The organism is Sphingomonas faeni, assembly GCF_003053745.1.
In the GTDB taxonomy this organism is placed as follows: Bacteria; Pseudomonadota; Alphaproteobacteria; order Sphingomonadales; family Sphingomonadaceae; genus Sphingomonas; species Sphingomonas faeni.
The window spans coordinates 56,813-170,267 of sequence record NZ_QAYE01000006.1; the positions used below are offsets into that span (position 1 = coordinate 56,813).

A 113,455-nucleotide genomic window follows, 5' to 3' on the forward strand; every position below is an offset into this window, starting at 1 on the left:
AAGGTTCACGATCCCGCGCGCCGTCACGCTAGGCACCATCATCTGCAACGGCTTCGCAAGCCCCAGCAGCATCGGCCCCAGCGGCAGCGACTCGGTCGACGCCGACAGCAGCGACACCGCGATGTTCGCCGCATCGATGTTCGGCATCACCAGCAAATTCGCCGACCCGGTCAAAGGACTGTCCGCGACCAACCGCCGCCGCAGCGCCTCCGACAGTGCCGCATCGCCGTGCATCTCGCCATCGAACTCGAACTCCGGCGCGAACTCCTTCAGCAACGCATGCCCGGCGCGCATCTTCTGCGCCGAGGGCGACCGCGACGCACCGAAGCTCGAATGCGACAGCAACGCCGCCTTCGGCTCGATCGCGAACGCGCGCACCGCCTCGGCCGCCAGCAGCGTCATCTCGGCGATCTGCTCGGCGGTCGGATCGACCGTCACGTGCGTATCGCAGAAGAACAGGCTCCCGGTGCGCAGGATCACTGCCGACATCGCATACAGCCGCGAAACGCCCGGCATCCGCGGGATCAGCGGCATGACGTAGGTCATCTGCGTCCACCAGTCGCCGATCCCGCCACACAAGGCCGCATCGACGCGACCCTCGCGCAGCAGCATCGCCGCCGCCACGCTAGGCCGAGTCCGCAGCGCACGCTCCGCGCTGTCGGGCGGCGATCCGCGACGACCGACCAGCGCGTTATACCCGGCAAGCAGCGGATCGAACACTTCGCGGTCCGTACCCGGATCGAGCACCTCGACATCGGTGCCGATCGCCATCCGCAATCCGCTCGACTGGATCTTCTCCGCGATCACCTCGCGCCGTCCGATCAGCACCGGCCGCCCGATACCCTCGTCGATCACCGTCTGCACCGCGCGCAACGTGCGGTCGTCCTCGCCCTCGCCATACGCGATCGAGCGCCCCGCCTGCTTGGCGCGCGCGAAGATCGGCCGCATCAGCTGGCCCGAGCGGTACACGAACACTTCGAGGTCGCGCAGATACGCGTCGAAATCCTCGATCGGCCGCGTCGCCACGCCCGAGTCCATCGCCGCCTTCGCCACTGCCGGCGCGACGTGCAGGATCAGCCGCGGATCGAACGGCTTCGGGATGATGTAGGTCGGCCCGAACACCGGCGTCGCGCCACCGTAAGCGGTGACGACCACATCGGAAGCCGTAGCGCGCGCCAGGGCCGCAATCGCGTCGACCGCAGCGACCTTCATCGCCTCGTTGATCTCGGTCGCGCCGACGTCGAGCGCACCGCGGAAGATGAACGGGAAACAGAGCACGTTGTTGACCTGGTTCGGAAAATCCGAGCGACCAGTGGCAATGATCGCGTCGGGCCGCGTCGCATGGACCAGCGCCGGCTGGATCTCGGGCTCGGGGTTCGCCAGCGCCAGGATCAACGGATCGGGCGCGAGCAGGTGCAGCCATTCCTGCTTCAGCACGCGCGGCGCCGACAGCCCGAGGAAGATGTCCGCCCCCTCCAGCACGTCCGGCAGGGTCCGCGCATTGGTCGTCCGCGCGTAACGCGCCATGTTCGGCGGCATCACGTCGCCGCGATCCTTGTGCACGACGCCCGCGATATCGGTCAGCGTGACGTTCTCGGGGTTGAGCCCCATCGAAACCAGCAAATCGACCGTCGCGAGCGCCGCCGCGCCTGCGCCCGACGTCACCAGCTTCATCTGGTCGAGCCGCTTGCCGCGCAGTTCGAGCACGTTGCGGACCGCGGCCGCACACACGATCGCCGTGCCGTGCTGGTCGTCGTGGAACACCGGAATGTTCATGACCTCGCGCAGCTTCGTCTCGATCTCGAAGCATTCGGGCGCCTTGATGTCCTCGAGATTGATCCCGCCGAACGTCGGCTCGAGCACGCGCACCGCCTCGATGAACGCCTGTGGATCGAGCTGGTCGATCTCGATGTCGAAACAGTCGATCCCCGCGAACTTCTTGAAGAGCACCGCCTTGCCCTCCATCACCGGCTTCGACGCGAGCGCCCCGATCGCGCCGAGCCCGAGCACCGCGGTCCCGTTGGTGATGACCGCAACGAGATTTCCGCGAGCAGTATAATCCCGTGCCTTGTCCGGATCCGCGGCGATCTCCTCGCACGCGGCGGCGACGCCCGGCGAGTAAGCGAGCGCCAGATCGCGCTGCGTCGCCATCCGCTTGGTCGCCTCGACCGAGAGCTTACCGGGCTTGGGATAGCGGTGATAATCGAGCGCGGCTTTGCGGAAATCGTCTTCCATGGTCTTCCTAACCTGTCGGCCGCGGCGGCGACCGGGTGGATCCAGAGCGCACGGGCAGGACCCGCGGCGTCGAATGTTCAAGGGAGCGCATAGCCTTAGGGGCACCGATCCGCCAACCCCGCGCGGACGTAGCGTCGGTTTGGGTGGGGGTAGGGCGGCGGTCGCGACCCGGCACCCCACACCACAGCACTACCCCGCCATAGCACCACCCCGGCGAATGCCGGGGCCCAATTGGAACGTCCGACGTAACGAAGCGCCGCCCTCCGTTGTCAGCGTCCCCCAACTGGACCCCGGCCTCCGCCGGGGAGGTGCAATCTCATCGAATGGGCCGGGCTCCCTTTTCCGTTCTCCCGCGAAAGCGGGAGCCCAGGAATCACGAGCGGCGTCCGCCGTAACCCTGGCCCCCCGCCTCCGCGGGGGAACGGTAGAGAGCGGAAGTGAGGGAACGATGCAGGGCATGACCCCCAAATTCCCCTGTCCTACAGCGAACCAATATGGTTCGCTTCACCCCCAAACAGGGCGGGACCCACATCATGACCATCGACCACCTAATCGACGCCGTCATCGACCGCGAAGGCGGCTACTCCAACCACCCCGCGGACCGCGGCGGCCCCACCAAATACGGCATCACGCAACAAGTAGCCCGCACCAACGGCTACCCCGGAGACATGCGCAATTTCCCCCGCGACCAGGCCGAAACCATCTACCGCCGCCTCTACTGGACCCGCCCCGCCTTCGACCAGATCGCCACGCGAGCCCCGAAAATCGCCGAAGAACTCTTCGATACCGGCGTCAACATGGGCCCCGCGGTCGCCGCCACCTTCCTCCAACGCGCGCTCAACGCGCTCAACCGAGGCGCCACCGACTACCCCGACATGACCCTCGACGGCCGTATCGGCCCCGCCACGCTCACCGCGCTCGACGCCTTCCTATCCCGCCGAAAACCCGGCGGCGAAACCGTGCTCCTGAAAGCGATCGAGGCCCTCCAAGGCGAACGCTACGTCGCGCTAGCCGAGACCCGCCCCGCCAACGAAGCCTTCCTCTACGGCTGGCTCGCGAACCGCACCTGAGCCCCCTGCGAAAACGCTCCCAGCGTGTGAACTTTGTGCACTTCCAGATTCCCGGAGACAGCCAATGACCCCGCAACCCCTTGATCCAGCACCAGACCCCTGGATCACCCGAGCCCGCCCGACTTTCCTCTACGTGATGTACACATTGCTCCTCGGCGCGATCCCCGCAGGCCTGATCGCCGCCGTCCGCCCGCAGACGGCGCAGGCGATCGCGGCCGGCATGGCGGCGTATTTGAACGCGATCCCCGAACCGCTCTACGCGCTCTTCGGCACCGGCTATCTCGGCTACACCGTCGCGCGGGAATGGGGGAAGGGGCGATAGTCCCGCTCCGTCATCCCCGCCAGCTGTCATCCTCTCCTCCCGTCATCCTGACGAAAGTCAGGACCCAGAGCCACGGGCGGGCCGTCTGGAACCCTGGGTCCTGACTTTCGTCAGGATGACGGAGGCGGCAGAGGCGTTGCACCCCCAAAACCAAACCCTACATCGCTGCCATGAGCAACGACCCCCACGCCATGCCGACATGGCACGGCACCACGATCCTCTCGGTCCGCCGCGGCGGCAAGGTCGTCGTGATCGGCGACGGCCAGGTCTCGATGGGCCAGACCGTCATGAAACCCAATGCGCGCAAGGTCCGCCGCCTAGGTGACGGCAGCGTTATCGGCGGATTCGCCGGCGCCACCGCCGACGCCTTCACCTTGTTCGAACGCCTCGAGCGGAAACTCGAAGCACACCAGGGCCAGCTCCTCCGCGCCGCGGTCGAGCTCGCCAAGGACTGGCGCACCGACAAGTTCCTCCGCAATCTCGAGGCGATGATGATCGTCGCCGACAAGGACGTGACGCTGATCCTCACCGGCAACGGCGACGTCCTCGAACCCGAGAACGGCGTCGCCGCGATCGGCTCCGGCGGCAACTACGCGCTCGCCGCGGCCCGAGCGCTGGTAGAATACGAGACCGACGCCGAAGTCCTCTGCCGCAAGGCAATGGGCATTGCGTCCGAACTCTGCGTCTACACCAACGACCGCCTCACGGTCGAAACGATGGATTCGACTAGCTAATTCCCCTCCCGCTTGCGGGAGGGGTTAGGGGAGGGGCTGAAATACACCCCACCCACGCCTTCCGCTGCGGCCACGCCCTCCCCCGACCCCTCCCGAGCGGGAGGGGAGAAGGTAACAAAATGAACGACCAGCTCACCCCCAAGGCTATCGTCGCCGCGCTCGACGCCCACATCATCGGCCAGGCCGCCGCGAAACGCGCGGTCGCGGTCGCGATGCGCAACCGCTGGCGCCGCCAGCAGCTCAGCGAAGACCTCCGCGACGAGGTCACGCCCAAGAACATCCTGATGATCGGACCGACCGGCTGCGGCAAGACCGAGATCAGCCGACGTCTGGCCAAACTCGCCGACGCACCGTTCGTGAAGGTCGAGGCGACCAAGTTCACCGAGGTCGGCTATGTCGGCCGCGACGTCGAACAGATCGCCCGCGACCTGGTCGAGGAAGCCATCCGCCTCGAAAAGGAACGCCGTCGTATTGCGGTGAAGGACAAGGCGGAGGAGGCGGCGATGGGACGTCTGCTCGACGCGCTGGTCGGCAAGGATTCGAGCACCGCGACGCGCGAAAGCTTCAAGCAGCGCTTCCTCGACGGTCATCTGAACTCCGCCGAAGTCGAGATCGAGGTCGAGCAGGCGCCGACCACGCCGTTCGAGATCCCCGGCGGCGCGCCGCAGATGATCAATCTCGGCGAGATGATGAAGTCGTTCGGCGGCGGGCAGCAGCTCAAGCGCCGAAAGCTCACCGTCCACGCGGCGTGGGACAAGCTCGTCGAGGAAGAGGCCGACAAGCGCCTCGACCAGGACGAGGTCAGCCGCGCGGCGCTCGCCGATGCGGAGGCCAACGGCATCGTCTTCCTCGACGAGATCGACAAGATCGCGGTGTCGGACGGCCGCGGCGGTTCGATCAGCCGTGAAGGCGTCCAGCGCGACCTGTTGCCGCTGATCGAGGGCACCACCGTCGCGACCAAGTACGGCCCGATGAAGACCGACCACATCCTCTTCATCGCCAGCGGCGCGTTCCACGTCGCCAAGCCGAGCGATCTGCTTCCCGAACTCCAGGGCCGCCTGCCGATCCGCGTCGAACTAAAGGGCCTCACCGAAGCCGATTTCGTCGCGATCCTGTCGGACACCAAGGCGTCGCTGCCGCTGCAATACAAGGCGCTGATCGCCACCGAAGGCGTCGGCATCGAGTTCACCGAAGACGGCATCGCCGCAATCGCGCGCATCGCCGCGGAAGTGAACTCCGAGATCGAGAACATCGGCGCGCGGCGCTTGCAGACGGTGATGGAAAAGCTGCTCGAGGAGGTAAGCTACAACGCCGAAGACCGCGGCGGCTCGAACCTCGTCATCGACGGCGCGTACGTCGACAGCCAGCTGAAGGAAATCGCCCGCAACACCGACCTGAGCCGGTTCGTGCTGTAAGGGCCAAGCCTAACCGTTTTCCTGCGAACGCAGGGATCCAGGGTAACATGGCGAAACGCTCGCAACCTGGACTCCTGCGTTCGCAGGAGAACAAAATTGGAGAGGAGAAACCATGGACGTGACCGAAGCCATAGCCGCTCGCCGCTCCGTCCGAGGCTTCCTCGACACTCCGGTCGATCCCGCACTCCTCCGCGACCTCGCGATAAAAGCGTCCCGAGCAGCAACGGGCGGCAACCTCCAGCCCTGGCACATCGCCATAGTCCAAGGCGAACCCCTGGCCCGCCTCAAGGCGACGATGGCTGACAAGCTAGCCACCGGCGCAACCGAAACCCCAGCCTACGACGTCTACCCGCGCGACCTCGCCGCCCCCTACAGAGACCGCCGCTACGCCGTCGGCGAGGCGATGTACGCGCACCTCGGCATCCCCCGCGACGACAAGCCGGCGCGGCAGAAATGGTTCGCCCGAAACTTCGATTTCTTCGGCGCCCCCGCCGCGTATTTCTGCACGGTCGACAGGCGGATGGGTCCGCCGCAATGGTCGGACCTCGGCATGTACCTGCAAAACCTGATGCTGCTCGCGGTGGAAGCCGGCCTCGCCACCTGCCCGCAGGAATGCTGGGCGATGTATCCGGAAACGGTCGGGAGGGGCATGGATCTGCCCGAAGACCGCATGCTCTTCTGCGGCATGGCGATCGGCTACGAGGACAAGAGGGCACCTGCCAATGCGTTGCGCACGGAGCGCGCGGACGAAGCGGAATGGCTGACAACGATCCGCTGATTTAGGCTATCGACGCTAACTAAAACCACCCCCGCGAAGGCCGGGGCCCAATTGGGTGAGGATGGTAATGGAGCGATGCGCCTCGTCACGTCGGCCTTGCCAATTGGGCCCCGGCCTCCGCCGGGGTGGTGCACGCGGTCGGTGTCTTTGGTCGCAAAGCTTGTTCACCCGCGAAGGCGGGTGCCCAGACTGGGTCCCCGCCTTAGCGGGTGAACAAAAATTACAGGATTACCGTCTGAGGCTTGGCGCCCTTGATCCCCGCGAGGATCATCGCTTCCCAGACCGCAGGATCACCCGCCGCGGCCATCGCCTTGTCAGGCTCGCGCAGCGTCTTCAGCACCGCCAGCGCATCAGGCAGATAATCCGCCCACGCATCGTCGATCAACCGCGACGCCGACTCGGCATCGCCGCCGGCGTTCGCGCTGATCCGCTGTCCCGCCAGCACGCGTGCGACGCGTTCGGCGACAGGTGTAGTGGAAACGTCCATGAGCATTCTCCTCGCGGGACCGGTCTACACCAAACCCGCGAGGCGAACGAATGCTCCTTAGCGTGCCGAGCTCGGGCCCGCGCCGCGGCTCGGACCACGGCCACCACCGCCAGCCGGACGGCCACCGCCGCCCTGACCGCCGGGACGACCACCGCCCTGGGGACGACCGCCGCCGCCTTGGCCGCCGCCACCCTGGCCGCCACGGCTAGCACCCGCATAGTTACGACCAGTCGTCCCGGTCGCCCGCGGCGAATGCGTCGCGCGCGGCCGTGCCGGATCGCGCGGACGATCGATCCGGACCTCGGGATCGGCACCCATCGTCTTCACGCGCGTCTGCTTGATCTGGTTCGACAGGTTGACGAAATCGTCCGGCAGCGACCGGACCTGCACCTTCTGGCGGGTGATCCGCTCGATGTCGCGCAGGTAAGCCTTCTCGTCATCCGCGCAGAACGCGACGGCGATGCCGCTCGCGCCCGCACGCGCGGTACGGCCGATGCGGTGGACATACTGCTCGGCGACGTTCGGCAGCTCGAAGTTGATGACGTGCGAAACGCCCGAGACGTCGATACCGCGCGCGGCAATGTCGGTCGCGATCAGGACCTTGACCTTGCCCTGCTTGAACTCGCCGAGTGCCCGCTCGCGCTGGCCCTGGCTCTTGTTGCCGTGGATCGCGTTCGAGGCGATGCCGTTGCCCGCGAGCAGCTTCACGACACGGTCCGCGCCATGCTTGGTGCGCGTGAACACGAGCGCACGGTCGATCGCAGGATCGGCCAGCGTGATCGTCAGCAGCGCCTGCTTCTCCGACTGGTTGCAGAAGGTGACGTACTGGTCGACGCGCTCGGCCGTCGTCGCCGCCGGCTTCACCGACACCGTCTTCGGGTCGAGCAGGAACTGGCTGGCCAACTCGCGGATCGCGACCGGCATCGTCGCCGAGAAGAACAGCGTCTGGCGCTTCTTCGGCAGCATGCGGACGATCTTCTTCAGCGCGTGGATGAAGCCGAGGTCCATCATCTGGTCGGCTTCGTCGAGCACGAGGATCTCGATCATCGACAGGTTGCAGAAGCCCTGCTCGATCAGGTCGATCAGGCGGCCCGGCGTGGCGACGAGGATGTCGACGCCGCGGCTCAGGTCCTGGCGGTTCTTGTTGATGCTGGTGCCGCCGAACACGGTGGTCACCGACATCTTGCTGAACTGGCCGTAGGCGCGGGCGCTGTCGGCGATCTGGCTGGCGAGTTCGCGCGTCGGCGCGAGTACCAACATGCGGCAATGCGTCGGCAGGACGCGCTTCTGGGTTTCGGTCAGGCGCTGGATCGACGGCAGCACGAACGCCGCGGTCTTGCCGGTGCCGGTCTGCGCGATGCCGAGCAGATCGCCGCCCTCGAGGAGGATCGGGATCGACTGTGCCTGGATCGGCGTCGGCTCGGTATAGCCCTTGGCTTCGAGCGCACGGACGAGCGGCTCGGCAAGGCCGAGGTTTGCAAATGACATGAATAGTCTCTCAAATAGATGCCGGGCTCGCGAATCCACACAAGGACGCGCGAGGGGCGGTGGTGTTTTGACACCCCGCGTGAAAAGGGAAGCCCGTTGGAAACGACCGAGGCGGAGCTAAGACCGGCTAGGGTCCAATCACGCTGCATTACGCCTCGATAGCGGCCATCTGGCGTATCACGGTCGAAAAGTCAACCTTCGGCCCGTTTTTGCACCCATGGCTGGGTCAGCGGCGGATCTGGCCAAGGTGCAGATAGCGCTCGTTGAACTCGGCCGCATCGCGCAGGCGGGGCCAGTCGATCACGCTCACCTGGCGCTTCTTGCGCGCGATCAGGCCGTCGGTCTCAAGCGATTTCAACACGCGATTGACGTGGACGGGGGTGAGGCCGAGCGCATCGCCCAACTGCTCCTGCGTCATCGGCAACTCATACGCCATTGCATCGGCGAGCGTCGATTTTTGGAACCGCACCGAAAATTCACACAGCAGATGCGCCAGCCGGCTCCGCGCATTGCGTCGCCCGACATTCAACAGCCACTCGCGGTGGATCGACGACTCGACCAGCGCATCGATCCACAAGGCCTGGCCCGCCGCCGGGCACGCCTCGATGAAAAGGCGCAATGCCGCGATCGGCACTTCGGCGAGCGTTAGCCGGGTCAGCGCCTGGATGTCGTGGTCGGATTCATCGAGGAACAGGTTCTGCAGATCGACGAACTCGCCCGGCATCAGGATCGACACGATCTCGCGCTCGCCGTTCGGCGTCAGCTTCTGTCGATAGGCCAGGCCGTCGAGAATGAACGTGCAGCGCGTCGGACGCTGGCCTTCGCGCAGCATATAGGTCGACGCATCGATCGTCCGGACCTTGAACGGCAATGCCGCGATCTGCGCGCGATCGTCCGCACCCATCGCCATCCGCGATTCGAACTTCCGTAACACCTTCTCAGTCACGGTGGAGATATCCACGTGCACTCTCCGCATCCAGTGCAGGAGCACTCGTTTCTCGCTGTCACCCTCTCTGGAATAGCGCGTTGCGACAATACGCACCTTATCCCAGGATTGACCGGGCCGACAAAACCCATGTTATGACATTTATGCGCCCGATTGCCGGGACCGTGGCGAAAAACGAGGCCAGCCGTTCGGCTAGCTCGTTTCGTCGATCGTCACCGTGACCGTGAGCAGAACGCTGCCCGCCTCGTTCCGGACGGCTACGCTGAACCGAGCGCCGTCGCGTGCGATCCCCGGATGATCGCTGAGATAATCACCTGCGAAGATCACCGCCTGGACGCGTGCTTCCTCGTCGTCCGCGAGGTTGGTGCCGTCGTCGTCGTTGACGTGTTTATGGTTGTCGATATCGAAGAAGTATCTGGGCATGCTCACCTTCCTCGACCGTTACGCAAGTTCGAACCTATCAGGTCGACATTGGCTCCGCTCTTACCAAAATCAGGTTTGCTGCACGCTGGATGCTCGACTTGAACTCCGTCACGGGCGTAGGATGCGTACAAACATATAGAGGATCCGCCCCATGAAACTGGCCAGCCTGAAGCATCCCGACGCCACTCGAGGACGAGACGGCAAGCTTGTCGTAGTCTCCAACGACCTCGCCTGGTACGCCGATGCGAGCCACATCGCGCCGACGCTGCAGGCCGCGCTCGACGACTGGGATCGGCTTTCGATCGACCTCAAGAACCTGTCGACAGATCTCGAGCACGAGATGATCCCGATGCGCCGCTTCCACGAGCATGACGCCGAGTCGCCCTTGCCACGGGCGTATCAATGGGCGGATGGCTCGGCCTACGTGAATCATGTTGCGCTCGTGCGACAGGCGCGCGCGGCGGAAATGCCCGACAGCTTCTGGCACGATCCGTTGATGTACCAGGGCGGCTCGGATGGGTTCCTCGGGCCCCGCGATCCGATCCCGCTCGCCGACGAGTCCTGGGGTTGCGACATGGAGGCTGAGGTCGTCGTCGTGACCGGCGACGTCCCGCTCGGCGCGAGTCGCGATGAGGCGCTGGCAGCGATCCTGCTGGTCGGGCTCACCAACGACGTCTCGCTTCGCAACCTGATCCCCGGCGAGCTCGGCAAGGGCTTCGGCTTCTTCCAGTCGAAGCCGGCCAGCGCGTTCTCGCCCGTCTTCGTCACGCCCGACTCGCTCGGCGACTGGTGGAAGGACGGCAAGCTGCACCGCAAGCTGATGGTCGACCTCAACGGCCAGCCGCTCGGTCGCGCCGAGGCCGGCGAGGACATGACGTTCGATTTCGGTACGCTCGTCGCGCATGCCGCCAAGACCCGGAAGCTGGGCGCGGGAACGATCGTGGGCTCGGGCACCGTCTCGAACCGCGGCCCCGATGGCGGTCCGGGCAAGTCGGTTGCCGAGGGCGGCGTCGGCTATTCCTGCCTCGCCGAAGTGCGGACGATCGAAACCATCCAGGGCGGCAAGCCCGTCACGCCGTTCCTCAAACAGGGCGACGTCGTCCGCATCTGGGCTGAGGACGACAAGCGCCATCCGATCTTCGGCGTGATCGAACAGACCGTCGGCGGCTGAATTCCGCGGAGGGGGAGAAAAAATCCGCGCGGCACATCGTGAATGCGCAACTCCCCCTCGCAATCTGCGTTGAAATTTAATAACAAGCCTCGGTAAGAGTGTTCCGCGGTCACAGCGGCCTCATGGAGATGGAATGACGATGGCAAGCGAGCATCCGCGCGCCAATTTGCAGCCACTTACGCTGCATATCCCCGAGCCGAAGTTCCGCCCCGGCGACGCGGTGGACTTCGCCGAAGTCGACGTGCCGCCCGCCGGCGAAGCACGCCGTCCCGACACCGCTGACAAGGCGTCCGACTTCATCGATCTCGCCTACACATTGGTCCGCGTGCTCGACGACGACGGCAACGCGGTCGGCCCTTGGGATCCCAAGCTTTCGCCCGACGTGATGCGCCGCATGTTGCGCAGCATGGCGCTGCTCCGCGCTTTCGACGAACGCATGTTCCGCGCACAGCGGCAGGGCAAGACCAGCTTCTACATGAAGGCGCTCGGCGAGGAGGCGGTCGCAGTCGCGGCGGCCTACGCGCTCGATTATGAGGACATGTGCTTTCCCTCGTACCGCCAGCAGGGGCTGTTGATCGCACGGGGCTGGAGCCTCGTCGACATGATGAACCAGATCTATTCGAACACGGCCGATAGGCTCGGCGGCAAGCAGCTGCCGATCATGTATTCGGTCAAGGAGGCCGGGTTCTTCTCGATCTCGGGCAACCTAACGACCCAATATCCACAGGCGGTCGGCTGGGCGATGGCGTCCGCCGCCAAGGGCGACACGCGGATCGCCGCGACCTGGTGCGGCGAAGGCTCGACCGCAGAGGGCGACTTCCACTCCGCCTGCACGTTCGCCGCGGTCTACCGCGCGCCGGTGATCTTCAACGTCGTCAACAACCAGTGGGCAATCTCGAGCTTCTCCGGTTTCGCCGGCGCGGAGGCGACGACGTTCGCGGCGCGCGCGGTCGGCTACGGGATCGCCGGACTCCGCGTCGACGGCAACGACGCGCTGGCAGTCTATGCCGCGACCGAATGGGCTGCCGAGCGCGCGCGCACCAACCAGGGCCCGACGCTGATCGAGCACTTCACCTACCGCGCGGAAGGCCACTCGACCTCCGACGATCCCGGCCAGTACCGCAGCGAGGGCGAACCCAACGCCTGGCCTCTCGGCGACCCGATCAAGCGCCTCAAGGATCACCTCATTGCAATCGGCGAATGGGACGAGGAGCGCCACGCGGCACAGGACAAGGAACTCGCCGAGCAGGTCAAGGCCGCGCAGAAGGAAGCCGAGAAGAACGGTATCCTCGGCCACGGCCTGCACCAGCCGCTCGAGTCGCTGTTCGACGGCGTGTTCGAGGAACTGCCGTGGCATCTGAAGGAGCAGCGCCAGCAGATGCTCGACGAAGAAACGGCCAGCGGCCGTCCATGGGATCGCAAGGCATGAGCGACATGACGCAAGCACCCGAGTCCGAGGCAACGGACGCCGAGCCCACTACCCGCATGAACATGATCCAGGCGATCAACTCCGCCATGGACATCATGATGGAGCGCGACCCCGACGTGATCGTCATGGGCGAGGACGTCGGCTATTTCGGCGGCGTCTTCCGTGCGACCGCCGGGCTCCAGGCCAAGCACGGCAAGACCCGCGTGTTCGACACCCCGATCACCGAATGCGGGATCATCGGCGTCGCGGTGGGCATGGGCGCGTACGGCCTGCGCCCCGTCCCCGAGATCCAGTTCGCGGACTATATCTACCCTGCGCTCGACCAGCTCGTGTCCGAAGCCGCACGCCTACGCTACCGCTCCGCCGGCGAGTTCACCTCGCCGATCACGGTGCGCTCGCCCTTCGGCGGCGGCATCTTCGGCGGCCAGACGCACAGCCAGTCGCCGGAGGGGCTCTTTACCCATATGTCGGGTATCAAGACGGTCATTCCGTCGACGCCGTACGACGCGAAGGGCCTGCTGATCGCCGCGATCGAGGACAATGATCCGACGCTCTTCTTCGAGCCCAAGCGCATCTATAACGGCCCGTTCGACGGCTACTGGGATCGCCCGTCGCAGAACTGGTCGAAGCACCCGGCCGGCGAAGTCCCGACCGGCTATTACAAGATCGAGCTCGGCAAGGCGAAGATCGTCCGCGCGGGCGAGGCGCTCACCATCCTCGCCTACGGTACGATGGTCCATGTCTGCGCGGCCGTCGTCGCCGAAGCCAGGATCGACGCCGAGATCGTCGACCTGCGCACGCTCGTGCCGCTCGATATCGAGACGATCGAGGCGTCGGTAAAGAAGACCGGCCGCTGCATGATCGTCCACGAGGCGACTCGGACCAGCGGCTTCGGCGCGGAGCTGTCGGCGATCGTCCAGGAACGCTGTTTCTACCATCTCGAGGCGCCGATCGAGCGCGTGACCGGGTTCGACACGCCGTACCCGCACAGCCTCGAATGGGCGTATTTCCCGGGGCCGGTTCGCATCGGCGAAGCCCTGAAAAAGATCATGAAGGACGCATAATGGCCCGCTTCACCTTCAAGCTGCCGGACATCGGCGAAGGCATCTCCGAGGCCGAGATCGTCGCATGGCACGTCGCCATCGGCGACCGCGTCGAGGAGGATTCGCCGATCGCCGACATGATGACCGACAAGGCCACCGTCGAGATGGAGTCGCCGGTGACGGGTGTCGTCGTAGAACTCGCGGGCGAGGTCGGCGACCAGGTGTCGATCGGCGCCGCGCTGGTGGTGATCGAGACGGACGCGGTCGACGCCGCGGACGAAGTCGTCGCCGCGCCGCTCACCTCCGCCCAGGCCGAGACCGCCGAGCAATACGAAGCCGAAAACCCGGGCGTCGAAATCCTCCCCGAAACGGGGAGGGGGACCGCCGGCGAAGCCGGGGGTGGAGGGGGCGTGCCTCAAGCGACCCCGTCGGTGGAAGGTACTCCGCCCGTGGAGTTCGCCTCGCCAGTGAAGGCTGCCCCGCCCGTGGAAGCGCCCCTCCACCATCCTGCGGATGGTCCCCCTCCCCGTGCCGGGGAGGATAAGACCCACGCCCTCGCATCCCCCGCAGTCCGCGCCCGCGCACGCGATCTCGGCATCGACCTCGCCTCGGTAAAAACCGACTCCGACCGAGTCCGCCACGCCGACCTCGACGCCTACCTCCGCTACGGCTCAGGCGAAGGCTACCACCCCCCGCACGCGTCGCGCGCCCGCGAGGACCAGCCCATCAAGGTCATCGGCATGCGTCGCCGCATCGCCGAGAACATGGCCGCGTCGAAGCGCGCGATCCCGCACTTCACCTATGTCGACGAGATCGACGTCACCGCATTGGAAGCAATGCGCGCCGACCTCAACGCTAACCGCGGCGGCCGTCCCAAGCTGACGATGTTGCCGCTGATGATCGTCGCGATCTGCAAGACGATCCCCGACTTCCCGATGCTCAACGCGCGCTACGACGACGAGGCGGGCGTGGTCACGCGGCACGGCGCCATTCACCTCGGCATGGCCGCGCAGACCGACGCCGGGCTCACCGTCCCCGTGATCCGCGACGCGCAGGACCGCAACGTCTGGCAGCTCGCAACCGAGATCACGCGTCTCGCCGAAGCCGCGCGTGCGGGCAAGCTCGCCCCCAGCGAAATGGGCGGCGGCACGATCACCGTGACCTCGCTCGGCCCGCTCGGCGGCATCGCCACGACCCCGGTGATCAACCGCCCCGAAGTCGCGATCGTCGGCCCCAACAAGATCGTCGAGCGTCCAGTCTTCAAGGGTGACGAAGTAGTGCGCGCCAAGCTGATGAACCTGTCGATCAGCTGCGACCACCGCGTCGTCGACGGCTGGGACGCGGCAAGCTTCGTCCAGGGTCTCAAGAAGTACCTCGAAACCCCCGTCCTGCTCTTCGCCGACTGAACGCACGTGAAGGGCATGCACCGCGGAAGCCTGACGATCGAGGGTAAATTCGAGGGCATGCTCGACGGCACCGCGATCGTCCCGGCCGGCGCCACCGCCGAGATCGCCGGGATGATCGACGGTACGCTGATCGTCGAACCCGGCGCGACGGTGCTCGTCAGCGGCATGGTCGACGGCGAGATCGTCGATCGCGGCGGTCAGATAACCGTGACCGGCATGGTCAGCCGCTAACCGCCGCACGCCTACGCCGCAGACGTGAAGTACCCAGACAATCCTCCCCCGCCAGGGGGAGGTGGCAGGCAAAGCCTGACGGAGGGGGCGGCAAGCGGAGCCGCTGTTCAGGTCGCGCCTTACCCACGAGCCTTCTGCAAGGACCCCGCAATCCGCCGCGCAAGACTCCGCGGCGTAAACCGTATCCCCTCGGCCATCGCGAAGTTCAGCGCACCGGACACCTTCACCGCGCGGTTTGCGGCCAGCGCCGCCAACCCGTCACGCACGACCGCCGCCGGATCGCTCGCCAATCGCTCGAACAGCGCGGTATCGCCAAGCCCCGCCACATCGGCGAACTCGGTCCGCGTCGGCCCGGGGCACAGCGCCGCCACGCGCACGCCCTTGCCCTTCACCTCCTCGTGCAGCGCCTCGGAAAAGCTCAGCACGAACGCCTTGCTCGCATAATAGACCGCCATCCACGGCCCCGGCTGGAACGACGCGACCGAGGCGAGGTTGAGGATTCCGCCCGATCCACGCGCGATCATCTGCGGCAGCACGGCATGCGTCAGCGCCACCAATGCACGGCAATTCAGGTCGATCATGCCCAGTTGCAGCGCGCTGTCCAGCTCGGCGAAATCACCCCGCGCACCAAACCCGGCATTGTTGACGAGTATGTCGATCGGCAACGCGGCGGCGGCGATGGCAGCAATGAGCGTGTCCGGACCAGCCTGGTCCGCGAGATCGGCGGCAAACACATGCACCGCGACGCCGTGCGCCGCACGCAGTTCGGCCGCCAGCGCCTCCAACCGATCAACCCGACGCGCTGTCAGGATCAGCGCATTGCCCTCGGCCGCAAGCGCCCGCGCAAAGCCTTCGCCCAACCCCGCCGATGCGCCGGTGATCAATGCCGTCGTCATAGCCCGCATCCCTATCCGAGAAGCCACGAACCTGCGCCGCCGGCAAGGTCTTGGCAACAACCCCCTCTCCCATCGGGGAGAGGGAAGGGGCCCGCGGCGTCTCCGCCGTGGGAAGGGTGAGGGCACGCCCCAATCGGCGCCCGCGTCAAACGATCTCGAACAACCCCGCCGCGCCCATGCCCCCCGCGGTGCACATCGACACCACGACATAACGCACACCGCGCTTGCGTCCCTCGATCAGCGCATGCCCGACCAGCCGCGACCCGGTCATCCCGAACGGATGCCCGACCGCGATCGCGCCGCCGTTGACGTTGTATTTCTCCGGATCGATCCCGAGGAAATCGCGACAATACAGGCACTGCGACGCGAACGCCTCGTTCAGCTCCCAAAGCCCGATGTGACCAACCGACAACCCCGCCCGCTCGAGCAGTTTCGGAATCGCGAAGATCGGTCCGAGGCCCATTTCCGCCGGGCTGCAACCCGCCGCCTGGAACCCGCGATAGATGCCCAGGATATCCTTGCCCTCGGCCTCGGCCGTCCTGCGATCCATCAGCAACTGCGCCGACGCGCCATCGGAAAGCTGGCTAGCATTGCCCGCAGTCACGCTCGATCCCGGCCCCGAGAACTCGCCGCCCGGCCACACCGTCTTCAGCCCGCGCAGCCCCTCCAGCGTCGTGCCGGCGCGAATGCCCTCGTCCTGCGACAAGGTGACGCTCTCGATCCCGGCATGCGCGCCCTGCTTGTCGTACAGCGCCTTCTCGACGGTTATCGGCACGATTTCCTCAGCGAACGCACCGCTCGCCAGGCCGGCGGCGGCACGCTGCTGGCTTATCGCGGCGTATTCGTCCTGGGCCTCGCGACTGATCCCGTATTTCTCCGCGACGATCTCCGCGGTCTCGATCATCGGGATATACGCCGCCGGCTCCTTCGCCACGACGCTCGCGTTGACGAAGCGCGGCGCGTCCTTCGTCACGGTATAGCTGATCGACTCCATCCCGCCCGCCAGCGCCACGTCAGCCTCGTCGCACATGATCGTCCGCGCCGCGAGCGCCACCGCGGTCAGCCCCGATCCGCACTTCCGATCGAGCGTGAAGGCCGGCACCGACTCCGGCAGCCCACCCGCGAAGATCGCCATCCGCCCGGCATTGCCGCCCTGCGTGCCCCATTGATTGCCGACCCCCCAGAACACCTCGTCGATCCGCGCCGGATCTACCCCTGCGCGCTCGACGACGGCGTTCATCACATGCCCCGCCAGCACCGGCGCCTCGGTCGCGTTGAACGCGCCACGATACGCCTTGCCGATAGCGGTACGGGCAGTCGAGACGATGGCGGCTTCACGCATGCTGGAACCTTTCGAGGATCGGGTATGCACTCGACCTAGGCGTTCCGGCGCGGCGGCGAAACCCCTTAAGGAACGCGCGCGAGCCATCCCCCGCTAAATCCGGCGCGGTCCAGCCCGCGTCGGATATGCGGGTTTCGCCGCATCGTGTTCCACACCATGCCGGTTCGCCAGTTCTCGATCATCGCGACGATCGGCCCCTGGTCGATGCCGAGATAATCGACGTCGACCCAGCCAACTCCGGGCACGATCCGGCCATGCTTGAGCGGTTCGCCCACCTCCGTCAGCGTCGGGTTGAACGCGTCGAAGAACCCGTATTTGCCGTAGATCCCCTTGCCATAGCGATCGTGCATCGCAGTGATCGTGGGGATGACGAGATCCGGCGCAAACACGATCGATCCGACCGCGGCGGTAGGCGCCAGCGTACCGTCGTCGCGGGCGCCGGGCCCGCGTTCGGAGTAACTGAAGAACTCCCGCGTACGCCCGCCGATCGTCGCCTTGAAATCGCCCGGCCCGTCGCACGCGGTCAGTCCCCAGATGTCGGGGCCATAGCCGGCGACCCCCCCCGCATTGGCGATCGCATAGTCACGCTGCGCGATCGTCGCACGCTTGCTGTTCTCGAAATAATCGATGCCCTTGGTCGTGATATACGCGTCGCGGATGCCGCGGAAATCGACCCAGACGTGGCTGTACTGGTGCACGAACATCGGCGGATAATGGAGATGATCGCCGCGCCACGACGGTTCGAACTGCGCGGTCAGCGCGCCCCAGGTCGATGGCGGCAGCGGATGCGTCGGCGATCCCAGCGCGAGCAGATACATCAGCATCCCCTCGTTGTAGATATTCCAGTCGCTCGGGATGAAGCCGCTTTCGGGATGCCAGCCCATCGACAGGAACGGCGCACGCGGCGTGATCCACGTCCAGTCGACCGCGCCGTAGATCTGGTCGGCCAGCGCGCGGATCCGCTGTTCCTCGGGGTGATCGCCGTCGAACCAACTCTGCGCGAACAGCATCCCGCCCACCAGCAGCGCGGTATCGATCGTCGACAGTTCCGCGCGCGCGAACCGCTGGCCCTTGGTGATGCCGAGAAAGTGGTAGAAGAATCCCTTGTATCCGCTGTTGCCGGTCGGCTCGGGGCCCATCGGCGCGATCGCGAAGAACTCCATCGTCGCCAGCGTCCGCTTGCGCGCCTGTTCGCGCGTGATCCAGCCGTTGACGACGCCGATCGGATAGGCGGTCAACGCGAACCCGACCGCGGCGATCGACGAGAAGGACGGCGTCGGCCATCGATCGAGCGCCAGCCCGGTGACCGGGTCGGTCGTGTCCCAGAAATACAGGAAAGCGCGCTCCTGCAGATTGTCGATCAGCGGGTTGGCGGACGGCGGCGGTTCGGACGGCGCCGTGCCTGTAACGCTCTCGATCGCCTTGACCAGCGGCCGCCCGACCGATGTGCATCCCGCGGTAAGTCCACCGAGCGAGATCGCCCCGGTGCCGAGAAACTGCCGTCGATCGAGCATCCGAACTCCTGATCAGGGTACGCCACGACCATGAGGTCAGGCGGGCGACTGGAAGGGTCGCCCGTCCTTAACGCATCAGAACCTGTAACCAACCCTGAACTGGATCCGCCGCGGGAGGGTCAGCGTGCTCGTGCCGATCCGTGCGGGTTCGAGTGGATCGGTCGCCTGGCCGGTCGCGGGGTCGATCGTGTTATTGAACGACGCGTCGAACCCCTCGAAGTTCTTGTTGTTGAACGCGTTGAGCAGGTCGACCGCCGCCTCGAACTGATCCTCCTTGCCGAGCACGCTGAAGCGCTTGGCCAGCGTCAGGTTGACCTCGCAATAGGCGAACACGCCCTTGATGCAGTTCTTCCGCGGATACCGCGCGGTGAAGCGGTTGAAGCCCGAATCCGCGCCGTTGGTCGCATCGGTGACCTGGAACGCCTGGCCGCTGCCCAGCGTGTTCAGCATCGAGAACTGGAAGCCGAGCGGCAGGTCGACCATGCCCGAGATGACGACCCGATGACGCTCGTCGCCAGCACGCGGGCGCCAGCCATAGGCGTCCGGCGTGATCGCATCGAGGCTGAACAGATCGCCGCCGTTCTGCTCGCCCTTCGAGAAGGTGTAGGCGACGTTCAGGCCCCAGCCCGACGACTTGGTGTAGTTCTTGTCGAGCGTGAAATAGATCGCCTTGTACCGCGTATCGAGTCCGTCGAGGCCGACGATCGCGTTCGCATAGCCGAACGGTTGCAGCGGCGCGGTGTTGCAGCAGCCACCAAGCCCGTCCAGGGTCCGCGTCGCGAAGATGTTGGTATAGCCGTTGCGCCCGCGGATATAGGAGGCGGTCAACGCGGCCTGGAAGATCCCGACCTTCTGGCGAATACCGATGCTCGCCTGGTCGTTGACCGGTGGGCGCGCATCGTTCTTCACCGCGAACAGTTCCGGCAGCCCTTGCGTCGAGGTGGCGGCGAGCTGCAACAGCCCGTCGCGCGTCATATAGGCGGGGTTCCACTGGACGGTCGGCAGGCCCTCGCGCGGCGCGCCGTTTGGCGAGAAGCGGAACACGCCGATCGGGTTGATCGTGCGGCTGAGCTCGTCGACCGTGTTGTTGAAGTTATTGCGATCGTAATAGCGCCCGATCCCGCCGAAGATGACCGTCGTCTGGTCGTCCTTCAGATCGTACGAAAACCCGAATCGGGGGGCGATCGCGCCAGCGAACGGACTGCGGTTGCTGCCGTCGGTGATGTAGTTTTCCGGATCGAAATACGACGTCGTGGGCAGCGCGCGCAGCGCGGCGGCGGCGTTGGCGGGCGTACGATATTCGTTGTTGAAGCCGTTCGTTTCGTAATCCCAGCGGACGCCGACGTTGAGCTGGAGCTTGCTTGTGACGTCCCAGTCGTCCTGTACGTACAGGCCGATCTGCGTGTTCGAGGCGAGGATCTTGCCGCTGCCGAGGCCCAGTCGTGCTTCGGCCGGCGACGCGAAGGTCAGCCCGTTCTGCGGCTCGCGCCGATAGGTGTAGCGCGGCTGGATGAACGACTGGTTGTCGAACTCGATATCGGTGATCTCGACGCGGGCGCCCGCCTTGAACGAATGGTTCTGAAGGCCGGTGTAGGTGACGTCGTCGCGCAGCGTGTAGCCCTGCTGAACCTCGCGACGGGTCGAATCCTTGCCGCCGAAGATGATCACGCCGTCATAGTCGTAGGTCGGGAGATCAGGGTTGAGCGACGTCGGATTGAACGTGTAGCTCAGATAATTGGCGTTGAACTCGTTGATGAAGTTGCTGCCGGTATAGGTCCATTTGTACAAATACGTGTCGACGACGTTGATCTTGTTCTCGGCGTTTTCATACGAGACGTTGCCGCCGAAATTCTGGATGTCGGTTTCCTGGCGTCGGCTGAACGACAGGTCCATCACCTGGTTGCTGTCGGGCGTCAGGGTCAGCTTGCCGAAGTAAAAATCGCCGCGGAACGGACTGACGAACGCGCCTTCGAAGTCGCTCAGGCGACGCCCGGAATTGGCCTCGAAATCGGCGACCGCCGCGGTCGAACCGGTGCTGTCGACGTTGAACGCGCGATCCTGGTCGTTGCCTTCGTAGGTCGCGAAGAAGAACAGCTTGTCCTTGATGATAGGGCCGCCGAGCGACACGCCGTATTGCTTGCGCTTGAAGGCGGGTTCGGGGCGGTTGTTGGCCTTGTCGAGGTAGGATTTCTCGCTGAGGCTCTTGTCGGTATATTGGCCGAACGCCTCGCCGTGGAACTCGTTGGTGCCCGACTTGGTGACCGCGGTGATGATCGCGGCGCCGGCCTGCTCGTACTCGGCCTTGTAGTTCTGCGTCAGGACGCGGAATTCCTGCACCGCCAGCTGGCCGAACGGGTTGCCGCGGCTGTTCTGCTGGCCGGCGACGCCGCCCTCGCGCAGCTTGTTCTTCAGGCTGACGCCATCGATGAAAACGTTGACCTGGCTGGCGATCGACGCGCCTGACTGGAATCCCTTGTTGGTCTCGCTGTCGTTGTATTTCACGCCCGGCGCGAGGGCCGCGAACGACAGGAAATTGCGATCGGTCTGCGGCAGGTTGCGGATCTGCTGCTGGCTGACGTTGGTCGCGACTTCGCTGGTCCTGGTCTCGACCAGTCGCCCGCCGGTAACCACGATCTCCTGGCCGTGGCCGGAGCCGAGCCGCCGGTCGTGGCGCCGGTTGCGTCGGTGTTCGCAGCCAGCGCCGCCGCCGCTGGTGCGAGCGTCGCGTCGAGCGTCGCGGACTGGCCGATCGAGACGATGATGCGCTGTACCGAAACGTCGCCGTTCGTACCCGTGACGGTGATCGTGTACTGCGCCGGCCGCAGTCCGTTGAGGATGTAACTCCCGTTCGCTGCCGTCACCGTGCGGAAGCTCTGGTTGGTCCCCCCGTTCACCGCCACCACCGTCGCCCCGGCCACCGCCGCGCCCGCCGCATCGCGGACCTGTCCGCGGATCGCGGCGGTCGTCGTCTGCGCGGTCGCGGTGGTCGGTAGGGCGACTGCCGAACCGAGGATCGTCGTCGTCACCAGCGCAGCGCGCAGCGCCGCGACCATCATGGTCTTCATGTCGAATAGTCCCCTGTGCTGGACGGGATCGGCAAATGGCTGGGCACAATCGGGGCTGTCCTGCCGATGGCAGTGCCGAATGCTGCTGCTCGCGACGGTCGCGACCCCATGCCCTGGACCTCTCCGGTTGCCGCTCCCGATGAAGACGGCCCCGGCGCCATGATCTTTGTCGCGCTGCCGGGATCGAGGCTCTACGCTCGCTTCTCGAACTCTGCCAATGGCTGGATGACGTGGGGCGTGGATTCGGCGGTGGTCCGTGTCATAATCGCCACAATCCATGTTTGCCGCCCAGTGCGACAGTAATGAGGCTGAAGATGACCAATGATCCCTTGGGTTTTTCCGGCGTCGACGTCACCCGAGACGGGCATGTTGCGATCGTCACGTTCGTGCGGCCGCCGCACAACTTCGCCGATCTCGCGCTGATCGAAGCGATCGGGGCTGCGTTCGCCGCTGCGGATGCCGACCGCGAGGTGCGCGCGATCGTCCTGCAATCCGAGGGCAAGGTGTTCTGTGCGGGCGCGGACCTCGTCAACGCCAATCCGGTTGCCGCGGAGCGGACCGAGGGTGAGCGCAACCCGTTCTACGTTGCCGCCGCCAAGCTGTTCGCCGTCGAGACGCCGGTCGTCGCCGCGATCCAGGGTGCAGCGGTCGGGGCGGGGCTCGGCCTCGCGCTCGTCGCCGATTTTCGCGTGGCCTCGCCCGAGGCAAAGTTCGTCGCCAACTTCGTCCAGATCGGCTTCCACCCCGGCTTCGGTATCTCCGCGGTGCTGGAACGCGTGATCGGTCGCCAGCGCGCGCTGCTCATGACCCTGACCGCGCGTCGTATCCGCGCCGAGCAGGCGGAGTCCTGGGGGCTGGCGGACGCGGTGGTACGCGCGGACCAGTTGCGCGCGGAGGCGTTGTCGCTGGCAAGGGAGATCGCGGCAGGCGCGCCACTCGCGGTCGGCTCGACGCGAAAGACGATGCGCGGAGACCTGTTCGCGCTGGTCCAATCGCAAACCGATCACGAACTCGCCGAACAGGCCTGGTTGCAGAAGACCAACGACTTCGCCGAAGGTGTCCGCGCCGTCAGCGAACGCCGTCCCGGCATTTTTACCGCCACCTGATTGTTCACCCGCGAAGGCGGGGGCCCAGACTGGGCTACCGCCTTCGCGGTAGAACACGCTTGAAGCGCAACCTGCCCCTCACTTCATCAAGACAAGCTCTTCCGCCATCGTTGGATGCAGCGCGACCGTCGCATCGAAATCGGCCTTGGTGAGCCCCGCCTTCACCGCCACCGCAGCCGATTGCAGGATCTCCGGACAGTCCGGCCCGATCATGTGGATGCCAACCACCCGGTCGGTCTCGCCATCGCAGATCATCTTGTACAGCGACCGCTCGTTGCGGCCCGCGAGCACGTTCTTCATCGGCCGGAAGTCGCTCGAATACACCCTAACCGAGCCGAGTGCTTCCCGAGCCTGCGATTCGGTCATCCCGACGCCCGCCATCGGCGGATGGCTGAACACCGCGGCGGGCACGTTGGCGTAATCGACGCGTGTCGGCTTGCCACCGTAGAACGTGTCCGCGAACGCCTGCCCCTCGCGGATTGCGACCGGGGTCAGCTGGATGCGGTTGGTGACGTCGCCGACCGCAAAGATCGAGTCGCAGCTCGACTTGTTGTCTTCGTCGACGATCACCGCACCGGCGGCGTCCATCTCGACGCCCGCCGTTTCGAGCCCGAGGCCCTTGGTGTTCGGCAGGCGCCCGGTAGCGAACATAACAAGGTCGACGGTAATCGGCTCATGCCCGCTCATGCGAACGGTGAGACACCCATCCGAATCCTTCTCGATGCTCTCGAACGCAGCGTTGAAGCGGAAATCGATGCCCTTGCTCATCGAGATCTGGAGCAGCCGGTCGCGGATCGATTCGTCATAGCCGCGCAGGATGACGTCGGTGCGGTTCACGAGCGTCACGTGCGATCCGAACTGGTGGAAGATCCCCGCGAACTCGTTGGCGATATAGCCCGCGCCGGCAATCAGCACGCGCTTGGGCACGTCGTCGAGGTGGAAGACTTCGTTCGAGGTGATGCCGTGCTCGGCGCCGGGGAACTCGGGCACCAGCGGATGCGCACCGACCGCGATCAGGATCTTTGCGGCGGTCTTCGTGGTGCCATCGGCGAGCGTGACTTCATTCGGCCCGGAGACGACCGCACGCTGGTGGATGATGTCGACATGGTTGTTCTGCAGCGTGGTCGTATAGGCGCCGTTGATCCGGTCGACCTCCTCCATCACGTTGTCGCGCAACGTCGGCCAGCTGAACGCGCAGTTGTCGGGCACCTGCCACCCAAACCGCTTGGCGTCCTTCAGATCCTCGGCGAAATGCGCGCCGTAGATCAGCAGCTTCTTCGGCACGCAGCCACGAATGACGCAGGTCCCGCCGACCCGGTATTCTTCGGCGACGGCGACGCGCGCGCCATGCGCGGCGGCGACGCGCGATGCACGCGTCCCGCCCGAGCCTGCGCCGATGACGAACAGGTCATAGTCGAATTGGGTATCGGTCACGGATGTGGTGTCGGTCACGGGCAGTCCTCGTAGGTCGCGTGCCGCGGGGCGGCTTTGCATGCCATCTGGGGCAGGGGGCGCGAGGCGGCAACCCCGGCGCGGCGATCACGCTGATCGGCTCAGCCTATCGCTGCCCCGCCTTGCGCATCGGCATCGCGTCGATCGTCGCCTCCAGCGCGGCGGCAGGGAAGGGCTTGGCGCTACGCAGTTTTTCTCCCCCGTCCTTGCCGATGAGGATGGCGGTAAAGCTGGCGGGGAGGCGGTATTTGCGGCGGAGCGCTGCGGCTGGGTCACTCGCGCCTCGAACCGTGTCGCCAATGATTTCGACGATGGTGAGGTCCCGAGCGGCGGCGTTGGTTTTCCACCGGGCGAGGATGCGTTGTTGTTCGGTGAGTGATGCGTCATCGACGGCTGGGGCGGACACGATCAATATCCGCCGCTCCCACTTCATCTGCGCGACGGTGGGTGAGGCTGCGAGCGCGATGGCAAGGAGTAGAGGCATGAGGATGTAACGCCTCAGCCCCTCCAGTTCTCCCGCGCCCTCTAGTTCTCCCGCGAAGGCGGGAGCCCAGGATCAAAAGCGCTGTGGGTGGTATCCTGGGCCCCCTCCTCCGCGGGGGAACAAGAAAGAGGTTTCCCCTCGGAATTACCCAAAAGCGCGCTTGATCAGATCGTCCGTCGAAGGATCGAACGTCTGCCCGCCCTTCTCAGCAGCCTTCGCCATTTCCTTCCCCAGCTCCACCCCGAACTGGTCGAACGAGTTGATCCCCAGCAGCACGCCATTCACGAACACCCGGTGCTCGTAAAACGCGATCAGCGCCCCCAGCGTCCGCGCATCCAGATCGTCGAGCAGCAACGTCGAAGACGGCCGATCGCCCGAATAGCTCCGCGCCGGATCCTCGACCTGCTTGCCCGCCATCAACGCAGCACCCTGCGCGAACGCGTTGAGCAACAGCGCCCGGTGATGCTCCTCGGGCAGCGTGTCGCCGGGCTCGATCACCGCGATGAACTCGACCGGCACGAGATGCGTGCCCTGGTGGAGCAACTGGAACACCGCATGCTGCGCCTCCGTACCGACGCCACCCCAGGTGATCGCCGCCGAAGGCCGCCCAAGCGGCTGCCCGTCGACCGTCACAGACTTGCCGTTCGACTCCATCTCAAGCTGCTGGAGATAGCTCGGCAGCAACCGCAACCGCTCGTCATACGCGAACGGCGCGCGCGTCTCGGCATGGCGGATCTGCGTGTAATACAGGTCCGCGAACGCCGCCAACACAGGCGCATTCTCGTGGAGCGCCGAAAGCCGGAAATGCCGGTCCATCTCGGCCGCCCCCTCGAGCAGCTCCTCGAACCGGTCCCACCCCAGCGCGATCGCCGCCGGAAAACCGATCGTCGACCACAGCGAATACCGCCCACCGACGCTTTCGGCGAACGGCAGGATGCGCGTCTCGTCGACACCCCATTCCATCGCCTTCTCAGGGGACGCGGTCAGCGCGATCACGCGGCCATAGGGGTCCTCGACATTATGCTCGGTCATCCACTGCAGCACGCTTTCGGCGTTCATCAGCGTTTCGGTCGTGGTGAACGTCTTCGACGCGACCACCAGCAACGTCGCCGCCGGATCGAACTTCGCGAACACGTCCTCCAGCGCCACGCCGTCGACATTCGCGACGATCGCCACGTCGTAGCGCTTGTCGTCACGCCCCAGCGCATCGACCAGCAACTGCGGCCCCAGCGCCGACCCACCGATCCCGACGTGCAGGATATGCCGCACCGGACCCAGCGCCTCGGCCTCGATCGCGTCGATCAGCGTCCGCATCCGCTGGTGGCTCGCCTGCGCGATCGCGACGCTCTCGGGCTTGCCCTCGCCGCGCTCGGCAGTGTGCTCGACCGCGCGGCCTTCGGTGACGTTGACGACCTCGCCCGAGAACAGCGCCTGGCGCTTGCCCGCCAAATCCTGCGCCTTCGCCATCTCCTCGAACGCCGTCACCATGTCCGTCGTCAGGTGAGTCTTCGACCAGTCGAAGTGAATCCCCGCGACATCGAGGCTCAGCTTCGAGAGGCGCTCCGAGTCCGCTGCGAACAGGTCGGTCAGCTTGGTGGCGGGCAGGGCTTCGATCTTGGACCAGTCGGCGGTCATGCTACTTCTCCGAATAGACGTGCGCGCCGGTCATGCTGCAAGCGCGAGACCGCGACAACGCTCTTTCGGTGACACGTATCCCGCACACGCTTGACGATAGGCGCGGTCTGGGCAAACCCGCGCACATGGCAAATGACGTGAAGACGAAACCGCAGCGGTCCGAAACAAGCGAGACCTTCCGCTTCCTGCTGAAGCTCGCCGTGGTCGTGCTGATCCTGCGCAGCTTCATCTTCGCGCCGTTCAGCATCCCGTCCGAATCGATGCTGCCCCGGCTGCTGATCGGCGACTATCTCTTCGTCTCGAAGTGGAACTACGGCTATTCGCGCTGGTCGCTTCCCGCGGGCATCCCGCTGATCCCCGGCCGCATTTTCGGTAGCACGCCGACGCGCGGCGACGTCGTCGTCTTCCGCGCACCCGAAGTGCTCGATCACGACGTCATCAAGCGCGTCATCGGCCTGCCCGGCGAGACCATCCAGATGCGCCAGGGCACCGTCTACCTCAACGGCAAAGCGATCCCGAAGCTTCGCATCGCCGACTTCACGATCCCGCTGACCGAGAACTTCAACGCTGAGAAATGCGGCGCGCCGTACGTCGACGTCGTCGCGAACGTCCAGATCTGCCGCTACCCCCGCTTCCGCGAAACGCTTCCCGGCGGCCGCAGCTACGAAGTCCTCGACCAGGCCGAACTCCCCGACCGCGACGATACCGGGCTCTACACGATCCCCGCCGGCCACATCTTCGTAATGGGCGACAACCGCGACGACAGCGGCGACAGCCGCTTCCCCGCACCGCAGGGCATGGGTTACGTCCCGCTCGAGAACGTCGAGGGCAAGGCGGTCGTCAACTTCTTCTCGACCGACGGCGATGCCGAATGGCTGAAGCCCTGGACCTGGGTTAGTGCCGCGCGCTGGAGCCGTATCGGGGAAGGCTTTTGAGCGACCTCGCCGGCTGGCTGAAGACGCTCTTCGGCCGCGCACCGACCAACCTCGCCCCCTATGAGCGCGCGCTGACGCACGGCAGCCAGGCCGCGGCGAACTACGAACGACTCGAGTTCCTAGGCGACCGCGTCCTCGGCCTGATCATCGCCGAGTGGCTGTACGAACTGTTCGCCACAGACCCCGAGGGTTCGCTGTCGAAACGCCTCAACGCACTGGTCACCGGCCCGGTCTGCGCCGACGTCGCCCGAGAACTCGGCGTCCGCGCGCACCTCAAACTCGGCAAGCAGGCCCGCGACGACGGCGCGAGCGACAGCGACAACGTGCTCGGCGACGTGATGGAGGCGCTGATCGGCGCCTGGTATCAGGAAGCCGGCCTAGACGCCGCCCGCGCCTTCGTCCGCGGCGCCTGGGGCGACCGCGTCCAAGCCGGCGCAAAAGCCCCGCAACACCCCAAGTCCGCGCTCCAGGAATGGGCCGCCGCCCACAACCGCAAGCCCCCCGAATACACCATCGTCGAACGCACCGGCCCCGGCCACGCCCCTAAATTCACGATGCTGGTGTCAGTCGGCAAACTCGCCGAAGCGACCGCGACGGGCTCCAGCAAACAGGAAGCCGAAACAGCGGCGGCCAAGGCGCTGCTGGAGAAGCTCGGCTAAGAAGAATGGTTCACGCGGAGACGCGGAGCCGCGGAGGCGGTGCGATTGGAACTCCGGTCTTGCCCAAACGCCTCCGAGATAATCGGCGGCGCATGATCGCAGACGGCGCGAGCCCCATCCACACCATCTCCGCGCCTCCGCGCCTCCGCGTGAACCAATTCTCCTTCTTAAACTGTGGACCGCGCGACGACGGGCAGGGCCGCAGTTTGGCGGGAATGACGCGAGGGCGTTTTGTCTATATGACCGCCCCCGAATATCCCGATGCCGAAAAGAGCCTAAGTGACCGAACCTACCACGCCTGAAATCTCCGCCCCAAAGCATTGCGGCCTAGTCGCCATCGTCGGCGCGCCGAACGCGGGCAAGTCGACACTCGTCAACGCGCTCGTCGGCCAGAAGGTCGCGATCGTCAGCCCCAAGGCGCAGACGACGCGCGCCAAGCTCATGGGCGTCGCGATCGAGGGCGACACGCAGATCCTGCTCGTCGACACGCCCGGCATCTTCGAGCCCAAGCGCCGCTTCGACCGCGCGATGGTCGCGGCTGCCTGGGGTGGCGCGGAGGGCTCCGACATCATCGCGCTGGTGGTCGACGCGAAGGGCGGGATCGGCGGCAAGGTCACCACGATCGTCGAATCGCTGGTCGGCCGGACCGAGCCGATCTGGCTGATCCTCAACAAGGTCGACCTCGCCGACAAGACCAAGCTGCTGATCCACGCCGAGAAACTGAACGCGCTGCTGCCGTTCACCGAGACGTTCTTCATCAGCGCCGGCACCGGCGACGGCCTCGCCCATTTCAAGACGCAACTGGCGAAGGCGATGCCCGAAGGCCCGTGGCACTACCCCGAGGACCAGGTATCCGACTCGACCGAGCGCGCACTGGCGTCCGAAGTCACGCGCGAGCAGCTGTACCTCCAGCTACACGCCGAACTGCCCTATGCGAGCACGATCGAGACCGAACAGTATATCGAACGCCAGGACGGCTCGCTTGAGATCCACCAGCAGATCCTCGTCGAACGCCCGACCCAGCGCGCGATCGTGCTCGGCAAGGGCGGCGTCCGCATCAAGGAAATCGGTGCCCGCTCGCGCATCGAACTCGCCTCGATCACCGGCAAGCCCGTCCACTTGTACCTGCACGTAAAGGTCAAACCCGGCTGGGACGAAGACCGCGAAGTCTACCGCGACATGGGCCTAGACTGGGTCGACTGACCTCACCCAAGAGACTGTTCCCCCGCGAAGGCGGGGGCCCAGACTGGACTCCCGCCTTCGCGGGAGAACAATCTTTCCTACATCGGTCAGCACCAACCCGCGCCCACCCCACAACCACCCCGGCGAAGGCCGGGGGCCAGTTGGGGGACGGTCGTCACGACGGACGGCGCTCCGTTACTCAGGCCTTCCCAACTGGTCCAGGTAACGAGCCGAGCACCTCCTCAACCCAAGCCGGCACCAAGACCCCCGCCGCCCCGATCCGCGTCTCCTCGAAGAACACGCTCCCCATCGAAGGATCAAGGTTCAACTCCAGCGTCCGCGCCCCATGATACGCCGCGGTCTGCACGAACCCCGCCGCCGGATAAACCGCCCCAGAAGTCCCGATCGAAACGAACAGATCGGCCTTCGCCAACGCCGCCTCGATCCGCTCCATCTGGTACGGCATCTCCCCAAAGAACACGATGTCCGGCCGCAACGCCGCCGACCCGCACGCGCCGCATACCGACCCCTCCGGCAACGCCCCCGCCCGAGGCTCACGCGCGCCGCACACGGCACACAGCGCCGACAGCAACTCGCCATGCATATGCAGCATCCGCGTCGTCCCCGCCCGCTCGTGCAAATCGTCGACATTCTGCGTGACGATCAGCAACTCGCCGTCCCAACCCGCATCCAGCCGCGCCAGCGCGTGGTGTGCGGCGTTAGGCTCGACCCCCGCCAGAGCCGCGCGCCGTAGATCGTAGAACCGGTGCACCAGTTCCGGATCCGCCGCGAGAGCCTCGGGCGTGCACACGTCTTCGACCCTATAGCTTTTTGGAGCCAGATCTTTTTCGTAAACATCCCAATAGGTTACGCCGCCTTTAGAGCGAAAGGTCGGGACGCCGGACTCGGCGGAAACGCCCGCGCCCGTCAGGATTACAATGTTCTGGATATCGCGCATGGCGACAGAATACGCGAGTGACGGAATGTCGGAAAGTGGTGGAAAGCAGCCTTTCCGGTTTGGAGCGGGGCAATACCAAGTCTCGCCTACTCGGCGGCGGCAATAGCCAAGTATTGTCGATAGCTCGCAATCAGGATAAGCTTAACGTATAAAATGTTCAGGGGAGGAAGAAATGCGTATATTTCTGCTTGGTATGATTGTCTCAATCATAGCATCGGCGGCTGGAGTACAGGCTCAACAAGCGGGTGCGGGAGCGGGGCCGAACAACAGCGGTCCTGGAGACTTAAACCGTCAGCGGACTTTCGAAGAGTTCCAAGTCGGCGTTGCCGACTCCAATCGATTGACGACGCGGCCTGTTCCGACGCTGCCGGGAGAAATTAGGCAGGGGCTAGAAGTCCATGACTCAAAGGGATTGGTGATCGGCAAAGTCGAGTCCGTCGGTAAAAGCTTTGCGACGGTGTCGAGCGCGATCGGTAGCGTCGAGGTAGACTTCACCTCCTTTGCAAAAAACAAGAACGGGCTCTTGATCAATATGCCCAAGAGCAAGATCGACGTGCTGATGGCGCGGGGTCATCCGGCATCGTGAGGGGCCGATAGGCTCAGTCCCGGCCGTCGCCTCTTCACAGGGCGGAGTGTCCCCCGCCGCGCCCCGCCGCGCTGACGTCAGACTTTGAAAAAGCGGACGGGCCGCAATCGCGTGATCCGATCGGACCGATGCGTCCGGTTTCCCCCGTCGGACGTTGAGCAGCATCGACCACGCCACCATGGCCGTCCGCGACCCGTTCGCAGGTGCCATGTCGGCGTCTAGGCCGGTAGAACTGAAGGATCCGATGCGATGTTGACGAAAAAGCTGATGCTGCTGAGCGGCGTGGTCGCGGTCCTTGGCGGCTGTGGTCAGACGACTTCGACCGACTCGAACACCTCGACCGCGAACATTGCCATGGGCAACACCACCGCGAGTGCGACCCCGGCCGTAAACCGAGTCCGTGGCGTCATCACCGCGATCGGCACCGACGCGCTGACCGTCCAGACCTATGACGGCAAGTCGGCCACCGTGCCGCTCGACGCCAACACCAAGTTCGCCTGGGTGGTGAAGTCCGACCTGTCGACGCTCAAGGATGGCGACTTCATCGGTACCGCGACGACCGGTCCCGACAATGCGTTGCGCGCGGTCGAACTGGTCATCTTCCCCGAGGCGATGCGCGGCACCGGCGAGGGGCACTATCCCTGGGACGTGCCCGGCGCGGTCGCTGCTGCAGGCGGCGGTACGAGCGGCTCCAGCGCAATGACCAACGGCACCGTCGACGGGCAGAGCGCGATGACCAACGGTACGGTCGATGGCCAAAGCGCGATGACGAACGGCACGGTCGCGCAGCAGAGCGGCATGACCAATGGCACCGTTACCGGCGGGGCAGGCAAGCCCGGCGAGACCAAGCTGAGCATCTCGTACAAGGGCGGCAAGGCCCAGGTTGTTGTTCCCGTCGGCACGCCGATCGTCCGGTTCGAGCCGGCCGAGCGCACGGTCCTCGCCAAGGGCCAGAAGCTGTTCGCGATCGTTGCGACCGACTCCAAGGGCGCCAAGTCGGTCGCCGTTGGCAAGGACGGCCTGACACCGCCGATGTAATCGTACTAACATATTGAAATAACTAGAAAAAGTCGGGGTGGCGCTAAGGCCATCCCGGCCTTTTCCGTTTGGGGGCATCGGATACGCGAGGGCACGTTGGTGTGACCTTATCGTAACCTTTGGCCGATTGCGTCCCGATCACCGCAACGGCCCCATCTTCAAAAATCGCGCGATCGCCGCTATGACCCCAGCAAATCTGTATCCGTAAAGGCGCTGCATGACCGTCATCACCGAAGCCGACCTGATCGAAAGCGTCGCCGACGCACTCCAGTTCATCAGCTACTACCACCCGATGGATTACATCCGCGCACTGGGCGTCGCGTACGAGGCCGAGCAGAGCCCCGCCGCCAAGGATGCGATCGCGCAGATCCTCACCAACAGCCGGATGTGCGCCGAGGGCCACCGCCCGATCTGCCAGGACACCGGCATCGTCACGATTTTCGTCAAATGGGGCCAGGACTGCCGCCTCGACTCGACCCGCTCGCTGCAGGAAGTGATCGATGAGGGCGTGCGGAAAGCCTATCTCAACCCCGAGAACAAGCTGCGCGCGTCGATCCTCGCCGACCCCGCCTTCACGCGTCGCAACACCAAGGACAATACTCCGAGCGTGATGCATGTCGAGATGGTGCCCGGCAACACGGTCTCGATCGACGTCGCGGCGAAGGGCGGCGGCAGCGAGAACAAGTCGAAGTTCAAGATGATGAACCCATCCGACTCGATCGTCGACTGGGTGCTCGAGATGATCCCGCAGATGGGCGCCGGCTGGTGCCCGCCCGGTATGCTCGGGATCGGCATCGGCGGCACCGCCGAGAAATCGATGATCCTCGCCAAGCAGTCGCTGATGGGCTCGATCGACATGGCGCAGCTGAAGGCGCGGGGCCCCAAGAACGACATCGAGGCGCTGCGGATCGAGATCTACGACAAGGTCAATGCGCTCGGCATCGGAGCGCAGGGGCTGGGCGGGCTGTCCACCATCCTCGACGTGAAGATCTTCGACTGGCCGACGCACGCCGCGTCGAAGCCGGTGGCGATGATCCCCAACTGCGCCGCCACCCGCCACGCGCATTTCGTGCTCGATGGCTCGGGCCCGGTGTATCTGGAGGCGCCGAAGCTGGAGGAATGGCCCGACGTCAACTGGACGCCCGACAAGGCCGCGATCCGCGTCGATCTCGACACGCTGACGCCCGACGTCGTGCAGACTTGGAAGCATGGCGATCGCCTGCTGCTCAACGGCAAGATGCTGACCGGGCGCGACGCGGCGCACAAGCGGATCAAGGACATGCTCGATGCGGGCGAGCCGCTGCCGGTCGATTTCAAGGGTCGCGTGATTTATTACGTCGGCCCGGTCGATCCGGTCGGCGAGGAAGTCGTCGGACCTGCGGGCCCGACCACGGCGACGCGGATGGACAAGTTCACGCGGATGATGCTCGACCAGGGCCTGCTGGCGATGGTCGGCAAGGCGGAGCGCGGGGGCGATGCGACCAAGGCGATCGCCGAGGCCAAGTCGGCGTATCTGATGGCGGTCGGCGGCGCGGCGTATTTGGTCGCCCGCGCGATCAAGGAATCGAAGGTCGTCGGCTTCGCCGATCTCGGGATGGAAGCGATCTACGAGTTCGAAGTCAGCGACTTCCCGGTGACGGTCGCGGTCGATTCCGCGGGCGAGAACGTCCACCAGCTCGCGCCTTTGGTCTGGCGCGAGAAGATTGCGCGTGAAGGGTTGCTCACGCCGGCATGACGACCCGCGCACGCAGAAGGGGGCAGGGGCCCGTCCGGTGGGTCGTGGCCATCTTCCTTCTGCTTGCCGTCGCGGTCGTCCACGCGCCGCAGTTGCTCGCGTTTCCGTATAAACAGCACGTCGGCACCGTCACCTTCTATGCCGAGCGTCCGATCGATCCTCGGATCGCCAGCGAACTGGCGCGTGCCGAGGGCTTGTTGCGCACCAGTCCGCTCTACACCGGTCCGCTCGATCGCTCGCTGTTCCTGACGGAGGGTGGCTGGCGCTGGCGCCTTCTGGCGATCCAGTCGCCGGGTGCCTTTGCATTCCGCCGGCCCTTCAGTTCGGCGATCGTCTTCAACCGCAGCGACGTCGCCGCGGATCGCGTGACGAACGGTCGTGCGATCGGTGGTACCCGGACGCTGTCCGGCGTGATCGCGCACGAGACGACGCACATCATGATCGCCAACCATCTTGGCGAAGTGCGCAGTGCGATGCTCCCGACCTGGCAGCAGGAGGGGTATGCGGATCATGTCGCGCGCGAGAGCAGCCTGACGGACGCGGAGGCCGCACGCCTTCGACAGACCGATCCGGCCGCGCCGGCGCTGGTATATTACGATGCTCGCCGACGGGTGGCGGCGGCGTTGGGCGCCAAGCGCGGATCGGTCGACGCGTTCTTCACGGGCGGCTGAACGAGGCCGAGCTCGGAACGCACCCCGGCCCGTCCTGTTGGTAATACGACCTTATCGGAGCACGCTCATCATGCCCAAGACCGCAATCGCCCTCGTCGCAGCCTTCGCCCTCGCGACCACGGCCTCGGCCCAGACCACCGCCCCGCAATCGGCGTCGACTCAGAGTGGGCTGGGCAGCCTCGGGGGACTCGGCGGTCTGCTAGGTGGCGCGTTGCCGAACGTCGGATCGATCGGCGCGGGCAATGCTGCCGGGTTGCTCGGCTATTGCCTGAAGAACAATCTGCTCGGGCAAGGCGGTGCACTTGGCGCCTTAACCGGCGGGCGGAATGCAGCGTCGCGAGCGGGCAGCGCAAAGGCCCCGGCCACCGGCGCGCAGTCGATCCTCCAGCGACTGACCGGACGACAAGGCGTGCAGACGTCGCCGGGTTATGCCGCGGGACAGGAAGGTGAAGTGCAGGCGCCGAACGGCCAGGCGTTTTCGCTCGACGACCTCGGCGGGCAGGTGAAGACGCGGATGTGCAGCATCGTCCTCAATCGGGCGAAGTCGTTCCTGTAGAGGGGCGGTTTTGAGCAGTCGGCGCCTCTACTGGGCAAAGCGCCGCCTGTGTACCTGAACCAGCATGTTTCCCCGCGAAGGCGGGGATCCAGACTGGGCTCCCGCCTTCTCGGGAGAACAAGGACGTGCGCTGCCCCTTCGATCTGGTACGGACGGCGGCGTGCCAAACGTCCCGGAGTCTCTGGATAGTTTCGGCCACACAATCCCGCAAAACTTAACCGATCAAGTACGTAGCGCGGTGGGGTCTGTAATTGGCCTCACATTAGGCAGCGCGGGCCGGGCAATGGGTTTGCCCCCGAGCGCAGCATGCCACCACGCTCCGTAGTTTCCACAAACGAAAAGAGGCTGCCGGATCGTCTCCCGACGAACCGACAGCCTCCTGACATGGTCAGCGGCCGGAGAGCTCCAGCCCGGAGGACCATGCGTACCGCCTATCCTGTGACACACGCGTTGACTGGGAGAGGATACTCCCCACGCATGTCGGCGGCGTTAGCGGTGCGTCCCCCGAACGAACCGAACCGAACTCACTGCTGAACCATGAGACATCGGATCACCTCCTTTCGCTTGTTGAAACAACGCGGCCAAGCCTGACCGCAACGCCAATGTGTGCCGACCGCGCCTGCGATACAAGCCTTGTTTTACGGAAGTTTTCGGTCAATCCTGTGCGACTGCCGGTTCAACGAAATCAGCCGCGGCAATCCTCGGTGACGCGCTCAATCTCGGCCCAGGCGGGTACGACGAGCGGCGGTAGTCCGGCCTGCTGGACGACGAACCGCCCGCGACTGAACCCCATCGCCTCCAGCAACGAATCGTTCGGCATCAGCGCAGCCGCGACATAGGGCGGCGTGCCCCCGGTCGGTTGTACGGACACGGCGCGCGTCACACTCGACGTGCGGATCGTCAGCGGCGTCGCCGTGCTCCCCGCGCGCGACAGGTAGACCTGGCGCGCCGCGGTGTCGCATCGCACCGTCAGCGACGCGTCGGCATTGGCTGGCCCGAACAAAGCGATCGAACCGCGCGCATCCCGGCGATACACCCAAGTCCCCGGCGAATACGGCCAGTCGCGCCAGTCCGCCGCGATAGGTACCGGACGCGGCGCGGGAACAGGCGCCGGGGCCACGGTGCGCGGCGGGGGCGGCGCTTCGGCCCGCGGTGGCGGCACGCAGCCCGCGATCGACGCGAGCGTCGCCAGACCGGCAAGCTGCGCCAGGACGAGGGGGCTGGCAAGCGATCGCGAGCCGACGAGGTGAGGGGACGGAGTGCGCATCGCATCGCTATGCGGCACGCCCGGCGGTCGCTCAAGTACGACGAAGCGCGCCCGGCGGGAACCGCCGCACGGTGATACCGGTTCAACGACGGAAGAAATCAGGAGAACGTCCATGTCCGATACCGCCGCCCAGACGCCCACCCAGTTGCTCGTCCAGTCGAACATCTCCAGCACGATGAAGGTCGAGAGCCGCGACGGCGACAATGTCGGCTCGGTCCACGCGTTCATGGTCCACAAGGGCACCGGCCGCGTCACCCACGCCGTCCTCAGCCTCGGCGGCTTCCTCGGCATGGGCAAGAGCTTCTACCCGCTGCCATTCGCCCTCCTCCAGTTCGACGCGGTCCGCGACCTCTACGTCGTCACGATCGACAAGCGCGTTCTCGAAGGCGGCCCGAGCTGGGCGAACAACGCACCAGTGTTCGACCAAGCTTATGCCGATCGCGTTGCCAGCTATTACGGGTCGAGCAGCGAGGACCTTGTCGTCGGCTAAGCGACATTTCGACCGGTGCGGGTAAGCTGCCCGCACCGGTCACATCCGCGATTACCGCGACCGTGATCCCCCCATCCGCATCTTCTGGCTCTTGCCGTATCGCGTCTTCCGCGTGCCAGGCTTGCCCTCGTTCGAGCGCCCCATGACCGGCGCTTTCTGCTGGTCAACCGGCAGGCCCAGTTCCTCGTTCTCCAGTTGACGGATCTCGTCGCGAAGACGCCCGGCGGTCTCGAACTCGAGATCGCTCGCAGCCTTGCGCATCTGCTTCTCGAGATCCTCGATATACGCGCGCAGGTTGTGGCCGACCATGTGCGGCCGGTCCTCGTCGATCGGGATCGTCACCTGATCCTGGCTCGCCACATGCGCGATGATGTCGCCGATGTTGCGGCGGATCGTCGTCGGGGTGATGCCGTGTTCGGTGTTGTACGCGACCTGTTTCTCGCGACGGCGCGAGGTTTCGTTCATCGCGCGCTCCATCGATCCGGTGACGCGGTCGGCGTACAGGATCACGCGGCCGTCGACGTTGCGCGCGGCGCGGCCGATCGTCTGGATCAGCGAGGTCTCGGAGCGCAGGAAGCCCTCCTTGTCTGCATCGAGGATCGCCACCAGCCCGCATTCGGGAATGTCGAGCCCCTCGCGCAACAGGTTGATGCCGATCAGCACGTCGTACACGCCGAGCCGCAGGTCGCGGATCAGTTCGATGCGCTCCAGCGTCTCGACGTCGCTGTGCATGTAGCGGACCTTGATCCCCGCCTCGTGCATATACTCGGTCAAGTCCTCCGCCATCCGCTTGGTCAGCGTGGTGACCAGCGTGCGATACCCTAACGCCGTGGTCTTGCCGACCTCGACGATCAGGTCCTGGACCTGCTCCTCGACCGGCTTGATCTCGACGGGCGGATCGATCAGCCCGGTTGGACGGATGACCTGTTCGGCGAACACGCCGCCGGTCTGCTCCATCTCCCAGCTGCCCGGAGTCGCCGAGACATAGGTCGTCGGCGGGCGCATCGCGTCCCATTCGTTGAAGCGCAGCGGGCGGTTGTCGATCGCGCTCGGTAGGCGGAAGCCGTACTCCGCGAGCGTCAGTTTGCGACGGTGATCGCCGCGCGACATGCCGTTGATCTGGCCGATCGTGACGTGGCTCTCGTCGACGAACAGCAGCGCGTTGTCCGGGAGATATTCGAACAAAGTGGGTGGCGGCTCGCCCGGCATGCGGCCGGTCAGGAAGCGACTGTAATTCTCGATCCCCGCGCAGGAGCCGGTCGCCGCGATCATCTCCAGGTCGAAGTTGGTGCGCTGCTCCAGCCGCTGCGCCTCCAGCAGCTTGCCCTCCAGCACCAGTTCCTTCAGCCGCTCGGCCAGCTCGTGCTTGATCGCCTCGCCTGCCTGCTTGAGCGTCGGGCCGGGCGTCACGTAATGCGAGTTCGCATACACGCGCACCGAGTTCAGCGACGCGACCTTCTTGCCGGTCAGCGGATCGAACTCGATGATCTCCTCGATATCGTCGCCGAAGAACGAGATGCGCCATGCGCTGTCCTCGTAATGCGACGGGAAGATCTCGAGCGTATCGCCCTTCACGCGGAAATTGCCGCGCTGGAACGCTGCGTCGTTGCGCTTGTACTGGAGCGCGACGAGTTTCCGCACGATCTCGCGCTGGTCGACCGTCGTGCCTTTCTTGAGGTCGAAGATCATCGCCGAATAGGTCTCGACCGAGCCGATGCCGTACAGGCACGACACTGACGCGACGATGATGACGTCGTCGCGTTCGAGCAGCGCACGGGTGGCGGAATGCCGCATCCGGTCGATCGACTCGTTGGTGGACGATTCCTTCTCGATGTACGTGTCGGAGCGCGCGACATACGCTTCGGGCTGGTAATAATCGTAATAGCTGACGAAATATTCGACCGCGTTGTCGGGGAAGAACGACTTCATCTCGCCGTAGAGCTGCGCGGCCAGGATCTTGTTCGGCGCGAGGATCAGCGCGGGGCGCTGGACGCGGTTGATGACGCTGGCCATCGTGAAGGTCTTGCCTGAGCCGGTGACGCCGAGCAGCACCTGGTCCTTCTCGCCGTCGCCGATCGCGGAGACGAGTTCGGCGATCGCAGTGGGCTGGTCGCCCGCGGGTTCGTATTCGCTGACGAGGTTGAACCGCTTGCCGCCCTCGACCTTGTCGGGACGCGCGGTCGGGCGGTGCGGGACGAAGCTTTCGCCGGTTTCGGGCTCGGCTAGACTGGTGCGGATCTGAATGGCCATCGAGGGGGAATATGGGGAACATCGCTCGAGTCGGCAACGGCCACGGGACCTGTTTGGCCGATGCCAAGTTTAGCTGTTGTTGACCCGTCCGGCTCACGCCCATAATGCGACCGTTTCGCAAGCCATCGATCCGCCAGCGCCCGCGCGCAGGCCAAGGAATAGACGCATGACCGCCCCGACCGTCGAAGCAACCCGCGCGCCCGCGCTGATCCCCGAGACCCCCGCGTTCCTCAACGCCAAGGTGCTGTGGGTGCGTCACTGGAACGAACATCTGTTCAGCTTCGCGATCGAGCGCCCGTCGACTTTCCGTTTCCGCTCGGGCGAGTTCGTGATGATCGGTCTTCCCCAGGAAGGCGGCAAGCCGATCATGCGCGCCTATTCGATCGCGTCCCCGCATTATTCGGAGGAGCTCGAGTTCCTGTCGATCAAGGTCGAGGACGGCCCGCTGACCTCGAAGCTCCAGCTGATCCAGGCGGGCGACGAGGTGTATCTCGGCAAGAAGCCGACCGGCACGCTGGTGCTCGACGCGCTGTTGCCGGGGAAGCGGTTGTTCATGTTCTCGACCGGCACCGGCCTCGCGCCGTTCCTCAGCCTGATGCGCGATCCCGACGTCTATGCGGCGTATGAGCAGGTGATCGTCGTGCACAGCGTGCGCCGCGTGAGCGATCTCGCCTATCATGACGAGATGGTCGGGCTGCTCGCGGAGGATCCGCTGATCGCCGACGAAGCGCAGACGCAGTTCCACTACATCCCGACCGTGACGCGCGAGCCGTTCCGCACCACGCGGCGGATCGGTGCGCTGATCGAGGACGCGTCGCTGTTCGGCCATCCGGTCCGCGGCGAGCAGAAGCTCAACCCCGAGACGGATCGCGCGATGCTGTGCGGATCGACCGAGATGATCAAGGAATTCGCGGTGATGCTCGAGGCGCAGGGCTTCGAGGAGGGCGCGAATTCGAAGCCGGGTACGTTCGTGATCGAGCGCGCTTTCGTCGGGTAATCCACGACCTTAACGCTAGCTGTTCCCCCGCGAACGCGGGGGCCCAGGGATTACATGACCGTCGCATGCCGGGAGGGTTCGGGCTTGGACCCCGCCTTCGCGGTGGAACAGCAAGGTCAATTGCGTCCCTTGTCCAATCCGTCGATAGGCTTCTCCACCAAACAGGAGAGACACATGATCGGTTACGCGACGCTCGGCACCAACGAAATCGACTCGGCGCTGGCGTTTTACGACGCGCTGTTCGCGACGGTCGGCGGCAAGCGCCTCATGCAGATGCCCGACGCCCGCCAGTTGACCTTCTACGGCGCGGGCCCCGACAAGCCGATGCTCGTGATCGGCAAGCCCTATGACGGCGCAGCCGCGACCGCGGGCAATGGTACGATGGTCGCGCTGGCGGCGGATTCGCGCGAGCAGGTCGACCAGGTCTACGCCAAGGCGATCGAACTGGGTGCAGCGGACGAAGGCGCTGCCGGCACGCGCGGGCCTGAGGAGATGGGCTTCTACGGCGCGTATTTCCGCGATCCCGACGGCAACAAGCTCTGCGTGTTCAAGATGGGGTGAAGCGCGGGCTGTGTTCGGCGCCTATCGCATCCGACCGGGTACACCTCCCCGGCGAAGGCCGGGGCCCAGTTGGGGAACGTCGCTAACTTAACGCGGTCTTCCGTTACTGCGACCTTTCCAACTGGGCCCCGGCCTTCGCCGGGGGTGGTGGGATGTGGAGCCGGCGTCACCCTTCTCTCCCTTGTTCTCCCGCGAAGGCGGGAGCCCAGTCTGGGTCCCCGCCTTCGCGGGGAAACAGGCTTACTTGGTCGCAGGGGATACGCGCCGAACAACTCCGGGGTGACGGAAGAATTAACGGAGTGCGCGAACCTGCGGCGTATCGAGACACTGCAACAAAGCCGCCCGAGCCATCGGCTTTACCGTCACCGGCTTTACATACCTCGCAACCTCCACTGGCTGCCCGATCGCAACCGGCGCGAACCCAGTCTGCCCCGTGCACCGCATCGCCGCCGCCAGCAGTTTCGGCGGCGTATCATACCCCTCGAACGACAGCCGGAACGTCCCCCAGTGAATCGGGATCGCGTGCGCCGCGCCCAGTCGCCGGAAGACCTCGACCGCATCGACCGGCCCGATATGGCTCCCCGATTCCATCTGCCCGTCGACGAAACGGAACGCACCGATCGGGATCAGCGCCAGCCGGATCGGCCCCAGCGCCGCCGCTTCGACCGGCCACTGGCCGTTGCCCATCCCGGTATCGCCCGCGAAAAACACGTTCCCGCCCGGCAGCGTCACGACGAAGCTCGACCACAGGGCGCGGTTGCGATCGGTGAACCAGCGGCTGCCCCAATGATGGTTGCGCGTCACGGTGACCGCGACGCCCGGCTTGATCGCTACCCGCTGGCCCCAGTCGAGCGCGGTCGCCTGCGCGCCGGTCTGGCCGATCACGCTGTCATTGCCCAGACTGGTGATGATCCGCGGCCGATCGCGCTGCCACAGCCGCTTCAGCGTCGCCTTGTCGAGATGATCGTAATGATTGTGGCTGACCAGCACGAGGTCGATCCTGGGCAACGCCTCGAACGCGATCCCCGGCTCGGCGACACGGCGCGGTCCCGTCCCCAGCGGCCCCGCCTTTTCCGCCCAGACCGGATCGGTGAGGATGTTGAGACCCTGCGTCTGGATCAGTACGCTGGCATGGCCGACCCACGTCACGACCATCCGCTCGCCCTCGACGCGAGCAGGCGGCGCGACCCGGTTCACCGCGACCGACTTCGGCCACGCAGGCCGGCCATCGCTGCCGGTGAAATACTTCCAAAAGAAGCTCGCCCGGCCGCCACCACTGCCCTTGGGCTGGATCTGCCGCGTATCCGCGTCGCCATCGGGATTGAAGAACCGCGCACCGTCGAAATGGCGCGACACGGACCCGCGATAATAGATCCGGTCGAGGAATTGCGGCACGATCGTCACGATCAGCGCACCGACCAACACCAGCAACAGGATCGCACCGCCGACGATCTTCAATAGTCTCGTCACGGCGTTCCTGTCTGCATGGGATTGGATGTCGCCCTAACGCACGCTGGCGATCATCGTTCAGATCAAGCGCGCAACGCGTTCCGCCGCGCGAAATTCCGCCGTGCGAAATTCCATTGCCACAGCATCAGCAACGGCACGACGATCGTCTCCATCCCCAATCCGAGCACGTGACCCTGCGACGGTACGCCGACCGCAATCAACGATATCAGCCGCGACACGCCCCCGACGAAGATCAGCCCGCCGAGCAACCGGAACCGCGGTCCCTTGCGCTCGATATTCGGGATGCAACTCACGAACCCGAGACCAGTCGCGAAGAATATCCCCGAGATATACCGAAAATGGCTGTCGAGATCCTTTGGCACGTCGGCCAGATGCCCGAATGGCGCAGGGCCGTGCAGGATACCCTGACCGCCGACGATCAGCGGCAACAGGCACGCCACCGCAATCACGGCCTGCAACAGGCGCTTCTCGATCGAGCCGGTCATGGCAAGGGCCTCAGCAATTCGGGGCGGATACGAAATGCGCGGAGCGAAATCCGCACCTCGAAGATAAACGAGATCAGCGCCGCGATCAGCAGGATCATCGCCAGGATGAAGCACACCGCGACGTAGGTTCCGAAATGCAGCTTCGCGAGTTCGGCGATGAACAGCAGCGCGATCAGGATACACGTCATGATTGCGCTTGAGACCGCGAGGAACAGCGCAGCGTTGATGATCGTCATCCGGCGGTCGAGCAGGCGCAATTCCCAGACGAAGCGGACATGCTCCGGCCCGGTGCTGCTCGCGTGCAGATGTTCCAGTTTCCGCGCGCGGTCGATCACCCGCGACAGACGGCCGGCCAGCACGTTGAGCAACTGGCCGATACCCGCCAGCATGAACACGGGCGCTAGCGAAAGCTGGATCGTCTGGGCGATCGTCGAGACGGCGGGGATCGTCGGCATGCGGGCACCATGTGGTAAAACGCGCTCGATAGGAAGAACGCGCGTACCGCATGGCGCCGCAATTACAGCGGCTTGTCTACTGAAGGGGGCGATCCAGCCTCAACGCATCAGCAGGGGGCGGAATCGAGGCTCGATCAGAAGTCCTTGCGCAGCAGCAGCCCGGCATAGCGCTTGTCGTCGCGCGGCACGAACCGCACCGTGCCCGCAAACGTGCCCGCGGTGAGGAACGACGAATAGGAGGTGTTCGTCAGGTTCTTCACATACGCCCGCAGCTGCCAGCCCGACGTATCGCTCAGCACAGCGACGCTCGCGTTCCAGATCGCGTAGGATGGCTGGACCGTGCTCGGCGTCTCGGCGAGCGAATATTGCACCTTGCTGCTGAACGTCACGTCGGTCTGCAACTCGAGCGCCAGCGTGTCGGTCAGTCCGAACTTGTACGCCGCATTCTCGTACAGCTTGATCTTCGGCGCATAGGGGAGCGGCTGGCCGTTGATGTTGCAGCTCGTCGGCGCGCCGGTCGGGCAGAGAAAGTTGCGGACCGTCGCATCGGTATAGGCGGCGGAGATGTCGAGCGTCAGGCCCTTGGTCGGGCGCAAGGTCACATCCGCCTCGACCCCGCGCGAGCGGACCGACCCGGCGTTGATCAGCCGGCTGACTTGCGCGCCCGCGACGACGTCGTTGAAGCTCGCCTGATAGCCATCGAAGTTGGTCGTGAACGCGGCGAGGCTATAGCTCAGTGCACGGTTCGCGGTGCTGCCCTTCAGCCCGATTTCGTAGGAATTGGACGTCTCCGGACTCAGCGGGACTTCGTCGAGCGGGGTCGTCGCGTTGAGCGATCGCATGTTGAAATACACGTTGTACGCCGGGCCCTTATAGCCGTGCGAATAGGTGAAATAGGTCTGTGCGTGCTCGCTAATGTCGTATTGGAGGCCTAGGCGATAGCTGTCGCCGCGCTTGTCAATCCCGCCGGTCGCGTTGTGATAGGCGCGGACGCCGGGGCGATCGAGCGCCGCCGCGCCGGTGTTGAGCGGATCCGCGGTCGAAGTGCGGACGTGGTAGAAATCGAGGCTGTCCCAGGTCGAGCGATAGCCGGCGATACCGCGGAATTTGGGCGTGAAATTGACGTTAGCCTCACCGAACAGCGCGTAATTGTCGTTGGTGATGCCGTAGTTGGCGACGCCCGTCGTGGTGGACTGCGCGCCACCCGCCGCGAGCGAGGTCAGCGTGCGCTGGTATCGCTCGTCGGTCGTCGCGTGCAGGTAATAGGCGCCGACGACATAGTCGATGAGGCCACCCTTGGGGGACGTCAGCCGCAGTTCCTCGGAAAATTGCTTGGTGTTGACGCTGCCTGCGTCCTGTCCCGACGGGAACGCGGTCGAGAGCGCGGCGACGCTGTCGTAGTCCTGGCGCTGGTTGTTGAGCCATTGCCGCCAGCCGGTGATCGAGGTGATGTGGTAGTCGCCGAGCGCGAGTTCGCCGGTGAACGACCCGCCGTAATTCTCGTCCTTCACGTCGGTGATCGAATTGTTGTTGGTCCGGCGATTGCTCGGTCCCGCGACGATCCCGCTTGCGCCCAGCGCGGCGGCGAGGTCGGGCGAGTTGGTGACGACACCGGTCGGATACGCGGTGCGGCTGGTGGCGGCATAGACGCTGGTCGGCGTCGTATCGTGCGAGTTGAGATAGTCGCCGATGATCGTGAACTTCAGGTCGTCGGACGGCGTGACGACCAGCTTGCCGCGCGCGCCATAGCGCCGGTAGCCGTTGACGTCCTTGCCCTGCGCGACGTTGCGGACGTTGCCCTTATAGTCGTCGTACAGCCCGCCGATCAGCGCCTGCACCTTGCCGGGGACGAGCGCGCCCGAGATGCCGGCCTTGATCCGGTATTCCTCGTCGGAGGTGATGCCGGCCTCGCCGAACGCGCGGAGTTCGTCGGTCGGGTTGCGCGTGACGATGTTGACCACGCCCGCCGAGGCGTTCTTGCCGAACAACGTGCCCTGCGGTCCGCGCAAGACCTCGATCCGCTCGACTTCGCCGAGGTCGAGTGTCGACTGGCCGGGGCGGGTCAGGACGACGCCATCGAGCACGGTCGACACCGATGGCTCGACGCCGGGCGAGGTCGTGATCGTGCCGACGCCGCGGATGAAGATCGTGCGATCCTTGTTCGACGCACCGCTGCGGAAGCCGACCGAGGGAATCGTCGCGGCGATGTTCTCGACCGTGTTCAACTGGCGCTCGGCGAGCGACTGACCGCTGACTGCGGTGATCGCGATCGGCACTGACTGGAGCGTCTCGTTGCGATAGCGCGCGGTGACGATCACCTCGTCGCTCTGCGCAGCCGGGGCGGGCGCCGTTGTCGACGCCGTTGCCGGTGTCGTCGCGGGAATATCCTGCGCCGCAGCCGGAGTGGTGAGCGCGACGAGTGCGGTGCCGGCGAACAGCGCGACATGGCGCCGCTGGATGCGTGGGTCGATCATGGGTTCCCTCCCCGAAATTGATGCCGCCTTGTAAATCCCATTCGCGCGATGGGTATAAAGAACGATATGCAGGTGCGTCGTATCTGCTTTAGCGCGCCTCGATCGGACGCAGCCTCGGCAAGAGCAGCTGGATCCACCCGACCGCGAGCAGGTACGACACGCTCGCGAACAGGAATAACGGGAGATACCCGAGCCCTGCGGTGAGCACGAGCCCCGCGACCTTGGCGATCACCATCCCACCGACGTTGCCGCTGAACGATCCGAACGCCGTCACTCGGCCGAGCTTGTCCTGCGGCACGACGTCGGCGATCAGCGCGAAGAGATTGGTCGAAAATGCCTGATGTGCTGCCAGGGTCAGCGCCATGAGGCCGATCGTGACCGCATAATTGCCCGCGTAGAGCACCAGCGGGATCGGCAGCACGCACAGCGCGGCGACCAGCAAGATGCCTTTGCGGACAGCGTTGACGCTGTAGCCGAGGCTCAGAAGCCGCGTCGAAACCCCGCCGCCGAGCAGCGACCCGACCGCCGCGCCACCATAAGCAATGGCGAGCGGCACGCCGAGTGCGACGCCGGTCAGTCCGTATTGCCGGTGGAAGAAGTCGGGCAGCCAGAACAGCAGCAGCCACCAGGTCGCATCCGACAGGATCTTGGCGACCGCGATCGCCCAGGTCTGGCGGTTGCGCAGGATCGGACCGTACTCGGCGAGGGGAGCGGTATCCGTCTCGACCGGACGGGGCGGGGAGAAAGTCACGCGCCGTGTCGCGACCAGCCATACCGCAGCCCAGACGAGCCCTAGAGCGCCCGCCGCGACGAACGTCCCGCGCCACCCGACCAGCAGCGCTACGCCCGGGATCGCCAGCGGTGCCAGGATCGCGCCGATGCTGTTGGCGGCGTTGGTCGCGCCGAATCCGCTGGATCGCCAGTTCTTGGGCAGCACGGAGGCGATCGTCTTGATCCCGGTCGGCGTCCCCATCGCCTCTGTCGCGCCGAGGCTGACGCGGATCATCACGAACTCGGTCATCGACCGCGCCCAGCCATGCGCCATCGCCGCGATGCTCCACGCCGCGACGCCGATCGGGTTCGCCCATTTGACGCCGAGCTTGTCGACGATCCACCCGGTGAACAGGAATGCGAACGCCGCGCCCCCCTGGAACCAGGCGGCGAGCGTGCCGTAATCATCGTCGCTCCAGCCGAGGTCAGTGGCGATGATCGGCTTCAGGACGGAGATGATCTGGCGGTCGACGAGGTTGAGGATACCCGCGGTGACGACGAGCGCGAACAGCAGCGCGCGGGCGCGGGCGCCGAGTTGGGCTACGGTCTTGGTAGGCTTGGTCATACGCGCTTAGCATGGACGATAGGCGCGCGGTGGCCAGCCAGTTTCTCTTCGCGGAGCCGGTTTTTTGGTTGCAGCGGGGCGGACAGGCTGGCCCTCACTTCGCGGATTTGTTCGGGGATTATCTGATCAATCAAGCACGCTTGTTTCCCCGCGAAGGCGGGGATCCAGACTGGGCTCCCGCCTTCGCAGGAGAACAAGGAGGGGAGGGCCACCGCCACCCCAATACCACCCCGGCGGAGGCCGGGGCCCAGTTGGAAAGGTCGCAGTAACGGAGCGGAGCGCTCAGTTAGCAACGTCCCCCAACTGGGCCCCGGCCTCCGCCGGGGTGGCGCTACCTACCGGGAAAGCCTGCGTTCAAATCACCAAAGGCCCGTGCTCGATCCGCGGCAATACATGCCGCGCGAACAGATCGGCCTCGGCCGCATGCGGATAGCCAGAGAGAATGAACGCATCGATCCCCTCCGCCCGGTAAGCATTCAGCTTAGCCAGTACCTGATCAGGATCGCCGACGATCGCCGCGCCGCAGCCCGAGCGGGCCCGACCTATCCCGGTCCACAGGTTCGCCTCGGCATACCCGTCGTCCGATCCTTCGCGCAGCTCGGCCTGACGCCGCACGCCGGCTGACTGCGAATCCAGCGAGCGCTCCCGGATCGCACGACCCTCGGCATCGTCGAGCTTCGAGAGTAGCCGGTCGGCGGCAGCGCGGGCCTCGGCCTCATTCTCGCGGACGACGACATGGACGCGGTAGCCGAACTTAAGCGTGCGGCCGTGCTTAGTCGCCCGCGACCGCAGATCCGCGACGATCGCCCGCACCGCATCCATCGTATCCGGCCACATCAAATACACGTCGGCATTGGTTGCCGCCGCATCGCGCGCCGCCTCCGACAGCCCTCCGAAATACAGCGCCGGGCATTTCCCCGAAACCGCCGTCACCCGCGGCGGATCGACCTTCAGCTTCCAGAACTCGCCATCATTATCGAGCGGCCTGCCGTCGAGCAACGTGCGCAGGATGTGCATCGCCTCGACCGTTCGCGCATACCGCGGCGCGCTCTCCAGCTTCTCGCCCGGCAGGTCGCTCGAGATGATGTTGATCGCCAGCCGTCCGCCCAACATCCGGTCGATCGTCGCGATCTGGCGCGCGAGTTGCGGCGGCCAACTCTCGCCGATCCGCACCGCCATCAGCAACCGCAGGCGCTTGAGCATCGGCGCGATCCCCGCCGCGAACGCGGTCGTGTCGATCCCCAGCGCATAGCCCGACGGCAGGAGAATATTGTCGTAGCCTGCGGTCTCCGCCTGCATCACGATGTCGCGGCAATGCTCCCAGCTCGATTTCAGCGCCGCATCGGGCACGCCGAGAAACTCGTAATCGTCGTCGCACAGCGCCGAGAACCAGCTGATTTCGCAGGGGGGCAGGACGGTCATGGCAGATTCTCACCCATCCCGGCCTGCAGCACTGCATACCATTCAGCCCGCGTCCACTCGACCTTGTAAGCATCCGCCGACGCAGCGACCCGCGCCGGATTCTGCGACCCGACGATCGGGATGATTCGCGCCGGATGCGCCATGATCCACGCCAGCGTCGCGGTCGCCGCATCGACGTCGTAGCGCGCGCCATGCTCGGCCAGCAGCTTGGCCGCCGGATGATCGCCCTGCGCCAGCCGCCCGCCACCGAGCGGCGACCACGCCATCACCGCGACACCGAGCCGCATTGCGTGATCGAGCGTCCCGTCGAACAGCGGCGCGGTTCGCAGCGGCGAGAACTCGGGCTGCGTGCTGACGATCGGTTGGCCGAGGAAAGCCTGCAACGCGTCGAACTCGTCCACGCTGTAGTTCGACACACCGATGCTGCGGATCTTGCCCGCCTCGACCATCCGGGTCAGCGTTTCGGCCACCTCGTGCGGATGAGTCAGAAAATCGCGACGGTGGATCTGGTACAGGTCGACCTGCTCGACGCCGATCCGCGTCAGCGACGCGTCGAGCGCATCGGCAAGATACGTCGCGCTCGAATTATACGGGATGCCGGGCCGAATGCCCGCCTTGGTCGCGATCACCATTTTCGCCCGCAATGACCGGTCTTGGGCCAGCGCGCGCCCGAACAGTTCCTCCGCCGAGCCAAACCCGGCGGGCACGTCGCAGCCATAGATGTCGGCGGTGTCGAAAAAGTTGATCCCGGCCGACAGCGCGGCCTCGATCATGGCATGGACAGGCGCGACCTCTCCGGCCAGCCGCCACATGCCCCAGGCTATCGGTGAAACAAGGATTTCGCTCTTGCCGAGCGGGCGGAGGTCGTTGGAAAGGCGGATCGTCGTCATGCAGGCGGCCATGGCATAGGGAATGACAGCTTGGTAGCCACGATCAGATACGGCGTCGTCGGAACGGGCATGATGGGCGTCGAACACCTTCGCAACCTGGCGATCCTGCCCGGTGCCGAGATCGTCGCGATCGCCGATCCGGTCGCGACCTCGATCGACTGGGCGACCGACGCGCTGGGCGAGGCGCTCGGCGACCGCGCCGCTGGCGTCGCCCGGTTCGACTCGGTCGAGGCGTTCGCAAAGGTCGCCGACGTTGACGCGATCGTCATCGCCTCGCCGAACAACACGCACCGCGACGTGCTCGATCGACTGTTCGACATGGACGCCGCGATCCTGTGCGAGAAGCCGCTGGCGACGACGATCGAAGACGCACGCTGGATCGTCGAGCGCGCTGCCACTCACGCAAAGCCGTTCTGGACCGGGATGGAATATCGCTTCATGCCCCCCGCCGCCGCGTTCATCGAACAGGTGAAGGGCGGGCGCGTCGGCCGTTTGCAGATGTTGTCGATCCGCGAACACCGCTTCCCGTTCCTGCCCAAGGTCGGCGACTGGAACCGCTTCTCCGCCAACACCGGCGGCACGATGGTCGAGAAATGCTGCCACTTCTTCGACCTGATGCGGCTTATCGTCGGCTCGGAAGCGGTCCGCGTATATTGCTCGGGCGCGATGGACGTGAACCATCTCGACGAACGCTATGACGGCCAGCGTCCCGACATCATCGACAACAGCTTCACAACGGTCGATTTTGCGAACGGCGTAAGGGCGATGCTCGACCTCAGCATGTTCGCCGACGGTGCCGAGAACCAGGAGGAAATGTCCGCCACCGGCGACGCCGCCCGCCTCGACGTGCTGATCCCCGCAGGCGAACTGGTCTATTCCCCCCGCGTCGGTTTCCTGAACCCGAAGCAGGTCGAGCGTGCCCACGTTGCCGTCGACCCCGCCGCCAAGGCCGCGGGCTCGCACGAAGGCGCCACCTATTACCAGCACGCCGCGTTCGCCGCAGCGGTTCGTGGTGAAGGGCCGGTCCAAGTCACCGCGGAGGATGGCCTGCGCGCCGTCGCGATCGGCACTGCCGCCGAGATCAGCGCACGCGAGCACCGCGTCGTGCAAATGACCGAACTGGGGCTATAGGATCTACTCCGACAGACCATCGCCACGCCGAGGAAGACCGTCATGAAATCGCTGGTTTGCGCCGCACCGGGATCGCTCATCGTCGCCGACCGGCCGATGCCCCATCGTAGGGAGGGCGACGTCCTGATCAGGATGCGCCGTGCCGGGCTCTGCGGAACGGACTATCACATCTATGCCGGGACGCAGCCTTATCTGTCCTATCCGCGCCTGATCGGCCACGAGCTGGCGGGCGAAGTCGTCGAAGCACCGACCGGCTCCTGCTTCACGCCCGGACAGATCGTCACGGTCAATCCGTACGGGGCCTGCGGTCACTGCATCGCCTGCCGCCGCAACCGACCGAATTGCTGCGTCAACATCGCGGTGCTCGGCGTCCATACCGATGGCGGCATGTGCGAATGGCTCGCCGTTCCCGAGGCATCGGTCGTCGATGCGCAGGGATTGTCGCTGGACCAGGCAGCGATGGTCGAGTTCCTGGCGATCGGCGCGCATGCGGTACAGCGCGCCAAGCCCACACCCGATGCGCGGATATTGGTCACGGGGGCAGGCCCGATCGGTGTCGCCACCGCGCTGTTCGCCCGGATCATGGGCGTCGCGTCGGTCACTTTCCTCGATACGCGCGCAACCCGGCTGGCGTTCGTTCGTGACCAACTGGGTTTCGAGACCATCGTGGTCGCCGACGACGGCGCGCCCGAGGCTCTCCGCGCAATGACCGGTGGCGACATGTTCGATGTCGTGTTCGACGCCACCGGCAACATCCACGCGATGCGCGGCGGCCTGATGCACGTGGCGCACGGCGGCACCTATGTTCTGGTCGGACTGTGCAAGGACGATCTGGTCTTTTCCGATCCGGAATTCCACAAGCGCGAGACGACGTTGCTCGCCAGCCGGAACGCGCTGTCGAGCGACTTCGACCACGTCATCGCGAGCATCCGCGACGGGTCGATCCCGACTTCGGTCCTGCAGACCCACGCGTTGACGCTGGAGGACGCACCACGGCGCGTTCCAGCCTTGATCGCCGAAGCGGACAGCGTGATGAAGGCGATCATCTCGATCTAGCCTGGCCATGCTTCGAGAGGCATGGTTTCGATCGATCCGGAGCGCGAGAGGAAGTGCCGATCTCCCCGAACATGTGCATCGCTTCTCGTCCCGTCGGCGGTACCGGGCTGTCCGTGGCCGAACTCGGGTTTGGTTCGGCAACGCTCGGTAATTTGTACGATCCGGTATCCGACGCCGACGCACAGGCCGCCATTGCCGCGGGGCTGGAGGCAGGTCTGCGCTATTTTGATACCGCGCCGCATTATGGTCGAGGCCTGTCCGAGCGGCGGCTTGGCGACGGATTGCGACAGCAGCGCGACGTCACCGTGTCGACCAAGGTTGGTAGGTTGATGATGCCGGACGCGAGCATCGGTGACGACTGCGAACGCGACGGGTTCCGATCGCCGATGCCGTTCCGCATGCACCATGACTATAGCCACGACGGCATCCTACGCAGCCACGACCACAGTCTCCAGCGCTTGGGCCTCGCAAGGATCGACCTGCTCTATGTCCACGACATCGGCCAACGGACCCACGGCGAAGCTGCGGCGCGCTATTGGGAACAACTGACCGCTGGCGGCGGCTTGCGGGCGCTCGATCGCTTGCGGACGGAAGGGCTAATCTCGGGCTTCGGCGTGGGCGTCAACGAGATCGCTATATGCCTCGATGTGATGCGCGAGATGCCGATCGATGTGATTTTGCTGGCCGGACGATACACGTTGCTGGAGCAGGATGCGCTGGACGCGCTTTTCCCGGCGTGCGCGGAAGCGGGAACGTCGATCGTGATCGGCGGGCCGTACAACAGCGGCATACTCGCGACCGGCACGAAGGCGGGCGGTCCGCTCCATCACGACTATGCCGCCGCACCCGACGGCGTGATTGCGAAAGTCCGCGCGATCGAGGCGGTCGCGGATCGGCATGCGGTTCGCTTGCCCGCCGCGGCGTTGCGCTTCTGCCTTGCCCACCCACGCGTCGCGAGCGTCATTCCCGGACTCGGAAGCGCGCAGCGGGTCGCCGAGACCCTCGACCTTTACCACGAAGTCATCCCCGACGATTTCTGGCTAGAGTTATGCCATCTGAACCTGCTGCGCGAGGATGCACCGGTGCCTGTCGCTGCAGCTTGAGATCAGGCGATCGTCGCGTCGCCAGCGCGCGAGCTTTGCCGACCCCGACCAAGGTCGGTGTCCCCGCAGGGAATGGTCATCACGGTGACATACGGGAAGAAAATGGTGCTGCCGGTGAGGATTGAACTCACGACCTCAGCCTTACCAAGGATGCGCTCTACCACTGAGCTACGGCAGCACTCGCTGGCATCGCTGCCGGCGGAGTGGGGCTAAGAGACGAGGGCGGGATGATTGTCAAGGCACCGCACCGCAATGTAGGGCATATTTATGGATGATCGGGATCGAAAGGCGGCGGAGAAGGCCGAGCGCATGGCCGCCGCGCTGCGCGAGAACCTACGGCGCAGGAAGGCGCAGGCGCGCGCCGTCGGGGCTGCGCCTGCGCCCAAGGATGATTCCTCTAGCTGACCGCCCTTAAGACAGTGGCGCGCATTTGGCGGTGAGCCAGGCACGATCCTCCACGTCGGTCATTTCCGGCGTCAGGACCGCCAGCACCTGCGCGTGATAGTCGTCGACCCATTGGCGCTCTTCAGCGGTCAGCAGCGTCGGCTCGATCAGCGTGCGCTCGATCGGGCAGAAGGTGAGCGTCTCGAAGCCCAGCATTTCGCGGTCGGCGCCGGGGATTGTGCGCGGCTCGATCAGGATCAGATTCTCGATGCGGATGCCGTATTCGCCCGCCTTGTAATAGCCGGGCTCGTTCGACAGCATCATGCCGGCGCGCAGGGGCTCCATCGCCGCGCCGCCGGGATAATTGGGCGAGGCAATCCGCTGCGGCCCCTCGTGCACCGCGAGATACGCGCCGATGCCGTGGCCAGTGCCGTGCGCGAAATCGAGGCCGGCTTCCCAGAGCGGACGGCGCGCGAATGCGTCGATCTGGCCACCCATCGTCCCGTCGGGGAAGACCGCCGTGGCGATGCCGATATGCCCCTTCAGGACGCGGGTGAAGCGGTCGCGCATCTCTTCGGTCGGTTCGCCGATCGGCATCACGCGCGTCACGTCGGTGGTGCCGTCCGCATATTGGCCGCCGGAGTCGATCAGGTAGAGCTGGCCGGGTTCGATCGGCGCGCTCGACTCCTCGGTGACGTGGTAGTGCGGGATCGCACCGTGCGGGCCGGTGGCGGAGATCGTGTCGAACGAGGTGTCCTTCAGGACGCCGGTCTGTTCGCGGAAGGCGAGCAGCTTGGCGGCGGCGCTGAGTTCGGTTTGCCCCCCCCTCACGCATTCGCTTTCGACCCAGCGCAGGAAGCGCGCGAGTGCGGCGCCGTCGCGGGCGGATGCGGCACGGTGGCCGCTTATCTCGACCGGGTTCTTGATAGCCTTGGCAAGAACGACGGGATCGCGCAGCGGCAGGACCTTAGCGCCGCTCGCCTGAAGCGCCTGCGTGATCGCGGCGACCGCGCGCTCGGGATCGGCGGCGACGTGCTTGCCGGCATAAGTGCCCAGCGCAGCGGCGAACGCGGTGCGGTCATGAAGGCGGACCGCGTTGCCCAGATGCTGGCGAACCGTATCGTCAAGCTTGTCGAGTGCGACGAACAGGTCGGTCGTGCCGTCAGAGCCTACGATCGCATAGGATAGCGCGACGGGCGTATGGTCGACGTCGCCGCCACGGACGTTGAGCGCCCATGCGATTGAATCGAGTGCGGTGAGGACCACCGCGTCGGCATTCTGCTCGGACAGCCAGTCGGCGATCTTCGCGCGCTTTTCGGCGGACGATGCACCGGTGAACTCGTCCGGCTGGACCGTCAGTTTTGCAGGCGAGGGGGCTGGACGATCGGTCCAGATCGCATCGATCGGGTTGATCTCGACCGCGATCAGCGTCGCGCGCCGGTCTGCAAGGGCGGTAGTGGCGTCGGCGACCCAGGTCCCGGTGTGCAGCCACGGGTCGTAACCGATCCGACCGCCTTCGGGAGCGTATTTGCCAAGCCACGCGGCGGGGCTGGTCTGCGGCACGGGCTCATAGTCCCACTGCGCACCATCGACCTGCTCACGGACCTGGATCGTGTAGCGCCCATCGGTAAAGATCGCCGCACGGTCGGCCAGCACGACCGCGGTGCCCGCAGATCCGCCGAACCCGGTAAGCCAACCGAGGCGCTGCGCGTAACCGCCGACATATTCGCTCATATGCTCGTCGGTGAGCGGGATGACGAAGCCGTCGAGGTTGGTGCTCGCGAGTTGGGTGCGGAGAGCGGTTAGGCGGTCGGTGTGGGTCGGCATTGTGTGGGTCTCTCGTCGGTCGAGGTCGGGTGATGCGGGGGTTCTGCCAGAAACGCGTTGCGGGGGACAGCGCGGGGAGTGGCGGTGGGTTTAAGATCGAACCGCGTGCCTCCTTGTTCTCCCGCGAAGGCGGGAGCCCAGACTAGGTCCCCGCCTTCGCGGGGAAACATTGGGGGTGGGAGTGGTGGGCGGTCTTTATCGATCGCTCCCCAACGCCGCAGGGTTTGGCATCCACACCCGGCGCGGCTAACACATCGGCATGACCACGCCCCCCATCGCCGAACAGCGGCCGCACAGCTTCACCACGCATGGCGTGACGATCGAGGATCCGTATGCGTGGCTGAAGGACCCGAACTATCCGGAGGTCGATGACGCCGACGTGCTCGCGTATCTCGCTGCCGAGAATGTGTATTTCGAAGCGCAGATGGCGCCGCACGAAGCGCTTACCGACACGATCTACGAAGAGATGAAGGCGCGCATCAAGGAGGACGAATCCTCGGTGCCGCAGAAGGATGGCGACTGGCTCTACTGGACCGCGTACGAGACCGGCGGGCAGTACAAGAAATGGTGGCGGAAACCTGTCGCCGGCGGTGACGACGAGCTGTTGCTCGACGAGCCGGCGCTGGCGGAGGGGCACGAGTATTTCCGGCTCGGGGCGTTCTCGGTCAGCAATGACGGGCGCTATCTCGCCTATGCGATCGACGATAACGGGAGCGAGCGGTTCGAGGTTCGGGTCAAGGACCTGGATACCGGCGAGCATCTGCCCGACGTGATCCCGGGGATGCTAAGCGAGATCGTCTGGACCGCGGACGACGCGGGCTTCCTGTACGGGCTGGCGAACGAACAGTGGCGGACGGACAATGCGCGGTTCCACCGGTTGGGGACGCCGATCTCCGAGGACGTCGTGCTGTTCCATGAGGAAGACGAGGGCTTTCGCGTCGGCGTCGGCGAGACGAGTTCGCGCAAGTGGATCGTGATCGCGACGAGCGACCATGTGACGAGCGAGCTGTATCTGCTGCCTGCGCACGAGCCTTTGGCGGTGCCGATCCTCGTTTCGGCGCGGAAGGTGGGCCGCGAATATGATGTGGACGAGCATGACGGGACGCTGTTCATCCATACCAACGACGTCGATCCGAATTTCCGGCTTTGCACCGCGCTGGTCGAGGAGCCGGATGCGTGGAGCGAGCTGATTCCGGCCTCGCCGCATTTCTACATGACCGGTGTCGAGTGCTATCAGGACTTCTTCGTCGTCGATGGGCGCGAGGACGGTCTCGATCAGATCGCGATCCATCGGTACGAGACGCCGACCGAGGGCAAGCGGATCGACTTCCCCGAGGCGAGCTATGTCGCTGGGCTGGGGGATAATCCCGAATACGACATGACGGTGTTGCGGCTTGGGTATGAGTCGATGGTCACGCCTGGGACGGTGTATGATTATGACGTCGATACCGGCGAGCGGACGATGCTCAAGGTACAGGAAATCCCGAGCGGCTATGACGCGGCGAAATACGCGACCGAGCGGCTGAAGATCACTGCTCGGGACGGGACCGAAATTCCGGTTTCGATCGTGTATCCGGCGGGGTTCGTTCGCGATGGGTCGGCGCCTTTGTTCCTCTATGCGTATGGCGCGTACGGTTATGCGATTCCGCCGGGCTTCTCGACGGGCCGCATGAGCCTGCTCGATCGCGGGTTTGCCTATGCGATCGCGCATATCCGCGGCGGCGACGATCTTGGCCAGCAATGGTATCTCGATGGCAAGCTCGAGAAGCGCGCGAACACGTTCAACGATTTCGTCGATGTGGCGAAGGCGCTGGTCGACGCGCAGTGGACGTCGGCGAGGAAGATCGCGATTGCCGGGCGGTCCGCGGGCGGCGAGCTGATGGGCGCGGTGGTCAATTCCGATCCCGAGCTGTGGGGCGCGGTGATCGCGGACGTGCCGTTCGTAGACGTGCTGAACACGATGCTCGACGAGAGCTTGCCGCTGACGCCGGGCGAGTGGCCGGAGTGGGGGAACCCGATCGAGGACGAGGCTGCGTTCGAGCTGATCCGGTCGTATTCGCCGTACGACAACGTCAAGGCGCAGTACTATCCGCCGATGTTCATTTCCGGTGGGCTCAACGATCCGCGCGTGACCTATTGGGAGCCGGCGAAGTGGGCGGCGAAGCTGCGGTTGATGAAGACCGACGACAATGTGTTGCTGCTCAAGACGAACATGGGTGCGGGGCATGGCGGCAAGTCGGGGCGGTTCGAATCGCTGCGTGAGGGTGCGGAGGAGCACGCGTTCGTGCTGTGGCAGCTGGGCGTCGCGGGGTGAGCCGGTTCACGCTCTCGATCACGGCGCAGGACGCGGATATCGACGAGCTTGGGCATGTGAACAATGCGGTCTGGGTGCAGTGGATCCAGGCCATCGCGACTGCGCATTGGGAGGCTGTGGCGCCGGCCGAGCATAAGCTGGCGTATGTGTGGGTCGTGACTCGGCATGAGATCGATTACCGTGGGAGTGTTGTCTCGGGGGAGACGGTCGTTGGCGAGACCTGGGTCGAGGGGGCGCCTAAGGGGGCTCGGTTCGATCGGCATGTGCGGTTTGTCGGGGATGATGGGCGGGTGAAGCTGGAGGCGGTTACGACCTGGGCTTTGCTGGATCAGGCGACCGGGCGGCTGATGCGGGTGCGCGAGGATGTCGCTGCGCCGTTTTATTCCTAGTCCCTCTCCCCTTCGGGGAGAGGGAGGGAGCGACGCAGGAGCGGAAGGGTGAGGGGCGTTGGGAATTGGCGTCCCGAGCCTCACGCCCCTCTCCCTTCCCACCGCAAGCGCGGCGGGCCCCTTCCCTCTCCCCGTAGGGGCGAGGGAGTTTTTAGCCGCTGTTTCGCAGGGCGGTGGCGATGGCGTTGATGGAGAGGAGGATGCCTTCGCCTATCCGCGGGTCGTCCTCGCCGGCGCGGCGGCGTTTGATCAGTTCGATCTGGAGAAGGTTGAGCGGCTCGATATACGGCAGGCGGAGGCGGATCGAGGCGTCTAGCGCGGGGTGCTTTTCCAAGAGGCGCGACTGGCCGGTGACTTGCAAAAGCCCGTCGTGGGTCTGGTGCCAGCCGTCGCGGATCGTGGTGAAGATTTCGCGGAGCTTGTCGTCCTCGACCAGCCCGGCATAGCGTTCGGCGATACCGATGTCGGACTTGGCGAGCACCATCTCGAGGTTCGCCAGCGCGGAGGCGAAGAGCGGCCAGCCTTGCGCCATGTCCTTCAACAGCGCCTTGTCCTCGAAATCGGCGATCGCGCGGCCGACGCCGTACCAGCCGGGGAGCATGACGCGCGCCTGCGCCCAGCTGAACACCCAGGGGATCGCGCGGAGGTCCTCGATGCGGTCGGACTTGGTGCGGCTGGCGGGGCGGCTGCCGATCTTGAGGCCGGCGATCTCGGCGATCGGCGTCATCTGGCGGAAGAAGGTGCGGAAGCCCTCCGTACCGTAGACGAGGTCGCGGTAACTGTGGAACGCAGTGTCGCTGAGCGTGTCCATTGCGGCGGAGAAGCTAGCGTTGTCTGCGTTGGAGAGGCGTTCGGGTTCGAGGCTCGCGAGCAACGTGGCGGAGGCGATCGCTTCGAGATTGGTCATCGCGGCGTCTCGCGTGCCGTATTTGGCGGCGATGACTTCGCCTTGCTCGGTTATGCGGATGCGGCCCTGGACGGTGCCCGAGGGCTGCGCGCGGATCGCGCGGAACGCCGAACCGCCGCCGCGCCCGACTGCGCCGCCGCGACCGTGGAACAGCTGCATGCCGACGCCCGCCGCGGCGAAGACGGGTTTGAGCGCGGTCGAGGCTTTCGAGAGCTGCCAGGTGGAGGTGAGATACCCGCCGTCCTTGTTGCTGTCCGAATAGCCGATCATCACTTCCTGATGGCCGCGCGCCGTGGAGATCGTCGCGATCTCGGGGAGTGCGAACCAGGCGGTCATGACGGCGGGGGCGGCTTCGAGATCGCCGATCGTCTCGAACAGCGGGACGGCCATGATCGCTGCCGTGGGGGTTTCGCCTGGGCGGTAGAGGCCGACTTCCTTGAGGAGCAGGTTCACTTCGAGCAGGTCGCTGACCGACTGCGCCATCGAGACGATGTAGTTGGTGATGCACGCCGGGCCGTACGCGGCGTGCGCGTCGGCGGCGGCCTGGACGATCGCGAGTTCGCCGGCAGTTTCCTCAGAATATTCGGCGAAGCGCGAGGTAAGCGGGCGGGCGTTGGCGAGTTCGCGGCGGAGCAGCGCGACGCGGGCGTCTTCGTCTAGCGCGAGGTAATCGTCTTCTACTCCAGCGACCTTGAGCAGTTCGGCGACGACGCGTTCGTGGACGGCGCTGTTCTGGCGGAGATCCAAGGTGGCGAGGTGGAAGCCAAACGTCTCGACTGCGCGGATCAGCCGGCCGAGCGCGCCGCCGGTCTTCAGCGCGATGCCCAGGCCGTGCGCGAGCGTGACGAGGTCGGCGCGGAAGTCGGCGGGGTTGGCATAGGGCTCGCCGGCGAGGCGACCGGGGCGGGGGGCGTGCTTGCCGGTGAGCGCATCGTGCGTCGCGGACAGGCGGGCGTAGATGCCGGAGAGCGCGCGACGATAGGGCTCGTCGCTGCGGCTGGCCGCGTCGTCGCCGCTGGCGTCTGCGAGCGCCTGCACCGCGGCATCGGCGGGGGCGTGCTCGGTCGAGATCGAGAGCTCGGCGCCGAGTGCGTGCACCGCGTCGCAATAATAGCCGAGCACGGCCTCGCTCGCCTTAGACAGCGCGGTCTTGAGCGAGTCGGCGGTGACATAAGGGTTGCCGTCGCGGTCGCCGCCGATCCAGCTGCCGGGGCGCAGGAAACTGGGCGTGCGTTCGCCGAGCGCGCGGTCCCAGCGCTGGTAGAGCGCGGGCAAGGCGGGGAGGAACACGTCGCGGAGATAGCTGAGCGCGGTGTCGACCTCGTCGGTGACGTAGAGGCGGTCGCGGCGCAGGACGCGGGTTTGCCAGAGCAAAGCGATCTGGCGGAGGATCGCGTCGTCGACGCTGTCGCCATCCGGCGTGGTGTCGCGGCCGAGATCGCGCAGGCCCATCAGCTCGGCGATGCGGTTGCGGTGGTCGATCATGCTTTTGCGGCGCACTTCGGTCGGGTGCGCGGTGAGCACGGGGGCGATCAGCGCGTGGTCGAGCAGCCTGCGGATCTGGGCTCGGTCGATGCCTTCGGATTCGAGTTGTGCGATCGCGGAGGCGAGGTCGGCGCCGTCTTCCGCGGCGATGCCCTGGCGGTCCTCGGCGAGATTGGCGAGCATCGAGAAGAGCATGAAGCCGCGGACGAAGTCGAGCGTCTCGTCGAGGCTGAGCTTTTCGAGGCTGAGATCGACCGCGCGGTCGTCGCCGGGCTTGCCTTCGGAGGCATCGCGGTGGCGCTCGACCGACGCTTTTCGGATCGTCTCGGTGGCTTCGAACAGGCGCTCGCCGCCATAGGCGCGGATGACGTCGCCGAGCAGTTTGCCAAGGAAGCGGATGTCGGAATTGTTCGCGATTGCGGGGAGGCTTGCCATGATTCCCTGCTGCGCTGCGGCAGGGATCAGGTCAACAACGAACACCGCGCGACACGCTTAAATAGCCGCTTGTTTAGTGCTTTGGGCGACAGATTATTGCACAGATCAGCGTTTGCGCGACTCCGCACGCTCTTCCGACGTCACCGTGCCGTCGTGGTTCAGGTCCATCCTGTCGAACCAGGCGAGCGTGCCTTCGCTCCACTCGATCGCGGTAATGACGCCGTCCTTGTTGCGGTCGAATGCCTTGATGCGCGTGTTGGGCGAGGGGAGTTCGTCCTTGGTGACCCGATCGTCGCCGTTGCGGTCGAGCGTGCGGAAGCGGCGTTCCATGCTGGCGCCGAAATCGAGCCGCGACGTCACCGAGGGCGGCACGAAGCCGACTGCGTTGGCGTCGGCCTGCGCGCGCTGCTCGTCCTTGTCGCCGCACGCGGACACCAGAATTCCCGTCGCGGCGAGTGCCGCTACCAGCTTTACCTGCATAAAATCTCCCGTCGTTTCGACGCCGTCAGGCCTCGAGCTCGGTGTCCCAATAGAGCCAGTCGTGCCATGTGTCGTGCAGGTAGTTGGGTGGGAAGCTGCGGCCGTGTTCTTGCAAGTGCCAGTTGGTCGGGCGGATCGCCTCGATATGCAGCGGCATCGCCGCCTGTTTGGGCGTGCGCCCGCCTTTCTTGAGGTTGCAGGGCGAGCAGGCGGTGACGACGTTCTCCCACGTGGTACGACCGCCTTGCGCGCGGGGGACGACATGGTCGAAGGTGAGATCGCGCAGCTTGCCGCAATATTGGCAGGTGAACTTGTCGCGCAGGAACAGGTTGAAGCGGGTGAAGGCGGGAAATTGCGACGGTCGAACGAACTGCTTGAGCGCGATCACCGAGGGCAGCTTCAGCGCGAAATTGGCGCTGCGGACTTCGCGTTCGTAGGTGGCGACGATGTCGACACGGTCGAGAAAGACAGCCTTGACCGCGGTTTGCCACGGCCAGACGCTGAGCGGATAGTAGGAAAGCGGCGTGTAATCGGCATTGAGCACGAGCGCCGGACAACCATCCGGATGACGCATCAGATCGGGGTGAAACACGGCTCCTCCCACTCAGGCTTCGCAGAGCGCCCTATGGACGACAGCGATGACACCGCCATGACAGCACGCCGCGTGGCGGTCGGTCAAGCATGCTGAGCGACGGACCGGTCGTAACGCGGTTCGCGCCGAGCCCGACGGGGCGGTTGCACCTGGGCCATGCGGTGTCGGCGATCCGCGCGCACGACTATGCGCGGGAGCGGGGCGGGCGGTTCCTGCTGCGGATCGAGGACATCGATGGGACGCGGAGTCGGCCTGAATTCGTCGCGGGGATTTTGGAGGACCTGGGGTGGCTTGGGTTGCGGTGGGACTCGTTGGTGTTCCAGTCGGAGCGGCTGGCTACGTATGATGTTGCGCTGGAGGCTTTGAAGGCGCGCGGGCTGGTTTACCCCTGTTTCTGTACGCGGGCGGAGATCGCGGCGAGCGCGTCGGCGCCGCAGGGGGATGTCGGGCCGGTCTATCCGGGGATTTGTCGCGGTCTGAGCGCGGAGGAGGTCGCTGCGCGGGAGGATGTGGCGCATTGCTGGCGGCTCGACATGGCGAAGGCTGTGGCGATTGCCGGCGTGCTTTCGTGGCATGACGCGATTGCCGGGACGGTTGTTGCCGATCCGCTGGCGCAGGGGGATGTCGTGCTGGCGCGGAAGGATGCGCCGGCTAGCTACCATCTGGCGGTGACGTTGGATGATGCTGCGCAGGGCGTGACGGACGTGGTGCGCGGGGTGGACCTGTTTGCGGCGACGGATGTGCACCGGGTGCTGCAGGCTTTGCTGGGGTTGGCGGTGCCGCGCTATCATCATCATCCACTGGTGGTGGATGCGGCGGGGCGGCGTTTGGCGAAGCGGGATGGGGCTTTGTCGCTGGCGGAGATGCGGGCGGCGGGGGAGGATGGGGTGGTGCTGGCGGCTCGGGTGCGGGGTGGGGGATGATCGGGTTCCAGCGGTAAGCGCTGGGATCAATTGATGCTCGCAACTTTCAGCGGCGGTGCCGTCGTAAAAGGTCGCAGTCTGCACTTCCTTGTTCTCCCGCGAAGGCGGGAGCCCAGACTGGGTCCCCGCCTTCGCGGGGAAACAAAGGGGACGGTGGTGCGCGCCTTAGTGCCACCACCCCGGCGAAGGCCGGGGCCCAATTGGGGGACGGTGATGATGACGCTTATCGCTTCGTTACCTTGGCTTTCCCAATTGGGCCCCGGCCTTCGCCGGGGTGGTGTTTTTGCTTGTATGGGCGCGCTACAGCTCGATCCCCAACCTCGGCGCGGCCCACGTCATCGCCGCATACAGCGCTATCGTCAGCACGCACCCCGCTACCAGCGACACCCAGAACGGCGCACCATGTCGCAGCAGCGCGGGGATCAGCAGGAACATCGGCAGCGACGGCAGCACGTACCAGAAGGTCGCGCCGGCGTGCGCGGCCATCGTTCGCGGGTCGGGCTTGTCGTGCCAGAGCCAGATCATGCCGAGCACCGACACCAGCGGCAGCGACGCCACGAGCGCGCCGAAGCCGGGATAGCGCTTGGCGATCTCCGACGCGGCGGCGATAAGAATGCCCGAGATCAGAGCTTTCAGCGTCAAGTATAACATGTAGCATTTGCGCGCATCACGGGGGGATCCGCAACACTGTTCCAGCCATTGCTAGCGACAGCCGGTGCGCTTACATTCCCTTCATGAACACATTCCTCGTCATCCTCCTGATCGCGGCGATGATCGCGACCGTCGTGGCTCTGGTGCGGGGCGTCGTGTCGTTCCTGCAGGAGGGCACGGCGCAGGTCCGCGACGGCAACGGCCCGAGCGCGGCGTCGCTGAAATCGAATCGGATGATGCAGCAGCGGATCTTCTTCCAGGCGCTGGCGATCCTGATCGTCGTCGTGATCCTGTTCGCGGCGGGGCGGAACTAGGGTCTAACGCGCTTTCCTAGTTACCGTCATTCCAGCGCAAGCTGGGATCTCGATGTCAGGTGGATGTCGCGAGCGACGAGGGATACCCCAGCTTTCGCTGGGGTGACGGACTTGTGGCACTGCATGGTCGGACAGAAGGAATCGACCGATGGTCAAGCTCAACAAGATCTACACGCGAACGGGTGACGACGGCACGACGGGGCTGGTCGACGGCTCGCGGGTGTCGAAGGCCAGCGCGCTGATGCAGGCGATCGGCGATGTCGACGAGGCGAACTCCGCGATCGGCGTGGCGGTGGTGGCGCTTGGCGACGATCCGCTCGCCGCTGCGCTGGAGCGAATCCAGAACGACCTGTTCGATCTTGGTGCGGACCTCGCGACGCCTGCAACCGATGACGGATTCGCTCCGTCGGAGATGGTGTTGCGGATCGTGCCGGCGCAGGTCGAGCGACTCGAGCGCGAGATCGATGCGATGAACGCGCACCTCGCGCCGTTGCGGAGCTTCATCCTGCCGGGCGGATCGCCGCAGGCCGCCGCGCTGCATCTGGCGCGCGCGATTTCGCGGCGGGCGGAGCGATCCGCGGTCGCGGCGACGCACGATATGCCGCTGAATCCGGCGGCATTAGCGTATGTTAACCGGCTATCGGATTTCCTGTTCGTGGCGTCGCGTGCAGTGAACCAAAACGGGGCCGGTGACGTTCTATGGCGACCGGGGGCTACGCGCGCGCAGGCGTGACCGGCGTTCGCGCGTTGCGGTACTGGGCGACGCATTGAAGGATAACCGATGCCGCAGCCTGTTCGTCCCGATCTCACCCCCGCTCCTTCGTCGGATCTGAGCGAGCGCTTCCAGACCGTACGCGCGCTGTCGCTGGCGCTCGCCGAGCCGCTGTCGGATGCGGACGCGACGGTGCAGTCGATGGACGACGCATCGCCGACCAAGTGGCATCTGGCGCATACGACGTGGTTTTTCGAGACCTTCGTATTGCGCGATCATGTCGATGGTTATGCGCTTCACGACGAGCGTTTCCCGTTTCTGTTCAACAGCTATTACGAGGCCGAGGGGCGGCGCCATGCGCGCGACCGGCGCGGGATGGTGACGCGGCCGTCGCTCGACGAGGTGCGGGCGTACCGCGCGCATGTCGATGCCGCGCTACTCGATGCGCTGCCTGGGTTGTCGGAGGATGCGCAGACGCTGGTCGCGCTTGGGTGTCATCACGAGGAGCAGCACCAGGAATTGCTGGTGACCGACATCCTCCACATGTTTTCCGAAAACCCGTTGGAGCCCGCGATGTGGCCGGCGCCGCGGAAAGTTCCGGTCGAGATGCCGGGGCCGATCGGCTGGATCGCGCGCGAGAGCGGGATCGTCGAGGTCGGACATGACGGCGACGGGTTCGCGTTCGATTGCGAGGGACCGCGTCACGCCGCCTTGCTGGTGCCGCATGCGATCGCGGACCGGACGGTGACGAACGGCGAATGGGCCGCGTTCATTGCCGACGGTGGTTACACCGAAGCGCGGCATTGGCTGGCGGATGGCTGGGCGTGGGTGAAGGCCGAGGGCATCGTCGCGCCGCTCTATTGGGAGCAGGGCGAGGCGGGGTGGACGCGGTTCGGTCTCGATGGCCGACGCGCGATCGACCCCGCGGCACCGGTGACGCATGTCAGCTTCTTCGAGGCGGATGCGTATGCGAGCTGGGCCGGTGCACGGTTGCCGACCGAGTTCGAATGGGAGGCGGCGGCGGCGTCGCATGATGCGGGCGGCGGCAACCAGATGGATGTCGCGGGACCGGTTGAGCCTCGGCCTGCGGCGAATGGCCCGGCGTTCTTCGGCGACGTATGGGAGTGGACCGGCAGCGCGTACCGTCCGTATCCCGGCTTCGTGACCGCGGCGGGCGCGGTCGGCGAGTATAACGGCAAGTTCATGAGCTCGCAGTTCATTCTGCGCGGTGGCAGCTGTGCGACGCCGCGCGGCCATGCACGTGCGAGCTACCGCAATTTCTTCTATCCGCATCAACGGTGGCAGTTCACCGGCGTGCGTCTCGCGAAAGATATCTGATGTTGAAGCCTGAGATCGAGGACGGCCAGCAGACGCTCGCCGACCCGCAATTCCGTGCGGACGTGCTGGACGGGCTCGCGCGGCGGCCGCGGGCGATCCCGGCACGGTGGTTCTACGACCGGCGCGGCTCGGAGTTGTTCGAGAAGATCACCGATCTACCTGAATATTATCCGACGCGGACCGAGCGTTCGATCCTGGAAACGGCGTGTCCCGAAGTGGCGACGCTTGCGGGCGAAGGTCGTGCGGTCGTTGAGTTCGGCTCAGGGTCGTCGACCAAGACGCCTATCCTGCTCAATGCCGTTGCACCGTCGGTATACGTGCCTATCGATATCTCGGGTGATTTCCTGCGTGAGTCGTCGAAGGTGCTGGGCAATCAGTTTCCGGATCTGCTGGTGCTGCCGTTCGAGGCGGACTTTATGCGGCCGTTGAGCTTGCCAAAGACGATCGCGGATACGCCCAAGCTCGGGTTCTTTCCGGGCTCGACGATCGGCAACATGATCCCGCTGATGGCGGTGGATCTGCTGCGCGCGATGCGGTCGTCGCTCGGCGTGGGGGCAATGCTGCTGATCGGGATGGACCGGATCAAAAGCGAGGACGTGCTGGTGCCGGCGTATGACGATGCGCAGGGCGTGACGGCGGCGTTCAACCTGAATTTGCTCGAGCGGATCAACCGCGAACTGGACGGCGACATCCCGGTCGACGCGTTCCGACACAAAGCCGTGTGGAACGACGATCGCGCTCGGATCGAGATGCACCTCGAGGCGACACGCGACGTCGCGTTCACCGTCGACGGGCGGTCGTTCGAGATGATCGCCGGTGAGACGATCCATACCGAGAACTCGCATAAATATGGCGCGCGGGATGCGCGGATACTGCTGCGGTCGGGCGGATGGACGCCGGTGGCGGCATGGACCGATCCCGAAGGTCTGTTCGGCGTGTATCTGGCGGAGGCTCAGGTGGAGCGGCCAGCGCCCTAAGGCCGGGCCTGTTCCGGACGAGTTGCCCGCAGCCTAGACTCAGCCGGGAATGCCCCAGTTCGCCTCATCGTCAGCCGATGCGGCGGTGCGGACAAGATGCTCGACATAATGCTGAAAAATCGGAACCGTGAAGGTGACCAGCGTGGGCTCGCCCCCCGGTTCCTTGAACGTCAGCAAGACGAAGCGCTGGCCGTCTTCGTCGAGAATCAGGCCGGCTTCCATCGCGCCGGGGCCGCTCGGGGTAATTACGGTCGTTGCCATGATCGTCTTTCGCTATCGGGTCTCCAGGCGCCCATAACGCTCCGCCGCACCAAGTCCATGACCAGCGGGATATCGACGCTGGTCAGTCCCCCGCGCTCTTGGCCTCGATACGCCGAAGGTCCCGGATTTCGCCCCAGGTGATCGGTCGGTCGCGGCCCGCGCACTGGATGATCAGGTCCGCCGCTTCGGCGTCGTCATACCCGTCGAATGCCCGGACCATCTCTTGCAAAGAGCCGCTGGCGACGGACTTGCCGATGTCCTCTTCGTTCGCCGCATGCTCGCGCACTACTTTTGCGGGCATATTCCACATGGTCTTCAACACGATCACTGACTCCGGCCCCCGGGGTGGATCACCGTCGTGCGGCGTGATGGAGCGTGCGTCCATAGTGTCGGCGGGTCGTATGCGATCGCTTCACGCGACGGCACGGTGAACCGATCTCGCGCTCCCGTTGCCCATCGACGAGGCCGGCGCGTTAATCCTTATCGGATGCGTTGAAGGCAGAAACTTTGGCCTATTGCGCGACCGTCCGTTACTTTCCGCCTTCCCGTCGTGTCAGCGCCGCTACGCAACTCGCACGGTCGATCGTGCTCCCGTCGGGTTCTCGCGCGTCGAGATACGTCACGCGGGGGGCGTCGGACCCCTTGGGGTACAGATACGCGTCGAGCACGCAGATGCCGCTCTGGAATTGCAGCTTTCGCGCGCTGCCCTCACGCACGTCGGCATCGGGTTGGCCGAACAGTCTGGTCAGGCCCGCGGCATCCTGGCCCAGCACGCGTTCAAGTCCGACGCTCGTGTACGGGATCGCTGGGCGTCCGACCGCGGGCTTGGCGACCGGTGCGGCGCAACCGGCCAAGCCGCTGCCGAGGGCCAGCGCGATGGCTATAGTGGTCAATCGCGTCATGGTCGGCCTTTGCGAGAATACTGGCTGTGGAAGTAATGTGTTGCCATCGCGGCCCCCAGCACTGGCGCGGCGATGTTGAGGACCGGAACCACGAACAGCCCGGTGTTCGCAAGCCCCAGCACGAACCGGCTCCCCTTCGTCGTCGCACGCCAGCCCCGCATCGCCGCCGCATCCATGTGCCGCGCCGCCACCATGTCCCCCAGATCGCGCCCGAGCAGCCAGCCATTGACGATGAAGAACGCAGCGGCGGTGCCGACACCGGTAACGAGCAACGCGATGTAGATGGGCAGCATCACGAGGTTGACGAGCACGACGCGCGCAGCGGAACGTAACCCCATCGCGAGGCTCCGTGCGAACGGCACCGGCCGGGCGGTGCGCTGCGCGTCGGGATAATGCCGCGCCTCGACCGCCGCCACGACTTCGTCCGCGAAGATTCCGACCACCGCGATAGCGACGGCGCGGAACAGCAGCCACAGCGCCAGGATCGTGACGAACAACGCGAACGCGGCCGCGAGTCCGCCGGAATGCCAGTCGAGCCACGCGGCCAGTGCGGCTTGCGTACCCCACCACGTGCCAACGCCGAGCAGCGCGAAGACAAGCAGCGTGACGACCATAGACTTCACGAACACGCGCAGGACCGGCGGATCGGTAAGCTGGCTGAGCGATAGGGCAATGGCGCGGAGCATTGGTTTGGGATGGCGCGGGGGCAGGGGAAGGTCAACGCGAGTTTCCCGACCCGTCTCCGTCGTTTCGACTTTTCGGCAGCCCGACTTTTCCCCGTTCCCCCGCGGACGCGGGGGCCCAGCTAAACCACGAACACCGCCCGACACCCTGGCCCCGCGTTCGCGAGGGAACAGCAGGGCGCGGCGTTATCACGGCTTATCCAAACTGCCGAACCGCCTAAGTTTTGCACCCAACCCAAAGCCACCACCCCGGCGCAGGCCGGGGTCCAATTGGAAAGGTCGTCGTAATAAGGCGCAGCCGTCGTTATCAACGTCCCCCAATTGAACCCCGGCCTCCACGGGGTGGTGGCCTTTACCGGCTATTAGTCGTCGCTTCGATCATTGCGTTCGTTGCGTCGACCTATCGCCCACCCCCCACACCAGTTGCACCAATCCCCCCCGCGATTTACGGCAGGGCTTTCCCGCACCCCCGGAGTTTCCCCTTGAGCACACCAACTTACGACGTCGTCGCGATCGGCAATGCGATCGTCGACATCCTCGCCACCGCCGACGACGCGTTCATCGCCGAGATCGGCGTCGCCAAGGGCTCGATGCAGCTCATGTTCTCGTCGGAGGAAGCCGACGCGCTCTACGCCAAGATGGGCCCGGGCATGGAAATCTCGGGTGGCTCGGCGGCAAACACCGTAGCCGGCATCGCCGCGCTCGGCGGCAAATGCGGGTTTATCGGCCAGGTCGCCGACGACCAGCTCGGCCAGGTCTTCGCGCATGACGTCCGCAGCATCGGCATCGAGTTCGCCACCCCCGTTCGCGCCGGCGACCCGACCACCGGCCGCTGCTTGATCTTCGTCACTCCCGACGGCCAGCGCACGATGAACACCTTCCTCGGCGCAGGCCAGTTCCTGCCCGCCGCCGCGATCGACACCGCGATGATCGCCGACAGCGCGATCCTGTATCTCGAAGGCTATCTCTGGGATCCCGAAGAGCCGCGCGCCGCGATGCGCGCCGCGATCGATTGCGCCCGCGATGCAGGCCGGAAGGTCGCGTTCACGCTCAGCGACGTGTTCTGCATCTCGCGCCACGGCGGCGATTTCCGCCAGCTCTTGTCGGACGGCCTGATCGACATCCTGTTCGCCAACGAGAGCGAACTCGCCGCGCTCGCCGAGACCGACGACTTCGACGCAGCGGTCGCCAAAATCTCCGCACAGGTCCCGACCCTGGTCGTCACCCGTGGCGAGCACGGCGCCTGCGCACTCCAGAACGGTACGCGGGCCGAGGTCAAGGCCGAGCCGATCGCCAAGGTCGTCGACACCACCGGCGCGGGCGACCTGTTCGCGGCGGGTTTCCTCCACGGCCAGGCGCAGGGCTACGACCTGCACGCGTCGCTTAAGCTTGGTGCGGTCTGCGCAGCCGAGATCATCAGCCATGTCGGCGCCCGCCCGATGGTCGACATGAAGGCGCTCGCCGCCAAGCATATCGGCTGAGGCATGCGTCCCCGCGAAGGCGGGGACCCAGACTGGGCCCCGCCTTCGCGGGAGAACAAGCTTGGGTGCGAAGACACAAAAAAAGGGCCGCGGGAGTTTCCTCCCGCGGCCCTTTTTTCTTGTCCTCGATCAGTGGCTGCCCGGAGGCGTCCGGTCATCCTCGGCTACACCATCGTCGAGACCCAGCCCGACATGGCTGCGCGAGCGGCTATAAAGGAAGTAGATCGCCAACCCGATCGCACCCCAGCCCGGCAGCACCAGCTTGGCGGTCAGCGGCAGCGACAGGTACAGCCCGACGCAACCGATGATCGCGAGCGGCGCGACGATGTACACTGCGGGCGTGCGGAACGGACGCTTGCGGCCGGGATCGGTCTTGCGCAGCACCATTACCGAGATCGCGACCATCATGAACGCGAACAGCGTGCCCGCGTTCGAGTAATCGGCGAGCTTGCCGACCGGCAGTACCGCCGCCGCGATCGCCGCGGCAATACCCGTCACGACCGTTACCACATGCGGCGTCCGGAACTTCGGGTGGATCGACGCGAGCTTTGCCGGAAGCAAACCATCACGCGCCATCGTGAAGAACACACGGGTCTGGCCGAACATCATCATCAGCACGACCGACGGCAGCGCCAGCACCGCGGCGAGACCGACCAGGCGACCCATGATCGGCCAGTTGATGACCTGGAGCACGTGGACGAGCGCTTCCTTCGAGCAGACCAATGGCTCCATCGCGCCGCCTGCAACGATCGCCGCGCAACGCCCGGCCATCTCGGCCGAGCCCGGTGCCAGGATACCGCCATCGGCGGTCGTCACCGGGTTCGCACCGATCGCACCGATCGCGCCCGACGCGACCAGCAGATAGAACAACGTACAGATGCCGAGGCTGGCAATGAGACCGATCGGCACGTTGCGCTGCGGATTCTTGGTCTCCTCGGCGGCGGTCGAAACCGCGTCGAAGCCGACATAGGCGAAGAAGATCGACGCCGCCGCACCCAGCACGCCGACGCCCGACGAACTCAGTGGGTTGCCGACGCCGTAGGGCAGGAACGGATGGAAATTGTCCGCCTTCAGGACCGGGATGGTGAGCGCGATGAACGCAGTCAGGGCGGCGATCTTGATCAGCACGAGCACCGCATTGACGCGTGCGCTCTCGGTCGTCCCGACCACCAGCAGCCACGTGACGAGCGCGATGACGATCACCGCGGGCAGGTTCATGAAGCCGCCAACGGTCATCGCGGTCTGCAGATCGGCATTGGGCGTCGCGCCGAACGCGACCTGGACGTTCGCCATCAGCGCGTCGGCGTTGCGCAACCCGTTGGGGATGTGGAACCCGATCCCGTCGAGCAGCCCGGCCAGATGGTTCGACCACCCCACCGCGACCGCGCTCGCGCCAACCGCATATTCCAGGATCAGCGCCCAGCCGACCATCCAGGCGAGCAGCTCACCGGTAACCGCATAGGTGTAGGTGTAGGCGGAGCCCGACACCGGCACCATCGACGCGAGTTCGGAATAACAGAGCGCCGCCACCGCGCAGACAAAGCCGGCGACGACGAAGCTCAGCAACATGCCCGGTCCGGCCTTCTGCGCGGCCTCGGAGGTCAGCACGAAGATACCCGTGCCGATCACCGCGCCGACGCCCAGCAGCGTCAGCTGGAACGCGCTGAGCGTTCGCGCCAGACCCTTTTTTTCTGCCGTCGCCAGAATGGCATCCAGCGATTTTACGCGACCAAAAATCAACGCGGTGTCCCCCGGGGATAGCGAGGGCCGGGTCAAATGGCCCCCTTTGCTCAAGCGCCCGAGCCTAATGGCAATTTTATTACGCGCAATCCTTTAGTGCGGTGAAGCTGGCCTATCGCGCCAGCATCGGCCCGAGCGGGCGCCCGCCGAAGACATGAACATGCAGATGCGGCACCTCCTGGTGTCCGTCCTGGCCGATGTTCGCGAGCAAGCGATAGCCGGGTTCGACAAGGCCGGCGGCGCGCGCGACGGTGCCCACCGCACGGATGAACCCGGCGATCTCGTCATCGGGTGCGCGCGCGGAGAAATCGTCCCACGACACGTACGCACCCTTGGGGATCACGAGCAGATGCGTCGGCGCCTGCGGGTTGATGTCGTGGAACGCGATCGCGAAGTCGTCGTCATAGACCCGCTTCGACGGAATCTCCCCGCGCAGGATCTTCGCGAAGATGTTCTGGTCGTCATAAGGCTGGGTGGCGTCGATCGGCATGGGCAAGCTCCTTTCGCGGGAACATACCCACTTTCGTCATCCTCGCGAAGGCGGGGATCCATATCCTCGAACGACCGCACACTCATCGTGGCGCCAGCCAGTATGGCTTCCCGCCTCCGCGGGAATGACGGATGTGGCGTTAGCTCGTCCGACCGGCCTTCTCGACCAGCCCGCCAACACCTTCGCGCCGTTCCAACTCCGCGCGCACGTCGGCGAGGCTAAGCCCAGCATCCGCCAGCAACACCGCTAGATGAAACATTAGGTCCGCCGCTTCCGGCACAATGCTCGCCTCGTTGCCCGAGCACGCGGCGATGACCGTTTCCACGGCTTCCTCGCCGAGCTTCTGCGCGATCTTGGGCCGGCCTCGTGCGAACAGGCTGGCGGTGTACGAGGTATCGGCGGTCGCATCGCGACGGGCGCGGATGGTCGCTTCGAGGCGGTCGAATACGGGGTCTGCCATGGCTCGCGTGCTGGCGCAGCCGGGCAGGCGGGTCAATCCTCCGCAGGGGGTTTCGTCCTTGCGAACCGTTTCCGCAACGCCCGCCGCACGAGCCACACGCCGATCGCCGCAAATACGAACAGCGCGATGTCCGACAGCTCGGGGCCCGTGCGCGGGTGGACGATGCCGCTATGCCCCGACTGCACCGCGAGGAAGGGCAGGGCGATCATCGGATCAGGCTAAACGCACCGGCGCCCGCACCGGTATCCCCGCTGCCGCCAGCGCCGCATGCGCCTCGCCGATCGACGCCTGCCCGAAATGGAAGATCGACGCCGCCAGCACCGCGCTAGCATGCCCATCACGGATGCCCGCGACTAGGTCGTCGAGCCCGCCGACCCCGCCGCTCGCCACCACCGGCACGCTCACCCGGTCCGAAATCGCCCGGATCAGCTCGAGGTCGTAGCCACTGCGCGTCCCGTCACGGTCCATCGACGTGACCAGCAACTCGCCCGCCCCCAGTTCGGCAAGCTTCAGCGCATGCGCGATCGCATCGATCCCGGTCGCGCGCCGGCCGCCATGCGTGAACACTTCCCAACCTTCGCCGGAACGCCGCGCATCGACGCTCGCCACGCAGCACTGGCTGCCGAACCGCTCGGCGATATCCGCGACCAGTTCCGGCCGCTCCACCGCCGCGGAGTTCACGGCCACCTTGTCCGCCCCCGCCAGCAACAGCGCCCGCGCATCATCCGCCGTCCGCACGCCGCCACCGACGGTCAACGGCATGAAGCACACCGCCGCCGTCCGTCGGACGACGTCGAGGATCGTCCCCCGGCCCTCATGGCTCGCGCCAATATCGAGGAAACACAGTTCATCCGCCCCGGCCGCATCATAGGCCCGCGCCTGCTCGACCGGATCGCCCGCATCGCGCAGTTCGACGAAGTTCACGCCCTTCACCACGCGCCCATCGGCAACGTCGAGACACGGAATAACGCGCGCGCGAACCGTCATGCGTTGCGCCATAGAATTGGTTTTTGCGGAGACGCGGAGACGCGGAGACGCGGCAAAGCCGCTAAGAAATTTTCGCGCAGAGGCGCTGAGGACGCAGAGAAGAAGGGGCGCGCTGGGGCGGGCGGGGTTCTATCGCCAGTGAGGAAGCAATGAAGGCGGCCGCGCACTACCTCCGCGCTCTCTGCGCCTCTGCGCGAAAAGCTCTCACTTCCTCCGCGTCTCCGCGTCTCCGCGTGAATCATCCTGCTGCCTTTGCCACGCTCATCGCCGCCGCGAGGTCGAGCCGCCCGTCGTACAACGCCCGCCCAGTGATCACGCCCTCGACCCCGTCCCGCACATGCAAAGCCAGCACGTGGATCTCGGCAATCCCCTTCACACCACCGCTGGCGATCACCGGAATGTCCACCGACCGCGCCAGATCGACCGTCGCGTCGACGTTGCACCCCTTGAGCATCCCGTCGCGCCCGACATCGGTGAACAGCAACGACGCCACTCCCGCATCCTCGAACCGCCGCGCCAGATCGACCGCGCTGGTGGTCGACACGTCCGCCCAGCCCTTGGTCGCGACCATGCCGTCCTTCGCGTCGACCGCGACGACGATCCCGCCGGGGAAATCCTTCGCCACGCCGCGCACGAACTCGGGGTCCTCCAGCGCCGCCGTCCCAATCACGACGCGAGACACGCCCAGATCGAACCAGCCCTCGACGCTCGCCCGCGTCCGGATCCCGCCGCCAAGCTGCACATGCCCCGGAAACTGCGCGACGATCGCCCGAACCGCATCGCCATTGACCGAAGCTCCCGCAAACGCGCCGTCGAGATCGACCACGTGCAGATGCTCCGCACCCGCCTCGGCGAACAGCATCGCCTGCGCCGCAGGATCGTCGCCATAGACGGTCGCGCGGTCCATATCGCCCTCGGCGAGACGCACCACCTGACCCGCCTTCAGGTCGATCGCGGGAAAGATAATCAGGCTCACGGCCGCCACTCCAGGAAACGTTCGAGCAAGGCCAGGCCATAGCGCTGGCTCTTCTCAGGATGAAACTGCACGCCGATCATGGTGTCGCGACCGATCGCCGCGGTGACCGCACCGGCATGGTCGGTGGTCGCGAGCACGTCAGCGCCTTCGAACGCGAAGCTATGCAGGAAATACGCCTCGCCCGGCTCGATCAGCGGATGCGCTAGGGAAGGAACGACATCGTTCCAGCCCATATGCGGCACCTTCGCCTCCATAGTCCCCGGCTCCAGTCGTCGCACGCGCCCGGCGACCCAGCCAAGCCCGGCATGAGTCCCCATCTCTTCCCCCGCATCGGCCATCAACTGCATGCCGACGCAGATCCCGAGAAACGGCGCACCCTCGTCGCGAACCCGCCGGTTCAGCGCCTCGACCATCCCCGGCACGGCACGCAAAGCCGCCGCGCAAGCGCCGTACGCGCCCACGCCCGGCAACACGATCCGCTCGGCCTTCGCAACGACGTCAGCGTCGGCAGTGACAACCAGATCGACACAACCCGCAGTTCGCAACGCGTTTTCGACCGAATGGAGATTGCCAGCGCCGTAATCGATCAGCGCTAGCGTCACAGGATTCCCTTGGTCGACGGAATCGCGTCAGCCTTGCGCGGATCGATCTCGATCGCGGTCCGCAGCGCTCGCGCGACACCCTTGAACGCCGCTTCGGCGATGTGGTGGTTGTTCGACCCGTACAGCGTCTCGACGTGCAGCGTGATCCCAGCCGCCTGCGCGAAGCTGTGAAAGAAATGCTCGAACATCTCGGTATCCATCCCGCCCAGCCGCTTCTGCGAGAACAGGTCCTTCCACACCAGCCAAGGCCGACCGGAAATATCCAGCGCCACCCGCGTCAGCGTCTCGTCCATCGGCGAAAGCGCATCGCCGTACCGCGCGATGCCGCGTTTATCGCCAAGCGCTTGCGCGAACGCCTGGCCGATCGCGATGCCGGTATCCTCGACGGTGTGATGCTCGTCGATATGCAGGTCGCCCTTGGTCCGCACGCGAAGATCGATCAGCGAGTGACGCGACAATTGTTCGAGCATGTGATCGAAGAAACCGACCCCGGTCTCGACGTCGTACACGCCAGTCCCATCGAGGTTCACGGTGACGTCGATCGCCGTCTCGGCGGTGGAGCGGGTGATCGTGGCGGTGCGCATGCCACCTCCCATAACGTGCGCCACGACGCATGCAATCTTGACCGGCATCCGAATGGCGCTACCCAAGGGATATGACCGATGGACTGCCCGATAGCCTGATTCCGTACGACGAGATCGTACAAGAAGCCCTGCGTGCCGTGGTCGGCCGCGTGCTCGGCTCCGTCGCGGAGGCTGGTGGGCTCCCCGGCGAGCATCATTTCTACATCACCTTCAAGACGCAGGCCCCCGGCGTCGACATCCCCAAGCGCCTAATCGAGCGTTTCCCGGACGAGATGACGATCGTCATGCAGAACCGCTACTGGGACCTCATCGTCGACGACGAGCGCTTTTCGATCGGGCTTTCGTTCAATCAGGTCCCGTCGAAACTCGTGATCCCATATTCGGCGATCACCGCGTTCCAGGACCCCGCGGTCAGCTTCGAACTCCGCTTCCAGGCGCAGGAGGGTGGGGAGGACGCGCTCGGCGACCACGACGAAGCCGAAAACGACGGCCCGACCGCGGTCCCGATAGAAGACGGCTCGAACGTCGTGGCGGTGGATTTCAAGCGGAAAAAGTGACCTAAACTCCCTCGCCCCTACGGGGAGAGGGAAGGGGCCCGCGGCACTTGCCGTGGGAAGGGAGAGGGGAGTGAGGCTAAGGCCGCTTCCTGCCAAAACCCCTCACTCTTCCGTCGCCTGCGGCTCCTCCCTCCCTCTCCCCGAAGGGGCGAGGGACCCACGCAAGCCCCGGAAGGTTCTTCCCCCATGACCACCCGCACAGAAACCGACACGATCGGCCCGATCGAAGTCCCCGCCGACGCCTATTGGGGCGCGCAGACCGAACGCTCGATCGAGAACTTCCCCTTCGCGTCGCGCGAACGCATGCCGATCGAGATCGTCCACGCGCTCGCCCTCGTCAAACAAGCCGCCGCCCGCGTAAACCGCTCGCACGGCCTCGACGCCAAGATCGCCGCCGCGATCGACTCCGCCGCGCAGGAAGTCATCGACGGCAAGCTCGACGACCAATTCCCGCTCGTCATCTGGCAGACCGGCAGCGGCACACAGTCGAACATGAACGCGAACGAGGTCATCGCCGGCCGCGCCAACGAAGTGCTCACCGGCACCCGCGGCGGCAAGTCCCCCGTCCACCCCAACGACCACGTCAACATGAGCCAGTCGTCGAACGACAGCTTCCCGACCGCACTCCACATCGCCGCCGCGATCGCGACGACCCACCGCCTGATCCCCGCCCTCGACAAATTGCACGCCGCGCTCGACGCGAAGGCCAACGCCTGGGACGACATCGTCAAGATCGGCCGGACGCACCTCCAGGACGCGACCCCGCTGACGCTCGGGCAGGAATTCTCCGGCTATGCGAACCAGCTCTACCGCTGTCGCCACCGCATCGAGCCTGCGATCAGCCACGGCATGGTCATCCTCGCGCAAGGCGGCACCGCGGTCGGCACCGGACTCAACGCCCCCGCCGGCTTCGGCGACGCGATCGCGCACGAACTAGCCGAGATCACCGGCCTGCCGTTCGTCAGCGCGCGCAACAAGTTCGAGGCGCTCGCGTCGAACGACCCGCTCGTCCACCTGTCGGGCACGCTCAACACGCTGGCGGTCGCGCTGACCAAGATCGCCAACGACATCCGCCTGCTCGGCTCGGGCCCCCGCTGCGGCTTTGGCGAGATCGACCTCCCCGCGAACGAGCCCGGCAGCTCGATCATGCCCGGCAAGGTCAACCCCACCCAGTGCGAAATGCTGACGATGGTTGCCGGCCAGGTGATGGGCAACCACGTCGCGGTTACCGTCGGCGGGATGCAGGGCCATCTTGAGCTGAACGTCTTCAAGCCGCTGATCGGCGCCAACGTGCTGCGCTCGATCGACCTGCTCGCGACCGCGATGGAAGGATTCGCGGAACGCTGCGTCGACGGCATCGAACCCAATCGCGGGCGGATCGCGGAATTGCTCGACCGCTCGCTGATGCTGGTAACGGCGCTAGCACCCGAGATCGGCTACGACGCCGCCGCAAAAATCGCTAAATATGCCCACGCCGAAGGCCTGACGCTGAAGGAAGCCGGGCTCGCGCTGGGCTTGGTCGACGCCGAAACCTTCGACCGCGTCGTCAAACCCGAATCGATGCTCGGCCGCTGACCTTCCGTTCTCCTGCGAACGCAGGAGCCCAGGGTACCGAGCGTGCCCCCCGCGACCTTGGACTCCTGCTTGCGTAGGAGAACGCGAGCGTGCGGGAACCCAATCCTCCGCCAAGCGCTAACCCGCCACACGGACAGGAGAAATTACGTGGGCGCAACGACCATAGGCGCGCTGATCGGCGCAGGCATCGAATCGCTCAGTGGCGACGACGGCAACGCGGACGGCGCGATCATCGGTGCGATCACCGCCAACGTACTCAAGGTCGTCGTGCCGCTAGCCGTGACCTACGCGATCGGCTGGGCAGTGCTGCGTGGTGCAGCGGAACTCAAGGACCAGGTTTTCGGGGAGTCAGAAGCATGATCGGACGTATTATCAGTGCATTGGTCGGCCGCGAAATGGGCCGTCGCGACGGTTCGGGCGGCGCCTCGGGCGCAGTAAAGGGCGTCGTGGCGATGGGCCTGATGCGCCGCATGGGGCCGCTCGGCATGATCCTCGGCGGCGGTTATGCAGCCAAGAAGGCCTATGACCGCAACAAGGCACGCAAGGCCGACTATTAATCCGCCTTCGTAATACCACGCGCGGGCCGCGCATGGGTTGACGCCCATGCGCAGTCCGCGGCAAGGGCGCGCATGCCCCACACACTTCCGTCCGACCCGCATGGTTTCCGTCGTCGCGGAGTCCTGTTCGTCCTGTCCTCGCCGTCCGGTGCCGGCAAGTCGACCATCGCGCGCAGATTGCTCGCGGACGAGCACGAACTCGAGATGTCGGTCTCGGTCACCACCCGATCGGTGCGACCCGGCGAAGTCGATGGGAAAGATTACCATTTCACCGATCTCGAAGGCTTTCGCGACATGGTCGCGAAGGACGAGTTCCTCGAATGGGCACACGTCTTCAATCACCGCTACGGCACCCCGCGCGCGCAGGTCGAGGAACTGCTCGCAGCCGGCAAGGATGTGCTGTTCGACATCGATTGGCAGGGCGCGCAGCAGCTGTTCCAGATCGCCGGCGGCGACGTCGTCCGCGTCTTCATCTTCCCGCCCTCGATGGAAGAGCTCCACCGCCGCCTCACCAGCCGCGGCACCGATTCGGAAGAAGTGATCGAAGCTCGCATGTCGCGCGCGGCGAACGAGGTCAGCCACTGGGACGGCTATGATTACGTGCTGGTCAACGACGACGTCGACAGCTGCATCCGCGGCGTGAAGACGATCCTCGCGGCGGAACGCCTGAAGCGCTCGCGCCAGACCGGCCTGATCGGCTTCATCCGCCGCCTGACGCGCTAACCTGCGAACCCGTTCTCCTGCGAACGCAGGAGTCCAGGGTTACAGGCCGTAGCGTTTGGTATCCTGGGCTCCTGCGTTCGCAGGAGAACGCTCAGAGCAGCCCCAAAAACTCTACCCCCAACCCAAACTCCTTGCGCTTCAGCTCGCGCAACTGAGTCGCCTGCCAGTCCTCGCCCCACATCTCGACCGACCAGTCCTCGTCGATCCCCGCCGCTGCCCAGGCCGCATCCGCATCGATCTCGCCCTCGATCAGCGCCAGCCCGATCACCAGCGACCCGGTCAGCGTCACCACCGGCGACAGCCCGGCGAGCCGGAAATCGTCATACGCCGCGACCGCCTCATGCAGCCGCGCGACCGTCGCGTCCGGTTGCGCGACGTGCATCACGCCGGTGGTGACTGCGAACGTCACGTCGTACCGACCCCGCGCCCACGCCAGCAGCGGATCCCAGGACGCCGCCTGTCGCTCGACCAGCAGCGGCGGCCCCTCCGCGCGGTAGCAGAGCAGGTCGCTCTCGCCATACGCCGCCAGCCGCGCGGCGAACTGCGCAGGGTCGTTCGCGATCGGATCGGTCGCCGCATTGGCGAGCCCCGTCAGCGGCATCGTCCGCGGGTCGATCGTCTCGCCGACCGCGCGCCATTCCGCCGCGACCGCCTCGGCCAGCGCATCGCTCGGCAACGCCAGCGGTCGCCGCCCGGGCGTCCGCACCGGCTTGCTGTCGAGCGTCACCACCCGATCCGCATCGATCGCGACGTCTTTCCAGAACCGCTTCACGCGTCAGGACTCCGCCAGCGATGCGCCAGACTGCGCGGCACGATCGCGATCATCGCCATCGCCGACAGCACGATCGCCGTCCCGAGGATCTTCGGCCCCAGATCATGCGCGCGCGCGATCAGGATCAGCCCGAGCAGCGCGCCCGCGACCCCCGCCAGCCGTACACCGACCAACACGAACCAGCGCCGCTGCGCCAGCTTGTCCACGTCGGTCATGGCCGCGCCACCATGTGCAGCAGGTCCGGCACCGCCGCCGCAACGACATCCGCCCCGGCATCGGAAAGCTCGTGCACGTCGTGATACCCCCACGCGACCCCGACGGCCCGCACCCTCGCCGCGCGCGCCATGGCCATGTCGTAGCTCGTATCGCCGATCATCGCGGTCGTCTCCAGGGACGCCCCAGCCTCCGCGATCGCCGCCAGCAGCATCGCCGGATCGGGCTTCGACGGATGCCGATCCGCGGTCTGCAACGTCACGAACCGATCGGTGATCCCGTGCGCGGCAAGAATATGCGCGAGCCCGCGATCGGATTTCCCCGTCGCCACGCCGAGCGCCCAGCCGTCTTCGGCGAGCGTCGCCAGCACCTCCGCAATCCCCTCGAACAGCGGCTCGTCGGCAAGCTCGCCACTCGCCCGCATCGCATGGAACGCATTCTTGTAGTCGGTGGCAAGCGACCGGTGCAGCGCCTCGTCCGCCTGAGGCAACAGTACCTGCATCGCCTCGACGAGACTGAGCCCGACGATCCGCCGAATGTCCGCGCGGGGCGGCGGGATCAGCCCGGCCCCCTCGAACGCGCGTTCGCACGCGACGCAGATATTCGCTTGGCTGTCGACGAGCGTCCCGTCGCAATCGAACACGGCAAGACGGATCATGAGATTTTCCAACGCATCGCCGCCTCGTAGATCACGCGTGCACGCGAGGGAACGCCAAACCGGAACGCGCGCGTCTGCGAACGGTTCGTGTCGGATAGCTCTGGAGACTCAACGATGGCGCACGCACAGACCGATACCCCGAACATCTGGGCCGCCGCCGCTGCGGGTCTGGTCGCCGGTCTCGCCGCCTCGTTCGTGATGGACCGCTTCCAGGCCGGCGTCGCCGCGCTGTCCTCGTCGGAGAGCGATGCCGAGCCTGCGACGGAGAAGGCGGCGGACAAGGTGTCGCAGGTCGTGGTCGGCCACGATATCCCCGACGATCGCAAGCCGCTCGCCGGGCAGGTCGTGCATTATGCGCTCGGGGCAGGGCTGGGGATCGCTTACGCGGTGGCGGCGGAATACCGGCCTTTGGTGACCGCGGGTTACGGCACCGCGTTCGCTGCGGCGACGACGGCGTTGCTCGATGAGGCGGCGGTACCGGCGGCGGGTCTCGGCGATGCGCCGTGGAACACCGCGCCGACGACGCATCTGTATAGCGCGGCGTCGCATATCGTGTTTGGGACGGTGACGGAGGGTGTGCGGCGGTTGCTGCTAGGGTGGCTGAAATAGGGTACGTTTCGTTCCCCCGCGAAGGCGGGGGCCCAGGAATCAAGCAGCGCCGCGATCGTGGCCCCTGGACCCACGCCTTCGCGGGAGAATGGACTGTGCGGATAAACCACCGCTAACCAACCACCCCGCCCCGGCGAAGGCCGGGGCCCAGTTGGAAAGGTGGCAATGACGGAGCCGCCCTTCGTTAGCAACGTCCCCCAACTGGGCCCCGGCCTCCGCCGGGGTGGGGCACCTATAAGATCAGCGCAAACGTACCCAATTTCCCTCTCCCTCGAGGGAGAGGGAAGGGGCCCGAGGCCGCTTGGCCGGGGGAAGGGTGAGGGCACCTTAAGCGGCAGTTACCAATTACCGAGTCCCAGGCCCACTCCGAGGCCCAGGCTTCCCAGCTCCCCCCGGACGACCACGCCCCGCCGGCCTGGCCCCCTCAACCCGAGGCCCGCTCCGAGGCGCTCCGAACTTCGACCCAGCCCCGGTCCGAGGCCCACCCGTCTTCGGCGCAGGCTTGCCCGTCGCCTTCTCCTCCACAACCCCGCGCCCACGCCGCTCACCCTTACGGTCTTTCCGCACCGACTTCGCATGCGCTCTCGCCCGCGACTTCATCTGCTCGCGCGTCGGCGCGGTCTTCTCGTCGAGCACCAGGTCGTCGCCCAGCTTCTCCTCGAAACCCAATTGCTTGAGGCTCTCGGCGAAATGCGTCGGTAGTTCGGCGGTCACGTCGATCGACCCACCATCCGGATGATCCACCTTGATCCGCCGCGCGTGCAGATGCATTTTCCGCGAGATTCCGCCGGTCAGAAACGCCGCTGCGCCGCCATACTTCCCATCACCGACGATCGGATGACCGATCGCCGCCATGTGCACGCGCAACTGGTGAGTCCGCCCCGTAAACGGCTGCAACTCGACCCACGCCGCACGGTTGCCCGCGCGCTCGATCACGCGGTACCGCGTCCGCGCCGGCGCGCCCTCGGCCTCGTCGACGTGCATCTTCTCGCCGCCGGTGCCCGGCTGCTTCGCGATCGGCAGCTCGATCATGCCGTCCTCGATCGACGGCACGTCGACCACCAGCGCCCAATAGACTTTTCGCGCAGTCCGCCCCGAAAACGCCTTCGCAAAGAACGCCGCCGCGCGCGACGTGCGCGCCACCAGCAGCGCGCCGGACGTGTCTTTGTCGAGCCGGTGGACCAGCTTCGGCCGACCCTCGTTATCGTACTGAAGCCCGTCGAGCAGCCCATCGACATGCTGCGTCGTCTTGGTCCCACCCTGCGTCGCCAGCCCCGGCGGCTTGTTCAGCACGAACGCCTGGAAATCCTTGTGGATGACCATGGACTGCGCGAGTTCGGTTTCCTCGTCCGACAGGATCACACGTTCGCGAACGCGCCTCGGCTTGTCGACGTCGGCAGCGGCCTTGTCGGCCTCGGGCGGCGGCACGCGGAGCATCTGCCCCGCCGCGATCCGGTCGCCCGGCGTCGCGCGCGCGCCATCGACGCGGAGCTGCCCGGTGCGCGCCCACATCGCCACCGTCGTGAAGCTCGTCTCGGGCAGATGTCGCTTGAACCACCGGTCGAGCCGGATGCCATCATCGTCGAACCCGACGTTGAATTCCCGAAAGCCGGAATCGCTATCGCTTTTGCCCGCAGTCATGCGACGGCCCTTACTGCGGAGAGACCCGCGAACAACGCGGCGACCGAACCGATCACCGACACCAAAACATACCCGAACGCGACGCCGATCGCGCCTCGTTCGATCATCGTGACGACGTCCAGCGAGAACGCCGAGAACGTCGTGAATCCCCCAAGCACGCCCACGCCGAGCAACAGCCGCCACGTTTCCGAAGCGGTATTGCGGGCGAGTACGCCGACCAGCACCCCCATCAGCAACCCACCGATCAAATTCACGGCGAGCGTACCGAAGGGATAGTCAGGCCCCAGCAACGACAGCATCGCGCGGCCGGTCAGATAGCGCGCGCCGGACCCGACCGCACCACCGACCATGACATAGAGAAGGGGAAGCATTCTCGCGCCCTAGCGTGAATCGGGCAAAACGGAAAGGTGGGGTTGGTGGAAGGCGCGCGTCTCCCCTTGGTCGGTTCGAGATCACCGTGCGAGCCCTGTCCCAAAATGTTTCCCCGCGAAGGCGGGGACCCAGACTGGACTCCCGCCTTCGCGGGAGAACAAGGGGGGAAGAGATGGCGCCACCCCAACACACCACCACCCCGGCGAAGGCCGGGGCCCAATTGGGGGACGTCGCTAACGGAGCACGGCGCTCAATTACGCCAGCCTTTCCAATTGGGCCCCGGCCTCCGCCGGGGTGATGCATCTCACGTGGAGCACCTCACCGCCCAGCGTTGGAAACCAGATCCACATCGCTCCCGCCACCAGCCCTTGCCGTCACATACACAACATAAGCGTCAGTCCCCCGAACCCCGCCCAGCACATGCTGCTTGCCGTCCGTGCTATGCCCCGCCGAATACCCGGCGGCGCTAGCCTTCGTAAAATACCAGTCGAGCATCTTCTGCATCGGCGCAGCGCTCGCAAAACTCACCACGCGCAACCGACACCCGTCCCGATCCGCCCCCGCAGCCTCGGTCAGCCGCGCCGCCGGATACAGCGGCAGGTCCGCCGGCAACCGGTTCGCCCACCCCGCCGAATAGCCGATCTTCTGCGCACAGACTCCCGCATCCGGCGTCGTCTGCCGCTCCGCCAATGCCCCCAGCGTCAGCGCACCATTCGCGGTCTTGCACTCCGGACAGTCGTTGGACGCTGCCGGCGCACGCTTGAGAGTCCGCGGATCGACCGGATCCGCCTTGAGTGGACCCTCCGGCGGCACCGCGCCGCTATCCGGCCGAGGCGGCGGCCGCACCGCGTCGGTATTAGACGACTGCGCCAGCCGGGGATCGACCATGATCTGCCCCTCCAGCGACGACGACAGCGCCGGATCGCGCACCGCGCCGTTGGTCAGTTCGGCGTCGAGGCTGTTGAGATCCTGCTGGTCGGTCGACGACCGTCCGCACGCGGCCAGCGCAAGCGGCAAAAGAATCAGGGCGGGGCGCAAGGGAAAACTCATCACCCGCATCCTATGCGCGAAAGGCAGTGAAGAAAGCGTTTTCCGCATGTCCCCAACCGAGCGCGTGACGCCGATCTTGCCCGACCCCCCGCGACTCGCCATGTTCACCCTATGCTGAACATCGTCTCAATCCTCATCGGCCTCGTCACCTTGGTTCTTGGCCTCGTCGCGTTCATCCCGTTGCTTGGCTGGATGAACTGGCTCGTCATTCCGATCGGCATCGTCGGAGCCGCGGTCGGCGCGCTGTCGTCGAGCAGCGGCGGCCGCAACCTCAACATCGTGCTGATCATCATCTTCGCGCTCCGCCTCAGCCTCGGCGGCGGGATCATCTGACGCAAGAAGGGCCGGGCGTTTCCACCGGGCCCTCCTGATTGCGAGACACGCAACCGCTTTATGCTGCGAGATTGTGCTCCAGCGTGATCTCGGCGTTGAGCACCTTCGACACCGGGCAGTTTGCCTTGGCGTCCGCGGCGATCGCCTCGAACTCGTCCTTCGAGATGCCGTCGACCTTCGCGTTCAGCGTCAGCGCCGACTTGGTGATCTTGAACCCGTCGCCATCCTTGTCGAGCGTTACCTTGGCGGACGTTTCGAGCGTACCCGCCTCATACCCCTTGCCGGCGAGCGCGAAGCTCAGCGCCATCGTGAAGCACGATGCATGCGCCGCCGCGATCAGCTCTTCGGGGTTGGTGCCGGGCTCGTTCTCGAACCGCGTGTTGAAGCCGTACGGGCTGTCGGACAGCACGCCCGACTGGGTCGAGACATGGCCCTTGCCGCTCTTGCCGAGGCCTTCGTACTTTGCCGAACCGCTGCGTGTGGTCATCGTTTTGATCCTTCATCGGACAAGAAAAAAGGCGCCGCGGTTTCCCACGACGCCCTTCCACAACGCGCAACTACCGAAATAGCGGCATTGATTTAGCCGATGAGTGTCAGCGGCAACGACGGTTGTTGTTGCTCGTGCCCTTGTCGATCGCGCGACCGGCGAGGCCACCGAGGACGGCGCCGCCCAGCGTGCCGACCGTGCGGTCGCCGCGGGTGTCGACCGTGCGGCCGAGCAATGCGCCACCGACGCCGCCGATGATCGTGCCGGTCGTGCCGTTGCTCTTCTTGCAATAGACGCGGCCGTCGCGACCACGCCATTCGCGACGATCGCGCGCATCGGCGGCCGACACGGGAACGAGGACGGTCGGCAGGACCATTGCGCTGAGGCCCATGGCCAGAACGAACTTACGCATGATGTAACTCCCTAGTGAATTGATCTGCTGGTATAACGAAGCCGCTATAGCGCCAGTTGCATGAACCAAAAACAACACCGCGTTCATGCTGGCGTTCATCTTCGCGACCGGCATCGGGGCGTTGCTCTTAACAGCCGGCGGGCATCATTCCGCGGTCCCGCTTTACGCTGGATGGCAGGCCGGTTACGCCGCGGCGATGTTGCCCGTGCCCTTGCCCGTCGAGATCCTGCCCGTCGCCGCGCCGTGGTTCGACTTGGCTGGGCTCGCCGTGTTCGCCGCGTCGGGGGCGCTCGCCGCGGCCAAGCGCGGCCAGACGTTCGTGACGCTGGTGTTCTTCGGGCTCATCACCGGCGTCGGCGGCGGCACCGTGCGCGACCTGCTGATCGGCGCGCCGGTGTTCTGGGTCCACGACGCGCGTGCCGCGAGCGTGTGCCTGGGCATGGCGCTGCTGATCTGGGTGACGCCCGAGCGGTGGTGGAAGGACGAAGCGCTCGGCTGGTTCGACGCGGTCGGGCTTGCGGCGTATGCGGTGTACGGCGCGGCGAAGGCGTTGGGGTACGGCGTGCCACCGGTACCCGCGGCGCTGATGGGGGTAATGACGGCGTGCGTCGGCGGTATCATCCGCGATGTGCTGGCGGGGGAACCGTCGATCCTGATGCGGCCGGAACTGTATGTGACCGCGGCAGCGCTGGCGGCGGCGAGTTACGTCGGGCTGGTGTTGGTGGGCGTGCCGCTAGCCTTGGCGGCGGTGATCGCGGCGAGTGCTGGGTTCACGCTCAGGGCGGCAGCTATCCGCTTTCATCTAGCGCTGCCAGCGTATGGTGGACGCCGCTAACTTCGCGCGCGCGCCATGTTTCCCCGCGAAGGCGGGGACCCAGTCTGGGCTCCCGCCTTCGCGGGAGAACAAGGAGGGGTGGGCCGGTGGTTGGACTTGAGCCGACAGTTACCACTCGTCGGCCTGATCTCTGCTCATTGGAGAAACCGCCTCCCAACACCGCCACCACCCCGGCGAAGGCCGGGGCCCAATTGGGGGACGTTGCTGACGACGGACTGCGCTTCGTTACTACAGCCTCACCAATTGGACCCCGGCCTCCGCCGGGGTGGTGGGTAGTTCGCACGAGTTTCGTCCAGATGCGAAGCGTCGCTCTACCCCCGCACCACACCCACATCCGCAAACCGCCGCGGCTCCACCGGCGGCACCGCAGGCTCGTTCAGCTCGCACTGCCAATGCCCGACATCGATCCATTGCCCGTTCTTGTACCCGACCTCGCGGTACACCCCCGCCCGGCGAAACCCGACCGCCTCATGCAGCTTGATCGACGAATCGTTCGGCAACGCAATCGCCCCGATCGCCTGCGTAAACCCCTGAGCCCGCAGCGTATCGATCAGCGCCTCGTACAACAGCCGCCCCGCACCCTGACGCTGCGCCGCATCCGCGACATACACCGTGGTCTCGCACGCGAACCGGTACGCCTCGCGCTTGTGGAACGCGGATGCATAGGCGTAGGCCAGCACGCCACCCTCGGAGCCGATCGTCGCGACCAGCCACGGGTACAGCCCGTCCGACGCCGCCATCCGCGCGCGCATCTGCCGCGCATCCGGCGCCTCGGTCTCGAACGACACCGTCCCGACCAGCACGTGCGGCGCATAGATCGCCGCAATCGACGCAGCGTCCTCGGGGACCGCCGCCCGGATGACGATCCCGCCGCCGTTGCCAGTTGCGGGGATCGCCATCAGAACCCGATCCGCGCCAGCAGCAGGTCGAGCAGCTTGGCATCGCCGATACCCGCGGTCGTCGGCCCCATCCCGCCGCACTCGAGGCAGCGCGCCTGGATCGAGCCCGACGTCGCCAGCCGCTTCATGTCGCCGACCGCCCGCGCGAGCATCTGGCGCCGATCCGCCGCGACATGCGTGAACGCATCGCCGCCGCCTGCATCATCGTCGCCATCATTGCCGAAACCCTGCGCGATCGTCGCGAGGAAGCCCGGCTTTTTCTCCAGATACTCGGCATGCACCTTGGCCGGATCGAGCTTGGCGCGCTTGGCGGCCTCGTCGATCGCGTCCTGCAACGTTCCGAACCGGTCGACCAGCCCGATCTGCCGCGCGGTGCCGCCATCCCAGACGCGGCCCTGGCCGATCTCGTCCACCCGCGCCGGCGTCATCTTCCGCGATGCCGCCACGCGCGAGATGAACTGGCGATAGCCGTTCTCGATCCCCGCCTGTGCGATCGCGTCGAACATCGGCGTGGTGCCGCCGGTGATATCGGGCTGGCCCGACAGCGGCGTGGTCTTCACGCCGTCGCTGGTCACGCCGATCTTGGCGAGCGCGTTCTCGAACGTCGGCACGACCCCGAAGATACCGATCGAGCCGGTGATCGTGCCGGGCTCGGCGAAGATCACGTCGGCGGGCGTCGACACCCAGTAGCCGCCGCTCGCGGCCAGCCCGCCCATCGACACGACCACGGGCAGTTTCTGACGCTTGGCCTCGAGGATCGCGAGCCGGATCTGCTCCGACGCCATCACCGAGCCACCCGGCGAGTCGACGCGCACGACGAGCGCCTTCAGCGTCTTCTTGGCAAGCCCGTCGAGTACCGCCTTCTCGATCGTCTTGCCCGCGGCCTTGCCGGGGCCGCTCTCGCCATCGACGATCTCCCCGGCAATCGTCAGCACGCCGATCGAATCGCCCGCGGTGGGGAGGGGGTTGGCCTTCACCCAGGCGTCGTATTTGATCGCGGTGTAGTTGCCCGCCGGCTTGTTGGCGTCGCTGCCCGCGATCTCCGCCACGCGCCGTCCGAAGCTGGTGCGATCGCCGAGCTTGTCGACGATGCCCGCGCGCAAATTCGCCTCGGCGATGTTGCCGTTCGCCGAGAGGATCACCTTGTCGGGCGCGGTCATGAACTGCGCGATCTGTGCCTTGGGGCGTGCTTTAGCGACGGCCTCACGCCACTGCGCGAACAACGTGCCGTACAGCGCGGTGCTCGCCGCCTTCGCGTCCTCGCTCTGGTCGGCACGCGTGTACGGCTCGACGAACGACTTGTAGCGGCCGACGCGGTAGACGTGCGCATTGACGCCGAGTTTGTCGATCAGGCCCTTGTAATAGAGTTGGTTGCCGCCCGGCCCCATGAAGATCGTGCCGCCCAGCGGGTTCACCCAGATCTCGCTCGCATTTGCCGCGAGGCGGTAGCCGCCATCGGTGTACGCGGTCGCATAGGCCAGCACCGGCTTGCCGCTCGCACGCACCCGCGCCAGTGCATCGCTGACCTCGCCGAGTGCTGCCGGATAGGCGCCGCCGAAGCTGTCGAGATCGAGCACGACCACTTTCACGCGCGCGTCGGTGCGTGCGGTATCGATCGAGCGGACCACGTCGCGCAGGCGAAACTGCCGCGTCCGGCTCTGCCCCGAGAGTGCTGCGAACGCGGCCTGCTCCTCGGGTTGCTCGACGATCGAGCCGTTCAGGTCGAGCACCAGCGCGCCGTCCTTGATCGCCGTCGTGCTCTGCCGTGCATTGAGCGCCGCGAAGATCAGCCCGAAGAACAGCAACATCGCGATCAGGACGAGCGCGTCCTTGATCGCCACGAGGAACTTCCACACGCCCCGCACGAGCCGCCATTTCTTCCGCGGCGGGCGGGCAGGGTCGACATAGGAGGGGGCGTAGGACGGCGCAGCGGTATCGGTCATGGGACGAGAGCTAGAGCAACGGCGCGCACAGGTAAATGCCCTGTATTACGCGTCCAACACAGGAAGCGTTCTAGCGCGCCTATCTACCCCAATCACCACGCAATCCCCCTCCCGCTTGCGGGAGGGGTTTCCCACAAGCACCCCGCCCGAGAAACCCCTCCCTCGACCCCTCCCGCAAGCGGAAGGGGAGCAGAAGGGAGAGTTTGCCCAGCCTTGTTCTCCTGCGAATGCAAGCGCCCAGACGCATCCCAATTCACCACCCCGGCGAAGGCCGGGGCCCAGTTGGGGAACGTCGCTGACGGAGCGGAGCGTTCTGTTACAACGACCTTGCCAACTGGGCCCCGGCCTTCGCCGGGGCGGTGTTTCGGGCAAACACGCGCAGGTGCCCGAATACCACGCCCGCCCGAAAAAATTTCACCCCCGGAACCTTTGACATGCCGCACCCCGAGGCACATATGCCGTCCGTTGGCACTCGATAACCTCGAGTGCCAGAAATCTGTCACAATCCAAAAGGACATGGACCCCATGAACTTTCGTCCGTTGCATGATCGCGTGCTGGTGAAGCGCCTCGAAGCCGAAGAGAAGACGGCTGGCGGCATCATCATCCCCGACACCGCCAAGGAAAAGCCGCAGGAAGGCGAAGTCGTCGCCATCGGCACCGGCACTCGCGCCGAGAACGGCACGATCACCCCGCTCGACGTCAAGACCGGCGACAAGATCCTGTTCGGCAAATGGTCGGGCACCGAGGTCAAGGTCGACGGCGAAGACCTTCTGATCATGAAGGAATCTGACATCCTCGGGATCGTCGGCTGACTTCTGCCGGGTTACCTTGGTGTAACCTTATCGTGACTTTTCAACTTATACGAAAGGGTAGCTGACATGGCTTCCAAGGACGTAAAATTCGGCCGCGACGCGCGTGAGCGCATCCTCCGCGGCGTCGACATCCTCGCCGACGCGGTCAAGGTGACCTTGGGCCCCAAGGGCCGCAACGTCGTCATCGACAAGAGCTTCGGCGCACCGCGCATCACCAAGGACGGCGTCACCGTCGCCAAGGAGATCGAGCTCAAGGACAAGTTCGAGAACATGGGTGCGCAGATGCTGCGCGAAGTGGCCTCGAAGACCAACGACATCGCCGGCGACGGCACCACCACCGCGACGGTTCTGGCGCAGGCCATCGTTCGCGAGGGCATGAAGTCGGTCGCAGCGGGCATGAACCCGATGGACCTGAAGCGCGGCATCGATCTCGCCGTCATCAAGGTCGTCGAGGACGTCAAGGCGCGTTCGAAGCCGGTTTCGGGTTCGAAGGAAGTGGCGCAGGTCGGTATCATCTCGGCCAATGGCGACCGTGAAGTCGGCGAGAAGATCGCCGAAGCCATGGAGAAGGTCGGCAAGGAAGGCGTGATCACCGTCGAGGAAGCGAAGGGTCTCGAATTCGAGCTCGACGTCGTCGAGGGCATGCAGTTCGACCGCGGCTATCTGTCGCCTTACTTCATCACCAACCCCGAGAAGATGACCGTCGAGCTTCAGGATCCCTACATCCTGATCCACGAGAAGAAGCTTTCGAACCTGCAGGCGATGCTCCCGATCCTGGAAGCCGTCGTCCAGTCGGGTCGTCCGCTCCTGATCATCGCCGAGGACATCGAGGGTGAGGCTCTGGCCACGCTCGTCGTCAACAAGCTGCGCGGCGGCCTGAAGGTCGCAGCGGTCAAGGCACCGGGCTTCGGCGATCGTCGCAAGGCGATGCTCGAAGACATCGCGATCCTGACCAAGGGCGAGATGATCTCGGAAGACCTCGGCATCAAGCTCGAGACCGTCACGCTCGGCATGCTCGGCACCGCCAAGCGCGTCACGATCGACAAGGACAACACCGTCATCGTCGACGGTGCCGGCGATCACGACACGATCAAGGGCCGCACCGAAGCGATCCGCCAGCAGATCGAGAACACGACCAGCGACTACGACAAGGAGAAGCTCCAGGAGCGTCTCGCCAAGCTTGCCGGTGGCGTTGCCGTGATCAAGGTCGGTGGCTCGTCCGAGGTTGAAGTCAAGGAGCGCAAGGACCGCGTCGACGACGCGCTGCACGCAACCCGCGCAGCCGTCGAAGAAGGCATCGTCCCCGGCGGCGGTACGGCTCTGCTGTACGCAACCAAGGCGCTTGATGGCCTCGAGGGTGCGAACGACGACCAGACCCGCGGTATCGACATCGTGCGGAAGTCGCTGACTGCTCTGGTTCGCCAGATCGCGCAGAACGCCGGTCATGACGGTGCGGTGGTTTCGGGCAAGCTGCTCGACGGCAACGACACGTCGATCGGCTTCAACGCCGCGACCGACACGTACGAGAACCTGGTGGAAGCTGGCGTGATCGATCCGACCAAGGTCGTCCGCACCGCGCTGCAGAACGCAGCATCGGTCGCAGGTCTCCTGATCACGACCGAAGCGGCCGTGAGCGAAATGGCCGAAGACAAGCCCGCCATGCCCATGGGCGGCGGCGGCATGGGCGGCATGGGCGGCATGGACTTCTGATCCGCAGGGCGGCCTGAGCCATGCTGGCTCAGGACTCGCCCGAGGACGGCCGGCGGGCTGGCGGCGCAAGCCACCAGTTCCGTCCGACGAAAGCAGCGGCTTTGCCGATGCTCGGTTCCAAGCCAAACACCGACCAAAGCAAAGGGTCGGGGAGCAATCCCCGGCCCTTTGTTTGTCTACCCAACCAGCGTATGTCCCCGACATGGCTAGCGACCCGCACTACCGGCTGCTGACAGCCGAGGAATTCCTCCAGATCGATTTCGGCGCCGACATGAAGGCCGAACTCGACAACGGCGTCATCCGCATGATGGCCGGCGGCACACGCGAGCATTCACGCGTACAGGTGAACCTGACGGCGTTCGTCCGTTCTGCCCTGCGCGGCTCAGACTGCACACCCTACGGCTCCGACATGGCGGTCCGCACGCAGGACCGGTCGGTGCGCTACCCCGATCTCACCATCGATTGCGGCGCACCCGGCGACCGGCCCGACGATCTGACCCTGTCCGATCCGCGCGTCATAATCGAGATACTATCCCCCTCAACCCGACACTTCGATCTGACCGTCAAGAGAGACGAATACCGCGCGATCGGTTCTGTCGACACACTTGCCTTCGTCGACGTTGATGCCGAGGCGTTGTCGGTTCACCAGCGGATCGAGGGCGGCTGGATCGAGACGTTGTTCTCGACCTCTCTGGACCTCGTCATTCCCTCGCTCGGCCTGACGATCCCACACACCGAGATTTTCGCGCGCGACTAAGTCCGCTACTTTGCTGCCGCTTCGTCCGCGGCAATCTGGTCCAGCGCACGCCACACCACCGGCGCGATGTGGCTCAAGTCGAAGCTGTGATACGCCTCGCCGTCGATCGGCACGACCAACGCCTTGCCACCAGCCGCCGCGCGCAACCGCTCCGCTGCGACGAAAGGCACGACCTCATCCTTGCGACCATGCATCAGCAGCACCGGCACAGTCACGCGACGAATAGCCGCAACATTGTCGAACGCCGCTGCATATAGGCCACGCTCCAGGCCGGGCACGAACCGCGCGAAGGAGTCGAACGCGCCGAGCGTCACGACTCCGTCGACGCCCGCTCCGGCCGATAGATCCGCGGCCACGTGCAACGCCACGGCGGCACCGAGTCCGTCGCCAAACAGGAAGTGATTGCCGTCTGGCACTAGCCGTTCCGCCCAATCCACGAACGCGCGGCCATCCTGGTAAAGTCCGCGTTCGTCCGGAACACCCGGATTATCGCCATAGCCGCGATACGACGCGACGAGCACGCCCCGGCCGTCACGGGCGAAGGCCTGCGCTGCCTTCGCCGCGATGTCGCGATTGCCCGCACGTCCTGGGACATAGATCAGCACCGCGCCGCCCGGTGTTTCCGGCGGCCAGAACCAGCCCTGAAAATGAACTCCGTCAGCCACGGTTGCTTCGACCAGCCTCGGCGTCCGTCCGGTCCATGTCGGGGTCGTTGCGAGCGGGGCAGGCTGGTACAGCGAACGGCCAACCGGATTGACGCAACCGGTGAGCATCGTGGACAGTATCGCCACCGCCATCAGTGGAAATCCGCCCCGCCTCAGGCGTTGCTTTTCCTCCACGCGCAGGCCCAGCCAGGCGTTTGCCGCAGCAACGATCATCGCACCCTCTCTATTTGTGCCGATACTAAGATCTGCCTGTTGATTGGGCTCCAGAAATTCTTTCCAATTCAGAGGTTTGTAATTCAGTTTCTTCCGCTCTCACGCGAGAGGTGCAACCGTCATGGGTTCACGCTACCATCACGCCATGACCGCAGGACGCATCGATCAGTTGACCGAAGCCCAACGCGCCTGTCTCCGGCTCGTACTGACCCATCACAACTCGAAGGAGATCGCGCTGATCGTCGGCGTATCGCCGTCTGCGATCGACAAGCGGATCGAGCGTGCGATCCAGATTCTCGGCGTCGGCACGCGGTTCGAGGCGGCCCGTCGGTTGCAGGACCACGAGCGCGGTGGGGCCGACGACGCCCTGCTCGTTCGCGACCGCCTTCCCTCCTACCCCGACGCCCGTGCCGAGCCAGCATCACCTTCCGACCCGGCCGCCGCATACGAACGGCTACCATCCGAACCACTCGACGTTCCCCCCGGCCCCTCCAAGCCTGCAAGCAGTGCTCAGAGCGAGCCGCGGGGGTTTGTTCGCCGCTTCCTCGGGTTATCCGGTGGCAGCGGATCGACGGGGGTGGCGCGCAACCGGTTTTCGATCGGCGACAGGATATTTCGACTGCTCGCACTTATGGGGCTGATTGCCGTCACGTCGATGGCGGTCGTCAACATGGCGATGACGTTGACGACGCTGTTACGATCGAACCGAGACCAGAGCGCTCCCGTACACGGCACCGCAACGTCGGTGCCAAGGGGAGGAATTTCGATGTTGAGAGAACGCCGCCGCGCTGCCGATAGGGTAGCCAATGACTTTCTCGAGGCAGAAGCCGCGGTCGACAAGGCCGCGATGCTCACCGCCTCGTGTATGGCGACGCTGATGCAGCAACGCGTCGCTGCGAACCTGCCGTTCGGCACGGGCGCCGCCGCGTTGCAGATGGTATCGCAGGCGTCGTTCGAGATGGTCGCCGTCCGGCAGCGCTTCATCGAAGCGCACCGTGCGCTGGTCGACGTCCGTACCGAGATCGGTCTCGGCCAGTTCTACGGCTACGGCGATACCGCGGAATGCCCGCCGAACGAAGGTGCGCTGCGGCTTGCAACCGACTTCGACGCCCCGGTCCATCTGGCCGCGGTCGCCTGAACGACCAACTACGGTCCTGCGGAGGTAAGAGTTGGATCGGGTCTGGGTGTTCTACGCGATACAGTTGACCGCGTCCGGCTATGCGCTCCTGCGGGGCGGGGCACCGGAGCGGTTGACGGGCCTGGCCCTGTTGCTGGCGGCGCTTTCCACCAGCGTGATCCAGCGCGACATCCCGGTATTGTTCGCCGGGATGGAGGTCGGTGTCATGGTCGTCGACCTGATCCTGCTCGTCGTGATGATCATGATCACGTTGCATGCCGATCGCTTCTGGCCAGCCTGGGTCACCGCGCTCCACGCATTGGGGACGGGGGCTCATCTGGCCAAGGCGATCAGCCCCGACGTCATCCGGCTCGTCTACGCCGTCCTCTCTGCCGTCTGGAGTTATCCCATCGTTCTGCTCCTCGTGATCGGGACGGTCAGGCATTCGCGGCGGATCCAGGCCCAGGGCTGGGATCTCGACTGGAGTCGCCAGGACCGCACGATCCGATAAGCGAATTCGGAAGACGTTTATGACTTACGCACTTGCCGTAACGCCGATTAACATCGCCAAGCGCTCTGCGTCGTTCGCCGTACCCGACACCGTTCTGGTCGATATGGCGCGGCGGCTGTACGAACTCCGCAAAGTCCGGGATGCGATGCTCGGCGACGCGCTGTTTTCGGAGCCTGCCTGGGACATCCTGCTCGACCTGTTCATCTCGGAACACGAGCAGCGACGACTGAGCGTCTCGGCAGTCTGCATCGGCGCACGCGCGCCGTCGGCCACCGCGCTACGCTATCTGACGATGTTGCAGGACGCCGACCTTGTCGAACGCATTCGCGATGCGCGTGACGGTCGTCGCTCGCACGTCCAGCTCACGGCGCTCGGTCGACTGCGCATGACGAACCTGCTGGGTCGCCTGATCGACGCGTAGCCGGGCAGGAAAACGCGAAGGGCAGGTCGCCTGTAAAGAGACCGAACCTGCCCTTCGTCGAGCCCTGACGTGCCGCCGCCGGCTGGCGTGGCGTCACGATCTGTGCGGTGCGCCCAGTTGGTCGCGGTTGACTTGGTGTCGGGGCTTTCGCCTGGGGTGCATCGGCCAGCGGGCGATCGAGCGAAATGGTGGTCCGGACGATGTTCGGCGCATACGGCTCGATCGTGACGAGGCTTCCGTTTGGGTCGAGCGTCGCGCGCGTATCGGCATTCGCCTGCATCGTGAGTGGCGACGTCAGGCACGTGCCCGTCATCAGGAAGCGCGGCAGAAGGGAGGGTCGGCATAGGATCGCATCTTGCGTCAGCGCCGGCCACGCAGGCGCCGTGCTCATGCGCAACCATGCTCAGCTTGCAGTCGGAATGCGAGATATCGCGTGGTGGTATATCGGCTCGGAATGCGCGAACCGGACAGAGAGCAATGTGACCGGTTGGAAGGCGGCGATGTAGCTCGGGGGGTAGGCTAGTCGCCGCCGATGAGGCATGGCGTCCAGCGGCTAACGAGGTGAGCGAACAGATGGACGACCGAGCGACGATGCCGCGGATTGCGGGGCCCGAGGATCATGTCGTTGTCGTCGGGGGCGGGTTTTCGGGTGCTCTATTCGCGGTCAATCTGATGCGGCACGAGGGGCCGCGCGTGACTCTAATCGAGCGGCGTGATCGGCAACTCGCGCGCGGTGTCGCGTATAGCGCGGCGCATCCCGATCACCTGCTCAACGTCCGCGCGGGGAACATGAGCGCGCTGCCCGACGATCCCGATCACTTCGTCCGCTGGCTGGAGGCGCACGGCAAGGGCGACCGCAAGACCTTCGTCCCGCGCACCACCTATGGCGCGTATCTGCGCGAACTGCTCGATGCAGCGATCGCGGAATCGGATGGCCGGCTGGTGCATGTCGAGGGCGAGGTCCGCGCGATCGATCCGGTCGAAGGCGACGGCGTGACGCTGACGATGGCGGATGGGCGCAAGATCGCGGCCGACACCGCAGTGCTCGCGCTCGGCAACCTGCCACCGCATACCCCGCCGGGGCTGAAGCCCGACGCGCTGCCGACCGGTGTCTATTACGCGGACCCGTGGGCGGCCAACCTCGCCGAGGGGCTGGGCGCGGACGACACCGTCGTGCTGGTCGGAACCGGGCTGACCGCGATCGACGCGGCGTTGCTGCTCGATGCGCAGGGGTTCGCCGGAAACATCCTGGCGATGTCGCGACGCGGATTGTCGCCGCGGCGGCATGTCGATGGCGCGCCGGCGCACCGCGGTGTCTCGGACAAACCGCAGGGCGGGCTGACCGACCTCGTCCGCCATGTTCGTGCACGCGCTGCGGAGGAAGGCTGGCGCTGCGCAGTCGACGAGCTTCGTCCGGTCACGCAGATGCTGTGGTCGGCGGCGTCGCAGGAGGTGCGCGGGCGCTTCCTTCGCCATCTACGCCCGTATTGGGACGTCCACCGCCACCGGCTCGCACCAGCCGTTGCTGACCGTGTCGAGGCGCTCGTCGCGACCGGGCGGCTCACCTTCGCGGCGGGCAAGATCGTGTCCGCCGGCGCCGACGGGACGCAGGCAAAGCTGACGTGGCGGCCACGTGGCGAAACCGACCCGGTCGTCACGCGCGCGGCGCGGATCGTCAACTGCACCGGGCCGCAGGGTGACCTGCTGCGCTCGGAAGAGCCGCTCGTGAAGCACCTGCTCGCGGCTGGCGCGATCCGACCCGATCCATTGCGGCTCGGCGTCGACGTCGATGCGCAGTCACGCGCGATCCGCGCCGATGGGACTCCCGACGACCGCATCCACTGCATCGGCCCCATGACCCGCGGGGGGCTGTGGGAGGTCGTCGCGGTGCCCGATATCCGCGTCCAGAGCTGGGATCTCGCGCGACGCCTGTCCAACGCGCAATGGGTTGGCGGCGAAGGGCTTTGACCGCGCTCCGCCGCTTTTTCTCGGGTGATGCGGCGGGCGCCATCGTGCTGCTCGCGGCGGCGATAGCGGCACTGATCGTCGCCAATTCACCGCTCGCGCCAACCTACTTCGCGACACTGCACCACGCAGTCGGCGGGATGAGCGTCCACCACTGGATCGACGACGGCGCGATGGCGCTGTTCTTCCTGCTGATCGGGTTGGAGGTGAAGAGCGAGTTCGTCTCGGGGCATCTCTCGACCTGGGGCGAGCGCATCATGCCCGGTGCGGCGGCGCTCGCGGGCATGGCGGTGCCGGCGGGCCTCTATGTGCTCGTCAACATGGGTACGCCCGCCAATCTGCGCGGCTGGGCGATCCCTGCGGCGACCGACATCGCGTTCGCGCTGGGCATCCTGGCTCTGCTGGGGTCGCGCGTGCCGACCTCGTTGAAGATACTGCTGACGGCGATCGCTGTGATCGACGACCTGCTCGCGATTCTCGTCATCGCGCTGTTCTACACCGGCCATATCGCGCTGCTCCCGTTGCTTGCGGCGGGCGCCGGGCTGGGCGTGCTCGTCATTCTGAACCTGTCGGGCGTGCGGTCGCTGGTGCCGTACCTGCTGATCGGCGTCGGGATTTGGTACGGTGTCTTGCTGTCGGGTGTGCATGCGACGCTCGCCGGCGTGGCGGTCGCGTTGACGATTCCGCTGCGCACGGGAGACGGTCAGCCGCCGCTGAAACGTCTTGAACACGCACTCCAGCCCTGGTCGAGTTTCCTGATCGTGCCGGCGTTCGGGTTCGCCAATGCGGGCATCGCGTTCGGCGGGATGGTGGCGGCGGACGTGATTGCGCCACTGCCGGTCGGGATCATGCTGGGGTTGTTCCTCGGCAAGCAGATCGGCATTTTCGCGACGATCCGCGGTCTCGTGACGTTCCGGCTGGCCGAGGCGCCCAGGAACGCGAGCTGGACGCAGGTCTACGGCATGGCGGTGTTGTGCGGGATCGGCTTCACGATGAGCCTGTTCATCGGCGGGCTCGCCTTCGCCGGCGCACCGCACGCGATGGACGCGGTAAAGGTCGGCGTGTTCGCGGGCTCGATCCTGTCGGGCGTCGCCGGCTGGCTGATCCTTCGCCGCACCGCACAATAATTCGACAATACTACGCGAAACATATGCTCCGGCCCGGCAATCGATCTCGAATTGCTATGTCGCCGGAGCCTAATTGCCAGTCCTCGCGAACCGCCATCCTTCCGGCGGCACGCGCATGGGGACCGCAATGCACATTCTTCGTTTCGCCGCCGCCGCCGGACTTCTCGCCGGTATCGCCACGCCCGCGTTCGCACAGGACACCGCGCCGCCGTCTCCGGTAACCGTCTCCGGTTCGGTGACGCTCGCGACCGACTACCGCCTGCGCGGCGTGTCGCAGTCGGACAAGGATGGCGCGATCCAGGGCGGGCTGACGATCGCGCACCAGAGCGGCGTGTATATCGGCGCATGGGGCTCGAACCTGTCGGGCTGGGGCACGTTCGGCGGCTCGAACATGGAGCTCGACCTGATCGGCGGCTACAAGCACAAGCTCGCGGACAACGCGACGATCGATGTCGGCCTGACCTGGTACATGTATCCGGGCGGCGCCTCGAAGACCGACTATGCCGAGCCCTATGTGAAGCTCAGCGGCACGACTGGCCCAGCGACGCTGACCGCGAGCGCCTTCTACGCGCCGAAGCAGCAGGCACTCGGCAAATGGTATCGCACCGGCTCCGATGTCGCGGCGGGCGTTTACACCGACGCAGGTGACAAGGAGGACAACCTCTACCTGACCGGCGACGGTGCGTTTGCGATTGCCGGCACGCCGATCACCGCCAAGGCGCATATCGGCCATAGCTGGGGCAATGACGGCCTTGGCCCGAACGCGACCAGCGCAGCGCCGACCGGCGACTATTGGGATTGGTCGCTCGGTGCGGACACTACGTATAAAAACCTGACGCTGAACGTGAGCTATGTCGACACCGACATCACGCGTCGGAGTGCTGCGTATCTCCAGCCCAGCTTCAGCCGCGGCCAGGACGGAACCGGATCGATCGCCGACGGCACCGTGGTTGCCTCGCTCACCGCAGCCTTCTGAAAGGAACCCAGCCATGCAGGACCTTCTCTGGATCGCCATCATGATCGGACTGGTGGCGGCGACGCTCGCCTATGTCCGCCTGTGCGACAACGCCTGAGCCCATGAGGACACAATCATGACCCTCGACCTCTGGCTCGCCGCGATCGTCGCGCTCGGGCTGCTGTTTTACCTCGTGGCGGTGCTCATCCGTCCCGAACGCTTTTAGGAGCGCGTCCTCATGACATTCGAAGGATGGATCCTTATCCTGGGCTTCGTCGGCATCCTGATGGCGTTGACCAAACCGGTCGGTATGTGGCTGTTCGCCTTGTACGAAGGCCGCCGCACGCCGATCTACGCGATCCTCGGCCCCGTCGAGACCGGCTTCTACAAGCTCAGCGGCATCGACCCGAAGGCGGAGCAGGGCTGGCGCCGTTACGCCGTCCACATGCTGATGTTCAATGTCGTGCTGATGGCGCTGACCTATGCAGTGCTGCGTCTGCAGGGCGTGTTGCCGGGTAATCCGCAGGGGCTCGCAGGGCTCAGCCCCCACCTCGCGTTCAATACCGCGATCAGCTTTACCGCGAACACCAACTGGCAGAGCTATGCCGGCGAGACGACCATGTCGAACTTCAGCCAGATGTTCGGCCTGACGATCCACAACTTCCTGTCGGCGGCGACCGGCATCGCGCTCGCGTTCGCGCTATTCCGTGGGTTCGCGCGGCGCTCGAGTGCGACGATCGGCAATTTCTGGGCCGATATGACGCGCGTCACGCTCTACGTGCTGCTGCCGATCTGCGTCGTCGTGACGCTCTTCTACATCGCCAGCGGCGTGCCGCAGACGATGGTCGGCACCGTCGATATCACGACGCTCGAAGGGCTCAAGCAGACGCTGACGCTCGGGCCGGTGGCGAGCCAGGAAGCGATCAAGATGCTCGGCACCAATGGTGGCGGCTTCTTCAACGCGAACTCGGCTCATCCGTTCGAAAACCCGACCGCGCTCGTCAACTTCGTGCAGATGCTGTCGATCTTCGTCATCGGCTTCGGCCTGACCTGGACGTTCGGCAAGGCGGTCGGCAACACCAGGCAGGGCTGGGCGATCCTCTCGGCGATGCTCGTGCTGTTCCTCGCCGGCGTCACCATCACCTATGCCCAGGAGGCCGCGGGCAACCCGATCCTCCACAGCATCGGCGTCGCGGGCGGTAACATGGAAGGCAAGGAGGTCCGCTTCGGGATCGCCGCGTCCGCCTTGTTCTCGGTCGTCACGACGGCGGCATCGTGCGGCGCGGTCAACGCCATGCACGACAGCTTCACCGCGCTCGGCGGCATGATCCCGTTGCTCAACATGCAACTCGGCGAAGTCGTCATCGGCGGCGTCGGCGCGGGCATCTACGGCTTCCTGCTGTTCGCCATTCTCGCCGTGTTCGTCGCAGGGCTGATGGTCGGCCGCACGCCCGAATATGTCGGCAAGAAAATCGAGGCGCGCGAAGTGAAGCTGGCGGTGCTGGCGATCGCCATCCTGCCGCTCGTCATCCTCGGCTTCACCGCGCTCAGCGCCGTGCTGCCGGACGGGCTCGCAGGGCCGCTCAACAAGGGGCCGCACGGGTTCAGCGAGATCCTCTACGCCTTCACCAGCGCGGTCGGGAACAACGGGTCGGCCTTTGCCGGTCTCACTGCCAACACGCCCTATTACAACGGCCTGCTGGGCGTCGCGATGTGGCTTGGCCGGTTCTTCATCATCGTGCCGATGCTCGCCATCGCCGGTGGTCTCGCGGCCAAGAAATACACGCCCGAAAGCGCTGGCTCGTTCCCGACGACGGGTGCGCTGTGGGTCGGCCTGCTGGTCGGGATCATCCTGATCGTCGGCGGCCTGACCTTCCTGCCGAGCCTCGCGCTCGGTCCCATCGCCGATCATCTCGCGATGATCAGCGGCAAAACCTTCTGACGGGACAAGCCAAAATGGCACGCACCCCTACCAAGTCGCTGTTTACGGCCGACTTGATCATCCCGGCGATCGGCGACGCTTTCCGGAAACTCGATCCGCGGCAGTTGATCCGCAACCCGGTGATGTTCGTCACCGCGGTCGTCGCCACGCTGTTGACGATCCTCGTCAATGTCGGCGGCGACGGGCTGTCGGTCGGCTTCAAGATCCAGCTGGTGATCTGGCTGTGGCTGACGGTGTTGTTCGGCACCTTCGCCGAAGCGCTCGCCGAAGGCCGCGGCAAGGCGCAGGCCGCGTCGTTGCGTGCGACCAAGGCCGAACTGACCGCCCGCCGCATGAAGGGGGATCAAGTCGAGTCCGTCCCCGCCAGCATGCTCCGCGCGGGCGACATCGTCTTGGTGACGATGGGCGATCTGATCCCGGCGGACGGCGAAGTTGTCTGGGGCGTCGCCTCGGTCAACGAGGCCGCGATCACCGGCGAGAGCGCGCCGGTGATCCGCGAGGCCGGCGGCGATCGCTCGGCGGTGACCGCGAGCACGCGCGTCATCTCCGACGAGATCCGCGTCAAGGTCACCGCCAATCCCGGGGAGGGCTTTCTCGACCGCATGATCGCACTCGTCGAGGGCGCTGAGCGGCAGAAAACGCCGAACGAGATCGCGCTGACGCTGCTGCTCGTCGGCCTGACGATCATCTTCCTGATCGCGGTCGGCACGATCCCCGGTTTCGCGAGCTATGCGGGCGGCCGCGTGCCGGTCGCGATCCTGGCGGCGCTGCTGATCACGCTGATCCCGACGACGATAGCGGCGTTGCTGTCGGCGATTGGGATCGCGGGGATGGATCGTCTGGTGCGCTTCAACGTGCTGGCGAAGTCGGGTCGTGCGGTCGAGGCGGCGGGCGATATCGACGTCCTGCTGCTCGACAAGACGGGCACGATCACGATCGGCGATCGTCAGGCGAGCGAGTTCCGCTCGGTCGGCGGCACGCGCGACGAGGATCTGGCCGAGGCGGCATTGCTCGCCAGCCTCGCCGACGAGACGCCTGAGGGCCGCTCGATCGTCGTGCTGGCGCGCGAGAAGTTCGGGGTTACGACCAGCGAACTGCCGAGCGATGCGGAGGTGATTCCGTTCACCGCGCAGACGCGCATCTCGGGCGTGATCGTCGGTGGTTCGCTGATCCAGAAGGGGGCCGTCGACTCGATCTTGAAGGCCAATCCGGGGGCAGGGGCAACCGCCGCGGCCACCGAACTGCGCCGGATCACCGACGAGATCGCCCGCGCCGGCGGCACGCCACTGGCAGTCGCCCGCGATGGCCGGTTGCTCGGCGCGATCTTCCTCAAGGACGTCGTGAAGGCCGGCATCCGCGAGCGTTTCGGCGAGCTGCGCGCAATGGGCATCCGCACGGTGATGATCACAGGCGACAACCCGCTCACCGCCGCCGCGATCGCCGCCGAGGCGGGCGTCGACGATTTCCTCGCGCAGGCGACACCGGAGGACAAGCTCGACCTGATCCGCAAGGAACAGCAGGGCGGCCGGCTGGTCGCGATGTGCGGCGACGGCACCAACGATGCGCCTGCGCTCGCCCAAGCCGACGTCGGCGTGGCGATGAACACCGGGACGCAGGCCGCGCGCGAGGCCGGCAACATGGTCGACCTCGACAGCGATCCGACCAAGCTGATTGAGATCGTGGGCTTGGGCAAACAGCTGCTGATGACCCGTGGTGCGCTGACGACCTTCTCGGTGGCGAACGACGTCGCGAAGTATTTCGCGATCATCCCGGCGATGTTCGTCGCGCTCTATCCGGGGCTGGGCGTGCTGAACGTGATGCGGCTGGGCTCGCCCGAAAGCGCGATCCTGTCGGCGATCATCTTCAACGCGATTATCATCCCGATGCTGGTGCCGCTCGCGCTCAAGGGCGTCGCGTACAAGCCGATGGCCGCTGGGCCGCTGCTCGCGCGCAATCTCGCGGTGTATGGGTTGGGTGGGCTGATCGCGCCGTTCGTGGGGATCAAGTTGATCGACCTTCTGGTCGGTGCGCTGGGGCTGGCATGATGACTGAGCCTAACCCGTGGCGTGCACATGCACCCTCGCACCGACCCCCAACACCACCCCGGCGAAGGCCGGGACCCAATTGGAAAGGTCGAGGTAACGAAGCGCAACTCCAGTGGGCGACGTCACCTAATTGGACCCCGGCTTTCGCCGGGGTGGTGCCAAGGGGATGGTCGTCCGGAGCAACCTCCGTCACCCTCATCCCAAAGCAATGTTCACCCGCGAAGGCGGGTGCCCAGACTGGGTCCCCGCCTTCGCGGGGACACATGGAGACGACAGAATGACCTCCGATTTCACCTCCGCCCTCCGCCCCGCGTTCGTCATGACGATCCTGTTCGCGCTGTTGCTCGGGATCGTCTATCCCCTCGCCATGACCGGGATCGGACAGGCCATTTTCCCCGCGCAAGCGAACGGCAGCCTCGTCATGGTCAACGGCAAGGCGATCGGCTCGACCGTCGTCGGGCAGGCCTTCACCACCGACCGCTATTTCCAGACGCGCCCCTCCGCCGCCGGCAAGGGTTATGACGGCTTGGCCTCGTCGGGCTCGAACTACGGCCCAACCAGCCAGGCGCTCGTCGATCGCACCAAGGCCGACGTCGCCAAGCGCCGCGCGGAAGGCGTGACCGGGCCACTCCCGGCCGATCTCGCGACCGCATCGGGTTCGGGTCTCGACCCCGATCTGTCGCCAGCCTCGGCCTATGCCCAGGTCACCCGCGTCGCCCGTACCCGCGGCCTCCCGGCCAACAAGGTCCGCGCGCTGGTCACCGCCAACGTCGATGGTCCGTTGCTTGGCATCCTCGGCGAGCCACGCGTGAACGTCTTTGCCCTTAACCGCGCCCTCGACGCCGCACGTTGAACGACGAAGGACGACCATCACCCGAGGCCCTTCTGCGACAGGCGTCGCAGGAGGGTCGCGGCCGTCTGAAGATCTTCCTTGGCGCCGCCCCCGGTGTCGGCAAAACCTACGAGATGCTCTCCGAAGGCGCGGAACGCCGTCGTGCGGGCGTCGATGTCGTCATCGGCGTGGTCGAGACGCACGGCCGCGTCGAAACCGAAGCGCTTACCAGAGGCCACGAGATCGTCGCGCGGAAAGCGATCCCGTACGAAGGCCGCACGCTCGACGAGATGGACCTCGACGCCATCCTCGAGCGCGCGCCCACTCTCGTCCTGGTCGACGAACTCGCGCATACCAACGCGCCCGGCAGCCGCCACCCGAAACGCTACCAGGACGTCGAGGAGCTGCTCGCCGCGGGCATCGACGTCTATTCGACGATTAACATCCAGCATATCGAGAGCCTCAACGACGTCGTCGCCTCGTTCACGCGAGTCCGCGTCCGCGAGACCGTCCCCGACAGCATCGTCGAGGCGGCCGAGATCGAAGTCGTCGACATTCCACCCGACGAACTGATCGAGCGGCTGAAGGCGGGCAAAGTCTACCTGCCCCAAGAGGCCACCCGCGCCCTCTCGCATTTTTTCTCGAAGTCCAACCTGTCGGCATTACGCGAACTCGCGCTCCGTCGCGCCGCCCAAGCCGTCGATGCGCAGATGCTCGAACACGTCCGCGCATTGGGCGTCGGCGGCACCTGGGCAGGCGGCGAGCGGATCGTCGTCGCGATTAGCGAACTGCCCGGCGCGCTCGGCCTCGTCCGCGCGACTAAGCGGATCGCCGACGCGATGCACGCGCCCTGGACCGCGGTGTATATCGAGACGCCCCGCGCGCAGTCGTTTGGCGAGCCCGAGCACCGCCAGCTCGCTGCGGTCTTCAATCTTGCGACGCAACTCGGCGGCGACGTCGCGACCGTCCCCGCGACGTCGGTGGTCGAAGGCCTGAAAACCTTCACGACCGAGGCGCGCGCCACGCAGCTCGTCGTCGGCAAGTCCACCCGCTCGCGCTGGTTCGAACTGCGTCACGGCTCGGTCGTAGACCAGATGGTCCGCGAGTCACCCGGGATCGCCGTCCACGTCCTGCCGATGGACCCGCCCACCGCGCCCCGAGGCACGCGCGTGCGGACCGGAGGATGGGGCAGCAAGGCGGGCTACGCGTGGACGACGGCGATGGTCGCGGGCGTCACCGGCGTCGCGAGCGCGCTGTTCCACATCCTTAACCTCGGCAACGTCGCGCTGCTGTATCTGCTGCCCGTAATGGCCGCGGCGAGCCTGTTCGGCCTGCGCACCGGGCTGTTCGCAGGCGTGGTTTCGTCGATCGCGTACAACTTCTTCTTCCTGCCGCCGACCGGCACGCTGACGATCAACAATCCCGAGAACGTGATCTCGATCCTCGTGCTGCTCGGCATCGCGTTCGTGACGAGCCAGCTCACGTCGCGGGTCCGTGCGCAGGCGGACATCGCCGCCGCCAGCGCCCGCACCAACGCCGCGCTCGCAGGATTCCTGCGCCAATTGACCTCGCTCAACGACCCGGTCGCGCTGGCCCGCGCGATCTGCGAGGAAATCGGGCGGTTGTTCGGCGTGCGCGCGGTGATCCTCGTCGCGGAAGATCCGGGCCTCGCGGTACAGGCGGCGAACGGGGCGGATTACCGGCTCGAGACGATGGAGATGGCGGCCGCGCAATGGGCGTATGATACGGGTGCGCCGGCGGGTCGCGGGTCGAGCACGCTGGCGGCGTCGGAGTGGTTCTTTCAGCCGTTGCGCTCGGGCGAGCGGACGCTGGCGGTGCTCGGCCTCGCGCGCGAGGCGGGTGGCGATCCGGTGCGATCGGACCAGTTGCCGCTGCTGATGAGCTTGGTCGATCAGGCGTCGCTGGTGCTCGAACGCGCGCGGCTCGAGGTCGAGATGCGCGATGTCGATGCGGTGCGCGAGCGCGATCGGTTGCGGCAGGCGTTGCTGTCGTCGGTCAGTCACGACCTGCGCACGCCGCTCACCTCGGTGATGGCGGCGGCGGCGGAATTGCACCGCGGCGTCACGCCCGAGCTGATCGACACGATCGAGACCGAGGCGGCGCGGCTCAACCGGTTCGTCGGCAATCTGCTCGATATGGCGCGCGTCGAGGCGGGGGCGCTTCGGTTGCGGCTCGAACCGACCGACCTCACCGATGCGGTGGCGGGCGCGGTGCACGACACGAAGCGTGTGCTCGAAGGCCATGCGATCGAGCTCGACGTCGCGCCGAACCTGCCGCTGGTCCGCGTCGATCCGCAACTGCTCCACCATTGCCTGCTCAACCTGCTCGACAATGCCGGCCGCTATGCCGATCCGGGGACGCCGATCGTGGTACGCGCGGAACACCGCTTCGGGATGCTCCGGCTGTCGGTGATCGACCAGGGGCCGGGCTTGCCACCCGGCCGCGAGAAGGAGGTGTTCGAGACGTTCCGCCGCCTCGAAGGCTCCGACCGCGCGATCGGTGGCACCGGGCTCGGGCTTGCGATCGTCAAGGCGTTCGCCGAAGCGATGGGGATGACCGTCGAAGCCAGCAACCGCGAGGACCTGACCGGCGCACGGTTCAGCCTGTGTTTCCCCGTGGCCCTGCTCGTCCGCGACACCGATGGAGCTAACCTATGAGCGCGCAGACGGTCCTGATCGTCGACGACGAACTGCACATCCGGCGGTTGTTGAAGAACACGCTGGAGCGGGCGGGGTACGGCGTCGAGGAGGCGGTCGATGCGCGCGAGGCGCTGCGGATTGCGGGTAGCCGGCCGTTGACCGCGGTACTGCTCGACCTGGGGTTGCCTGATCGCGACGGGCTGGAACTGGTGCCGCTGCTGAAGAAGCTCGGCGATCCGATCATCCTCGTCGTCTCCGCGCGCGAGGCGACCGACCAGAAGGTCGCTGCGCTCGATCTGGGGGCTGAGGATTATGTGACGAAGCCGTTCGATACCGAAGAGTTGCTTGCGCGGTTGCGGGTGGCGTTGCGCGGACGAGGGGAGGCGACGTCTCGGCCGACGGTCCTGCGTGCGCACGGGGTCGAGATCGATTTCGAGCACCGCCTCGTCCGGTGCGGCAACGAGGAGGCGCATCTGACGCGTAAGGAGTTCGACGTGCTGTCGGCGCTTGCGGCACATCCGGGGCGGGTCGTGACGCATCAGCGGATACTTGAGGCAGCTTGGCCGACCGATCACGACCGGCGGATCGAATATCTCCGCATCGTCGTGCGTAACTTGCGGCAGAAGCTGGAGGGCACTGGGGGCGTTGGCACGGTGATCGCGAACGAACTCGGGATCGGGTACAGGCTGTTGGTCGACGCCTGAACCGGGAATATTAGTGCGTTTCCCCGCAGCAGGTCGCCCCTGCCGCGCGAGGTCCCGGCTTTCGCCGGGATGACGGGGTTGCGCACTACGCAAACACTATGGCTCCCCCTCAAAACCAATCTCGAACGCTTATGTGGTCGGCGATAGCTGAAGTGTCGCATGACCGACGCTCGCCGCCTCCGTACCGATCTCAGCCTCCGCGCGAGCGGTGTCTTGTCGCTCGCGATTGCCGTCACCGGGATCTACACCCTCGTTCGTCTCCACCCGGCAGCCGGCCTGCTTGCGTTCCTGCTCGCGACGATCGGTTTCCTTTGCGCCACCGCCGGCGCGATGCTGTTGGTTGTCGGCGGCCATATCCACGACCCGGTCAGGATCAGCGCCCACTGGCAACGCGCGGGATAGGCCGCGCCCGCGGCGGGACCTGTCGACGCGCGCGCGCGACGTTACTATGCTACCGCACTGCAGCATGATGACGAGGGAGCGCTCTGCATGATCGGTCGACGTGAAGTAGTGACAGCGCTAAGTCTGTTGGGTGTCCTCCCACAGGCCGCCGCTGCGATGCGTGCAGCGCCCGGCAAGGCCGAGCCGTTCTCTTGGAACGCGCTCCAGCAGCGCGCCGCGACGCTCGCGACCAAGCCATACAGTGCCCCTACCAAGGTCGGTGCCGCCGCTGCGATTGATTACGACAAGGTGGGCAGCATCCGGTTCCGCGCCGACAAGACGCTTGCCGGTGGCATCCGCCTGTTCCCGCTCGGCCGCTATGCGCCGATGCCGGTCGCGATCAACGTCGTCGAAAACGGGCAGGCGCGCCGCATCGAGTTCTCGCGCGACCTGTTCGAGGCCGAAGAGGGCCACGCCGCCGCGCTGGGCATCGCCGGGTTCCGTGCGATGGCGCCGGGCGGTAACAGCGACTGGATGGCGTTCCAGGGCGCATCCTATTTCCGCACCGCCGGCGCGCAGGACCAATATGGCCTGTCCGCGCGCGGGCTCGCGATCAACACCGGCCTGCCGGGCCGCGAGGAATTCCCCGACTTCACCGAATTCTGGATCGAGCGGACCGGCGCCGACGCGTACACGATCTACGCGCTGATGGACGGCGCCAGCGTCACCGGCGCGTACCGCATCCAGTCGCGGCACGTCGCCGGCGCTGGCGTCGAGCAGCAGGTCTCGTCCGTGCTCAACGTGCGCCGCGACATCGAACGGCTCGGCATCGCGCCGGCGACCAGCATGTTCTGGTACGGCGAAGGCAATCGCGCCGCTGCGGTCGACTGGCGTCCCGAGATCCACGATTCGGACGGCCTGGCGCTGCTCACCGGCGCCGGCGAACGCATCTGGCGTCCGCTCAACAACCCGCCGCATGATACGCTCGACAGTTTCGCGGACCAGGCACCCAAGGGGTTCGGCCTGATCCAGCGCGACCGGAACTTCGATCATTACCAGGACGACGGGGCGTTCTACGATCGTCGCCCGAACCTGTGGATTCAGCCGCGGGGTGATTGGGGCAAGGGCGCAGTGATGCTCTATGCGTTCCCGACCAGCAGCGAAACGGTCGACAATATCGTCTCGTTCTGGACCCCGGCCGCGCCGGCTAAGGCGGGCCAGCGGTTGCAGTTCGATTACTCGCTGTCGTGGAAATCGACCGATCCGACCGCCGTCGCCGCGACCGCGCACGTCGTCGATTGCTGGCAGGGCGTCGCTGGCCGACCGGGCGCCGAGCCGGTGAAGGGCGCGCGAAAGCTCGTGGTCGATTTCATCGGTGACGGTCTTGCCGGCCTCGACCGGCAGAGCGGGGTGACCGCCAAGATCGACGTCGTCCGCGGCAAGGTACTCGCCAACGCCGCCTATCCGGTCGTCGGCCAGAAGAACCGCTGGCGCGTCACCGCCGATGTGGCCCCCGATGCGCAAGGGCCCGCCGACGTCAGGCTGTTCCTCACGCGTGGCGGCCGTGCGCTCAGCGAAACCGTCCTGACCCCGATCTTCTGATGCCCGCGCTTCCCGCAATGATGCCGGGCGAAACGCCGATCGAGATGCCCCCGCAGCGTTTCGACGGCCCGCCGCCGCCCTGGTCCGCACCCGAGCCCGGCGCCGGCATGGTCGTGTCGTCCGACGACATGCTCGCGCGCCGCATCATCCTCGTGCTGATGACCGGGCTGCTCGCAACCGCTGCGTCATCGGCGGTGCAGGAATCGCTGCTCGCGGACGGACTGAGCTTCTGGGATGCGGCGTTGCTCGCGCTGTTCTTCCCGCTGTTCGCGTGGATCGCGTTCGGATTCATGAATGCCGCGATCGGCTTCGTGCTGTTGATGACCGGCGGGCATCCGGGGTTCGTCCCGACGCCGCGCCAGTCCGAGCCGCTCGAGGGCCGCACGGCGATCCTGATGCCGGTCCACAACGAGGACATCGATGCGGTGTTCGAGCGGATCGCGTGGATGGCGCGCGCGATCGCCGCGGGCGGTGTCGCCGACCGGTTCGACATCTTCATCCTGAGCGATTCGGGCGAAGCGGCGGAGGCGGCCGAGGTCGCGGCGTGGCAGCGCCTCGCGCCGACGCTCGACTGCGCGCTCTATTACCGTCGTCGGACCGTGAACGTGGGGCGAAAACCCGGCAACGTCGCGGAGTGGATCCGGCGGTTCGGCGGCGGCTATCGCTATATGCTGATGCTCGACGCGGACAGCCTGATGGGCGGCAACACGATCATCGGCATGGCGCAGGTGCTCGAACGCCGGCCTGCGGTGGCGCTGCTCCAGACCGTGCCCGCGGTGATCAACGGCGTGACGTTCTTCCAGCGCTGGATGCAGTTCGCCAGCCGGTTGTACGGTCCTATTTCCACCGCCGGGCTGGTCTGGTGGTCGGGCTCGGAGGCGACCTTCTGGGGGCATAACGCGCTGATCCGGATCGAGGCGTTCGCTTCGAGTTGCGGGCTTCCCGATCTCCCCGGCCGCGCGCCGTTCGGCGGGGTCATCATGAGCCACGACATGGTCGAGGCGGCGCTGCTCCGCAGGCGCGGCTGGCGCGTCCACATGTTGATGACCGAAGAGACGTTCGAGGAATATCCGCCGACGCTGATCGACGCGGCAGTGCGCGATCGGCGCTGGGCGCAGGGGAATATCCAGCATCTGAGCCTGCTGACGTCGTCGGGGTTCCACTGGGTCAGCCGGCTGCAATTGCTGATGGGGGCGTCGGCGTTCATCACCTCGCCGGTATGGCTGCTGATGATCGCGACGAGCGTGGTGCAGGCGCTGATCGGCGAGCGCAACATCGTCGAGGCGCAGACGTCTCTTCAGGTGCTGTTCGTCACGCTGCTGCTATTGTTCGGGCCGAAGCTGTTGAGCGTGATCTGGGCGTTCTCGAATGCGGAGCGTCGCGAGGGGTTCGGTGGACGACGTGGGATCGTGCGGTCGGTATTGGTCGACGTGCCGTTCTCGATGCTGTCCGCGCCGGTGATCGCGTTGACTCAGACGATCGATCTCGCCGGTATATTGATGGGGCGAAAGTCCGGCTGGGCGCCGCAGAACCGCGATGCACATGAGTTGTCGCTGGCGGACGTGATGCCGCGGTATCGCTGGCATGTCGGGGTGGGGGTGGCATTGTTGCTCGTGACGCCGTTCGCGCCGGTCACCGCGGCGTGGCTTGCGCCGGTGACGCTGGGGCTGTTGCTCAGTCCGTTCCTGACGATGCTGACGGCGAGCGAGAAGGCGGGGCGGTGGGCGTTGTCGCACGGGATGTTCGTCGAGCCCGGCGAGCATGTGTCGGTATTGTCGCGGCCATCGCTGCCGGCGCATAGCGGCTAGTCCTACGCGTTCCGTCATGCCGGGCTTGTTCCGGCATCCACGGTTCCGCGCCATAAACGGCTGCTGAGTGTGTGGAACGGTGGACCCCGGAACAGGTCCGGGGTGACGGGCTATCCAGCGCGGTGTCCGCTTAGCTCCGCCCCCGCGTCCACTGCGAACCGGCGGTTCCAGATCGTTGCCGACGCCGACACTGCGGTCACCACTAGGAACGCCAGCGTGAAGTCCGTCAGCGCCGGCCGCGTCGCGCCCGTGCCGAGCATCCCGACGTGCAGCGACGCCGCGCCGACGCAGATGCCGAGCGAGAGCATCAGCTGCTGGAACGTCGCGTAGAAGCTGGTTGCGCTGCTCATCCGCGACGACGGAATTTCGTCGTACGCGATCGTGTTGTACGCCGAGAACTGGAACGACATGAAGAAGCCCGAGATCATCAGCACGCCGAAGATCACCGGGATCGGCCAGTCGGGGCGGAAGAGGCCGGCGACCGCATAGCCGAAGCTTGCGCAGAGTCCGCCGACGATCAGGCTGTTGCGGAACCCGAAGCGACGCAGAACGCGCGGTGCGAGGCTCTTCATCATCAGCGAGCCGATCGCGCCGGCGATGGTGATCGCGCCGCTCGCCGCCGCGGTCATCCCGAAGCCCAATTGGAGCATCATCGGCAGCAGGAACGGCTGCGCGCCCTGCGTGATGCGGGTCAGCGATCCGCCGATCACCGACAGGCGGAAGGTCGGGATGCGCATCAGCGAGAGGTCGAGGATCGGGTCGCTGCGGTGCTTGGCATGGCGGATATAGGCCACGCCGGCTACCAGCCCGACGACGATCAGCACTACGGCACGCGACAATTCGCCGGTGCGGCTGGTCATCTCGAACCCGAACAACAGGCAGCCGAGCGAGACGCCCGACAGGATGAAGCCGGGTATGTCGAAGCGCGCGGGTTTGTCCTCGCGGACCTCGCCGATGAAGCGCGTCACCAGGATCACGCCGAGCAGGCCGATCGGCACGTTGAGGTAGAAGATCCAGCGCCAGTCGAGATAGGTGACGATCGCGCCGCCGACCGGGGGGCCAAGGATCGGGCCGATCAGCGCGGGCATGATCAGCCACGACATCGCCTGGACCATATCCTCCTTGGCGACGCTGCGGAGCAGGACGAGGCGGCCGATCGGGATCATCATCGCACCGCCAAGCCCTTGCAGGAAGCGGGCGACCATCATGAACGGCAGGCTGGTCGCCTGGCCGCAGAGCATCGACCCGCCGACGAAGATCAGGATCGCCGCGCGGAAGATCGTGCGCGAGCCGAACCGGTCCGCGAGCCGTCCGCTGGCGGGAATGAAGATCGCCAGCGCCAACAGGTACGAGGTCAGCGCCGAACTCATGCTGGTCGCGGGCACGCCGAAATCGCGCGCCATCGTCGGCAGCGCGGTCGCGAGCACGGTCGAGTCCATCTGCTCCATGAACAGCGCGCAGGCGATGATCAGTGCGGTGATGCGGTAGTTGCTCGGCGTGTGCGGCAGCGCGTCCGGGTCCCTGGCAACGCGCGCGATGGTGTCGGCAGCGGGCATGATGCCGTCGCGGATTTCGCTGTTGATCGACGCCAGCCCGCGGCGACGCAGCCTCAACTCTGCCACCCCCCGCCGAGCGCTTTGAAGACGTCGACCTGGCGATCGACCAGCAGTGCATCGGACGCGGCGAGGTTGGCCTGCGCGGTGGTCAGCGCCGCTTGCGCGGTCAGGAGCGAGAGGAAATCGGTGCGGCCGAAGCGGTATAGCGTGCCGGCTTGGTCTGCTGCGCGTGCGGCGCTGGACTGCGCGCGGCGGAGCGCTGCGTTGCGGTCGCCTTCTCGCGCATAGGCGGAGAGCGCGGTCTCGGTCTGGCGAAGTGCTTCGAGCGTGGTGGAATCGAACTGCGCGAGCGCCTGGTCCGCGGTGGCGCCGGCCTGGGAGATCTGCGCGCGGATTACCGGGCGGTTGGGGAAGCTCCAGCTGATCAACGGTCCGAGCCCGAGATGGAACGCGTTGGTCGAGCCCAGTGAAGAGACCGGCCCGGTGAACCCGGCCGAGCCACCGAGGCTGACTTGCGGATAGAGGTTGGCGGTCGCTACGCCGATCCGTGCGGTCGCGGCGGCGAGCGTACGTTCGGCGGCGCGGATATCGGGGCGGCGGAGGATCAGCGCGCTGCCGTCGCCGATCGGCAGCGGTCGGGTAAGTGCGGGCGGCTTGGCGCAGGTCGCGACGTCCTTGGGATAGTCGGCGGGTGCGCGGCCCATCAGCGTGGCGAGGCGGTAGAGCGCGGTGGTGCGCGTCGCGATCTGTGCAGGGATCAGC

The 113,455-nt window shown here is 65.9% G+C and carries 112 protein-coding genes, 1 tRNA gene and 1 pseudogene (2 of these 114 cut by a window edge); 59 read left to right on the forward strand and 55 right to left on the reverse strand.

The genetic code is table 11. From position 1 onward, the window contains the following. On the reverse strand, positions 1-2,235 hold the 5' portion of the coding sequence (locus C8J25_RS11825; RefSeq protein ID WP_107954623.1) for an NADP-dependent malic enzyme. Its footprint begins 48 nt before the window's first position; only the first 2,235 of its 2,283 coding nucleotides appear in the window; its start codon is at positions 2,233-2,235; its stop codon lies off the left edge, out of view. Positions 2,236-2,768: 533 nt separating this feature from the next. Between C8J25_RS11825 and C8J25_RS11830 the strand changes: the two genes are divergently transcribed. From C8J25_RS11830 to C8J25_RS11850, 5 genes and pseudogenes are all read left to right on the forward strand, one after another. Then, on the forward strand, positions 2,769-3,305 hold the full coding sequence (locus C8J25_RS11830) for a glycoside hydrolase family 108 protein (RefSeq protein ID WP_107954624.1): 537 nt from the start codon (positions 2,769-2,771) through the stop codon (positions 3,303-3,305). 91 nt (positions 3,306-3,396) lie between these two features. Then, positions 3,397-3,627: pseudogene (locus C8J25_RS11835) on the forward strand (3TM-type holin); the annotation flags it as partial. Positions 3,628-3,818: 191 nt separating this feature from the next. After that, positions 3,819-4,361, forward strand: coding sequence for an ATP-dependent protease subunit HslV (gene hslV / locus C8J25_RS11840; protein ID WP_107954625.1), 543 nt, complete (start codon positions 3,819-3,821; stop codon positions 4,359-4,361). A 119-nt stretch (positions 4,362-4,480) separates the two neighbouring features. Beyond that, positions 4,481-5,776: an ATP-dependent protease ATPase subunit HslU gene (hslU, locus tag C8J25_RS11845; RefSeq protein ID WP_060526425.1), complete on the forward strand. Its 1,296-nt coding sequence runs from the start codon at positions 4,481-4,483 to the stop codon at positions 5,774-5,776. Between the two features lie 112 nt (positions 5,777-5,888). Next, positions 5,889-6,554, forward strand: coding sequence for a nitroreductase (locus tag C8J25_RS11850; protein WP_107954626.1), 666 nt, complete (start codon positions 5,889-5,891; stop codon positions 6,552-6,554). Between the two features lie 220 nt (positions 6,555-6,774). Here C8J25_RS11850 and C8J25_RS11855 read toward each other — a convergent pair whose 3' ends face one another. The 4 genes from C8J25_RS11855 to C8J25_RS11870 all read right to left on the reverse strand — a co-directional run bounded on the left by C8J25_RS11855 (position 6,775) and on the right by C8J25_RS11870 (position 9,898). After that, positions 6,775-7,041 carry a hypothetical protein gene (locus tag C8J25_RS11855; RefSeq protein ID WP_093399082.1) on the reverse strand — a complete coding sequence of 89 codons (267 nt, stop codon included), beginning with the start codon at positions 7,039-7,041 and terminating at the stop codon, positions 6,775-6,777. A gap of 57 nt (positions 7,042-7,098) precedes the next feature. Continuing rightward, positions 7,099-8,529, reverse strand: coding sequence for a DEAD/DEAH box helicase (locus C8J25_RS11860; protein ID WP_107954627.1), 1,431 nt, complete (start codon positions 8,527-8,529; stop codon positions 7,099-7,101). 226 nt (positions 8,530-8,755) lie between these two features. Then, complete coding sequence (locus C8J25_RS11865; RefSeq protein WP_244187041.1) at positions 8,756-9,490, reverse strand: Crp/Fnr family transcriptional regulator; 735 nt, start codon at positions 9,488-9,490, stop codon at positions 8,756-8,758. Between the two features lie 177 nt (positions 9,491-9,667). Beyond that, a complete protein-coding gene (locus tag C8J25_RS11870) occupies positions 9,668-9,898 on the reverse strand; it encodes a DUF6894 family protein (RefSeq protein ID WP_056066769.1) in 231 nt (76 codons plus the stop codon). 151 nt (positions 9,899-10,049) lie between these two features. Between C8J25_RS11870 and C8J25_RS11875 the strand changes: the two genes are divergently transcribed. The 5 genes from C8J25_RS11875 (at position 10,050) to C8J25_RS11895 (ending at position 15,178) form a co-directional block, all read left to right on the forward strand. Continuing rightward, on the forward strand, positions 10,050-11,069 hold the full coding sequence (locus tag C8J25_RS11875) for a fumarylacetoacetate hydrolase family protein (protein WP_107954629.1): 1,020 nt from the start codon (positions 10,050-10,052) through the stop codon (positions 11,067-11,069). Between the two features lie 139 nt (positions 11,070-11,208). Continuing rightward, complete coding sequence (locus C8J25_RS11880) at positions 11,209-12,498, forward strand: thiamine pyrophosphate-dependent enzyme (RefSeq protein ID WP_056490339.1); 1,290 nt, start codon at positions 11,209-11,211, stop codon at positions 12,496-12,498. Between the two features lie 56 nt (positions 12,499-12,554). Next, positions 12,555-13,562: an alpha-ketoacid dehydrogenase subunit beta gene (locus C8J25_RS11885; protein WP_107954796.1), complete on the forward strand. Its 1,008-nt coding sequence runs from the start codon at positions 12,555-12,557 to the stop codon at positions 13,560-13,562. Next, positions 13,562-14,947 (forward strand): dihydrolipoamide acetyltransferase family protein, encoded by a 1,386-nt coding sequence (locus tag C8J25_RS11890; protein ID WP_107954630.1) that lies wholly within the window; start codon positions 13,562-13,564, stop codon positions 14,945-14,947. Before C8J25_RS11885 ends, C8J25_RS11890 begins: the two co-directional genes overlap by 1 nt. A gap of 15 nt (positions 14,948-14,962) precedes the next feature. Next, on the forward strand, positions 14,963-15,178 hold the full coding sequence (locus tag C8J25_RS11895) for a hypothetical protein (RefSeq protein ID WP_107954631.1): 216 nt from the start codon (positions 14,963-14,965) through the stop codon (positions 15,176-15,178). A gap of 119 nt (positions 15,179-15,297) precedes the next feature. Here the strand turns inward: C8J25_RS11895 and C8J25_RS11900 are convergent, their stop codons facing one another. The 5 genes from C8J25_RS11900 to C8J25_RS21125 all read right to left on the reverse strand — a co-directional run bounded on the left by C8J25_RS11900 (position 15,298) and on the right by C8J25_RS21125 (position 21,995). Continuing rightward, the gene (locus C8J25_RS11900; protein WP_107954632.1) at positions 15,298-16,074 is read right to left on the reverse strand and encodes an SDR family NAD(P)-dependent oxidoreductase; all 777 of its coding nucleotides are present in this window, start codon (positions 16,072-16,074) and stop codon (positions 15,298-15,300) included. Between the two features lie 145 nt (positions 16,075-16,219). Then, positions 16,220-17,416 carry a thiolase family protein gene (locus tag C8J25_RS11905; RefSeq protein WP_107954633.1) on the reverse strand — a complete coding sequence of 399 codons (1,197 nt, stop codon included), beginning with the start codon at positions 17,414-17,416 and terminating at the stop codon, positions 16,220-16,222. A 65-nt stretch (positions 17,417-17,481) separates the two neighbouring features. Next, entirely contained in the window at positions 17,482-18,930 is a 1,449-nt protein-coding gene (locus tag C8J25_RS11910; protein WP_107954634.1) for a glucoamylase family protein, read from the reverse strand. A gap of 75 nt (positions 18,931-19,005) precedes the next feature. After that, complete coding sequence (locus C8J25_RS21120) at positions 19,006-21,432, reverse strand: TonB-dependent receptor plug domain-containing protein (protein WP_483009881.1); 2,427 nt, start codon at positions 21,430-21,432, stop codon at positions 19,006-19,008. Then, entirely contained in the window at positions 21,429-21,995 is a 567-nt protein-coding gene (locus tag C8J25_RS21125; protein WP_244187042.1) for a carboxypeptidase-like regulatory domain-containing protein, read from the reverse strand. Before C8J25_RS21125 ends, C8J25_RS21120 begins: the two co-directional genes overlap by 4 nt. A gap of 314 nt (positions 21,996-22,309) precedes the next feature. Here C8J25_RS21125 and C8J25_RS11925 point away from each other — a divergent pair, with 314 nt between their 5' ends. After that, positions 22,310-23,101: an enoyl-CoA hydratase/isomerase family protein gene (locus tag C8J25_RS11925; RefSeq protein ID WP_107954797.1), complete on the forward strand. Its 792-nt coding sequence runs from the start codon at positions 22,310-22,312 to the stop codon at positions 23,099-23,101. A 78-nt stretch (positions 23,102-23,179) separates the two neighbouring features. Here C8J25_RS11925 and gorA read toward each other — a convergent pair whose 3' ends face one another. From gorA to pgi, 3 genes are all read right to left on the reverse strand, one after another. Next, positions 23,180-24,535 carry a glutathione-disulfide reductase gene (gene gorA / locus C8J25_RS11930; protein WP_244187044.1) on the reverse strand — a complete coding sequence of 452 codons (1,356 nt, stop codon included), beginning with the start codon at positions 24,533-24,535 and terminating at the stop codon, positions 23,180-23,182. 124 nt (positions 24,536-24,659) lie between these two features. Beyond that, entirely contained in the window at positions 24,660-25,037 is a 378-nt protein-coding gene (locus tag C8J25_RS11935) for a DUF4174 domain-containing protein (RefSeq protein ID WP_208622594.1), read from the reverse strand. A gap of 144 nt (positions 25,038-25,181) precedes the next feature. Next, complete coding sequence (gene pgi / locus C8J25_RS11940; protein ID WP_107954638.1) at positions 25,182-26,672, reverse strand: glucose-6-phosphate isomerase; 1,491 nt, start codon at positions 26,670-26,672, stop codon at positions 25,182-25,184. Positions 26,673-26,797: 125 nt separating this feature from the next. On the opposite strand from pgi, the gene lepB reads away from it, so the two are divergent. From lepB to era, 3 genes are all read left to right on the forward strand, one after another. Beyond that, the gene (gene lepB, locus C8J25_RS11945) at positions 26,798-27,607 is read left to right on the forward strand and encodes a signal peptidase I (RefSeq protein ID WP_107954639.1); all 810 of its coding nucleotides are present in this window, start codon (positions 26,798-26,800) and stop codon (positions 27,605-27,607) included. Continuing rightward, positions 27,604-28,266 carry a ribonuclease III gene (rnc, locus tag C8J25_RS11950; RefSeq protein WP_107954640.1) on the forward strand — a complete coding sequence of 221 codons (663 nt, stop codon included), beginning with the start codon at positions 27,604-27,606 and terminating at the stop codon, positions 28,264-28,266. The genes lepB and rnc overlap by 4 nt, the downstream gene beginning before the upstream one ends. 279 nt (positions 28,267-28,545) lie before the next feature. Further along, positions 28,546-29,469 carry a GTPase Era gene (era, locus tag C8J25_RS11955; RefSeq protein ID WP_244187046.1) on the forward strand — a complete coding sequence of 308 codons (924 nt, stop codon included), beginning with the start codon at positions 28,546-28,548 and terminating at the stop codon, positions 29,467-29,469. 178 nt (positions 29,470-29,647) lie between these two features. On the opposite strand, the gene C8J25_RS11960 is transcribed toward era, so the two are convergent. After that, complete coding sequence (locus tag C8J25_RS11960) at positions 29,648-30,406, reverse strand: NAD-dependent deacylase (protein ID WP_107954641.1); 759 nt, start codon at positions 30,404-30,406, stop codon at positions 29,648-29,650. 172 nt (positions 30,407-30,578) lie between these two features. Between C8J25_RS11960 and C8J25_RS20295 the strand changes: the two genes are divergently transcribed. From C8J25_RS20295 to C8J25_RS11980, 5 genes are all read left to right on the forward strand, one after another. Further along, on the forward strand, positions 30,579-30,992 hold the full coding sequence (locus C8J25_RS20295; RefSeq protein ID WP_146173332.1) for a hypothetical protein: 414 nt from the start codon (positions 30,579-30,581) through the stop codon (positions 30,990-30,992). Between the two features lie 249 nt (positions 30,993-31,241). Then, the gene (locus C8J25_RS11965) at positions 31,242-32,030 is read left to right on the forward strand and encodes a hypothetical protein (protein WP_107954642.1); all 789 of its coding nucleotides are present in this window, start codon (positions 31,242-31,244) and stop codon (positions 32,028-32,030) included. 217 nt (positions 32,031-32,247) lie between these two features. Then, on the forward strand, positions 32,248-33,765 hold the full coding sequence (locus tag C8J25_RS11970) for a fumarate hydratase (RefSeq protein WP_107954643.1): 1,518 nt from the start codon (positions 32,248-32,250) through the stop codon (positions 33,763-33,765). 44 nt (positions 33,766-33,809) lie between these two features. After that, on the forward strand, positions 33,810-34,436 hold the full coding sequence (locus C8J25_RS11975) for a hypothetical protein (RefSeq protein WP_146173333.1): 627 nt from the start codon (positions 33,810-33,812) through the stop codon (positions 34,434-34,436). A 70-nt stretch (positions 34,437-34,506) separates the two neighbouring features. Continuing rightward, a complete protein-coding gene (locus tag C8J25_RS11980) occupies positions 34,507-34,992 on the forward strand; it encodes a DUF2501 domain-containing protein (RefSeq protein ID WP_167397712.1) in 486 nt (161 codons plus the stop codon). 685 nt (positions 34,993-35,677) lie between these two features. Here the strand turns inward: C8J25_RS11980 and C8J25_RS11985 are convergent. Continuing rightward, positions 35,678-36,259 carry a hypothetical protein gene (locus C8J25_RS11985; protein WP_244187048.1) on the reverse strand — a complete coding sequence of 194 codons (582 nt, stop codon included), beginning with the start codon at positions 36,257-36,259 and terminating at the stop codon, positions 35,678-35,680. 112 nt (positions 36,260-36,371) lie between these two features. On the opposite strand from C8J25_RS11985, the gene C8J25_RS11990 reads away from it, so the two are divergent. Beyond that, positions 36,372-36,749 (forward strand): PRC-barrel domain-containing protein, encoded by a 378-nt coding sequence (locus C8J25_RS11990; RefSeq protein WP_107954646.1) that lies wholly within the window; start codon positions 36,372-36,374, stop codon positions 36,747-36,749. 51 nt (positions 36,750-36,800) lie between these two features. On the opposite strand, the gene uvrB is transcribed toward C8J25_RS11990, so the two are convergent. Next, on the reverse strand, positions 36,801-38,999 hold the full coding sequence (gene uvrB, locus C8J25_RS11995; protein ID WP_056065553.1) for an excinuclease ABC subunit UvrB: 2,199 nt from the start codon (positions 38,997-38,999) through the stop codon (positions 36,801-36,803). Positions 39,000-39,165: 166 nt separating this feature from the next. Here uvrB and C8J25_RS12000 point away from each other — a divergent pair, with 166 nt between their 5' ends. Both C8J25_RS12000 and C8J25_RS12005 read left to right on the forward strand, forming a co-directional pair. Further along, complete coding sequence (locus tag C8J25_RS12000) at positions 39,166-39,996, forward strand: ferredoxin--NADP reductase (protein ID WP_107954647.1); 831 nt, start codon at positions 39,166-39,168, stop codon at positions 39,994-39,996. 174 nt (positions 39,997-40,170) lie between these two features. Beyond that, a complete protein-coding gene (locus C8J25_RS12005; protein WP_107954648.1) occupies positions 40,171-40,557 on the forward strand; it encodes a VOC family protein in 387 nt (128 codons plus the stop codon). Positions 40,558-40,848: 291 nt separating this feature from the next. Here the strand turns inward: C8J25_RS12005 and C8J25_RS12010 are convergent, their stop codons facing one another. The 7 genes from C8J25_RS12010 to C8J25_RS12045 all read right to left on the reverse strand — a co-directional run bounded on the left by C8J25_RS12010 (position 40,849) and on the right by C8J25_RS12045 (position 49,089). Next, the gene (locus tag C8J25_RS12010) at positions 40,849-42,027 is read right to left on the reverse strand and encodes an MBL fold metallo-hydrolase (protein ID WP_107954649.1); all 1,179 of its coding nucleotides are present in this window, start codon (positions 42,025-42,027) and stop codon (positions 40,849-40,851) included. A 62-nt stretch (positions 42,028-42,089) separates the two neighbouring features. Continuing rightward, entirely contained in the window at positions 42,090-42,512 is a 423-nt protein-coding gene (locus C8J25_RS12015; protein ID WP_107954650.1) for a DUF4345 domain-containing protein, read from the reverse strand. Then, positions 42,509-42,967 carry a DUF2721 domain-containing protein gene (locus tag C8J25_RS12020; RefSeq protein WP_056065567.1) on the reverse strand — a complete coding sequence of 153 codons (459 nt, stop codon included), beginning with the start codon at positions 42,965-42,967 and terminating at the stop codon, positions 42,509-42,511. The genes C8J25_RS12015 and C8J25_RS12020 overlap by 4 nt, the downstream gene beginning before the upstream one ends. A gap of 134 nt (positions 42,968-43,101) precedes the next feature. Then, positions 43,102-45,441 (reverse strand): TonB-dependent receptor, encoded by a 2,340-nt coding sequence (locus C8J25_RS12025; protein ID WP_107954651.1) that lies wholly within the window; start codon positions 45,439-45,441, stop codon positions 43,102-43,104. A gap of 88 nt (positions 45,442-45,529) precedes the next feature. Next, positions 45,530-46,777 carry an MFS transporter gene (locus C8J25_RS12030; RefSeq protein ID WP_107954652.1) on the reverse strand — a complete coding sequence of 416 codons (1,248 nt, stop codon included), beginning with the start codon at positions 46,775-46,777 and terminating at the stop codon, positions 45,530-45,532. Positions 46,778-47,131: 354 nt separating this feature from the next. Further along, positions 47,132-48,199, reverse strand: coding sequence for an LLM class flavin-dependent oxidoreductase (locus C8J25_RS12040; protein WP_107954654.1), 1,068 nt, complete (start codon positions 48,197-48,199; stop codon positions 47,132-47,134). Beyond that, entirely contained in the window at positions 48,196-49,089 is an 894-nt protein-coding gene (locus C8J25_RS12045) for an aldo/keto reductase (RefSeq protein ID WP_107954800.1), read from the reverse strand. Before C8J25_RS12045 ends, C8J25_RS12040 begins: the two co-directional genes overlap by 4 nt. Positions 49,090-49,131: 42 nt before the next feature. On the opposite strand from C8J25_RS12045, the gene C8J25_RS12050 reads away from it, so the two are divergent. From C8J25_RS12050 to C8J25_RS12060, 3 genes are all read left to right on the forward strand, one after another. Continuing rightward, entirely contained in the window at positions 49,132-50,220 is a 1,089-nt protein-coding gene (locus C8J25_RS12050; protein WP_107954801.1) for a Gfo/Idh/MocA family protein, read from the forward strand. 42 nt (positions 50,221-50,262) lie between these two features. Beyond that, a complete protein-coding gene (locus tag C8J25_RS12055) occupies positions 50,263-51,276 on the forward strand; it encodes a zinc-binding alcohol dehydrogenase family protein (protein ID WP_107954655.1) in 1,014 nt (337 codons plus the stop codon). Positions 51,277-51,347: 71 nt separating this feature from the next. After that, entirely contained in the window at positions 51,348-52,379 is a 1,032-nt protein-coding gene (locus C8J25_RS12060; RefSeq protein ID WP_107954656.1) for an aldo/keto reductase, read from the forward strand. 2 nt (positions 52,380-52,381) lie between these two features. Here C8J25_RS12060 and C8J25_RS21305 read toward each other — a convergent pair whose 3' ends face one another. The 3 genes from C8J25_RS21305 to C8J25_RS12070 form a co-directional block, all read right to left on the reverse strand. Then, entirely contained in the window at positions 52,382-52,510 is a 129-nt protein-coding gene (locus tag C8J25_RS21305) for a hypothetical protein (protein ID WP_279628758.1), read from the reverse strand. Next, positions 52,483-52,557: transfer RNA gene (locus tag C8J25_RS12065), tRNA-Thr, on the reverse strand. Before C8J25_RS12065 ends, C8J25_RS21305 begins: the two co-directional genes overlap by 28 nt. A gap of 233 nt (positions 52,558-52,790) precedes the next feature. Then, a complete protein-coding gene (locus C8J25_RS12070) occupies positions 52,791-54,590 on the reverse strand; it encodes an aminopeptidase P family protein (protein WP_107954657.1) in 1,800 nt (599 codons plus the stop codon). 259 nt (positions 54,591-54,849) lie between these two features. On the opposite strand from C8J25_RS12070, the gene C8J25_RS12075 reads away from it, so the two are divergent. Continuing rightward, positions 54,850-56,904, forward strand: a complete 2,055-nt coding sequence (locus tag C8J25_RS12075; RefSeq protein ID WP_107954658.1) for a S9 family peptidase — start codon at positions 54,850-54,852, stop codon at positions 56,902-56,904. After that, on the forward strand, positions 56,901-57,293 hold the full coding sequence (locus tag C8J25_RS12080; RefSeq protein ID WP_107954659.1) for an acyl-CoA thioesterase: 393 nt from the start codon (positions 56,901-56,903) through the stop codon (positions 57,291-57,293). The genes C8J25_RS12075 and C8J25_RS12080 overlap by 4 nt, the downstream gene beginning before the upstream one ends. Positions 57,294-57,444: 151 nt before the next feature. Here C8J25_RS12080 and ppc read toward each other — a convergent pair whose 3' ends face one another. The 3 genes from ppc to C8J25_RS12095 all read right to left on the reverse strand — a co-directional run bounded on the left by ppc (position 57,445) and on the right by C8J25_RS12095 (position 61,192). After that, the gene (gene ppc / locus C8J25_RS12085; RefSeq protein WP_107954802.1) at positions 57,445-60,120 is read right to left on the reverse strand and encodes a phosphoenolpyruvate carboxylase; all 2,676 of its coding nucleotides are present in this window, start codon (positions 60,118-60,120) and stop codon (positions 57,445-57,447) included. Between the two features lie 105 nt (positions 60,121-60,225). After that, complete coding sequence (locus tag C8J25_RS12090; RefSeq protein WP_107954660.1) at positions 60,226-60,600, reverse strand: EF-hand domain-containing protein; 375 nt, start codon at positions 60,598-60,600, stop codon at positions 60,226-60,228. A gap of 25 nt (positions 60,601-60,625) precedes the next feature. Beyond that, positions 60,626-61,192 (reverse strand): HNH endonuclease, encoded by a 567-nt coding sequence (locus tag C8J25_RS12095; RefSeq protein WP_107954803.1) that lies wholly within the window; start codon positions 61,190-61,192, stop codon positions 60,626-60,628. 89 nt (positions 61,193-61,281) lie between these two features. On the opposite strand from C8J25_RS12095, the gene gluQRS reads away from it, so the two are divergent. Continuing rightward, complete coding sequence (gluQRS, locus tag C8J25_RS12100; protein WP_107954661.1) at positions 61,282-62,115, forward strand: tRNA glutamyl-Q(34) synthetase GluQRS; 834 nt, start codon at positions 61,282-61,284, stop codon at positions 62,113-62,115. A 300-nt stretch (positions 62,116-62,415) separates the two neighbouring features. Here gluQRS and C8J25_RS12105 read toward each other — a convergent pair whose 3' ends face one another. Further along, positions 62,416-62,766 (reverse strand): DUF3147 family protein, encoded by a 351-nt coding sequence (locus C8J25_RS12105; protein WP_107954662.1) that lies wholly within the window; start codon positions 62,764-62,766, stop codon positions 62,416-62,418. A gap of 83 nt (positions 62,767-62,849) precedes the next feature. Here C8J25_RS12105 and C8J25_RS12110 point away from each other — a divergent pair, with 83 nt between their 5' ends. The 4 genes from C8J25_RS12110 (at position 62,850) to egtD (ending at position 66,107) form a co-directional block, all read left to right on the forward strand. After that, positions 62,850-63,080 (forward strand): twin transmembrane helix small protein, encoded by a 231-nt coding sequence (locus C8J25_RS12110; RefSeq protein WP_056052241.1) that lies wholly within the window; start codon positions 62,850-62,852, stop codon positions 63,078-63,080. A 148-nt stretch (positions 63,081-63,228) separates the two neighbouring features. Beyond that, on the forward strand, positions 63,229-63,813 hold the full coding sequence (locus C8J25_RS12115) for a cob(I)yrinic acid a,c-diamide adenosyltransferase (protein ID WP_107954663.1): 585 nt from the start codon (positions 63,229-63,231) through the stop codon (positions 63,811-63,813). 48 nt (positions 63,814-63,861) lie between these two features. Continuing rightward, a complete protein-coding gene (gene egtB / locus C8J25_RS12120; protein WP_107954664.1) occupies positions 63,862-65,130 on the forward strand; it encodes an ergothioneine biosynthesis protein EgtB in 1,269 nt (422 codons plus the stop codon). Continuing rightward, entirely contained in the window at positions 65,130-66,107 is a 978-nt protein-coding gene (gene egtD, locus C8J25_RS12125) for an L-histidine N(alpha)-methyltransferase (protein WP_107954665.1), read from the forward strand. The genes egtB and egtD overlap by 1 nt, the downstream gene beginning before the upstream one ends. Positions 66,108-66,146: 39 nt before the next feature. On the opposite strand, the gene C8J25_RS12130 is transcribed toward egtD, so the two are convergent. The 4 genes from C8J25_RS12130 to C8J25_RS12145 form a co-directional block, all read right to left on the reverse strand. Continuing rightward, the gene (locus tag C8J25_RS12130) at positions 66,147-66,368 is read right to left on the reverse strand and encodes a hypothetical protein (RefSeq protein ID WP_146173334.1); all 222 of its coding nucleotides are present in this window, start codon (positions 66,366-66,368) and stop codon (positions 66,147-66,149) included. 82 nt (positions 66,369-66,450) lie between these two features. Continuing rightward, entirely contained in the window at positions 66,451-66,753 is a 303-nt protein-coding gene (locus C8J25_RS12135; RefSeq protein WP_107954667.1) for a hypothetical protein, read from the reverse strand. 145 nt (positions 66,754-66,898) lie between these two features. Next, positions 66,899-67,270 (reverse strand): hypothetical protein, encoded by a 372-nt coding sequence (locus C8J25_RS12140; RefSeq protein WP_107954668.1) that lies wholly within the window; start codon positions 67,268-67,270, stop codon positions 66,899-66,901. Continuing rightward, positions 67,267-67,956 carry an EI24 domain-containing protein gene (locus C8J25_RS12145; protein ID WP_107954669.1) on the reverse strand — a complete coding sequence of 230 codons (690 nt, stop codon included), beginning with the start codon at positions 67,954-67,956 and terminating at the stop codon, positions 67,267-67,269. The genes C8J25_RS12140 and C8J25_RS12145 overlap by 4 nt, the downstream gene beginning before the upstream one ends. 479 nt (positions 67,957-68,435) lie before the next feature. Here C8J25_RS12145 and C8J25_RS12150 point away from each other — a divergent pair, with 479 nt between their 5' ends. Next, a complete protein-coding gene (locus C8J25_RS12150) occupies positions 68,436-69,434 on the forward strand; it encodes an adenosine kinase (protein WP_107954670.1) in 999 nt (332 codons plus the stop codon). Between the two features lie 129 nt (positions 69,435-69,563). Here the strand turns inward: C8J25_RS12150 and C8J25_RS12155 are convergent, their stop codons facing one another. From C8J25_RS12155 to hisB, 8 genes are all read right to left on the reverse strand, one after another. Next, positions 69,564-71,174: an amino acid permease gene (locus C8J25_RS12155; protein WP_107954671.1), complete on the reverse strand. Its 1,611-nt coding sequence runs from the start codon at positions 71,172-71,174 to the stop codon at positions 69,564-69,566. 112 nt (positions 71,175-71,286) lie between these two features. Further along, complete coding sequence (locus C8J25_RS12160) at positions 71,287-71,664, reverse strand: histidine triad nucleotide-binding protein (RefSeq protein WP_107954672.1); 378 nt, start codon at positions 71,662-71,664, stop codon at positions 71,287-71,289. Between the two features lie 139 nt (positions 71,665-71,803). Continuing rightward, a complete protein-coding gene (locus C8J25_RS12165) occupies positions 71,804-72,124 on the reverse strand; it encodes a phosphoribosyl-ATP diphosphatase (RefSeq protein WP_107954673.1) in 321 nt (106 codons plus the stop codon). Between the two features lie 32 nt (positions 72,125-72,156). Further along, positions 72,157-72,333 (reverse strand): hypothetical protein, encoded by a 177-nt coding sequence (locus C8J25_RS20755; protein WP_167397713.1) that lies wholly within the window; start codon positions 72,331-72,333, stop codon positions 72,157-72,159. Between the two features lie 4 nt (positions 72,334-72,337). Beyond that, positions 72,338-73,111 (reverse strand): imidazole glycerol phosphate synthase subunit HisF, encoded by a 774-nt coding sequence (gene hisF, locus C8J25_RS12170; protein WP_107954804.1) that lies wholly within the window; start codon positions 73,109-73,111, stop codon positions 72,338-72,340. A 238-nt stretch (positions 73,112-73,349) separates the two neighbouring features. Beyond that, complete coding sequence (hisA, locus tag C8J25_RS12175) at positions 73,350-74,087, reverse strand: 1-(5-phosphoribosyl)-5-[(5-phosphoribosylamino)methylideneamino]imidazole-4-carboxamide isomerase (protein ID WP_107954805.1); 738 nt, start codon at positions 74,085-74,087, stop codon at positions 73,350-73,352. Beyond that, positions 74,084-74,689 carry an imidazole glycerol phosphate synthase subunit HisH gene (hisH, locus tag C8J25_RS12180; protein WP_107954674.1) on the reverse strand — a complete coding sequence of 202 codons (606 nt, stop codon included), beginning with the start codon at positions 74,687-74,689 and terminating at the stop codon, positions 74,084-74,086. The genes hisA and hisH overlap by 4 nt, the downstream gene beginning before the upstream one ends. Continuing rightward, positions 74,686-75,273 (reverse strand): imidazoleglycerol-phosphate dehydratase HisB, encoded by a 588-nt coding sequence (gene hisB / locus C8J25_RS12185; protein WP_107954675.1) that lies wholly within the window; start codon positions 75,271-75,273, stop codon positions 74,686-74,688. Before hisB ends, hisH begins: the two co-directional genes overlap by 4 nt. Positions 75,274-75,344: 71 nt before the next feature. Here hisB and C8J25_RS12190 point away from each other — a divergent pair, with 71 nt between their 5' ends. From C8J25_RS12190 to gmk, 5 genes are all read left to right on the forward strand, one after another. Next, the gene (locus tag C8J25_RS12190; RefSeq protein ID WP_107954676.1) at positions 75,345-75,830 is read left to right on the forward strand and encodes an SspB family protein; all 486 of its coding nucleotides are present in this window, start codon (positions 75,345-75,347) and stop codon (positions 75,828-75,830) included. A gap of 186 nt (positions 75,831-76,016) precedes the next feature. Further along, positions 76,017-77,405, forward strand: a complete 1,389-nt coding sequence (fumC, locus tag C8J25_RS12195) for a class II fumarate hydratase (protein ID WP_107954677.1) — start codon at positions 76,017-76,019, stop codon at positions 77,403-77,405. A gap of 147 nt (positions 77,406-77,552) precedes the next feature. Continuing rightward, a complete protein-coding gene (locus C8J25_RS12200; RefSeq protein ID WP_107954678.1) occupies positions 77,553-77,765 on the forward strand; it encodes a hypothetical protein in 213 nt (70 codons plus the stop codon). Further along, positions 77,762-77,962 carry a hypothetical protein gene (locus C8J25_RS12205; protein ID WP_093398678.1) on the forward strand — a complete coding sequence of 67 codons (201 nt, stop codon included), beginning with the start codon at positions 77,762-77,764 and terminating at the stop codon, positions 77,960-77,962. Before C8J25_RS12200 ends, C8J25_RS12205 begins: the two co-directional genes overlap by 4 nt. A 72-nt stretch (positions 77,963-78,034) precedes the next feature. Further along, on the forward strand, positions 78,035-78,685 hold the full coding sequence (gene gmk, locus C8J25_RS12210) for a guanylate kinase (protein WP_056489738.1): 651 nt from the start codon (positions 78,035-78,037) through the stop codon (positions 78,683-78,685). A 91-nt stretch (positions 78,686-78,776) separates the two neighbouring features. Here the strand turns inward: gmk and C8J25_RS12215 are convergent, their stop codons facing one another. The 3 genes from C8J25_RS12215 to C8J25_RS12225 are packed head-to-tail and all read right to left on the reverse strand — an operon-like array spanning position 78,777 to position 80,328. Continuing rightward, positions 78,777-79,457, reverse strand: a complete 681-nt coding sequence (locus C8J25_RS12215) for an ATP12 family chaperone protein (protein ID WP_107954679.1) — start codon at positions 79,455-79,457, stop codon at positions 78,777-78,779. Further along, positions 79,454-79,672, reverse strand: coding sequence for a hypothetical protein (locus tag C8J25_RS12220; RefSeq protein WP_107954680.1), 219 nt, complete (start codon positions 79,670-79,672; stop codon positions 79,454-79,456). Before C8J25_RS12220 ends, C8J25_RS12215 begins: the two co-directional genes overlap by 4 nt. Then, positions 79,669-80,328 carry an HAD-IA family hydrolase gene (locus tag C8J25_RS12225; RefSeq protein ID WP_107954681.1) on the reverse strand — a complete coding sequence of 220 codons (660 nt, stop codon included), beginning with the start codon at positions 80,326-80,328 and terminating at the stop codon, positions 79,669-79,671. The genes C8J25_RS12220 and C8J25_RS12225 overlap by 4 nt, the downstream gene beginning before the upstream one ends. Positions 80,329-80,442: 114 nt before the next feature. Here C8J25_RS12225 and C8J25_RS12230 point away from each other — a divergent pair, with 114 nt between their 5' ends. Next, positions 80,443-80,937 (forward strand): DUF1440 domain-containing protein, encoded by a 495-nt coding sequence (locus C8J25_RS12230; protein WP_107954682.1) that lies wholly within the window; start codon positions 80,443-80,445, stop codon positions 80,935-80,937. Between the two features lie 345 nt (positions 80,938-81,282). Here C8J25_RS12230 and C8J25_RS12235 read toward each other — a convergent pair whose 3' ends face one another. The 3 genes from C8J25_RS12235 to C8J25_RS12245 all read right to left on the reverse strand — a co-directional run bounded on the left by C8J25_RS12235 (position 81,283) and on the right by C8J25_RS12245 (position 84,000). Then, on the reverse strand, positions 81,283-82,578 hold the full coding sequence (locus tag C8J25_RS12235) for an RluA family pseudouridine synthase (protein ID WP_107954683.1): 1,296 nt from the start codon (positions 82,576-82,578) through the stop codon (positions 81,283-81,285). Further along, the gene (crcB, locus tag C8J25_RS12240) at positions 82,575-82,949 is read right to left on the reverse strand and encodes a fluoride efflux transporter CrcB (RefSeq protein ID WP_056489728.1); all 375 of its coding nucleotides are present in this window, start codon (positions 82,947-82,949) and stop codon (positions 82,575-82,577) included. The genes C8J25_RS12235 and crcB overlap by 4 nt, the downstream gene beginning before the upstream one ends. Before the next feature lie 319 nt (positions 82,950-83,268). Further along, a complete protein-coding gene (locus tag C8J25_RS12245; RefSeq protein WP_244187050.1) occupies positions 83,269-84,000 on the reverse strand; it encodes a hypothetical protein in 732 nt (243 codons plus the stop codon). A gap of 111 nt (positions 84,001-84,111) precedes the next feature. Between C8J25_RS12245 and C8J25_RS12250 the strand changes: the two genes are divergently transcribed. Next, a complete protein-coding gene (locus C8J25_RS12250; RefSeq protein ID WP_056052052.1) occupies positions 84,112-84,333 on the forward strand; it encodes a hypothetical protein in 222 nt (73 codons plus the stop codon). 58 nt (positions 84,334-84,391) lie between these two features. Here C8J25_RS12250 and C8J25_RS12255 read toward each other — a convergent pair whose 3' ends face one another. Both C8J25_RS12255 and C8J25_RS12260 read right to left on the reverse strand, forming a co-directional pair. After that, positions 84,392-84,820: an OsmC family protein gene (locus C8J25_RS12255; protein WP_107954685.1), complete on the reverse strand. Its 429-nt coding sequence runs from the start codon at positions 84,818-84,820 to the stop codon at positions 84,392-84,394. A 106-nt stretch (positions 84,821-84,926) separates the two neighbouring features. Then, positions 84,927-85,232, reverse strand: coding sequence for a glycine zipper 2TM domain-containing protein (locus tag C8J25_RS12260; RefSeq protein ID WP_056065671.1), 306 nt, complete (start codon positions 85,230-85,232; stop codon positions 84,927-84,929). A 196-nt stretch (positions 85,233-85,428) separates the two neighbouring features. On the opposite strand from C8J25_RS12260, the gene C8J25_RS12265 reads away from it, so the two are divergent. Further along, positions 85,429-86,067, forward strand: coding sequence for a trimeric intracellular cation channel family protein (locus tag C8J25_RS12265; protein ID WP_107954806.1), 639 nt, complete (start codon positions 85,429-85,431; stop codon positions 86,065-86,067). A 311-nt stretch (positions 86,068-86,378) separates the two neighbouring features. Here C8J25_RS12265 and C8J25_RS12270 read toward each other — a convergent pair whose 3' ends face one another. Both C8J25_RS12270 and sppA read right to left on the reverse strand, forming a co-directional pair. After that, positions 86,379-86,966, reverse strand: a complete 588-nt coding sequence (locus C8J25_RS12270; RefSeq protein ID WP_107954686.1) for a GNAT family N-acetyltransferase — start codon at positions 86,964-86,966, stop codon at positions 86,379-86,381. Continuing rightward, entirely contained in the window at positions 86,966-88,909 is a 1,944-nt protein-coding gene (sppA, locus tag C8J25_RS12275; RefSeq protein ID WP_107954687.1) for a signal peptide peptidase SppA, read from the reverse strand. The genes C8J25_RS12270 and sppA overlap by 1 nt, the downstream gene beginning before the upstream one ends. Before the next feature lie 525 nt (positions 88,910-89,434). Between sppA and groES the strand changes: the two genes are divergently transcribed. The 3 genes from groES (at position 89,435) to C8J25_RS12290 (ending at position 92,189) form a co-directional block, all read left to right on the forward strand. Beyond that, complete coding sequence (gene groES / locus C8J25_RS12280) at positions 89,435-89,722, forward strand: co-chaperone GroES (protein WP_056052039.1); 288 nt, start codon at positions 89,435-89,437, stop codon at positions 89,720-89,722. A 66-nt stretch (positions 89,723-89,788) separates the two neighbouring features. Beyond that, positions 89,789-91,432: a chaperonin GroEL gene (gene groL / locus C8J25_RS12285; protein WP_056065680.1), complete on the forward strand. Its 1,644-nt coding sequence runs from the start codon at positions 89,789-89,791 to the stop codon at positions 91,430-91,432. A gap of 202 nt (positions 91,433-91,634) precedes the next feature. Further along, positions 91,635-92,189 (forward strand): Uma2 family endonuclease, encoded by a 555-nt coding sequence (locus C8J25_RS12290; protein ID WP_107954688.1) that lies wholly within the window; start codon positions 91,635-91,637, stop codon positions 92,187-92,189. Positions 92,190-92,194: 5 nt separating this feature from the next. Here C8J25_RS12290 and C8J25_RS12295 read toward each other — a convergent pair whose 3' ends face one another. After that, positions 92,195-93,067 (reverse strand): alpha/beta hydrolase, encoded by an 873-nt coding sequence (locus C8J25_RS12295; RefSeq protein ID WP_107954689.1) that lies wholly within the window; start codon positions 93,065-93,067, stop codon positions 92,195-92,197. A gap of 145 nt (positions 93,068-93,212) precedes the next feature. On the opposite strand from C8J25_RS12295, the gene C8J25_RS12300 reads away from it, so the two are divergent. The 15 genes from C8J25_RS12300 to mdoH all read left to right on the forward strand — a co-directional run bounded on the left by C8J25_RS12300 (position 93,213) and on the right by mdoH (position 111,137). Then, the gene (locus C8J25_RS12300; protein ID WP_107954690.1) at positions 93,213-94,205 is read left to right on the forward strand and encodes a sigma factor-like helix-turn-helix DNA-binding protein; all 993 of its coding nucleotides are present in this window, start codon (positions 93,213-93,215) and stop codon (positions 94,203-94,205) included. Positions 94,206-94,236: 31 nt separating this feature from the next. Next, positions 94,237-94,695, forward strand: coding sequence for a hypothetical protein (locus tag C8J25_RS12305; protein ID WP_132833631.1), 459 nt, complete (start codon positions 94,237-94,239; stop codon positions 94,693-94,695). 19 nt (positions 94,696-94,714) lie between these two features. Continuing rightward, entirely contained in the window at positions 94,715-95,116 is a 402-nt protein-coding gene (locus C8J25_RS12310) for a helix-turn-helix domain-containing protein (RefSeq protein ID WP_107954691.1), read from the forward strand. Positions 95,117-95,689: 573 nt separating this feature from the next. Then, positions 95,690-97,084 (forward strand): FAD/NAD(P)-binding protein, encoded by a 1,395-nt coding sequence (locus tag C8J25_RS12320; protein WP_107954693.1) that lies wholly within the window; start codon positions 95,690-95,692, stop codon positions 97,082-97,084. Beyond that, on the forward strand, positions 97,081-98,208 hold the full coding sequence (gene nhaA, locus C8J25_RS12325) for a Na+/H+ antiporter NhaA (protein ID WP_244187052.1): 1,128 nt from the start codon (positions 97,081-97,083) through the stop codon (positions 98,206-98,208). The genes C8J25_RS12320 and nhaA overlap by 4 nt, the downstream gene beginning before the upstream one ends. A gap of 127 nt (positions 98,209-98,335) precedes the next feature. Then, complete coding sequence (locus C8J25_RS12330) at positions 98,336-99,184, forward strand: TorF family putative porin (RefSeq protein WP_107954807.1); 849 nt, start codon at positions 98,336-98,338, stop codon at positions 99,182-99,184. A 115-nt stretch (positions 99,185-99,299) separates the two neighbouring features. After that, positions 99,300-99,389, forward strand: coding sequence for a K(+)-transporting ATPase subunit F (kdpF, locus tag C8J25_RS12335; protein ID WP_055875324.1), 90 nt, complete (start codon positions 99,300-99,302; stop codon positions 99,387-99,389). A 12-nt stretch (positions 99,390-99,401) separates the two neighbouring features. After that, positions 99,402-101,105: a potassium-transporting ATPase subunit KdpA gene (kdpA, locus tag C8J25_RS12340; protein WP_107954695.1), complete on the forward strand. Its 1,704-nt coding sequence runs from the start codon at positions 99,402-99,404 to the stop codon at positions 101,103-101,105. Positions 101,106-101,119: 14 nt separating this feature from the next. Then, on the forward strand, positions 101,120-103,150 hold the full coding sequence (gene kdpB, locus C8J25_RS12345) for a potassium-transporting ATPase subunit KdpB (RefSeq protein ID WP_107954696.1): 2,031 nt from the start codon (positions 101,120-101,122) through the stop codon (positions 103,148-103,150). Between the two features lie 277 nt (positions 103,151-103,427). Then, positions 103,428-104,003, forward strand: a complete 576-nt coding sequence (kdpC, locus tag C8J25_RS12350) for a potassium-transporting ATPase subunit KdpC (protein ID WP_107954697.1) — start codon at positions 103,428-103,430, stop codon at positions 104,001-104,003. Next, on the forward strand, positions 104,000-106,660 hold the full coding sequence (locus tag C8J25_RS12355) for a sensor histidine kinase (protein WP_107954698.1): 2,661 nt from the start codon (positions 104,000-104,002) through the stop codon (positions 106,658-106,660). The genes kdpC and C8J25_RS12355 overlap by 4 nt, the downstream gene beginning before the upstream one ends. Then, the gene (locus tag C8J25_RS12360) at positions 106,657-107,346 is read left to right on the forward strand and encodes a response regulator transcription factor (protein ID WP_107954699.1); all 690 of its coding nucleotides are present in this window, start codon (positions 106,657-106,659) and stop codon (positions 107,344-107,346) included. The genes C8J25_RS12355 and C8J25_RS12360 overlap by 4 nt, the downstream gene beginning before the upstream one ends. A 159-nt stretch (positions 107,347-107,505) precedes the next feature. Beyond that, positions 107,506-107,748 (forward strand): hypothetical protein, encoded by a 243-nt coding sequence (locus C8J25_RS12365; RefSeq protein WP_107954700.1) that lies wholly within the window; start codon positions 107,506-107,508, stop codon positions 107,746-107,748. 87 nt (positions 107,749-107,835) lie between these two features. After that, positions 107,836-109,329: an OpgD/OpgG family glucan biosynthesis protein gene (locus C8J25_RS12370; RefSeq protein WP_107954701.1), complete on the forward strand. Its 1,494-nt coding sequence runs from the start codon at positions 107,836-107,838 to the stop codon at positions 109,327-109,329. After that, positions 109,329-111,137 carry a glucans biosynthesis glucosyltransferase MdoH gene (gene mdoH, locus C8J25_RS12375; RefSeq protein ID WP_244187054.1) on the forward strand — a complete coding sequence of 603 codons (1,809 nt, stop codon included), beginning with the start codon at positions 109,329-109,331 and terminating at the stop codon, positions 111,135-111,137. The genes C8J25_RS12370 and mdoH overlap by 1 nt, the downstream gene beginning before the upstream one ends. A gap of 110 nt (positions 111,138-111,247) precedes the next feature. On the opposite strand, the gene C8J25_RS12380 is transcribed toward mdoH, so the two are convergent. Beyond that, on the reverse strand, positions 111,248-112,750 hold the full coding sequence (locus C8J25_RS12380; protein WP_107954809.1) for a DHA2 family efflux MFS transporter permease subunit: 1,503 nt from the start codon (positions 112,748-112,750) through the stop codon (positions 111,248-111,250). Beyond that, positions 112,747-113,455: the 3' portion of an efflux transporter outer membrane subunit gene (locus C8J25_RS12385; protein ID WP_244187071.1), read on the reverse strand. The gene runs 683 nt beyond the window's last position; the window shows 709 of its 1,392 coding nt (coding positions 684-1,392); its start codon lies beyond the right edge, outside the window; the stop codon is at positions 112,747-112,749. The genes C8J25_RS12380 and C8J25_RS12385 overlap by 4 nt, the downstream gene beginning before the upstream one ends.

Coding starts and splice junctions, on each gene's coding strand:
- C8J25_RS12330 (WP_107954807.1), top strand. CDS start 98,336: ATGCACATTCTTCGTTTCGCCGCCGCCGCCGGACTTCTCGCCGGTATC.
- C8J25_RS12105 (WP_107954662.1), bottom strand. CDS start 62,766: ATGTTATACTTGACGCTGAAAGCTCTGATCTCGGGCATTCTTATCGCC.
- C8J25_RS12230 (WP_107954682.1), top strand. CDS start 80,443: ATGGCGCACGCACAGACCGATACCCCGAACATCTGGGCCGCCGCCGCT.
- fumC (WP_107954677.1), top strand. CDS start 76,017: ATGACCACCCGCACAGAAACCGACACGATCGGCCCGATCGAAGTCCCC.
- hisF (WP_107954804.1), bottom strand. CDS start 73,111: ATGACGGTTCGCGCGCGCGTTATTCCGTGTCTCGACGTTGCCGATGGG.
- C8J25_RS12250 (WP_056052052.1), top strand. CDS start 84,112: ATGCTGAACATCGTCTCAATCCTCATCGGCCTCGTCACCTTGGTTCTT.
- C8J25_RS12165 (WP_107954673.1), bottom strand. CDS start 72,124: ATGGCAGACCCCGTATTCGACCGCCTCGAAGCGACCATCCGCGCCCGT.
- groES (WP_056052039.1), top strand. CDS start 89,435: ATGAACTTTCGTCCGTTGCATGATCGCGTGCTGGTGAAGCGCCTCGAA.
- C8J25_RS12005 (WP_107954648.1), top strand. CDS start 40,171: ATGATCGGTTACGCGACGCTCGGCACCAACGAAATCGACTCGGCGCTG.
- C8J25_RS11830 (WP_107954624.1), top strand. CDS start 2,769: ATGACCATCGACCACCTAATCGACGCCGTCATCGACCGCGAAGGCGGC.
- C8J25_RS11935 (WP_208622594.1), bottom strand. CDS start 25,037: ATGCCTCTACTCCTTGCCATCGCGCTCGCAGCCTCACCCACCGTCGCG.
- C8J25_RS12245 (WP_244187050.1), bottom strand. CDS start 84,000: ATGAGTTTTCCCTTGCGCCCCGCCCTGATTCTTTTGCCGCTTGCGCTG.
- C8J25_RS12045 (WP_107954800.1), bottom strand. CDS start 49,089: ATGACGACGATCCGCCTTTCCAACGACCTCCGCCCGCTCGGCAAGAGC.
- C8J25_RS12020 (WP_056065567.1), bottom strand. CDS start 42,967: ATGCCGACGATCCCCGCCGTCTCGACGATCGCCCAGACGATCCAGCTT.
- C8J25_RS12360 (WP_107954699.1), top strand. CDS start 106,657: ATGAGCGCGCAGACGGTCCTGATCGTCGACGACGAACTGCACATCCGG.
- hslU (WP_060526425.1), top strand. CDS start 4,481: ATGAACGACCAGCTCACCCCCAAGGCTATCGTCGCCGCGCTCGACGCC.
- C8J25_RS12115 (WP_107954663.1), top strand. CDS start 63,229: ATGGTCAAGCTCAACAAGATCTACACGCGAACGGGTGACGACGGCACG.
- lepB (WP_107954639.1), top strand. CDS start 26,798: ATGGCAAATGACGTGAAGACGAAACCGCAGCGGTCCGAAACAAGCGAG.
- C8J25_RS11985 (WP_244187048.1), bottom strand. CDS start 36,259: ATGCGCACTCCGTCCCCTCACCTCGTCGGCTCGCGATCGCTTGCCAGC.
- C8J25_RS12110 (WP_056052241.1), top strand. CDS start 62,850: ATGAACACATTCCTCGTCATCCTCCTGATCGCGGCGATGATCGCGACC.
- C8J25_RS12260 (WP_056065671.1), bottom strand. CDS start 85,232: ATGCGTAAGTTCGTTCTGGCCATGGGCCTCAGCGCAATGGTCCTGCCG.
- C8J25_RS12140 (WP_107954668.1), bottom strand. CDS start 67,270: ATGACGCGATTGACCACTATAGCCATCGCGCTGGCCCTCGGCAGCGGC.
- C8J25_RS12235 (WP_107954683.1), bottom strand. CDS start 82,578: ATGACTGCGGGCAAAAGCGATAGCGATTCCGGCTTTCGGGAATTCAAC.
- C8J25_RS11980 (WP_167397712.1), top strand. CDS start 34,507: ATGCCCAAGACCGCAATCGCCCTCGTCGCAGCCTTCGCCCTCGCGACC.
- crcB (WP_056489728.1), bottom strand. CDS start 82,949: ATGCTTCCCCTTCTCTATGTCATGGTCGGTGGTGCGGTCGGGTCCGGC.
- C8J25_RS12055 (WP_107954655.1), top strand. CDS start 50,263: ATGAAATCGCTGGTTTGCGCCGCACCGGGATCGCTCATCGTCGCCGAC.
- C8J25_RS21125 (WP_244187042.1), bottom strand. CDS start 21,995: ATGAAGACCATGATGGTCGCGGCGCTGCGCGCTGCGCTGGTGACGACG.
- C8J25_RS12000 (WP_107954647.1), top strand. CDS start 39,166: ATGACCGCCCCGACCGTCGAAGCAACCCGCGCGCCCGCGCTGATCCCC.
- ppc (WP_107954802.1), bottom strand. CDS start 60,120: ATGGCAAGCCTCCCCGCAATCGCGAACAATTCCGACATCCGCTTCCTT.
- C8J25_RS12265 (WP_107954806.1), top strand. CDS start 85,429: ATGTTGCCCGTGCCCTTGCCCGTCGAGATCCTGCCCGTCGCCGCGCCG.
- C8J25_RS20755 (WP_167397713.1), bottom strand. CDS start 72,333: ATGATCGCCCTGCCCTTCCTCGCGGTGCAGTCGGGGCATAGCGGCATC.
- hslV (WP_107954625.1), top strand. CDS start 3,819: ATGCCGACATGGCACGGCACCACGATCCTCTCGGTCCGCCGCGGCGGC.
- C8J25_RS12320 (WP_107954693.1), top strand. CDS start 95,690: ATGGACGACCGAGCGACGATGCCGCGGATTGCGGGGCCCGAGGATCAT.
- C8J25_RS12205 (WP_093398678.1), top strand. CDS start 77,762: ATGATCGGACGTATTATCAGTGCATTGGTCGGCCGCGAAATGGGCCGT.
- C8J25_RS12090 (WP_107954660.1), bottom strand. CDS start 60,600: ATGCAGGTAAAGCTGGTAGCGGCACTCGCCGCGACGGGAATTCTGGTG.
- C8J25_RS12190 (WP_107954676.1), top strand. CDS start 75,345: ATGACCGATGGACTGCCCGATAGCCTGATTCCGTACGACGAGATCGTA.
- C8J25_RS11900 (WP_107954632.1), bottom strand. CDS start 16,074: ATGACGACGGCATTGATCACCGGCGCATCGGCGGGGTTGGGCGAAGGC.
- C8J25_RS11880 (WP_056490339.1), top strand. CDS start 11,209: ATGGCAAGCGAGCATCCGCGCGCCAATTTGCAGCCACTTACGCTGCAT.
- C8J25_RS11895 (WP_107954631.1), top strand. CDS start 14,963: ATGCACCGCGGAAGCCTGACGATCGAGGGTAAATTCGAGGGCATGCTC.
- C8J25_RS12075 (WP_107954658.1), top strand. CDS start 54,850: ATGACCACGCCCCCCATCGCCGAACAGCGGCCGCACAGCTTCACCACG.
- C8J25_RS12365 (WP_107954700.1), top strand. CDS start 107,506: ATGACCGACGCTCGCCGCCTCCGTACCGATCTCAGCCTCCGCGCGAGC.
- kdpC (WP_107954697.1), top strand. CDS start 103,428: ATGACCTCCGATTTCACCTCCGCCCTCCGCCCCGCGTTCGTCATGACG.
- C8J25_RS11890 (WP_107954630.1), top strand. CDS start 13,562: ATGGCCCGCTTCACCTTCAAGCTGCCGGACATCGGCGAAGGCATCTCC.
- C8J25_RS12070 (WP_107954657.1), bottom strand. CDS start 54,590: ATGCCGACCCACACCGACCGCCTAACCGCTCTCCGCACCCAACTCGCG.
- C8J25_RS11855 (WP_093399082.1), bottom strand. CDS start 7,041: ATGGACGTTTCCACTACACCTGTCGCCGAACGCGTCGCACGCGTGCTG.
- C8J25_RS11875 (WP_107954629.1), top strand. CDS start 10,050: ATGAAACTGGCCAGCCTGAAGCATCCCGACGCCACTCGAGGACGAGAC.
- kdpA (WP_107954695.1), top strand. CDS start 99,402: ATGACATTCGAAGGATGGATCCTTATCCTGGGCTTCGTCGGCATCCTG.
- C8J25_RS12295 (WP_107954689.1), bottom strand. CDS start 93,067: ATGATCGTTGCTGCGGCAAACGCCTGGCTGGGCCTGCGCGTGGAGGAA.
- C8J25_RS12270 (WP_107954686.1), bottom strand. CDS start 86,966: ATGGCGATCCCCGCAACTGGCAACGGCGGCGGGATCGTCATCCGGGCG.
- C8J25_RS12300 (WP_107954690.1), top strand. CDS start 93,213: ATGACCGCAGGACGCATCGATCAGTTGACCGAAGCCCAACGCGCCTGT.
- pgi (WP_107954638.1), bottom strand. CDS start 26,672: ATGACCGCCGACTGGTCCAAGATCGAAGCCCTGCCCGCCACCAAGCTG.
- C8J25_RS11970 (WP_107954643.1), top strand. CDS start 32,248: ATGACCGTCATCACCGAAGCCGACCTGATCGAAAGCGTCGCCGACGCA.
- C8J25_RS12135 (WP_107954667.1), bottom strand. CDS start 66,753: ATGGACGCACGCTCCATCACGCCGCACGACGGTGATCCACCCCGGGGG.
- C8J25_RS11965 (WP_107954642.1), top strand. CDS start 31,242: ATGTTGACGAAAAAGCTGATGCTGCTGAGCGGCGTGGTCGCGGTCCTT.
- C8J25_RS12030 (WP_107954652.1), bottom strand. CDS start 46,777: ATGACCAAGCCTACCAAGACCGTAGCCCAACTCGGCGCCCGCGCCCGC.
- C8J25_RS12160 (WP_107954672.1), bottom strand. CDS start 71,664: ATGCCGATCGACGCCACCCAGCCTTATGACGACCAGAACATCTTCGCG.
- C8J25_RS12290 (WP_107954688.1), top strand. CDS start 91,635: ATGGCTAGCGACCCGCACTACCGGCTGCTGACAGCCGAGGAATTCCTC.
- kdpF (WP_055875324.1), top strand. CDS start 99,300: ATGACCCTCGACCTCTGGCTCGCCGCGATCGTCGCGCTCGGGCTGCTG.
- C8J25_RS12370 (WP_107954701.1), top strand. CDS start 107,836: ATGATCGGTCGACGTGAAGTAGTGACAGCGCTAAGTCTGTTGGGTGTC.
- uvrB (WP_056065553.1), bottom strand. CDS start 38,999: ATGGCCATTCAGATCCGCACCAGTCTAGCCGAGCCCGAAACCGGCGAA.
- C8J25_RS12145 (WP_107954669.1), bottom strand. CDS start 67,956: ATGCTCCGCGCCATTGCCCTATCGCTCAGCCAGCTTACCGATCCGCCG.
- C8J25_RS12015 (WP_107954650.1), bottom strand. CDS start 42,512: ATGACCGGCTCGATCGAGAAGCGCCTGTTGCAGGCCGTGATTGCGGTG.
- egtB (WP_107954664.1), top strand. CDS start 63,862: ATGCCGCAGCCTGTTCGTCCCGATCTCACCCCCGCTCCTTCGTCGGAT.
- C8J25_RS11860 (WP_107954627.1), bottom strand. CDS start 8,529: ATGTCATTTGCAAACCTCGGCCTTGCCGAGCCGCTCGTCCGTGCGCTC.
- C8J25_RS11990 (WP_107954646.1), top strand. CDS start 36,372: ATGTCCGATACCGCCGCCCAGACGCCCACCCAGTTGCTCGTCCAGTCG.
- C8J25_RS12220 (WP_107954680.1), bottom strand. CDS start 79,672: ATGACCGACGTGGACAAGCTGGCGCAGCGGCGCTGGTTCGTGTTGGTC.
- C8J25_RS12040 (WP_107954654.1), bottom strand. CDS start 48,199: ATGACCGTCCTGCCCCCCTGCGAAATCAGCTGGTTCTCGGCGCTGTGC.
- C8J25_RS12130 (WP_146173334.1), bottom strand. CDS start 66,368: ATGGCAACGACCGTAATTACCCCGAGCGGCCCCGGCGCGATGGAAGCC.
- C8J25_RS11905 (WP_107954633.1), bottom strand. CDS start 17,416: ATGCGTGAAGCCGCCATCGTCTCGACTGCCCGTACCGCTATCGGCAAG.
- C8J25_RS11850 (WP_107954626.1), top strand. CDS start 5,889: ATGGACGTGACCGAAGCCATAGCCGCTCGCCGCTCCGTCCGAGGCTTC.
- C8J25_RS11910 (WP_107954634.1), bottom strand. CDS start 18,930: ATGCTCGATCGACGGCAGTTTCTCGGCACCGGGGCGATCTCGCTCGGT.
- kdpB (WP_107954696.1), top strand. CDS start 101,120: ATGGCACGCACCCCTACCAAGTCGCTGTTTACGGCCGACTTGATCATC.
- egtD (WP_107954665.1), top strand. CDS start 65,130: ATGTTGAAGCCTGAGATCGAGGACGGCCAGCAGACGCTCGCCGACCCG.
- C8J25_RS12310 (WP_107954691.1), top strand. CDS start 94,715: ATGACTTACGCACTTGCCGTAACGCCGATTAACATCGCCAAGCGCTCT.
- hisB (WP_107954675.1), bottom strand. CDS start 75,273: ATGCGCACCGCCACGATCACCCGCTCCACCGCCGAGACGGCGATCGAC.
- C8J25_RS11925 (WP_107954797.1), top strand. CDS start 22,310: ATGACCAATGATCCCTTGGGTTTTTCCGGCGTCGACGTCACCCGAGAC.
- gluQRS (WP_107954661.1), top strand. CDS start 61,282: ATGCTGAGCGACGGACCGGTCGTAACGCGGTTCGCGCCGAGCCCGACG.
- C8J25_RS12025 (WP_107954651.1), bottom strand. CDS start 45,441: ATGATCGACCCACGCATCCAGCGGCGCCATGTCGCGCTGTTCGCCGGC.
- groL (WP_056065680.1), top strand. CDS start 89,789: ATGGCTTCCAAGGACGTAAAATTCGGCCGCGACGCGCGTGAGCGCATC.
- C8J25_RS12225 (WP_107954681.1), bottom strand. CDS start 80,328: ATGATCCGTCTTGCCGTGTTCGATTGCGACGGGACGCTCGTCGACAGC.
- gmk (WP_056489738.1), top strand. CDS start 78,035: ATGCCCCACACACTTCCGTCCGACCCGCATGGTTTCCGTCGTCGCGGA.
- mdoH (WP_244187054.1), top strand. CDS start 109,329: ATGCCCGCGCTTCCCGCAATGATGCCGGGCGAAACGCCGATCGAGATG.
- sppA (WP_107954687.1), bottom strand. CDS start 88,909: ATGACCGATACCGCTGCGCCGTCCTACGCCCCCTCCTATGTCGACCCT.
- C8J25_RS12255 (WP_107954685.1), bottom strand. CDS start 84,820: ATGACCACACGCAGCGGTTCGGCAAAGTACGAAGGCCTCGGCAAGAGC.
- C8J25_RS11885 (WP_107954796.1), top strand. CDS start 12,555: ATGAACATGATCCAGGCGATCAACTCCGCCATGGACATCATGATGGAG.
- C8J25_RS11870 (WP_056066769.1), bottom strand. CDS start 9,898: ATGCCCAGATACTTCTTCGATATCGACAACCATAAACACGTCAACGAC.
- C8J25_RS11960 (WP_107954641.1), bottom strand. CDS start 30,406: ATGCGCGATATCCAGAACATTGTAATCCTGACGGGCGCGGGCGTTTCC.
- C8J25_RS20295 (WP_146173332.1), top strand. CDS start 30,579: ATGCGTATATTTCTGCTTGGTATGATTGTCTCAATCATAGCATCGGCG.
- C8J25_RS12060 (WP_107954656.1), top strand. CDS start 51,348: ATGTGCATCGCTTCTCGTCCCGTCGGCGGTACCGGGCTGTCCGTGGCC.